Here is a 115,343-nt window from a genome sequence, read left to right on the forward strand (position 1 = left end):
CGACGTGCGTCAGCAGCGGGTGATGGTGATTGCGCCCCATGCCGATGATGCCGAGCTTGCCGCCTTTGGCCTGTACAGTCAGGCGGCGCAGCCCTGGATCGTGACGTTGACGGCCGGCGAAATCGAAGCCCAGCATTATCAACAAATGGGCCTGGCCAAGCCCGAGGCTGCGCGCCTCAAGGGCCGATTGCGCGCCTGGGACAGTATCGCCGTGCCGCGTTGGGCGGGTGTGCCGCAGGAACATTGCGTGCAGCTGGGGTATTTCTGCCTGCAGCTGGCGGCGATGCGGGCCGAGCCTGATCGCGCCGTGGCGTCCCGAGAGGCCGAGTTGAGCGACATTCGCGTCTTTCGCCAATTCAACCCGTTCCCACTGCCTGCGGATGCCGATGGCCGGCCGACCTGGAACAATCTGCTGGCAGATTTGCGGGCGGTGCTGCTGATGGCGCGTCCTGACGTTATCGTGCTGCCGCATCCGGTGCTCGACCCGCACCCTGACCATGTCTGCGCACAGCAGGCCGTGCTGCAAGCCCTGCAAGGGCTGGAGTGGCAGCCGACCACGCTGCTCGGCTACGCCAATCACCTGCATGACAATGACCGCTGGCCGATGGGCGATTCGGGCAACGGCATCGCGTTGCCACCCTGTTTTGATTCGAGCATCACCTTGCAGCCTTTTTGCGTGCCGGTGTCTGCCGAGCAACAGCGTGACAAGGCCATGTCGCTGGGCATGATGCATGACTTGCAGCCCAGGATGCCGTTCAAGCGGCGCGTGCGGCGTGCGATCCAACGGTTGCTGGCCGCAAGGGCCATTTCACCCTGGGGGGAAAATGAGTTTTACCGCAAGGCTGTAAGGCGACATGAACTTTTTTGGTTCATCAAGCACAAGTAAGGTTACGTAACGTGGAGGGGCGCAGCGCGCTCCCGTAAAAAATGACAGTGAGTCCGTTTTGATCAATCAGTGCCCCCGCATCCTCTTCCTCATTCCGTACTTTGGCCGCTGGCCATTCTGGATGCCGTTTTTTCTCGAAAGTTGCCGACACAATGCAGATATTGACTGGCTGTTGTTCAGCGACTGCCCGATACCGAGCAACGTTCCGGACAACGTCAGGATTGAAAGCATTACCTTTGCCGATTACTGCGCGTTGGTTTCACAACGGTTGAACATCCCGTTTGCCCCGCAAGCGGCTTATAAGTTGTGTGACATCAAGCCTGCGCTGGGGCATATCCATGCCGATCGCCTCGAGGGGTATGACTTTTGGGCGTTCGGCGACCTGGACCTTATTTACGGCGACCTGCGCCGCTATTTCACGCCCGATCGACTGGCTGGCTATGATTTGTTCTCGACCCACGAACGACGGGTCGCCGGCCATTTGTGCCTGATGCGCAATACCGCCAGAAAGCGCCAGGTGTTCATGCAGATCAAGGATTGGGAAGCGCGTTTCACCGATCAGGCGCATCATGCGCTGGATGAAGGCGCGTTCAGCAGGATTTTCCTGTGGCGCAAGAATTTTCCGAAACCGTTGTTCGAGTTGGTCGGCAAGCTCAATCCCTGGCGCCGCCGCAGTGAGTTCACCGAGGCGTTCAGTACGCCGGGCGGTGTGATCAAATGGCACGACGGCAGTGATCGCTTCCCGCATCAGTGGTTCTGGAATAACGGTCGCCTCACCAATGACCTGGATGGCGAGCGCGAATTTCCCTATTTCCATTTTGTCTGCTGGAAGCGTAATCAGTGGCCACGGTTACCGGAGCCCGACAGCGAGTACGTCGAGGCGCTGGCGGCTGAACCGTCGTGGGTCGTTGATGCCACAGGTTTCCATCGAGGAGAGTTATGAGTCGGCGTTTCAAGGTCCTGCAATTGCAGCCTGACTACAATGTTAAATCCCATGATTTTGCCGACCTGGCCGAACAGATCGTCAAGGCATTGCCTGCGGATCGCTATGAAGTCACCGCCGCGTTTTTGCGTGGCCGACCCGGGCCTGCGGACCCGGTCAGCCGGGCGGCAACGTCGGTCTACTTCGATTTCTCCGACAAGGCGCTCAAGGGCTTGAGGCTGCGCGCCATGTGGCAGATGTATAAGTTCTGTCGCAAGGAACAGTTTGACGTGGTGGTGTGCAACCGCTTCAAGCCGGTCAACATGATGTTGCAACTCAACCGCTGGTTGAAGATTCCACTGTGTATCGGGATCTCCCACGGCTTTGGCGAGTATGACCGTCTCTACCGCCGTAAACAGGCGCAGCGCTGGATCGACGAGCATTGGCGGTTTGTCGGGGTTTCGCCGGCGGTCAAACAGTACTTGCTGGACTGCCAGTGCGGGTTTACCGACAGCAATACCTACGCGATTACCAACGCCATCGACATCGAGCAGGCCGAAGGCTTGCAGCATTCGCGCGAACGCGCGCGTGAGTTACTGGGCATCGACCCTTCGGTGCGGTTGATCGGCGCCCTGGGGCGTCTGGTTCCGGTCAAGGGGCACACCTATTTGCTGCAGGCGTTTGCAGCGCTCAAGGATAAATACCCTGCGGCGCAACTCGCCATCATTGGCGCGGGCCGTGAGCAGGCCAACCTGGCCGCGCAGATCCAGAGCCTTGGCCTTGATGGGCGGGTGCACTTGCTGGGCTTCAAGGAAAACGCCCTGCAGTACGTGCGCGCTTTCGATATCTGGGCCATGCCCTCGCTGGCTGAAGGCTTGGGCCTGGCGCTGCTGGAAGGCATGAGCGGCCGCCTGCCGGTGATCGCCTCCAGTGTGCCGGCCATGCTGCCACTGATTGAAGGCGCCGGTGGCCTGGCGGTGGAGCCGGCCAACGTGCCCGAATTGACCCAGGCGCTGGACACCTATCTGGCGCTTTCCGATGAGGCGCTCGCGCAAAAGGGCGAGCAGGCTTACCAGTACCTTCAGGCGCAACATGATATTGAGGTGTTCCGCCAGCAATACCTGGAGCTGATCGAATCCGGGTTGGCCCAAGCACGCAGGAACAGCGTATGAACCAGAGTCAGCCCTTGGTCACGGTGATCATCGCCTCGTACAACCACGGCCCGTACATCGAGGAAAGCATCCTCAGTGTGTTGAACCAGACCTACCCCAACATCGAACTGCTGGTGATCGATGACGGCTCGACAGACGACAGTGTCGAGCGCATCCGCCGCCTGCAGGAGCGCCACACGTTCGACTTTCGCGTCCAGCAGAATCAAGGCCTGACGAATACGCTCAATGGCGCTATTGCACGCTCCCAGGGCCCGCTGATCGTGCCGTTCGGCTCCGATGACATCATGAAGCCAGAGCGCATTGCGACTCAGGTGGCTTACATGGACGGCAAGCCGGAAGTGGGTATCTGTGCGGGTAACATCGAGCTGATCGATTCGCGAGGCGAACTGCTTCCCGAGAAGCGCCAGCGCCGCGACGTGCCGTTTCGGCGTCTGGACTTCGACGACATGTTCCTGGAGCGCAAACCCTATCCGCCGGCACCCACGCTGATGATTCGGCGTGAGGCGCTGGAAAAGGTCGGTGGATTTGACCCCGAGATTCGCCTGGAAGACTTGTTGATCGAATTGAAGATCACCCATGCCGGGTACTTCATCGATGGTCTGAACGTGGTCATGGCCCGCTACCGCAAGCACGCCACCAACTCGTACAAGAACCACCGATTCATGATCGACAATATCCTGCGCTCTTACGCGTTGTTCAGTGACCACCCGCTCTATGACGAGGTGCGTTACAAGTTTCTCAGCTCCATGTTCCTCAAGACCTCCAACCGCAATCGCGCGTTGGCGCGAGAGTTGTTGGCGCAGATCCCGTTTCGGGCCTGGAACAAGAAAACCTGGCGGGGTTTGGCGCGGCTGTATTTTTCGCCGCTGGAAAAAGACTGACACACCCTGTGTGCGCCCCTCGCCGGGGCGCACTTGGCGTGCTTCAAGCGGCGGGGCGTGCCAGGGTCAGCACGTGCTCACGGATTTTGACCGTGGCTTGCGGCGACGCAACCAACGCATAGCCACTGGCCAACTGTTCAAAGTGCGCTTCGAACAACCAGTTGCGGTCCTGCGAGTAGCGTTGCATGTGCTTCACGTTGCGCTGGCGCAGCGTGTTGCGCAGCGGCGACGGATAAAGGCGCATGTCGGCCACGTCGATCAGGCCGAACTCACCATCATCCATCAGCAGAACGTTGCCCAAGTGCAGCGAGCGGAAGTACACGCCGCGTTCATGCAGCTGGGCCATGAACCTGCCAAAGCGTTCGATCAGCGATTCTCGCAGGCTGCTGTCCAGACTTTGCAGCGCCTGACGCAGGGTCAGGCCGGGGAGTGGCTGATAGCGCACGGCACTGCTGCCATCGCGCAAGCTATACACATCGAGAATCCGCGGTGACGCGATACCCAGTTGCTGCAGGTGTTCACTGTTGCTGGCAAAGCGTTCCGAATACGGATTGAAACCCCCGGAGGTGTACCAGCGGCGCGCCCTGAACAGCTTGAGGAAGCTGCCATCCTCAAGACGCAGGACCTTGGGCCCAAGACCATCTTCCTCGATGACGGCAGCGCCTTTACGCAGGGTGTCGAACGCCAGCGGTGCGGGCGTTTGCACACGCATGCTGAGCAGGCTGTGACGGCGCTTGGCGATACTCAGGCCGGCGATCAGCGCCAGCGGAATCCACAGCAGGAACCAATGCTCCTTGGGGCGCGACAGGATCCCGCCGCCTTCGGTCAGACCGGCACCGATGCCGTAGGCCTGCAGGGCGGACGTCAGCAGAAACAGCGGTTGTGCGCGCTCTTTGAAACCTTTGTACAGGCCCCAGCCGAGCATGAAGATCCACGGGATAAAGCCGATGATGCCGACGTAATAGAGCACGCCGAGGGCAAAGCTGTGCGGCTCCATCAGTTCGTAACCGTCCACGATCAAGGACAGTTCGGAGTCGTAGCTGTGGCCGATCAGCGGATGGTCGGCGATACGCTGCAGGGTCATGCCCCACAATTCAAAACGGTATGAACTGCCACGCTCGGTAATCGCTTCAGGATAAAACAGCAGCAGCGCTGCAGCGCCAAGCACCAGGACCGCGATCATCAGGGCCGAGCGGCGATTGCGGCTGACAAACGCCATCCACACGGCGGCCAGCGTCAGTGCAACCAGCGGCGTGCGAGAGCCGGTGGCCAGCACCGCGAGCGTCATGACCGCCAACGCAGGCGCGCTGAACAACAACACCTGCAAGCGCTGGGTGGTGATGCAGACATACAGCCAATAGATGCAGAAAAAGCCGAACAGATGGGAGCTGAGCAGCGGATTATCGAGAGCGCCCAGGCCGCCGATCATGCGCATGCTCGCGCCGGGCACGAAGCCTTTGGCGAATGCCGCCAGGTTGAACAGGCACACCACCAGGGCAATCACGGCGGCGCTGAAAAAAATCGGTTTGAACAGCTCGCTGCGGTAGTGCAGCAACAGCCCACAGCCGGCAAACAGCATGAAGGTTTGCAGCGGCACCTTGAACAGGTTGGAATCGCCGGTGGGTTGCGGGCTCCACAGCACGGTAATCAGTGCCCAAGCGCAAAATGCCAGAAGCGCAATGATCAAAGGTTCGCGCAGCAGTTCTTTGATTTCCCGCGGGCGCAGGCACAGCAGGAACAAGGTCGGCACACTGAAAAAGCCGTAGTAGAGACGGTGCATGACGTTGCGGTTGGTGACGTAGAACAATGAACTCAGAAGCAACAACAAGCCAATGGGCAAAATCCATAGGACCAGGAAGTCGAAAACGCGATTTGAGCCATAAATAAGGCGCTTGGAGTGCATACAGAAAAGCCATTCCAGAATAGAGAAAGCCGACCATCTTAAAGTAGTGGCTATATAATGTCGTCGGCTGGATCCAACCAGGCCGAGGGTCATACCGGGTGCAAGTACAACAGAGAAGCTGTGCTAAAGTCAGCCTCCTTTTTCAAAACGCCGCGTGATATGACCGACTCCAGTCCGAGCGCAAGCCCTTCGAGCTTGAAAATATACTTCCGCCTGCTCATGTACGTTAAGCCCTATGCCGGCTTGTTCGCGTTGAGTATTGTCGGATTTCTGATTTTCGCGTCGACCCAGCCCATGCTGGGGTACATCCTCAAGTACTTCGTCGACGGTTTGTCCAACCCTGAAGCGGTGCTGTTCCCCAGCGTACCGTTCCTGCGTGACCTGCAATTGCTGCAAGCCGTGCCCTTGTTGATCATTCTGATCGCAGCCTGGCAGGGCCTGGGTTCGTTCCTGGGCAACTACCTGCTGGCCAAGGTTTCCCTGGGCCTGGTCCACGACCTGCGCGTGCAGTTGTTCAACAACCTGTTGACGCTGCCCAACCGATACTTCGACAACCACAACTCCGGGCACCTGATTTCGCGCATCACCTTTAACGTGACCATGGTCACGGGTGCGGCGACCGACGCCATCAAGGTGGTGATCCGCGAAGGCATGACGGTGATCTTCCTGTTCGCCTCGCTGCTGTTCATGAACTGGCGCCTGACGCTGGTGATGATCGCCATCCTGCCGTTGATTGCGGTGATGGTCAGCACGGCCAGCAAGAAATTCCGCAAGCAGAGCAAGAAGATCCAGGTGGCCATGGGCGACGTGACTCACGTCGCCTCGGAAACCATCCAGGGCTACCGTGTGGTGCGCAGCTTCGGCGGTGAAGTCTACGAGGAGAAGCGTTTCCTCAAGGCCAGCCAGGGCAACACCGACAAGCAACTGCGCATGACCCGCACCGGGGCGATCTACACCCCGTTGCTGCAACTGGTGATCTACACCGCCATGGCGGTGTTGATGTTCCTGGTGCTTTACCTTCGCGGTGACGCATCGGCCGGTGACATGGTGGCTTACATCACCTTGGCTGGCTTGCTGCCCAAGCCGATCCGTCAATTGTCGGAAGTCAGCTCGACCATCCAGAAAGGTGTGGCCGGCGCTGAAAGCATTTTCGAGCAGTTGGACGAAGAGCAGGAAATCGACCGCGGCACCGTTGAGCGCGACAAGGTCAGCGGCCGTCTGGAAGTGCGTCACCTGAACTTCACCTACCCAGGCACCGAACGCCACGTGCTCAAGGACATCAGCTTCACCGCCGAGCCTGGGCAGATGATCGCGCTGGTGGGGCGTTCCGGCAGCGGCAAGTCGACCCTGGCCAGCCTGATTCCGCGTTTCTACCACCACGAGAGCGGTGAAATCCTGCTCGACGGCGTAGAGATCGAAGACTACAAGCTGCTCAACCTGCGTCGGCACATCGCCCAGGTCACCCAGCACGTGACCTTGTTCAGCGACACCGTCACCAACAACATCGCCTATGGCGACCTGGCGGGTGCACCACGCGCGGACGTTGAAGCGGCGGCGGCGGATGCCTACGCAAAAGACTTCATCGACCAGTTGCCGAAGGGTTTCGACACCCAGGTTGGCGAAAATGGCGTGCTGTTGTCCGGCGGCCAGCGCCAGCGCCTGGCAATCGCGCGGGCGTTGCTCAAGAACGCGCCGCTGTTGATTCTCGACGAGGCCACCTCGGCCCTCGACACCGAATCCGAGCGGCACATTCAGGCCGCGCTGGACAAAGTCATGCAGGGCCGCACGACGTTGGTGATTGCGCATCGCCTCTCCACCATTGAGAAGGCCGACCTGATCCTGGTGATGGACGACGGTCGGATTGTCGAGCGCGGCACCCACGCCGAGCTGCTGGCCCAGAACGGCTATTACGCCCGCCTGCATGCCATGGGCCTGGACGCGCCGGTCGCGGCCGACATCACCTAAAACCTTGTGGGAGCGGGCTTGACCGCGATAGCGGAGTATCAGTCACCGAATGTTTCGACTGATTCACCGCCATCGCGGGCAAGCCCGCTCCCACATGTGTTCCTCGGTGGATTCAATGGCAGGCCCGTCGCGCTATCTTCTGTGCACACCCTCCACAAGCCTCCTGTAACCCTGTGCTAATATCGCGCCCCTGTTCATTTTGTATGTGGGTTGCTCCATGAAGTTGTCCATGCCGCGATTCGATCAAGCCCCTGTCTTGGTGGTCGGCGATGTCATGCTCGACCGTTACTGGCATGGCGGAACCTCACGGATTTCCCCTGAGGCACCGGTACCGGTAGTCAAGGTCGAGCAAATCGAAGACCGTCCAGGTGGCGCTGCCAACGTTGCCCTCAATATTGCCGCTCTCGGCGCCCCGGCCTCCCTGGTGGGTGTGACCGGCGACGACGAAGCCGCCGACAGCCTGGCCAACAGCCTGCGCGGTGCCGGCGTGCGCGCACTGTTCCAGCGCATCGCCCATCAGCCGACCACCGTCAAGCTGCGGGTCATGAGCCGTCACCAGCAATTGCTGCGTATTGATTTTGAAGAACCCTTCGCCACCGACGCCCTGGCACTGAGCGAGCAGGTCGACACGTTGCTTGAAGGTATCAAGGTGCTGGTCTTGTCCGACTACGGCAAAGGCGCCCTGAAGAACCACCAGATGCTGATCCAGGCCGCCAAGGCCCGCAACATTCCGGTACTGGCCGATCCCAAGGGCAAGGACTTCTCGATTTATCGGGGCGCCAGCCTGATCACGCCCAACCTCAGCGAGTTCGAAGCCATCGTCGGCGGTTGCGCCGACGAGCACGAGCTGGTGACCAAGGGCGCCACGTTGATGGCCGACCTCGACCTGGGCGCCTTGCTGGTGACCCGTGGCGAGCACGGCATGACGCTGCTGCGTCCGGGCCACCCGGCGATGCACTTGCCGGCGCGTGCGCGTGAAGTGTTCGACGTTACCGGCGCTGGCGACACCGTAATCTCCACGCTGGCCGCCTCGATTGCAGCCGGTGAGGAGTTGCCCCACGCCGTGGCCCTGGCCAATCTGGCGGCGGGCATTGTGGTCGGCAAGCTGGGCACCGCGGCCATCAGCGCGCCGGAATTGCGCCGGGCTATCCAGCGCTCCGAAGGCTCCGAGCGCGGTGTGCTGACCATCGAGCAATTGCTGCTGGCGATTGACGATGCGCGTGCCCACAACGAAAGCATTGTGTTCACCAATGGCTGTTTCGACATCCTGCACGCCGGTCACGTGACTTACCTGGAGCAGGCGCGAGCCCAAGGCGATCGCCTGATCGTTGCAGTCAATGACGACGCTTCGGTCAGCCGCTTGAAAGGCCCTGGTCGTCCGATCAACAGTGTTGATCGGCGCATGGCGGTATTGGCCGGTCTGGGCGCGGTGGACTGGGTGATCAGCTTCTCTGAAGGCACTCCGGAAAACCTGCTGGCTCAGGTCAAGCCCGATGTGTTGGTCAAGGGCGGCGACTACTCTGTCGATCAGGTCGTGGGTGCCGATATCGTCGGCGCTTACGGCGGCAAGGTGAAGGTGCTGGGCCTGGTCGAGAACAGCTCGACCACCGCCATTGTCGAGAAGATCCGCAACAATGAGTAACGCTGATAAGTGGGTCCTGATCACCGGCGGTGCCGGTTTTATCGGTTCGCATCTGGTTGATGCGTTGCTTGCCAAAGGCTATGCCGTGCGGGTGCTGGATGACCTGTCCACCGGCAAGCGCAGCAACCTGGCGTTGGGCAACCCGCGCGTGCAGCTGATTGAAGGTGATGTCGCCAATGCCGAGCTAGTGGCGCAAGCCGCCGTCGGCGTGAGCGCCGTGGTGCACCTGGCTGCAGTGGCCTCGGTGCAGGCGTCGGTGGATGACCCGGTGAGCACTCACCAGAGCAACTTCGTCGGTACCCTGAATGTCTGCGAAGCGATGCGCAAGGCCGGGGTCAAGCGTGTGGTGTTTGCTTCCAGCGCGGCGGTGTACGGCAACAATGGTGAGGGCGCGTCGATTGACGAAGAGACCACCAAGGCGCCGTTGACACCTTATGCGTCGGACAAATTGGCCGGTGAGCATTACTTCGATTTCTACCGCCGCCAGCATGGCCTGGAGCCGGTGATTTTCCGCTTCTTCAACATCTTCGGGCCACGCCAGGATCCGTCCTCGCCGTATTCCGGGGTGATCAGTATTTTCAGCGAGCGCGTGCAGCAGGGTGTGCCAATCAGCGTGTTTGGTGATGGCGAGCAAACCCGCGATTTCATGTACGTGGAAGATTTGGTCGATGTGCTGGTACAGGCCATCGAAGCGCCCGACGCGCCGCTGGGTGCGATCAACGTAGGCTGGAACCGCACCACCACGCTCAAGCAGGTGTTGCAGGCGCTGGAAGAAGTCGTGGGTCAGTTGCCGACGATCACTTACGGCCCGGCACGCTCGGGGGATATTCGGCATTCGCGGGCCAATAACCAGCGGCTGTTGGCGAGTTTCACGCTGCCTGAGCCTACGCCGTTGAAGGTGGGCCTGGAGCGGTTGCTCACGGGCTGAACACCGTCAAATGGGGGAGCCGCTTTATCTGGGTGCCGGGCAAGCCAGCGCCCAGATTAGAGCGGTTTTACCCTTTGGCTTTTTTCTTCGGCACAATCTTGCGCAGCATCTGCCGCGCCTTGCCGGTCAATCGCTTCAGTTTCGACTCTTTTTCAGGCTGGGCCAGGCCTTGTTGCCTGAGCCAATCCTTCCAGCGAATCCGCTCATCACGTACCAGCCAGCCGTCTTGCTGAGCAAAGCTTTCGGCCAGGTATAAACCGCGTGTGCTGGCTGGATACAGCTGGTCTTTCTTGACGGTGTACAGCTCTGCTACAGGCTGGCCATCTTTGAGCGGCATCAGATACAAATCCGGGCGCTTGCGGTCCAGCCGGGCTACCAGCTGATCGCCTTCAAGTCGCTCATCCACATGAAACAGGCTGAGGGATTTGGCTTCCTTCGGCACCTCAAGGCGCAAGTCATAAATCAATTGCAGCGACGCCGTCGGCAGGTGCACGTAGGCCCGCGGGCGCTCGATCAATTGCGTGGTCGCACAGCGCACCGGGCGGGCGGCGCCCGACAAAGGGCTCAGCCGAAACGGCAGTGCTTCACGGTAATGCAGGGCGGTGGAATAGGGCGCCGGCAGCCAGGTGTCGTTGAAGCGTCCGCCGAGCCAGCCTTCAGGCGTCTCCAGCAGGCATTCTTCGGCAATTTCCTGGATGGCAGTGTGCAGCGGCAGGTTCAATTCGTGGGCCGGCACATAGCCCGAGATCAGCTTGAGCACCACGTCGCCACGGTCCTGGCGGCGTTGGCGGACCAATACCCAGTAATCCTTGTTTTGCCAGTGCAGGGTCAGTCGCACCGACACGCCCAGATTCGCCAGTTCCAGGGCGAAACGCTCGGGGTCCGCCACCTCCACCGGCTTGCGCCGTTGCAGGGTCTGGGCGAAGTTGAGCGGCATGCCCACGCTCTGGTAACTCAGGCCTTCGGGGGTGGCTTCGACGTGCAGCGGCAGTGTTTTAAAGTTGCTGGGGTTTTTTCTAATAAGCGTGCGCGGCATGTCGGCTCCTTCTTGCGACGGGGTCGGCCGCGTCGGCGGCATCAGAGTTGACGAATGACCTTGGCAGCGGTCGCCACGTTATGGGCCAGGTGCAGCGGATTAATGGTCCCGACAATAGCACTGGCGACGCCCGTTTGCGCAAACAACAACATGAAACTGGCGTGAATTGGATCCATTCCAGGTTCCAGGCACACGTGGCCGCTGGCCAGGGCTTTTTTCACCAGGATGCCTTTGCCGTGGGCCGCTGCGTAATCAATGACGGCTTTCTCGCTCTGTTCGTTCAGATTGTAGGTGACCATTGCGCAATCACCCTGTTCCAGAGCCTTCACGCCGCCTTCGACGGTTTTGCCGGAGAAGCCGAAACCGCGAATCTTGCCCTCTTTTTTCAGCTCTGCCAGGGTCTGGTAAACCTCGCAATCATTGAGGATATGCAGGTCATTACCATCGGAGTGCACCAGCACCAGGTCGATAAAATCCGTTTCAAGTCGTTTCAAGCTGCGCTCGATCGACATCCGCGTATGGGCCGCACTGAAATCATGCTGCGACACGCCATCGGCAAACTCTTCACCGACCTTGCTGACAATCACCCAGTCATTACGTTGGCCGCGTAACAGCGGCCCCAGGCGTTCTTCGCTGCGGCCGTAAGCCGGTGCGGTGTCGATCAGGTTGATACCCAGCTGGCGCGCCTGGCGCAGCAGCATGCGCGCTTCGTCATCATCAGGAATCTGGAAGCCGTTGGGATATTTCACGCCTTGGTCGCGGCCCAGTTTTACGGTGCCCAGCCCCAGTGGCGACACCAGCAGGCCGGTGCTGCCCAAGGGGCGATGCAGGTCGTGCAGGGTGGGCAGGCTCATGGCAACAGGTGCTCCCAGGCAGGTTGGCCGAGGGCTGGTTTTGGCAGCTCGGGCAGGGCGTCGTTGTTGGCGCTCGGCTGGATGCCGTCGCGTTGCAGGGCGTTGAGCACGCGGTCAGCGAAGTCTGGCGCCAGCGCCAGTTTGGTCGGCCAGCCCACCAGCAGGCGGCCCTCTTCGGCAAGGAACGCATTGTCGGGGCGGGTCAGGCCCGACTGCAGCGGCTCGGCACGGTCCACGCGCAAGGTCGCCCATTGCGTCTGGCTCATGTCGATCCACGGCAGCAATTGCGCCAGCTCTTTTTGCGCGGTGGCGATCTGTTCTTCAGGTGTGCGCGCCACGCCATCGGCCTCGGCGATATCACCGCCCATGTACCACACCCAGTTGCCATCGGCGGCCGGGTGGGTGGTGATGGTCAGGCGCGGCTTGGTGCCGCCGCCCAGGCAGTGCGCATACAGCGGCTTCAAGCCCGGGCCCTTGGCGATGATCATATGCAGCGGGCGCTTTTGCATGGCGGGCTGGCTCAGGCCCAGGGCGCTGAGCAGATCTGCCGTGCCGCCACCGGCACTCAGCACGATGCGCTGGGCGCGAATCTCGCGGCCGTCAACCTTCAAACCCACCAGGGTGTCGCCATCGCGCAGCGGTTCGATGTGCTGGCCGGCGAGCAAACCGTCACCCGCCAGTTGGGCCAGACGCTCGATCAGGCTTGGCACGTCGACCACCAGTTCGGCCAGGCGGTAGACCTTGCCCTTGAAGCGGCGGTCCTGCAGGGCCGGCGGCAATTCGTCGCCCTTGACCTGGTCGACCCGGCCACGCACGGCCTTGCTGGCGAAGAAGCTGGTGAGGTTGCCGGCGAGTGTGCCGGGCGACCACAGGTAATGGGCTTGGGACAGCAGGCGCACGCCGGACAGATCGAGTTCGCCATCACCCGCCAACGCCTCGCGCCAGCGGCGCGGCATGTCGGCAATCGCTTCGGACGCGCCGGTGAGCGCGCCGTGCAAGGCGTATTTCGCGCCGCCGTGGATGATCCCCTGGGACTTCACGCTTTGCCCGCCGCCCAGCGTGGCGCTTTCCACCAACACCGTGGAAAACCCCTGGCGGCGCAGGCGCGCGTTAAGCCAGAGGCCGGCAACCCCGGCGCCGACAATCAGAACGTCGGTGGAAATAACGGATGGCATCGGCGACCTCAGTGTTCAAGACAAGAGGCGCAGTATACAGGCTGTTGAGTGGCGGTCAGTGCCCGGCGGTTTTCGAGAACAGTTGAATCACCACCACGCCCAGCACAATCAGGCCCATGCCCAGCATCGCCGGCAGGTCGAGCTTTTGCCCATAGATAAACAGCGCGGCGACACTGACCATCACGATGCCCATGCCGGCCCACACCGCATACGCCACGCCCACCGGCACGGTGCGCACCACCAGGGTCAGCATCCAGAACGCAATGCCATAGCCGACGATGACCAGCGCCAGTGGAAGCGGTGTGCTCCAGCCTTTGACGGCTTTCATGGACACGGTCGCGATCACTTCCGAGCAAATGGCGATGGCCAGGTAGAGGTAGGCGGCATTCATGGGGTAATCCTCGGTGTGTGACGTGCTTGAATAAGGTCAGCATTCTAACGCTTCGGCAGATGGGATAAAGTCATTACCTATCCGAATTCAAGATGGGTTAAGCCATGAGCGTGCAGTGGAACCTGGACCAGATGCGCCTGTTTGTCAGCGTTGCCGAACAGCGTTCGTTTTCGGCGGTGGCCCGCGACCAGCGCAAGGCGCAATCGGCGGTGAGCAACGGTATCGCGCTGCTGGAAGCAGACCTGGGGCTGAGCCTGTTTGAGCGTAGCAGCGGCCGCCAGCCCCGGCTGACCGAAGCCGGCAGTGTGTTGCTGGAGGAAGCCCGTGAAGTATTGCGCCAGTGTGAACGGCTCAATGGCCGCGCGCTGTCACTGACGCGTGGCGAGGAAGCCTGCCTGCGCCTGGCCCAGGACGAGGCCATGCTGTTCCAGCCGGTACTCGACAGCCTCGAGGCGCTCGCCGGGCAATACCCGCAGTTGGAAGTGCAGCTTTCCAGCGCCGCTCAAGGCGATGTGGCGCGCAAGTTGGTGGAGCGCAAGGCCGACCTGGGCCTGTTGTTTTATCACGACCAAATCCCTGAAGCGCTTGAGCGGCGGGTGGTGGGCAGTGTGGAAATGGTCACCGTGTGCGGTGTGAATCATCCGCTGGCCAAGCAAACGTACGTGACCTGCCAGCATCTGGCGCAGTTTCGCCAACTGTTGATGTCGACCCAGACCAGCGTCTACCCCGGCAGTGAAGCCGCCAGCCCGCTGGTGTGGCGCGCCGACAGTTTCTACGTGCTGGCCGAATGGCTGATGAGTGGCCTGGGCTGGGCCTGGCTGCCGCGGCACATCGTGCAGTACCCCACCTATCAACAACAAATGGTTGAGCTGGACAGCGAATGGACACCGCCCGCGCTGGTGGTGGAACTGGTCTGGCGCCGTGACGAGCACCTCGGTCCCGCAGCGCGCTTTCTGGCTGCACGATTTGCCGAGTGCTTGCAGGCGATCGACTGAAAAAGCCGATAAACTCCGCCGCCATGAATAGAACTCTCTATAGCTGTCTGTTTTACCTGGCGCTGCCGTTGGTGGCTTTACGTCTGTGGCTGCGTGCGCGCAAGGCGCCGGCCTACGCCAAGCGCGTCGGCGAGCGGTTTTCCTATGGCCTGCCGGTGATGCAGCCGGGCGGGATCTGGGTGCATGCGGTATCGGTAGGTGAAAGCATCGCCGCCGCGCCGATGATTCGCGGGCTGATGGCGCGGCATCCGACGCTGCCGATCACCGTCACCTGCATGACGCCCACCGGGTCCGAGCGCATTCAGGCGTTGTTCGCCAATGAGCCGCGCGTACAGCATTGCTACTTGCCGTATGACTTGCCGTGCGCGGCCAAGCGTTTTCTAGATCGCGTGCAACCTAAGCTCGCCGTGATCATGGAGACCGAGTTGTGGCCCAACCACATTCACGCCTGTGCCCAGCGCGGTATTCCAGTGGCACTGGCCAATGCGCGGTTGTCGGCGCGTTCGGCCAAGGGTTATGCACGGTTTGCCAAGCTGACGGCGCCGATGCTGGCGCAAATGAACTTGTTCGCGGTGCAGACGCGCACTGAAGCCCAGCGCTTCCTGAGCCTGGGCGCACGCCCGGAAACCGTCGAAGTCACCGGCTCGATCAAGTTCGACCTGACCATCGACCCCGAGCTGACGGTGCGGGCTGCTGCCTTGCGTGAGCAATGGGGCGCCAGCGAGCGCCCGGTGTGGATCGCCGCCAGCACGCACGAAGGCGAAGACGACGTGGTCCTGGCTGCGCATCGCCAGCTGCTCGAAAGTTATCCCAATGCATTGTTGATTCTGGTGCCGCGTCATCAGGAGCGCTTCGGCCCGATGTTCGAGCTGTGCGGGCAACAAGGCTTTGCCACGGTGCGCCGTTCCAGTGGCGAGCCTGTGACCGCGCAAACGTCGGTGCTGCTCGGCGACACAATGGGCGAGTTGCTGTTTCTCTATGCCCTGGCGGACAGCGCGTTTGTCGGCGGCAGCCTGGTGCCGACGGGCGGGCATAACCCGCTGGAGCCGGCAGCGCTGGCCAAGCCTGTGATCATGGGGCCGCACCTGTTCAACTTCCTCGAAATCAGCGCGATGATGCGCGAGGCCGGGGCGTTGCGAGAGGTGGATGACGCCGAGGGCTTGGCCGAGGCGGTGCGGCAGCTGTTCGAGCTGCCGCAGGATGCGCGCAAGATGGCGCAGGCGGGGCTGGCAGTGATGCAGGCCAACCAGGGCGCGCTCAAGCGCCTGCTGGATGGCCTGGACAGACTGATTCAACGCTGACCCAAAGGTGGGAGCTGGCTTGCCTGCGATAGCATCACCTGGGTGTAACTGATACACCGCGGTGTCGGTATCGCAGGCAAGCCAGCTCCCACATTGGTTTTGTGCTGAGCTTAGTAGCCGGGGCGAGCCTTGAGCTGTTCGGCGGCGGCCTTGGCCAGGTCCGGTGGCAGGAAGTCCTTGTCCGGGTTGTAGTCAGCCTTGAGGTAGCGCGTCAGGTCCTGCAAATCGCCCGGGCTCAGCGTGCCCGCCGCCTGCTTCAAGCGCAGGTTGTCGAGGATGTAGTCGTAGCGGCTGTTGTTGTAGTTGCGCACGGACGAGTAGAGCTGGCGCTGTGCGTCCAGCACGTCGACGATGTTGCGCGTGCCCACCTGATACCCGATTTCCGTGGCTTCCACCGCGCTCTGGTTGGAGATGATCGACTGGCGGCGTGCCTGCACCTGTTCCACGTCGGTGTTCACCGCGCGGTGCAGGTTGCGGGTGTTTTCCACCACTTGGCGGCGCAGGCCTTCGCGTTGTTGCTCACTTTGGTCGAGGCGTGAATAGGATTCGCGCACTTGCGAGCTGGTGAGGCCGCCGCTGTAGATCGGGATGTTCAGGCGCAGGCCGATGGTGCGTTGCGACACATCACCGCCGTAAGGGATAGGCAGTTGATTCGGGTTGCTGAAACCCAGCGCGTCGTTGTCACCCTTTTCGTATTGCGCCACCGCATCGAGGGTCGGCAAGTGGCCGGCCTTGCGCTGGCGCAGGGTTTCTTCGGCGGCCGTGACCGCGTAGTTGCTGGCCAGCAGGTTGAGGTTCTGGCGGCCGGCCGTCTCGACCCAGGCCTTGGCATCATTCGGCGCCGGTGGCAGCACCGGCAGCGTGTGCACGATGCCCTGGATGGCGTTGTACTCGCGGTTGGTCAGGGTGATCAGCGCTTCGAAGGCGTCATCCACCTGGCGCTGGGCGACGATGCGGTTGGCGCGGGCGGTGTCGTAGCTGGCCTGGGATTGCAGCACGTCGGTCTTGTCCGACAGGCCCACGTCAAAGCGTTCGTTGGACTGATCGAGCTGGCGCTTGAAGGCGTTTTCTTCGGCCTTGGTCGAGGCCAGGTTGTCCTGGGCGCGCAGCACCGCGAAGTAGCTCTCGGCGCTTTGCAGGATCAGGTTCTGTTCGGTGGCCGAGAGCTGCAGCGAGGCCTGCTCGTTGACGGCTTCGGCGGCTTGCAGCTGGAACCAGCGGTCGGCACGGAACAGCGGCTGACTCAAGGTTGCGCGCCAGGAGTGCGCATCACGGTTGGCGGTGGCCGCCGGCTGGTCGATCTGGGTGCGCACGTTATTGCTGTCGGCGCCGGCCGACAGGTTTGGCAGCAAGCCGGCACGGGCCTGGGGCACCACTTCTTTCTGCGCGCCGTATTGGGCGCGGGCGGCGGCCAGGTCGGCGTTGTTGTTCACCGCTTCCTGGTAGACGCTGACCAAATCGGTTTTGGCGGACAAGGGCGCTTCAGCTGCCCAGACCATTCCATTGGTCGCACAAGACACGGCAAGAGCCAGTGAGAGTTTGCGCAGCATGAGGCGATCCCTAGTGTGAATATTACGGCGATAATTTAGCGCCCAAGGCTAAGGCTGGCCATTTCTGGCGTCAAGCCATTGTGGCGGCAACCGAGTGTAGTGTTGCTGACCCGGCGCAACAATCCCGCAATCACGCCATTCATCACGCTGAATGCACCGCCATTGGCAATTTGCCCACGCCATGGTCTAGACTGGCCGCGTTCTTGTCGGGGTGCCTTGTTGGAAGGCTGAGATCGGTAAATACCGGATCCCGTTGAACCTGATCAGGTTAGCGCCTGCGTAGGGAACAAGATTTCTCGTCACCCGGCGAGTCCTCTTGTGCTTCGTCCGGGATGTTGTTCGACAATCGAACAGCCCTCGTGCCTTGCACAGCACTGGTTTCAGTGCGTCCATCCGTCACAGGTTCGCTCCGACAAAAATCCACCGCCTGGATAGTTGGAGAGCCCGTGATGAGCACAGAAATAAAAAGTACAAAACTGAAAACCACCGTGCACTTGAGTGAGTCGGCCAAGGTCGACTCCGGCTCCGTGCAGCCGTTTACCCGCTCGCAAAAAATCTACGTGCAAGGCACTCGTCCGGACATTCGTGTGCCGATGCGCGAAGTCAGCCTGGACGTGACCCCCACCGACTTCGGCGGCGAAATCAACGCGCCCGTGGTGGTCTACGACACCTCCGGCCCGTACACCGACCCGAATGTGATCATCGATGTGCGCAAAGGCCTGGGCGATGTGCGCTCGCCGTGGATCGAGTCGCGTGGCGACACCGAGCGCCTGTCGGGCTTGAGCTCGCACTTCGGTCAACAGCGCCTGAGCGACGCCGAACTTACCGCGCTGCGTTTTGCCCACGTGAAAAACCCGCGCCGCGCCAAGGCCGGCGCCAACGTCACGCAGATGCACTACGCGCGCAAAGGCATCATCACCGCCGAGATGGAATACGTCGCCATCCGCGAAAACATGAAGCTCGAAGAAGCCCGCGCCAGCGGCCTGCTCGAGCAGCAACACGCCGGCCACAGCTTCGGCGCCAGCGTGCCGAAAATCATCACCCCCGAATTTGTGCGCGAAGAAATCGCCCGTGGCCGCGCGATCATCCCGGCCAACATCAACCACACCGAACTGGAACCGATGATCATCGGCCGTAACTTCCTGGTGAAGATCAACGGCAATATCGGCAACAGCGCTTTGGGTTCGTCCATCGAAGAAGAAGTGGCGAAACTGACCTGGGGCATTCGCTGGGGTTCGGACACCGTCATGGACTTGTCCACCGGCAAACACATTCACGAAACCCGCGAGTGGATCATCCGCAACTCGCCGGTGCCGATCGGTACCGTGCCGATCTACCAGGCCCTGGAAAAAGTTGGCGGCGCCGCTGAAGACCTGACCTGGGAGCTGTTCCGCGACACCCTGATCGAACAGGCCGAGCAGGGCGTCGATTACTTCACCATCCACGCCGGCGTGCTGCTGCGCTACGTGCCGCTGACCGCCAAGCGCGTAACCGGCATCGTCTCGCGTGGCGGTTCGATCATGGCCAAGTGGTGCCTGGCGCACCACAAAGAGAACTTCACCTACACGCATTTCGACGAAATCTGCGAAATCATGAAGGCCTATGACGTCAGCTTCTCCCTTGGCGACGGACTGCGTCCGGGCTCGATTGCCGACGCAAACGACGCCGCGCAATTCGGTGAGCTGGAAACATTGGGCGAGCTGACCAAGATCGCCTGGAAGCACGACGTGCAAACCATGATCGAAGGCCCCGGCCACGTGCCGATGCAGTTGATCAAAGAGAACATGGACAAGCAACTCGAATGCTGCGACGAGGCGCCGTTCTACACCCTCGGCCCGCTGACCACCGACATCGCGCCGGGCTACGACCACATCACCTCGGGCATCGGCGCGGCGATGATCGGCTGGTTCGGTTGCGCGATGCTTTGCTACGTCACGCCCAAAGAACACTTGGGCCTGCCGAACAAGGATGACGTGAAGACCGGGATCATCACCTACAAGATCGCGGCGCACGCTGCGGATTTGGCCAAGGGACATCCGGGAGCGCAGATCCGCGATAACGCCTTGAGCAAGGCGCGGTTCGAGTTCCGCTGGGAAGACCAGTTCAACCTTGGTCTGGACCCGGACACCGCGCGTTCGTATCACGACGAAACCTTGCCGAAAGACTCGGCCAAGGTCGCGCACTTCTGCTCGATGTGCGGGCCGAAATTCTGCTCGATGAAGATCACCCAGGAAGTGCGTGAGTACGCGGCCAACCAGCGCATTGAAGCGGTGGATGTGGACGTGGCCAAGGGCTTGGCCGAACAGGCGCAGCGGTTCAAGCAGGAAGGTAGTCAGCTTTATAAGAAGGTCTGATCCATAGGCGACGGTGCCTGCACTGCCGTCATCGCGGGCAAGCCCGACTCCCACATTTGATCGAGTTCCACCTTTGGAATGCGGTCGAATGTGGGAGCGGGCTTGCCCGCGATAGCGATCTAGCAAACAACACATGCCCCTCAGAGATAACACCCTTGAGCATTCAACCGAGTACCTACTCCCCCGATATAGCGGTGCCGAGCGACAAACGCGTCTTCGGCGCCCGCGACCTGTTCTCCCTGTGGTTTTCCCTCGGCATCGGCCTGATGGTCCTGCAAACCGGCGCCTTGCTCGCACCCGGCCTGGGCTTGTCCGGTTCGCTGCTGGCGATATTTCTCGGCACGCTGGTGGGCGTGCTGCTGCTGGCCGCCGTCGGCGTGATCGGCAGCGACACGGGCCTGTCGGCCATGGCCGCGCTCAAACTCAGCCTAGGGGCCAAAGGCGCCAGCCTGCCGGCATTGCTGAACCTGCTGCAGCTGATCGGCTGGGGCTCGTTCGAAATCATCGTGATGCGCGACGCCGCCAGTTTGCTGGGCACCCGAGCGTTCAGCGAGGGTAGCCTGCTGGCGAGTCCTTTGCTGTGGACGCTGTTTTTCGGTGGTTTGGCGACGTTACTGGCCGTCAGTGGCCCGCTGACTTTTGTGCGCCAGATCCTGCGCAAGTGGGGCATCTGGCTGCTGCTGGCCGCCTGCCTGTGGCTGACCTGGAACCTGTTCGCCAAGGCCGACCTCGCCGCGTTGTGGGCAAAATCCGGTGACGGCTCGATGCCGTTTGCGGTGGGTTTTGATATCGCCATCGCCATGCCGTTGTCGTGGCTGCCGTTGATTGCCGATTACTCTCGCTTCGGCAAACGCGCAAAAAATGTATTCGGCGGGACGGCGCTGGGCTTTTTTATCGGCAATTTCTGGCTGATGAGCCTCGGCGTGGCTTACACCCTGGCGTTCGCGCCAAGCGGTGAAGTGAATGCGCTGTTGCTGGCGCTGGCCGGTGCGGGCCTGGGCATTCCGCTGTTGCTGATCCTGTTGGACGAGTCGGAAAACGCCTTTGCCGATATTCACTCGGCGGCAGTCTCCAGCGGGATTTTGCTGCGTTGGAAGGTCGAACACCTGGCGTTGGCCATCGGCGTCATCTGCACGCTGATCGCCTGCTTCGCGCCGTTGGCGCAGTACCAGAACTTCCTGTTGCTGATCGGCTCGGTGTTCGCGCCGCTGTTCGGCGTGGTGCTGGTGGATCACTTCATTCTGCGCCGCCGTGGCCAGGGCCCCGTTCGCAACCTGCACGGGGCGGCGCTAGTGGCCTGGCTGGGTGGCATCGCCACGTATCACGTGCTGGCCAACCTGTATCCGGATATCGGCGCGACCCTGCCGGCACTGGTGCTGGCAGGGCTGTTGCAGTTGATATTGGGCCGGGTCTTTAGTGGCGCGCGGGCATCAGTTCAGGCTTGAGCACGCCCGTCAGACGCGCATAGGGGATGGTCATTTCGATCAGCCCCAATGCGTACGGGCCAATGGTGGCCACGTTGTACTTGAGTACCACGCCGTCGCTGGTCAAGGCCACGTTCGGGGTTTTCTGGAACGGCCAGTTCTTCACGAACTCCGGGTCGCGGTCCATCTGCGAATTGATCAGCCAGCTATTGTGGGCGACTTTCGCGGTGTTCCAGAACGCCTGTTCCTGACCCGGCAGCAGCATGTCGGTCAGGCTCAGCTCTTTGTGCTGCAGGCGTGAATAGTTGATGAAACCGCGGCCGGGTTCACCGTGGGCGGCTCCGGTGTCCAGGTAGCTGGACACTTCAATGATCACCAGTCCGTCATGCTGGTCACGTACCTTGGCCTGCAAGTACATGCTGTTGCGGTCTGGCGATTCGCGCAGGAACTTGTCCCGGTAGGCATTCAGCGTCGGCGGCACGCTGGCGCCGGGCGTGGTGCGGGTCATTTGCAGCAGGCGTTGCTCCACAATCGTGTCGAGCTGCGGCTCGCTGGGGAAGTGCACGGTATCAATGTTCACCAGCGGGCAGTCAGGGCTGCCGCAGCCGGGTTTGATCTGTTCGGAGGCGTCCGGTTTGGTGTCCAGCGGCTTCAGGTAGCTGGGCTGGAACAGGCTCTGGCAGGCACCCAGGGTCAAGGCAATACAAGCCACGGAGGCGATTTTTAAAAGCGACATGTGCGTCCTTCGGAAATCGATGGAAAGCGAAAAAGAGTAGCGCTTCGACTGCGAACAGAGCCGTCAGTTCGCCACTAAGCTGATTAGAGTGAGTTTGACCTCCGCCGTCTATCCCGGCAACTGGAAAGGGGCTGCATCAAGTGGCAAGGGCGCGTTAGGATGGCGCGAATTGCACCCGCGTAAACGAGGAAGAATATGACGGACATTGCTAAATCGACGCCGAACAAAATCGAGATTGTTCAGCGCGACAATGCCTACAAGGGCTTCTACAAGCTTGATCGCGTGCAACTGCGCCACGAGAAATTCGATGGCGGCATGAGCCGGGTGATCAACCGTGAAGTCTTTGTTCGGCACGACGCGGTGTGCGTGTTGCCTTATGACCCGCAGCGCGATGAAGTGGTGCTGATCGAGCAATTCCGCGTGGGCGCCATGGGCCGTACCGACAACCCGTGGCTGATAGAAATGGTTGCCGGCCTGATCGACAAGGATGAAGAACCGGAGGAGGTTGCACACCGCGAAGCCGAGGAGGAAGCTGGGCTGACATTCTCCGCGCTGTGGCCGATTACTAAATATTTCCCATCGCCCGGCGGCAGTACCGAATTTGTCCACTTGTACCTGGGCCGTTGCGACAGCACCGGGGCCGGTGGCGTCCATGGACTGGAAGAAGAGGCAGAAGATATCCGCGTCACCACCTGGGCTTTCGAAGATGCCCTGCAAGCGGTGCGTGACGGCAAAATTTCCAACGCAGCCAGCATTATCGCCCTGCAATGGCTTGCGCTTAATCGCGCGGAAGTGAGGGGGTTATGGCAGTAAAGGCACGGGAACGATATCGCGTTGACCTGATCGGGTTGCAAGCCGCCTGCGAGGCCAACTATGCGCGGCTGATGCGCTTGCTCCCCGACATGCGCCACACCCCGGAGGCGCGGCGCATTGCCGTGACCCACGGCGACCAGATGCTTGGCGTGCTGACCCTTGAAGTCATCGTCAACTGCCCGTACACCACCACCCTGCGCGTGCGTCAGGAGCACAGCCTGCCGTGGCTGCCGGTGCCGCAGTTGGAGGTGCAGGTCTACCACGATGCGCGCATGGCCGAAGTGATCAGCGCCGAACATGCGCGACGCTTTCGCAGCATCTATCCTTACCCGAACGTGTTCATGCACCAACCCGATGAGAAAGCACAGCTCAATGTGTTCCTCGGTGAATGGCTGAGCCACTGCCTGGCCCTGGGCCATGAGTTTGAAGTCGTTCGGTAGATGTGAACTGCGTCTTTCCTCTTTGCGTCCTGCCCTAGCATAATCGCCCACCTGTCCTTTTCTGTGATTGCCTTGGGAGAGCGCCTTGCCGAGCGTATCCACCGTGAACCCTGATGCGCCAGCGCTGCTGGTGCAGCTGTCCGACAGCCACCTGTATGCCGAGGCCGATGGCACGCTGCTGGGCATGAACACCCGCGAAAGCCTGCAGCGAGTGATCGGGTTGGTGCGCTCGCAACAGCCGCAGATCGATTTGCTGCTGGCCACCGGCGACCTGTCCCAGGACGGCACGCTTGAGTCCTATCAACAGTTTCGCGACCTGACCCGACAGATCGACGCGCCGGCGCGCTGGATTCCCGGCAATCACGACGAGCCGCAGACCATGGCCCTCGCCGCCGAACACAGTGATTTGCTGGAACCGGTCGTCGACATTGGCAACTGGCGCGTCACCTTGCTGGATTCGGCTGTTCCAGGCTCGGTGCCCGGTTACTTGCAAGATCAGCAACTGCAATTGCTTGCCCAGGCCTTGAGCGAGGCGCCTGCCCGTCATCATCTGGTGTGTTTTCACCATCATCCGGTGCCCATCGGCTGTGCGTGGATGGAGCCCATTGGCCTGCGCAACCCGGAGGCTTTGTTTGCGGTGCTCGAGCGCTTTCCGCAGGTCAAGGCGCTGCTCTGGGGCCATGTGCATCAGGAAATCGACCGCGATCGCAACGGCGTGCGCTTGCTGGCGTCGCCGTCCACCTGCATTCAGTTCGCGCCGGGCAGCGAAGACTTCAAGGTCAGCGAGCAGGCGCCGGGTTACCGCTGGCTGCGCCTGCACGCCGACGGGCGGTTGGAGACCGGCGTAGAGCGGGTCGAAGGCTTCGCGTTTACCATCGATTACGGCAGCAACGGTTACTAAACCCTGCAAACACTGATTAAAAATGTGGGAGCGGGCTTGCTCGCGAAGGCGGTGTATCAGTCACCCGATGTATTGACTGACACTCCGTATTCGCGAGCAAGCCCGCTCCCACATGGGTTCTTCTCTGACTGGACGATAGGGGCCTCACACACCACCCCGATCCCTGTAAACTGCGCCTCTTTGGCTGATGCACGGAGAGCCCGGCATGTCTGCTTCGATCTTGTATATCCACGGTTTCAACAGTGCGCCGGCCTCCAACAAGGCCAGTCAGTTGATCGCCGTGATGGACAGCCTCGGCCTGGCCGACCAATTGCGCGTGCCGGCCCTGCATCACCACCCGCGCAAGGCAATTGCTCAATTGGAAGACGCGATTGCGCAGCTGGGGCGGCCGCTGCTGGTAGGCAGCTCACTCGGCGGCTACTATGCAACCCATCTTGCCGAACGCCATGGCCTCAAGGCGCTGCTGGTCAACCCGGCGGTCAGCCCGCATCGGATGTTTGACGGTTACCTGGGGACCCAGAAGAACCTCTATACCGATGAAACCTGGGAGCTGACCCACGACCACGTTGCGGCCCTGGCCGAACTGGAAGTGCCAGCCCCGCAGGACGCCGCGCGTTATCAGGTGTGGTTGCAGACCGGGGATGAAACCCTGGATTATCGCCTCGCCCAACAGTATTACCGGGCCTGTGCCTTGCGCATCCAGGCCGGTGGCGACCATGGCTACCAAGGGTTCGCCCGGCAACTGCCTGCGATGTTGAGCTTTGCCGGCATTGGTGCAGATCAGTATCAATCCTTCGACTTTGCAGCCCTGTAAAGCCGCAGGTTACTTTTTAATCGAACGACTCACGACGAGACCCCATGGCCACTCCCAGCGCTAGCTCTTATAACGCCGACGCCATCGAAGTCCTCTCGGGCCTCGACCCGGTGCGTAAACGCCCAGGCATGTACACCGACACCAGCCGGCCGAACCACCTTGCCCAGGAAGTCATCGACAACAGCGTCGACGAAGCCTTGGCCGGGCATGCCAAGTCGGTACAAGTCATCTTGCACGCCGACCATTCCCTGGAAGTGTCCGACGATGGTCGCGGCATGCCGGTGGACATCCACCCCGAAGAGGGTGTGTCGGGCGTCGAGCTGATCCTCACCAAGCTGCACGCCGGCGGCAAGTTCTCCAACAAGAACTACCAGTTTTCCGGTGGCTTGCACGGTGTGGGTATTTCCGTGGTCAACGCCCTGTCCACGCAGGTCAGGGTCAAGGTCAAGCGCGACGGTAACGAGTACCAGATGACCTTCGCTGATGGCTACAAAGCCACCGACCTGGAAGTGATCGGCAGCGTTGGCAAGCGCAACACCGGCACCAGCGTGTACTTCGCGCCGGACCCGAAATACTTCGATTCACCCAAATTCTCCATCAGCCGCCTCAAGCATGTGCTCAAGGCCAAGGCCGTTCTGTGCCCGGGCCTGTTGGTCAGCTTTGAAGACAAAGGCACCGGCGAGAAGGTCGAGTGGCATTACGAGGACGGCCTGCGTTCCTACCTCGAAGACTCTGTAAGCGACTTCGAACGCCTGCCCAACGAGCCGTTCTGCGGCAGCCTGGCCGGTCATAAAGAAGCCGTCGACTGGGCGCTGCTGTGGTTGCCTGAAGGCGGCGACAGCGTGCAGGAAAGCTACGTCAACCTGATCCCCACCGCCCAGGGCGGCACCCACGTCAACGGTTTGCGCCAGGGTTTGCTGGACGCCATGCGCGAATTCTGCGAATACCGCAGCCTGTTGCCACGCGGCGTGAAGCTGGCGCCGGAAGACGTGTGGGAGCGCATCGCGTTCGTGCTGTCGATGAAAATGCAGGAGCCGCAATTCTCCGGTCAGACCAAAGAACGCCTGTCGTCGCGTGAAGCGGCGGCGTTTGTCTCCGGCGTGGTCAAAGATGCGTTCAGCCTGTGGCTCAACGAGCACCCGGAGCTGGGCCTGGCCCTGGCGGAGTTGGCGATCAATAACGCCGGCCGCCGTTTGAAGGCCAGCAAAAAGGTCGAGCGCAAGCGCATCACCCAAGGCCCGGCATTGCCGGGCAAGCTGGCCGATTGCGCCGGGCAGGACCCGATGCGTTCCGAGCTGTTTCTGGTCGAAGGTGACTCCGCCGGCGGTTCTGCCAAGCAGGCGCGGGACAAGGAATTCCAAGCGATCCTGCCGTTGCGCGGCAAGATCCTCAACACCTGGGAAGTCGATGGCAGCGAAGTCCTCGCCAGCCAAGAGGTGCACAACATCGCCGTGGCCATTGGCGTCGACCCAGGCGCGGCCGACATGAGCCAGCTGCGCTACGGCAAGATCTGCATCCTCGCTGACGCCGACTCCGACGGTTTGCACATCGCCACGTTGCTGTGCGCGCTGTTCGTCCAGCACTTCCGCCCATTGGTGGATGCCGGTCACGTCTACGTTGCCATGCCGCCGCTGTACCGTATCGATTTGGGCAAAGAGATTTTCTACGCGCTGGACGAAGCCGAGCGCGATGGCATCCTCGACCGCCTGGTCGCCGAGAAGAAACGCGGCAAGCCACAGGTCACGCGATTCAAAGGCCTGGGTGAGATGAACCCGCCGCAGCTGCGCGAAACCACCATGGACCCGAACACGCGGCGCCTGGTGCAGTTGACCCTGGAAGACTTCGCCGGCACGTCGGAAATGATGGACATGCTGCTGGCGAAAAAGCGTGCGCCGGATCGCAAGGCCTGGCTGGAGTCCAAAGGCAACCTGGCCGAGGTTTTGGGCTGATGCGCACAGGTTTCGCCCTGGCGATCCTGATGTTGAGCGGGTTGGCGGCGGCCCAAGTGGCCGCCGAGCCCGTGGCTGAGCTAAAGCTGATATCCGAGCATCCGGTGGACGGCATGCGCGGCGGTAACCTCTCGGGCCTGGCGGTATGTGGCCAGGCGCTGTGGACGGTGTCCGATCGCGATGACGACCAGATTTACCGACTCGACATCAGTACGCCGACCTGGCAGGCCGAAACCGTGAAGATTGACGTGCCGCCGGTGCCCGAGTCCGGTTTGCCCTGGGGTTTGCGCTCGCGCACCAAGGCTGCGTCGTTCATTCGCGGTGGCGACCTCGATTTTGAAGGCATTACCTGCGATGCCGCCGGCAACCGCTACATTGTCAGCGAAGCCCATGCGGCGGTGCTGCAAGTGCCGATGGCGGGCGCCCCTGAGTGGTTGAAAATCGCCCCTGGCATGGTGCGTGAAGCCCGCGCCAGTGGCATGTTGCTGCACTTCAACGCGTTGTTCGAAGGCCTGGCGGTGAATCCTGCCGGTAATCAGATTTGGCTGGCGGCCGAGCGTGAGCGGCGTGGCTTAATCTCGATCAAGCGCGGGCAGAGCGTATGGGATTGTGACGGTCCCTGTGTGTTGTTGAGCGAGGCTGGCCAGGAAGTGCAGCCGGCGCAGTTCACCAACGCCAAGGCTGTGTCCAAGGACTTTGCCGACCTGGCGCTGTTTGACGGCAAGCTGTTTACCCTGGAGCGCAATGCGTTCCAGATTTGCCGGCGCGATGCGGTCACCGCCAAAGTCGAGCTGTGCTGGTCGTTTGCCGACGAAACCCTGATGCCGAAACGGCGCTATGCCCAGCCCTACGGCCTGGCCGAAGCCCTGGTGGTGGATGCAGAGGGCGCCTGGCTGGGGATCGACAACAATTTTGGCCCGCGTGCCGATGGTGAAAAACGCCCTGTGGTCTATCGTTTCGCCGCGCCTGCCGGCGGCTGGAGCGCCCAGCCATGAGCGGGCAGCCGCCCGGCAAGCGCGCCGGACGTGTGCTGATGTTTGTGGCATGGGGCGCCGGGCTGTTTTTGGCTACGCGGTTTTTTGGGCAGTGGGAAGCACGTCAGGAAAATCCCAATGCGGTGGTGACCTCTCAGCAACACGAGGGGTACATCGAAGTGAAATTGCTGGGCAACGGCCAAGGGCATTTTGTTGCCAGCGGCCAGATCAATGGTCATCCGGTGGAGTTTATGCTCGATACCGGCGCGACCGATGTGGCGGTGCCGGCCGAATTGGCCGACCGCCTCGGGCTTAAACGTGGCCTGCCGGTGACCTTGAGCACCGCCAACGGCCGTGTTCAGGGCTACCGCACCCACCTCGACCGCCTGAAACTGGGCGATATCGTCCTGCAGGACGTCCGCGCGATCGTGGCGCCGGGCTTGGACGGGGAACAGGTGCTGCTGGGCATGAGTGCATTGAAACAACTTGAATTTACCCAGCGCAGCGGCACATTGCTGCTGCGCCAGACCAAACAATGATGAGGCCCGCATGAGTGACATCCTCGCAGACAGCTTAGACGGCGTAGAACGCCGGTCGCTGGCTGACTTCACCGAAAATGCCTACCTCAACTACTCCATGTACGTGATCATGGACCGTGCCTTGCCGCATATCGGCGACGGCCTGAAGCCGGTACAACGGCGCATCATCTACGCCATGAGTGAGTTGGGGCTGGACGCTGATTCCAAGCACAAGAAGTCGGCGCGTACCGTCGGCGACGTGCTCGGCAAGTTCCACCCGCACGGCGACTCGGCGTGCTACGAAGCCATGGTGCTGATGGCCCAGCCGTTCAGCTACCGCTACACGCTGGTGGACGGTCAGGGTAACTGGGGTGCGCCGGATGATCCCAAGTCCTTCGCGGCCATGCGATACACCGAAGCGCGCCTGTCGCGTTACTCCGAAGTGCTGCTCAGCGAGTTGGGCCAGGGCACCGCCAACTGGGGCCCGAACTTCGACGGCACCCTGGACGAACCCTTGGTGTTGCCGGCACGTTTGCCGAATATCCTGCTCAATGGCACCACCGGCATCGCGGTCGGCATGGCCACCGACGTGCCGCCGCACAACCTGCGTGAAGTCGCCACCGCCTGCGTACGCTTGCTGGATGAACCCAAGGCCACGGTCGAGCAGCTCTGCGAGCATATCCAGGGCCCGGACTACCCGACCGAAGCGGAAATCATCACACCGCGCGCCGACTTGCTGAAGATGTACGAAACCGGCAAGGGTTCGGTACGCATGCGCGCCGTGTACCACATCGAAGACGGCGACATTATTGTCACCGCGCTGCCGCACCAGGTGTCCGGCGCCAAGGTGCTGGAACAGATCGCCGCGCTGATGCAGGCCAAACCGTCGAAATTGCCGCAAGTCGCTGACCTGCGTGACGAGTCCGACCACGAAAACCCATGCCGCATCGTGATCATCCCGACCAACAGCCGGGTCGACCACGAAGTGCTGATGCAGCACCTGTTTGCCAGTACCGACCTGGAGTCGAGCTACCGGGTCAACGTCAACATCATCGGCCTGGACGGCAAGCCGCAGCTGAAGAACCTGCGCAACTTGCTGGTGGAGTGGCTGGAGTTCCGCATACAAACCGTGCGCCGCCGCCTGCAATTTCGCCTCGACAAGGTCGAGCGTCGCCTGCACCTGTTGGACGGTTTGCTGATTGCTTATCTCAACCTGGACGAAGTGATCCACATCATTCGTACCGCCGAGCACCCGAAAGCCGAACTGATCGCGCGTTTCGAGCTGAGCGAGATCCAGGCCGACTACATCCTCGACACCCGCCTGCGTCAGTTGGCGCGCCTGGAAGAGATGAAGTTGCGCGACGAGCAGGATGCACTGCTCAAGGAACAAGCCAAGCTGCAAGCGCTGTTGGGCAGCGAAGCCAAGCTCAAGAAGCTGGTGCGTAGCGAACTGATCAAAGATGCCGAAACCTATGGTGATGACCGTCGCTCGCCAATCGTCGAGCGCGCAGAAGCGAAAGCTCTGACAGAAACCGAGCTGTTGCCTAACGAGAAAATTACCGTCGTTCTGTCGGAAAAGGGTTGGGTTCGCTCTGCCAAAGGGCATGATATTGACGCTACCGGGCTCTCGTACAAGGCCGGTGATGGCTTCAAGACCGCGGCTGCCGGGCGTTCCAACCAATTTGCAGTGTTCATCGATTCCACCGGGCGCAGTTACTCGGTGCCGGCGCACACGTTGCCTTCAGCGCGTGGCCAGGGCGAGCCGCTGACCGGGCGACTCACACCGCCACCGGGGGCGAGTTTCGAATGCGTGCTGCTGCCCGATGATGATTCGCTGTATGTGATCGCTTCCGACGCGGGTTACGGTTTTGTGGTCAAGGGTGAAGACCTGCAGGCCAAGAACAAGGCGGGCAAGGCGTTGTTGAGCCTGCCCAACAACGCCAAGGTGATCCTGCCGCGCACAGTGGAAGACCGCGAGAGCAACTGGCTGGCGTCGGTGACCACCGAAGGGCGTCTGCTGGTGTTCAAGATCAGTGACTTGCCGCAGCTGGGTAAAGGCAAGGGCAACAAGATTATTGGGATTCCCGGGGAGCGGGTGGCCAGTCGCGAAGAGTACGTGACCGACATTGCCGTGATCCCGGAAGGCTCTACCCTGGTGCTTCAGGCTGGCAAACGCACGCTGTCGCTGCGTGCTGATGACCTGGAACATTACAAGGGTGAGCGTGGTCGGCGCGGTAACAAACTGCCGCGGGGCTTCCAGCGAGTGGATGCTTTGTTGGTCGAAACGCCGGTTTAAGGCGTATTAGAGCCCTCGATCTACGATTTAACGCGTAGATCGGCGCTTTCGCGCTGGAGTCATGGAGCATATTCACGGATGATATGGCCTTTCCAGCGCCGGCGTGGCCGAGCGTATTTAGGTTATTTTTAGTATTACATTGTGGTTCGCCTTGTGGCAGCCACCTGGATGGGATGATGACTGCTCCACGCCTTCCTTTATTTTTGATGCTCGCTGGCCTTTTGGGGCTGGCGGGTTGCAGCACGCACCAACCGGTGTCGCTGTACCAGCTGGACAGCGGAAGTCCAGCTCAGCCGGCGCAAACCGCTGGCATGGCCGTATTGCTTGGCCCGGTAGTCGTAGCCGATTACCTGCAACGCGAAACCCTGCTGCAACGTCAGAACGATGGCAGCCTGCAAGGTTCCACTGACGGCCGTTGGGCGGGCAGCTTGTCGTCCGACATCAACCAGCTGATGTTGCGCCAGGTGGCCGGTCATCTGGACAGTCAGCGTGTGGTGCTCGCGCCTGCGCCAACCGGCTTTACTCCGGATGTGCAGGTGTTGCTGACCATTACGCGGCTCGACTCGGGCGCCTCGCAGCCGGCCATCCTCGACGCGCAGTGGCGTCTGATCGACCGCCGTGGCCAGGTGCGCGATAACCGCATCGTGCATTTGCAGGAAGAACACAGCGGCACCACCGCGTCCCAGGTCCAGGCCCAGGGCGTGTTGTTGCAGCATCTTGCGCAGCAGTTGTCGGTGGCGCTCAAGCCATTGGCCAACCAGCCGCCGATTGCCGAGGCACCGCGCAAGCAAGCCCCGGCTCAGGCCAAGCCCGCAGCGCCGGAAAAGCCGAAGATGCCGATGGCTACGCCGATTCGTACGGACATGGAAGTGTTCAGGTTCTGATCTGAATCGCAGACAAACAAAAGGCCCGCTTATTCAGCGGGCCTTTTTGTTTGTCTGCGATTCGAGCCATGCTGAAGATCAACTGTGGGAGCGGGCTTGCCCGCGAATGCGTTGGATCAGTCGATAAGTCTGGCGACTGACACACCGCCTTCGAGCAAACCCGCACCCACACAAGCCCACTGCTCAGTGGGCTTGGCGGTGTTCCTCAGGACTTGGTACGGGTCTCATGCATCCGCGCCAACTGCCGCTCCAGCATTGACGGATACGGCTCCATCAAGCGTTCCACACAGCTGGCGCCTTCAGGGCTGGCAATCGGGCGGATACGCGCGCGTTGGCGAATCAGCGTGTCTTCGCTGATCTTGCGCTCCACCAGCAGCAGGTTGCGGCTGTGTTGCGACAAGGCCAGCGCATCCTGGGCGATTTCAGTCAGCAGCAGGTCGATCTGGCTCATGCCAAACAGATCATCGCCCACGGTCAAACCAAGCTGCAGTTGCAAGGTGATGCCGCTGTCGGCCACTTCGATCTGCAGGGCATGGCCCAGTGCGCGCAACAACTCGCCGCAGCAAATAGCGTTGGTCAGGTAATCTTCGCCGCTGTCTTCGCTGTGGAACAGCATCAGCGTGCTGCCGTCGTTCAGGGTGTGCAGTTCGCTCTGATACAGCGAGGCGGCCTGGTCCAGGCAGTCGCGGTAGCGTTCCAGCAATTCCGTCAGGCGGGCGCGGGGCAGGCGGCGCAGTTGGTCCTGGGCGCCCAGTTGCACGGCCAATACGGCGCTGTGCTGTGGCTCGGTGTTCTTCGCCGGTTCAGGCTTAGGCGCAACCGCCGGGGTGGCGGCCGAGGTATCGCGCAGGTCGGAGAACGGGTCTTCATCATCCAGTTCATCTTCCTCAGCCTTGATGACCTGACGAGGCGCGGGCTTGAGGCCTGCCACCGGGGCACTTTCGTCAAAGCCCGGATCACGCAGGTCGCGCACTTCAAACTCGGGTTCGTCGTCGTACTCGGTGTCGTCGTACTCGGGCTCGGGTTCGACCTCGGGCACTACCGGTTCTGGAGCGAAACTGGCGTGAAGCTGGCGGGCGAGGTCGCCGATTTCATCCTGGCGATCGGTGGCCGGGGTGTGTTCGTCAATATCGCGCAGCCAGATGCGCAGTTGCATCAGCGGCGTGGAGATATGCCGGCCCAGGCGCAAGCTCAAGGCCAGGGCCAATGCCAGCAGGATCGCACTGAGGATGCCCATGCTTTGCAGGCTGATGGTCATCGGCTGCTGGAATTGCTGCATGTCCAGGCTGATGCGCAGTTGGCCGGCCTTCACATCCTGAAACGTGATGTTGCTCGAATACAAACCTTCGGCTTCACCCAGCAGGCCGTTTTTCGGGCGTTGCCCGGCTTCGGCCATGATCCGGTTGTCCACGCTGTAGATCGCGGCGTGGGCCACCAACGGGTTCTTGGTCAGGTTGTTGAGCAGCACGTTGAGGCTGAGGATGTCGTTGGACACCAGCAGCTCAGTCGCCGACGTGGCGGTCTGAGTGGTCAGGCTCTCGCCCAGGGCGTCGGCTTGCTCGTGCATGGCCTGCTTGAACTGCAAGCCCATCACGCAGGCATAGATCACCAGGGCCAGAGCGACCAGGATCACGTTATGGCTGGCGATGCGTAATGCGATCGGTACACGGCGGTGGCGCAGTGCCCGGAAGATCAGCAGGAAGAAGTTATCGGTTTTTACTGGCGTAGGCCGGTTCACTTGAGCTCGGCTCTTTAGTCCGTGAAGTTGACGCGCAGTATAGCGACAGGCCTGGGACCGGCAAAGCGCTGGCTGTGCCCGATGGTCACTGAAAGTGGGTAGAATGCGGTTTTTTTCCAGCCTGGGGGTGCGCTTTGCGCGAAATTGTCCTGATAAACATCACAGGTGTTGACCGACCGGGTCTCACCGCAGCCATTACCGGTGTGCTGGCCCAGGGTGGTGTGAACATTCTCGACATCGGCCAGGCGGTGATCCACGACACCCTGTCGTTCGGCATCCTCGTGGAAATCCCGAGTACCGAACAGGCTTCGTCGGTGCTCAAGGACATCCTGTTTACGGCGTATAAGCTCGATCAGCAGGTGCGTTTCACCCCGGTCTCCGAAGCCGACTACCAGCACTGGGTCGACGGCCAGGGCAAAAAACGCCACATCGTGACGCTGCTGACTCGCAAGGTCACCGCCGAGCAGTTGCAGCGCGTCAGCTCGATTACTGCCCAGTACGGGTTGAATATTGATCATATCGACCGTCTGTCGGGTCGCATGCCGCTCGATACGCCAGCCGACAAGGGCAAGGGCTGCATCGAGTTTTCCGTGCGCGGCGAACCGGCGGACCCGCAAGCCCTGCGCGCCGAGTTCTTGAGCGTGGCTCAGGAGCTGAATGTCGACATCGCCTTCCAGGAAGACTCGCTGTTCCGCCGTAACCGCCGCCTGGCGGTGTTCGACATGGACTCCACGCTGATTGAAGCCGAAGTCATCGACGAGTTGGCCAAGGCTGCCGGTGTGGGCGAGCAAGTGTCTGAAATCACCGAGCGCGCCATGGCCGGTGAGCTGGATTTCCGTGCCAGCTTCAAGGAGCGCCTGGCGCTGCTCAAAGGCCTGGATGTGGGTGTGCTGGACTCGATCGGCGCCTCGCTGCGCCTGACCGAAGGCGCCGAAACCTTGTTCGCCGAACTCAAGCGCCTGGGCTACAAGACCGCAATTCTATCGGGCGGCTTTACCTACTTCGCCAAGCAACTGCAGGCCAAGCTGGGCATCGACTATGTGTTCGCCAACGAGCTGGAAGTGGTGGATGGCAAGGTGACGGGCGTGGCGGTGGAGCCGATTGTCGACGCTCAGCGCAAGGCGGATCTGCTGAGGGAATTGGCCCATAAGGAAGGTTTGCGTCTGGAACAGACCATTGCGGTCGGTGACGGCGCCAATGACTTGCCGATGCTGGCGATTGCCGGCTTGGGTGTGGCGTTCCGCGCCAAGCCGCTGGTCAAGCAATCGGCCAAGCAGGCGATCTCGACGTTGGGGCTGGATGGCGTGTTGTACCTGCTGGGCTTGCGCGACCGCGACGTTCAGTTGTAACTGGCAAAACGCAGTTAAAAATGTGGGAGGGGGCTTGCCCCCTCCCACATTGGGTTCGGTGTCAGGCTTTAGGAGCGGCGATGCCTTGGCCCATCTGCACCGGCGTACCCGCCACCAGTTCTTCAGCCCACTTAACCTGATCCGGCCCGAACAGCACAATTGCAGTCGAACCCAGCTTGAAGCGGCCCAGCTCCGCGCCTTTCTCCAAGTGAATCGGTGCGCGTGCAGCCTCGTCGTAGCGGAAGGTTTTCAGCTCGCGTTTTGGCGGCGTCACCAGCCCGGCCCATACGGTTTCAATCGACGCGACGATCATCGCACCTACCAACACTACAGCCATCGGGCCGCGTTCGGTGTCGAACAGGCAGACAACACGTTCGTTACGGGCAAACAGCTCAGGCACGTTTTCGGCGGTGGTCTGGTTGACCGAGAAAATCCGCCCCGGCACGTAGACCATCTCGCGAAGCGTACCGGCCAGCGGCATATGCACGCGGTGGTAGTCCTTTGGCGACAGATAAATAGTGGCGAAATCACCGCCCATAAACGGTGCAGCCAATGCTGCATCGCCGCCCAGCAATTCCAGCACGCTGAAGCTGTGGCCCTTGGCCTGGAACACGCGGCCGTGTTCGATTGGGCCAAGCTGGCTGACGGCGCCGTCGGCCGGGCTGAGTACCGCGCCTGGGGTTTGATCCAGCGGGCGCGCGCCGTCTTTCAAGGCGCGGGTGAAGAAGGCGTTGAAATGCTCGTAGGCGGTCAAGTCTTCAACCAGGGCTTGGGACATGTCCACCTGGTAGCGCTTGGCGAACCAGGCGGTGAAGGCGTTCTTGAACCAGCGCACGCGGCACTCGGCGATGCAGCCGGCCAGTCGCGAGAGCAAGTGGTGCGGCAGCAAGTACTGGCTGAGGATAAACAACTGCTTTTTCATTAACTGTCCTTAAACCTTAAATCTCAACGGGGGTGTCGGGGTGGTTGCCCCATTCGCCCCAGGAACCGGCATAACCTTTGACTCGCGGATAACCGAGCGCCTTGGCCACCAGGTAGGTGAAGCCAGAGCGGTGGTGAGTCTGGCAGTGGGTGATGATTTCTTTGTCTTTGGTCAACCCGAGGTCTTCGAGGATCTGCGGCATGTCGCGACGGATGCGCAGGTTGCGCGCCTTGTCCATGCCGGCGGTCCATTCGAAGTTCACGGCGCCGGGGATGTGTCCGCCCTTGGCGGCGAGCACTTTCTCGCCGGAATATTCCAGCGGGCCGCGGGCATCCCAGATACCCAGGTCGGCCGCGCCGAGTCGGCTTTGCAGGTATTCGCGAGTGGCCGTGGGGCCGTCATGCAGCGTGAGGCTGACAGGGCCGCCGACGGGGGCGGGCACTTCGGTGGAAACTGGGTATTTCTCTTCCAGCCAGGCCAGCAGGCCGCCGTCCAGGTAGTGGTATTTCTGGTGGCCGATCACGTCGAGCATCCAGATGAAGCGCCCGGCCCAGCCGCCGCCTTCGTCGTCGTAGACCACGTAGGTGGCATCCGGGGTGTGGCCCAGTTCGCCGAACAGTTTTTCGAGGTCGGCCTTGGGCGGCAGCAAACCGGGTGCGGGGGCCTGGCCCAGTTGGGTGCGCTTGGGGTCAACGAAATGCGCGCCGGGGATATGCCCTTCGGCGTAGCGGGCGGCACTGGTGAGGTCCACCAGAATCAGGTGTTCGGCATCCAGTTGACCGAGCAGGTCGCTGGACTCGATCACCAGCGGCAAGCCAGAGAAGTCAGGCATGTGAGGTCTCCTGGGCACAATTGTTGGCGATAAAAGAGGGCGATTGTAGCGCAAGCATCAAGCGCTGCGGTTGGTAAAGCTGTGCAGCGCTTTCTCGATGCATTGAGCGGTTTTGCCGAAGGCCTGCACGGTGGTTTCCGAGAAGGGTCCGCCGCCCTGATCGGCGACCATCAGCATCACGACCTTGCCGTTGCAGCTCAAGGAGCGCAGCAACAGGTGTTCGCCATTGAACAGGCGGCGCAGGATCGGCGGCAGCAAGGCTGAGAACTGTGCGTGATTGTCTGGCGTGAGGCGTACCTGGGCGGACTTTTCCAGCAGGCGCTGCAGCAGCGTGCTGTTGACCACATCCAGGCTCAGGTTCGCCGCGTCGTTGGGCAAGCCGTCGGCCTGGTGCACGCGCAAGGTGCTCAAGGCGCGGTCCGCCATGAACAACAAGACGCGCTGCATGCCACTGGCGACCAAGGCTTCTCGGGCACAGGTGGTCAGGTGCATGGCATTGGCAAAACGGCTCGGTTCGACCAGCAGCTCGGTGCAACGCTTGCGCCACACGGCGAGTGCTTCGGCAGTGGGCGGCGGCGCCGGCAACAGGCCGCGATGGATTTTCTGCACATGCCACGGCCAGATCAGCGACAACGCCGGGTGCCAGAGGTCAGGCATCAAGGTCGTGCGTGCGCTGGTCACCGCTTGCTGGTGAACCTGTTGCTGCACGTCACTCAGCGGCTCTTGCAGGTACAACGCGGTGAGGTACTGCCAGCGCTCGGTGTGCGGGCAGGTCCAGGATTCCTGCGCCGACATCGCCAGACCGTTGGCCAGCAGCACAGTGTTGGCCGGCTGGTTCAGCCAGCGGCGCAGGTTGGGTTCGGCGTCGAGCAATTGCTGTTGGCGCAACGCGTCGTCTTCACGGGCGATGTGCAGCGCCTTGACCAGCAAGCGCTGTTCGGTCAGCAGCAGGCTGTAGCCTTGGGAGACCCAGATCGGCAGGTGCCAGGCTTCGGTCAAGCCGCGGCACAAGTCCAGCAGGCGCACGCCGAACAATGCCTGTTCGACCTTGTGTGCCGACTGGCCTTTGTGGATCACCCGCAGTTCCCATTCTTCCAGAAGCTTGGGGTAGGCGACGGCCATCGGCCACAGCGGCGACAGAAACAGCAGGCTGCCCCAATGAATGTCTTGCCACAACCGCGCGAGGCGGCTGGCGAACAAACCGTTGGCTTGCTGGGAGGCGTGCTGGCTCACCAGCAGCAGTTGGCGCAGGGCCACCGGAATGTCTTTTTCCGGCACCGAGGGCAGGCGCGCCAGCAACTCCTCGGCGCGTTTGAGGCCGAGGCGGTTGAGCGCCACTTCGAGGTTTTCCGCCGGCCCTGACAGGCTGCCATGGGCCTGGCCGTTGGCCTCGCGCATCACGCTGAGCACCAGCGCCGGGCTGTGTTGCATCAGCTCGGCAATATCCCGTAAAGAACTACGGCTATCGCGGATGGCCTTGCACACGCGTTCGTGACTAGCCTGAGGAACAGGCAGCAGCACATCGTCCAGGCGCTTTATCCAAGCCGCGAGGGTAGTGGGTTTTGTCGTTGGAGCTGTCGTTTCATTAGCCATGATTGGGGCGCGATCATCACTTGCGTTCTACACGCCCGGAACGGGCCGAATTGGCTTTTCGCCTTAACGGGCTATAGTCTGGCGCAGTTTTGCCGATAAGTAGAACAAGAGTTTTCAGCTTCACCCAATATGTCCATGAACCCGACGGCGCAAGTACCAATCTCCTATGGCTAAAATTATCGGCATCATCGTCGTCATCGCAAGTGTGCTCGGTGGGTACGTCCTGTCCCACGGTAAAATTGCCGCGCTGATCCAGCCCTTCGAAGTGTTGATCATCGGCGGTGCCGCGTTTGGCGCATTCCTGCAGGCCAACCCCGGCTACATGACCATGCACGTGATCAAGAAGTCGCTGGGCATGTTCAGCTCACGCTTCTCCCACACCTTTTATTTGGAAGTGCTGGGACTGATTTACGAGATCCTCAACAAGAGTCGTCGCGAAGGCATGATGGCCATCGAGGGCGACATCGAAGACGCCGCCGCCAGCCCCATTTTCGCCAAGTACCCGGCGGTGCTCAAAGATGAGCGCATGACTGCCTACATCTGCGATTACCTGCGCATCATGTCCTCCGGCAACATGGCGCCGCACGAGTTGGAAGGCCTGTTCGACATGGAGCTGTTCAGCCTTAAGGAAGAGCTGGAGCATCCGTCCCACGCCGTGACCGGCGTTGCCGACGGCATGCCCGGTTTCGGTATCGTCGCGGCGGTACTCGGCATCGTGGTGACCATGGCTTCCCTGGGCGAAGGCGACCAGAAGGCCATCGGTATGCACGTGGGCGCGGCCCTGGTGGGTACCTTCTTCGGTATTCTCGCCGCTTACGGCTTCTTCGGCCCACTGGCCACTTCCCTGGCGCACGATGCCAAGGAAGAAGTGAATTTGTACGAAGCGATCAAGGCCTGCCTGGTGGCTTCGGCGTCCGGCATGCCGCCATCGCTGGCAGTGGAGTTCGGGCGCAAGGTGCTGTACCCGAAACATCGCCCAAGTTTTGCCGAGCTGGAACAAGCGGTTCGCGGTCGCTAAGTCATGGAAAACAACCAGCCGATAATCATCAAGCGCGTCAAGCGCTTCGCTGCGGGGCACCATGGCGGCGCCTGGAAAATCGCCTTCGCCGACTTTGCCACGGCGATGATGGCGTTCTTCCTGGTGCTGTGGCTGATGTCCACCGCCACGCCCGAACAGAAGATCGCCATCGCCGGTTACTTCAAAGACCCGATTGGCTTTTCGGAAAGCGGCACACCGTTTGTGATTGACCTGGGCGGCTCTCCGCAGCTGGCGCCTGAGCGCACCATCAACCCGGAGGTCAAGACCGAAGCGCCGCAGGAAAAAATCCCGATCGAGCGCGACACCGTCGAATCGATGGCTGAGCAGGTCGAGCAGGAACGCCTGGAATTGTTGCTGCAGGAACTGCAGACCAAGGTTGAAGAAAATCCGCAGCTGCTGAAGTTCAAGGATCAGATTTCTTTCGAGATCACGCCGGAAGGCTTGCGCATCCAGATCACCGACGCCGCCAACCGGCCGATGTTCGACTCCGGCAGCGCGCGCCTGAAACCGTACTTTGAAGACATCCTGCTGGCCATGGCTGACACCATCAAGGCGGTGCCGAACAAGATCAGCATCAGCGGCCACACTGACGCCAAGCCGTATGCGGGCCAGGGTGACTTCGGCAACTGGGAACTCTCGGCCAACCGCGCCAACGCCGCCCGCCGTGCGCTGGTAGCGGGCAGCTACCCGGACCCGCAAGTGGCGCGCGTAGTGGGTTTTGCGTCGTCGCAGCTGTTTGATCCTAAAGACCCGTTCAACCCGATCAACCGTCGGATTGATATTGTCGTGCTGACCAAAAAGGCCCAGCGTGCGATCGAAGGCGATCAGGGCGCAGCGCCGGCGGCACCGGCCCAAGGCGAGGGCGCACCGGGCGAAGTGCCGGCCGACCCGAACGCGATTCCGCCAGGGCAGGAGCCGCTGCCGGCCCACGAGCTGCGGCAGAAGCTGAACCTGTTTGATGATGGTGGGGTGAAAGATCCTACGGCGCCTGCGCCAGGCTCCTAGTGGTATTTACACAGCATCAATGAAAACGCCCCGATAATCGGGGCGTTTTCAATTCTGCTCAGAGTGGCAGGTAGGCTTTGATACCACTGATTACGCCTCGCATGTCATCGCTGCACAGGCGCGGCACGAAATACTCTCGTCCTTTGGCGCGTGTTTTTCTGTGGAGTTTGTCGAGGCGTTCGAAGCTGACGGTATAAATCATGTCGCACTTCACCCAGAGCTGTTTATAGCCATCGGATTGAAGGGGATTGGTTCGCAACAGATGGTGCCAGTCGTGCTGGATATCTGGCGCGGTGGAGGAGATCGGCACCACTGTGCAGAGCTTGCGGCTGTGGGTTGCGGTGGGGGATATCACTACGACTTTGCGGATCTTCAGCATTTCCGGAGCCACAAAGCCGCGGGTGAAGTCGCAGAGCAGCACATCGCCTTGTTTGGGGTGATAGTAGAGAGCCAAGTGTTAATTCCCCACAAAAAGCAAAGCCGCCCGAAGGCGGCTTCATTCGACACGCAGCGGAGCTTGCTTCGCCCCTTCTGCGCCGCTGGATCAACCCCGAAAAGGATCCAGACTCCTGCCAGCTTTCGCTGGTGACGGAGCAATTATGGGCATCGGGAAATCCGAATACAAGCTGGCTTGTGCGTATGAGCCACCCAGTTGGTCCGGATTCTTGATGCCTGCTCCTACTAAATCAATGGGCTAGGGCCTGCAGTGCCCTGGTTTATGTGTGTCAAGAAATGGATGTTCAGTAACTGCTCTCGGGCAAGCTCGCAATAATCGACCGATAGCTGTTCATGCGCTGTTGCTGAACGCGACCATCTTCCAGCGCCTTGAGCAGTGCACAGCCCGGCTCACGGTCGTGTTTGCAGTCGCGGAAGCGGCAGGTGCCGATCAGGTCGTTGAACTCGATGAAACCCGCTTCCACATCGGCACGGCTGACGTGGCCGAGGCCGAATTCACGGATGCCTGGGGAGTCGATCAGTTCGCCGCCGCCGGGGAAGTGGAACAACCGCGCGGTGGTGGTGGTGTGGGTGCCCTGGCCGGACAGTTCCGACAGTGGGCCCACGCGTGTGCCGACTTCCGGCAGCAGGCTGTTGACCAGCGACGACTTGCCCACGCCCGACTGGCCGACGAACACACTGATGCGCCCGTCCAACTGCTGTTGCAGCTGTTCCATGCCATTGCCGTGATGCGCCGAGACTTCCAGCACCGGGTAACCCAGCGTGCGGTAGACCGCCAGCAGCGCGTTGAGCGCCGGGGCGTTTTGCTCGTCGATCAAGTCGAATTTGTTCAACAGCAACAGCGGGCGAATGCCGGCATGCTCGGCCGCGACCAGGTAACGGTCGATCAGGTTGGCATGCGGCTCGGGCAGCGGCGCGAACACGATCACGATCATGTCGACGTTGGCGGCCACCGGCTTGAGCTGGCCGCGGCTGTCAGGGCGACGCAATTCAGTAGTGCGGGGCAACTGGGCGACGATCACGCCGATCCCCTGGTTGCCGGCGCGCCACACGACCTTGTCGCCGGTCACCAGCGCAGGCAGGTTGGCGCGCAAGTGGCAGCGGGAAACAGAGCCTGCGAGTTCGCCTTCCAGCGCCTCGACTTCGACCTGCACACCAAAGTGCGCGATCACCAGGCCCGTCTGTTCGGGGCCCAGGTCGCCGCCCTCGAGCGCCTCTACGGCGGAGGATTCACGTTTGGCGGCGCGCGCTGCGCGTTCACCTTGGATCTTTTCGATGCGCCAGTTTTGGCGACGATTGAGCTGGCGTTTGGCCATGGGTGTTCCGTGTCGATAATGCAAAAGTTAGGTAAAACGGTCGCGAGTCTAGCACGCCCCTGCCTGCTAAACTGCGCAGCTACGCCAAGGTGCCAAGAGAATCAAGCCATGCAAAACCCACAGAACCTGATTTGGATCGATCTGGAAATGACCGGTCTGAACCCCGACACCGACGTCATCATCGAGATGGCGACGATTGTCACCGACAGCAATCTCAACACCTTGGCCGAAGGTCCGGTGATCGCCATTCACCACAGCGACGCCGTACTCGCCACCATGGATGAATGGAACACGCGCACCCACGGCAACTCCGGCCTGACCCAGCGCGTGCGAGACAGCCGCATCAGCATGCGCGACGCCGAAGCTGAAACCATCGCCTTCCTGGAAAAATGGGTGCCCAAGGGCAAGTCGCCCATCTGCGGCAACAGCATCTGCCAGGACCGCCGCTTCCTTTATACGCACATGAAAGCGCTGGAAAGCTACTTCCACTACCGCAACCTGGATGTGTCGACGCTCAAAGAGCTGGCCGCGCGCTGGGCGCCGGAAGTCAAAGACAGCTTCCATAAAGGCAGCACGCATTTGGCGTTGGATGACATTCGCGAGTCGATTGCTGAGCTGCAGCATTACCGTAAGCATTTCATCAAGGCCTGAGTCTGCAGAGACTGCTCTGGCCTCATCGCAGGCAAGCCAGCTCCCACATTTTGATGTGTGAATACATTCAAGTGTGGGAGCTGGCTTGCCTGCGATGCTGTTGACGCGGTCTTTCGCCTGGCGCCCCCTTTTGGTGCCATCACCAAATGATTAGACTGCGCGCCTCATTGCAAGGATCGCCATCATGCTGTTGATGCTCTACCTCATCGCCATCACCGCCGAAGCCATGACCGGCGCGCTGTCCGCCGGGCGGCGTGGCATGGACTGGTTTGGGGTGGTGCTGATTGCTTGCGTCACGGCATTGGGCGGTGGTTCGGTGCGCGATGTGTTGCTTGGGCATTACCCGTTGACCTGGGTCAAACACCCGGAATACCTGGTGCTGACCTCCATCGCCGCGTTGGTGACGATTTTTATCGCACCGTTGATGCGCCACCTGCGTTCACTGTTCCTGGCGCTGGACGCCGTGGGCCTGGTGGCGTTCACCTTGATCGGCTGCATGACCGCCCTGGAAATGGGCCACGGCATGTTGGTGGCGTCAGTCAGCGGCGTGATCACTGGCGTATTTGGCGGCATCCTGCGGGATATTTTCTGCAACGACATCCCGCTGATCTTCCGCCGCGAGCTGTACGCCAGCGTGTCGTTCCTTGCCGCCTGGTTCTACATGCTCTGCCTTTATCTGCAGTTGCCCAGCGAGCAAGCGATTCTGTTGACCTTGTTCAGCGGCTTTCTGTTGCGCCTGCTGGCCATCCGTTTTCACTGGGAAATGCCCAAGTTCGTCTACAACGACGACGTGCACTAGCGCGTAGCGTGCTGGTTGAGCGCCCACTCGACGTGTTCGCGCACCAAGTCCGAAGGGTAATCCCGGCGCGCCTTCAAGGCTTCAAGCACTGGAATGCTCGACGGCGCATTGCCCAGGCCCACGGCCAGGTTGCGCAGCCAGCGCTCGTAGCCGGCGCGGCGCAGGGGTGAGCCTTCGGTGCTGCTGAGGAATTTATCCTCGTCCCACATAAACAATTCGGCCAGCTCGGCGTTATCCAGGTTGTGCCGAGGCTTGAAATCGCCTTCGGTGGTAGGTCGGGCGAAACGATTCCACGGGCAAACGATCTGACAGTCATCGCAACCGAACACGCGGTTGCCGATCAGCGGGCGCAGGTCTTCAGGAATCGAGCTTTTGAGCTCGATGGTGAGGTAGGAAATGCAGCGTCGCGCGTCCAGTACATAGGGGCCGACAAACGCGTTGGTGGGGCAGATATCCAGGCAAGCAGTGCAGCGGCCGCAGTGCTCGGTGGCGTGAGGCGGATCTGCCGGCAGTGGCAAATCGACAAACAGCTCGCTGAGGAAGAAATAGCTGCCGGCCTTGCGATTGAGCACCAGGGTGTTTTTGCCGATCCAGCCGAGACCGGCCTGCTCGGCGATGGCTTTTTCCAGCACCGGCGCGCTGTCGACAAACGCGCGAAAGCCAAACGGGCCGATCTGGGCCTGAATGCGATCGGCCAGTTGCTGCACGCGCTTGCGGATCAGCTTGTGGTAATCGCGGCCGAGGGCGTAACGGGATATGTAGGCTTTTTCTGGCTTGGCCAGCAACTGCGCCATTTGGGTGTCGCCTGGCAGATAATCCATGCGCAGCGAGACCACGCGCAGCGTGCCCGGCACCAGTTCATCGGGGTGCGAGCGCTTGCTGCCATGGGCGCCCATGTAGTCCATCTCGCCGTGGTAGCCCGCGTCGAGCCAACGTTGCAGGTGCTGTTCATGCTCGGCCAGGTCCAGGCCGCTGATGCCGACTTGTTGAAAGCCCAGCTCGCGGCCCCAGTCTTTGATCGATTGGGCGAGGGCGGGCAGATCGGTGGTGATGGCAGGCATGAGACGAGGGAAACCGCAGGTGAGATAGGTATAATTCTGCCAGACATCGGAGCTTGAAGACGCATGCCGCAGACAAAACACGCAATAACCGACGTACAGCCGCTGTTGCACGGCCATTTGCCGCAACTGGCTGCACGCTCCCCGGATGCCCATAAAGGCCAGTTCGGTCACCTGCTGGTCATCGGCGGCGACCACGGCTTTGGCGGCGCCGCGCTGCTGAGCGCCGAAAGCGCCTTGCGCAGCGGCGCGGGCATGGTCTCGCTGGCCACCCGCCCTGAGCACGTCCCCGCCGCCCTGGCGCGCCTGCCGGAAGTCATGACGGTTGGCGTGAGTTCGGCCAATCAGTTGATGGGGCTGCTGGAAAAAATTTCGGTGATCGTCATCGGTCCAGGCCTCGCAGAGGCGTCCTGGGGCAAAAGCCTGTTATCCGTCGCTGCTAACGCCAAACAGGCGCAAGTCTGGGATGCGGACGCCTTGAATCAACTGGCTACCGGCAGCGTCAGCCTGCCGGCCAACTCGGTGATCACGCCACATCCTGGCGAAGCAGCGCGCTTGATGGGCATGAAGACAGCCGAGGTTCAGGCCGATCGCCTTAAGGTGGCGCGCGCGTTGAGCCAGAAATTCAATGCAGTGGCTATTCTCAAGGGTGCTGGCAGTTTGATTGCCAGCCCGGACGGGCGTGTTTCGCGCTGTGACCAGGGCCACCCGGCGATGGCCACGGCGGGCCTGGGCGATGTGTTGAGTGGTCTGGTCGGCGCGTTGCTGGCCCAGGGCATGCCGGCTTATGAAGCCAGCTGCCTGGCGGTGTGGTTGCACGCCACGGCGGGGGATCGCCAAGGCACTTTCGGTCGCGGGCTGGCTGCCAGCGACCTGATACCTGCCATTCGTCAATTGCTGGAGGAGCAGTCACCGTGTCTGAAGTAACGCTTTTTCTGGGCGATGAAGACGCCATGGTTGCGTTCGGAAATCGCATTGCCCAAGTCACGAGCGGCGCGGGGCTGATCTTTCTCGAAGGCGACCTGGGGGCGGGCAAGACCACGCTGTCACGCGGCATTATTCGCGGGTTGGGCCACACGGGCGCGGTAAAAAGCCCGACGTTCACTCTGGTCGAACCCTACGAGATCGGTAGGGTTCGCGCCTTCCATTTCGACCTGTATCGTCTGGTCGATCCGGAAGAACTGGAATACATGGGCATCCGTGATTACTTCGACGAAGACGCTTTGTGCCTGATCGAGTGGCCAGATAAAGGCACAGGCTTTTTGCCAAAGCCGGACCTGACCATTACCATTACGCCGCATGACCACGGACGTCAGCTGAAGTTGTTGCCCCAGAGCGCGCGCGGTGAGTCGTGGTGCGCCGCTCTGGCACTGGAATTCAAATAAAATTGGTGGGGTTAGGTATGCGCTTTCGCGCGATGGTTGCTGTCGTAGGGGTGTTGCTTGCGGCAATGACTTTCAATGCTCTGGCTGCTTCACAGGTGAAAAGTGTTCGCCTGTGGCGAGCGCCGGATAACACGCGACTGGTGTTTGACCTGTCTGGCCCGGTCCAGCACAGCGTCTTTACCCTCACGGCGCCTGATCGCCTGGTGATCGACATCAACGGTGCGACCCTGGCCGCGCCGTTGAAAGTCTCCACCGCCAACACGCCGATTACCTCGATGCGCTCTGCGCAGCGCACGCCAACCGACCTGCGAGTGGTGATCGACCTGAAAAAGGCGATGACCCCGAAAAGCTTTGTGCTGGCGCCGAACGCCCAATATGGCAACCGCTTGGTGGTCGATCTGTTCGACAATGCCGCCGATGCCGCGCCGCCGCCTGCGCCGACGCCAAGCGTGGCGACTGTGCCGGCCGTGCCGGTCAATCCATCGCAGCCTCAGGTCAAGCTGCCACCGCCGCCGCCCGCACCTGCGGGTAAGCGCGACATTATTGTGGTGATCGACGCCGGTCACGGCGGTGAAGACCCGGGCGCCTCCGGCTCGCGCGGCCAGCATGAAAAAGACGTGGTGCTGGCCATCGCCCGTGAACTGCAACGTCAGGTCAGTGGCATGAAAGGCTATCGCGCCGAGCTGACCCGTACCGGCGACTACTTCATTCCTTTGCGTGGCCGTACCGAAATCGCTCGCAAGAAGGGCGCCGACCTGTTCGTGTCGATCCACGCCGACGCCGCGCCATCGGCCGCTGCCTTCGGCGCCTCGGTGTTTGCCCTGTCGGATCGCGGCGCCACGTCCGAGACCGCGCGTTGGCTGGCGGACAGCGAAAACCGTTCCGACTTGATCGGCGGGGCCGGCAACGTGTCCCTCGACGACAAAGACAAAATGCTCGCCGGCGTACTGCTCGACCTGTCGATGACCGCCTCGCTGACCTCCAGCTTGAACGTCGGCCAGAAGGTCCTGAGCAACATCGGTCGCGTGACCTCGCTGCACAAACAGCGCGTGGAGCAAGCCGGGTTCATGGTGTTGAAGTCGCCGGACATTCCGTCGATCCTGGTCGAAACCGGGTTTATCTCCAACTCCAACGAAGCCTCGAAGCTGGCCAGCGCCAGCCACCAGCAGGCGTTGGCGCGCTCGATCAGCGCCGGCATTCGCCAGTTCTTCCAGCAGAACCCGCCGCCGGGCACCTACATTGCCTGGCTGCGTGACTCCGGGAAAATCGCCCAGGGCCCACGTGACCATCGCGTGCAACCTGGCGACACCCTGGCGATGCTGGCCGTGCGTTTTCAGGTGTCGGCCGCTACCTTGCGCAGCGCCAATAACCTGAAGACCGACGAGTTGAAAGTCGGCCAGGTGTTGACCATCCCTGGCACCGAATTGGCGGCGCAGTAATGAGCGAATCAGTCTTGAACAGTGGCTCGCGCATCGAGCTGCTCAGCCCGCGCCTGGCCAACCAGATTGCCGCGGGCGAGGTGGTTGAGCGCCCGGCGTCGGTGATCAAGGAGCTGCTGGAAAACAGCATCGACTCCGGCGCCAAGCGCATTGATGTCGACGTGGAGCAAGGCGGCGTCAAGCTGCTGCGCGTGCGCGATGACGGCAGTGGCATCTCTTCCGACGACCTGCCGCTGGCCCTGGCGCGTCACGCCACCAGCAAGATTCGCGACCTGGAAGACCTTGAACGGGTGATGAGCCTGGGTTTTCGCGGTGAGGCGCTGGCGTCTATCAGCTCGGTGGCGCGCCTGACCCTGACTTCGCGCACCCGCAGCGCCGAGCAGGCCTGGCAAGTGGAAACCGAAGGCCGCGACATGGCGCCCAGGGTCCAGCCGGCGGCGCACCCGGTGGGCACTTCGGTGGAAGTGCGCGACCTGTTCTTCAATACCCCGGCGCGGCGCAAATTCCTCAAGGCCGAAAAAACCGAATTCGATCACCTGCAAGAAGTCATCAAGCGCCTGGCCTTGGCGCGTTTCGACGTGGCGTTTCACTTGCGCCATAACGGCAAGACCATCCTCAGCCTGCACGAAGCCCATGACGACGCGGCGCGCGCTCGGCGTGTGTCGGCAATCTGCGGCGCGGGTTTCCTGGAGCAGGCGCTGCCGATCGAGATCGAACGCAATGGCTTGCGGCTGTGGGGCTGGGTGGGTTTGCCAACCTTTTCCCGTAGTCAGGCGGACTTGCAGTATTTTTTCGTGAATGGCCGCGCGGTACGCGACAAGCTGGTGGCTCACGCGGTGCGCCAGGCCTACCGCGACGTGCTGTTCAACGGGCGGCATCCTACGTTTGTACTGTTTTTTGAAGTCGATCCGTCGGTGGTCGACGTCAACGTGCACCCGACCAAACACGAAGTGCGCTTCCGTGACGGGCGCATGGTGCATGACTTCCTTTATGGCACCTTGCATCGCGCCCTGGGCGATGTGCGCCCGGATGATCAGCTGTCTGCGCCGATCGTGACGGCCGTTGTGCGGCCGAGCGGCCCGGAAGCCGGTGAGTTCGGCCCCCAGGGCGAAATGAGCCTGGCGGCCAACCTGCTGCAATCGCCACCGCCTCAGCCTGCTTACACGGCGCCGGGTTCCGGGTCGGGCGCGGGTTATCAGTATCAATACACGCCGCGTCCGCAGTCGGCAGTGCCGGTGGCAGAAGCCCAGGCGGCCTATCGCGAGTTTTTCGCGCCGCTGCCGGGGGCCGAGCCCACTGCTGTCGCGTTGCCAGAAGGTGGCGGTGATATCCCGCCGCTGGGCTATGCGCTGGCGCAACTCAAGGGCATCTACATTCTGGCGGAAAACGCCCACGGCCTGGTGCTGGTGGACATGCACGCCGCCCATGAGCGGATCATGTACGAGCGCTTGAAGATCGCCATGGCCAGCGAAGGCCTCAGCGGCCAGCCATTGCTGGTGCCCGAATCCCTGGCCGTCAGCCAGCGTGAAGCCGATTGCGCTGAGGAGCACCACAGCGTGTTCCAGAAACTGGGGTTCGAGTTGCAGCGCCTGGGCCCGGAAACCCTGGCGATCCGCCAGATTCCTGCACTGCTCAAGCAAGCTGAAGCTAACCGTCTGGTCGCCGACGTACTCGCGGACCTGATGGAATACGGCACCAGTGACCGCATCCAGGCACACATCAACGAACTGCTCGGCACCATGGCCTGCCACGGAGCGATCCGCGCCAACCGCCGGCTGGCCTTGCCAGAAATGAACGGTTTGCTGCGCGACATGGAAAACACCGAGCGCAGCGGCCAATGCAACCACGGCCGACCGACCTGGACCCAAATGGGCCTGGACGATCTGGACAAACTGTTCTTGCGCGGCCGTTGATGAGCGCCTTACCCCCCGCAATCTTCCTGATGGGCCCCACGGCTGCCGGCAAGACTGACCTGGCCATCGAGCTGACCAAGGTGTTGCCGTGCGAGCTGATCAGTGTCGACTCTGCCCTGGTTTACCGGGACATGGACATCGGCACGGCCAAGCCTTCAAAAGCGCTGCTGGCCGAGTATCCGCATAAGCTGATCGACATTATCGACCCGGCCGAGAGCTATTCTGCGGCAGATTTTCGCACCGATGCCTTGGCCGCCATGGCCGAAATCACCGCGCGGGGCAATATTCCGCTGCTGGTGGGCGGCACGATGCTCTACTACAAGGCGTTGCAGGAAGGTCTGGCGGATATGCCGCCGGCCGACGCGCAGGTTCGCGCCGAACTCGAGGAAGAGGCTGCACGCCTTGGCTGGCAAGCCCTGCACGACCAATTGGCGGCGGTTGACCCGGTGTCGGCGGCGCGCATTCATCCCAATGACCCGCAGCGACTCACTCGCGCCCTGGAAGTCTGGCGGGTCAGCGGCCAGACAATGACTGAACATCGGCTGAAACAAACTGCGCAAAGTGCTGACGCAGGCGCGTCTGGACAGGCAGTATTACCCTATACTGTGGCGAATCTGGCCATTGCTCCGGCAAATCGTCAGGTGCTGCATGAACGAATTGCACAAAGATTCACAATTATGTTGGAACAGGGGTTTGTGGATGAGGTCGTAGCACTGCGTTCCCGAGGTGACCTGCATGCTGGGTTGCCGTCGATACGTGCTGTTGGCTACCGCCAAGTCTGGGATCATCTGGATGGCAAGCTGACGTCAGCCGAAATGCAGGAGCGCGGCATCATTGCCACGCGCCAATTGGCGAAACGCCAGTTCACCTGGTTGCGCAGCTGGAGCGATTTGCACTGGCTGGACAGCCTGGACAGCGACAATCTGTCACGCGCCTTGAAATACTTGGGAACGGTCTCCATATTGAGCTGAGTCCTTGCAATTGCCGTCTATCCTTGGGGGTGTGACGGCCATAAGCTATCTATTTTCCGAATTTTATTATTGATCCTTAAAGGAGTGCGGCACATGTCAAAAGGGCATTCGCTACAAGACCCTTACTTGAATACTTTACGTAAAGAGAAAGTGGGGGTTTCCATCTACCTGGTCAACGGGATCAAGCTGCAAGGCACGATCGAGTCGTTCGACCAGTTCGTGATCCTGCTGAAAAACACCGTCAGCCAGATGGTTTACAAGCACGCTATCTCGACAGTCGTTCCCGTTCGTCCTATCCGTCTGCCTAGCGCAACTGATACCGAACAGGGTGACGCTGAGCCAGGTAACGCCTGATAGGAGTCTCCTTTGTTCTTTGAGCGCCACGGTGGTGGTGAGCGAGTAATCCTCGTTCACTTGGATGGACAGGACCCTGAGGCGCGCGAAGATCCGCAGGAGTTTCAGGAGTTGGCAAATTCGGCCGGCGCCGAGACCGTTGCGTTTTTTAACGTACCGCGTCATCGGCCAACCGCCAAATTCCTGATCGGCAGCGGCAAGGTCGAGGAACTGCGCGACCTGGTCCATGCTGAAGAAGCCGATCTGGTGATCTTCAATCACACCCTCACGCCTAGTCAGGAACGTAACCTCGAACGTGTTTTCGAGTGCCGCGTGATCGACCGCACCGGTCTGATTCTCGATATTTTCGCCCAACGCGCCCGTACCCATGAAGGCAAGCTCCAGGTCGAACTGGCCCAGCTTGACCACATGAGCACCCGGCTGGTTCGCGGCTGGACTCACCTTGAGCGTCAGGGTGGCGGTATCGGCATGCGCGGTCCGGGTGAAACCCAGCTGGAAACCGACCGCCGTCTGCTGCGGGTTCGCCTGCGTCAGATCAAGGGTCGCCTGGAAAAAGTGCGCAGCCAGCGTGAGCAATCGCGTCGCGGCCGCATGCGGGCGGATATCCCTACCGTTTCCCTGGTGGGCTATACCAACGCCGGCAAATCCACCCTGTTCAATAACGTGACGAAATCGGACGTGTACGCGGCCGACCAACTGTTCGCCACCCTCGACCCGACCTTGCGCCGTCTGGAACTGGACGACCTGGGGCCGATTGTCCTGGCCGACACCGTGGGTTTCATTCGTCACTTGCCTCACAAGCTGGTCGAGGCGTTTCGGTCTACGCTCGAAGAGTCGAGCAATTCCGACCTGCTGTTGCACGTGATCGATGCGGCCGAACCGGATCGCATGTTGCAAATCGAGCAGGTGATGGTGGTGCTGGGCGAGATTGGTGCACAGGACTTGCCGATCCTCGAGGTCTATAACAAACTCGATTTGCTTGAGGGCGTTGAGCCACAAATTCAGCGTGATGAGGACGGCAAGCCCCAGCGGGTCTGGCTGTCGGCGCGCGATGGTAGTGGTTTGGAATTGCTTGAACAAGCCATTGCCGAGTTGCTGGGCAGCGATTTGTTTGCCGGCACCTTGCGCTTGCCTCAGCGTTTTGCTCGACTGCGTGCACAGTTTTTCGAGCTGGGCGCCGTACAGAAAGAAGAATACGACGAAGAAGGTGTCAGCTTGCTGGCCGTTCGATTGCCGCGCTCGGAGCTGAATCGGCTGGTCAGCCGTGAAGGTGTGGTGCCGACGGAGTTCATCGAACAACACACTTTGCAATAAAAGCCTCCGAAAGCGGTTGTGCCGCAGTAGCAGGCATTCTGTAGCATTGGTCGGCGCGCCGTGGGTGCGTCTTTGCTTTATCAGATGGAGAGCGCTATGGCTTGGAATGAGCCGGGTGGCAACTCGAATAATCAGGATCCTTGGGGTGGTAAGCGCCGCAATAATGGCGACCGCAAGGGGCCACCGGATCTCGACGAGGCCTTCCGAAAGCTGCAGGAAAGCCTGAATGGGTTGTTCGGTGGTGGGAAAAAACGTGGTGGTGACGACGGCGGTCGCACAAGCAAGGGCGGTGGCTATGGCCTGCTGGGCCTGGGTCTTGTCGTGCTCGCAGCCGTGTGGCTGTACAGCGCGGTTTACGTCGTGGACGAGCAGGAGCAGGCCGTGGTGCTGCGCTTCGGCAAGTACTACGAGACTGTCGGCCCGGGCCTGAATATCTACTTCCCCCCGATCGACAAGAAGTACATGGAAAACGTCACGCGTGAGCGTGCCTATACCAAGCAGGGCCAGATGCTGACCGAAGACGAGAACATCGTCGAAGTGCCGCTGACCGTGCAGTACAAGATCAGCAACCTGCAGGACTTTGTGCTGAACGTTGATCAGCCGGAAATCAGCCTGCAACACGCAACCGAAAGTGCACTGCGTCACGTGGTCGGTTCCACCGCCATGGACCAGGTGCTGACCGAAGGTCGTGAATTGATGGCCAGCGAGATCAAGGAGCGCCTGCAACGGTTCCTCGACACTTATCGCACCGGTATCACCGTTACCCAGGTGAACGTACAGAGCGCAGCTGCACCGCGCGAAGTGCAGGAAGCCTTTGACGACGTGATCCGCGCCCGTGAAGACGAGCAGCGTTCGCGCAACCAGGCAGAGACCTATGCCAACGGCGTCGTGCCGGAAGCGCGCGGTCAGGCCCAGCGTATCCTCGAGGATGCCAATGGTTACCGCGACGAAGTGGTTTCCCGCGCCAAGGGTGAGGCGGATCGCTTCACCAAGCTGGTCGCCGAGTACCGCAAAGCCCCGGAAGTCACGCGTGAGCGTCTGTACCTGGACACCATGCAGGAAGTCTTCAGCAACACCAGCAAGGTTCTCGTGACCGGCAGCAAAGGTGGGCAGAACAACCTGCTGTACCTGCCGCTGGACAAGATGATCGAAGGTGGTCGTAGCAGCACCAGCGCACCGGCTACCGGTTCGACCGCTGCTGCCAATGAAGCGAGCGCCCGTGCGGCCGCTGACTTGCTGCAACAGCAAACACGTACCAGGGAGAGTCGTTGATGAGCAATAAATCGCTGACCGCCCTGATTGTGGGCGTCGTCGTGGTCATCGCTGCCTGGAACTGCTTCTACATCGTGTCTCAGACCGAGCGCGCGGTGCTGCTGCAATTCGGTCGTGTGGTCCAGGCGGATGTCCAGCCGGGCCTGCATGTGAAAGTCCCCTACGTGAACCAGGTGCGCAAGTTCGACGGCCGCCTGATGACCCTGGATGCACCGACACAGCGCTTCCTGACCCTGGAAAAGAAAGCCGTGATGGTTGACGCCTACGCCAAGTGGCGCGTCAAGGATGCTGAGCGTTTCTACACCGCGACATCCGGCCTCAAGCAGATTGCCGACGAGCGTTTGTCGCGCCGTCTGGAATCGGGCCTGCGTGACCAGTTCGGTAAACGCACCCTGCACGAGGTGGTGTCCGGTGAGCGTGATGCGCTGATGGCTGACATCACGCGTTCGCTGAACACCATGGCTGAAAAAGAACTGGGCATCGAGGTTGTTGATGTCCGGGTCAAGGCGATCGACCTGCCTAAGGAAGTGAACCGCAGCGTGTTCGAGCGTATGAGCACCGAGCGTGAGCGTGAAGCCCGTGAGCACCGCGCCAAAGGTAACGAGTTGGCCGAAGGTATCCGTGCGGATGCCGACCGTCAGCGCCGTGTACTGCTGGCAGAAGCCTATCGCGAGTCTGAAGAGGCCCGTGGTGATGGCGATGCTCAAGCTGCGGCGATCTACGCCAAGGCTTACGGTCAGGATCAGGAGTTCTACGCGTTCTACCGTAGCCTGCGCGCTTACCGTGAAAGCTTCGCGAACAAAACCGACGTCATGGTGCTGGACCCAAGCAGCGACTTCTTCCGCTACCTGGAAAAGTCCAAGTAACCAGCCGGTGATTCTGTAGGACACACTCCGTCGGGCGGCTAAAATGCCTGGCGGGGTGATCCTTTCAGAAAACGGGTGTATGATGCGGCAGCCGGGAAATTCCCGGCTTTTTTGCGTCTGCATGTTTGATTGTTGTGGTGCGTTGCAGACGCCACAGGTTTTTCGAGGAAAGTGCCCGACGAGGCCGCTAGCAGGCCATTCGTCACGTCGTTCTTGCGCGTTGTTTATGCAGGGGCCGGGCATTTTCTGCTTCACTCAGGGCTCGGCCGAGGGCTGGCCGCCCGGATCATAGGGGAATGGCGTAATGGCAACGGTAGACCGCTGGCTGCTGCCAGATGGCATCGAAGAAGTACTGCCACCAGAAGCTGCGCGCATTGAAGTAGCGCGTCGCCAGGTGTTGGATCTGTTCCAGAGCTGGGGTTACGAGTTTGTCGTGACCCCCCATATCGAGTACTTGGAATCCCTGCTGACCGGCGCGGGCCAGGACCTGGATCTGCGCACCTTCAAGGTCATCGACCCGCAATCGGGTCGGCAAATGGGCTTTCGCGCCGACATCACGCCGCAAGTGGCGCGTATCGATGCGCACACCCTGCGCCGCGAAGGTCCCAGCCGTCTTTGCTATGCCGGCAGCGTGCTGCATGCGCAACCGCGTGCCTTGTCGTCTTCGCGTAGCCCGATTCAATTGGGCGCCGAGTTGTACGGTGATGCCAGCCCGAGCAGCGACGTTGAAGTGATCAGCTTGATGCTGGCCATGCTGCAACTGGCTGACGTGCCGGATGTGCATATGGATCTGGGCCACGTCGGTATCTACCGTGGCCTGGCTCGCGCGGCCGGTTTGTCCGGTGAAGTGGAGCAGCAGTTGTTCGATGCCCTGCAACGCAAGGCTATCGATGAAGTGATCGCCCTTACCGAGGGTGTACCTGCTGACCTCGCCGGCATGCTGCGTGCGCTGGTTGACCTGTGCGGTGGCCGTGAAGTGCTGGTGGCTGCGCGCGAGCGCCTGGCCAATGCGCCGGCGCCCGTATTGGCGGCGCTCGATGACGTGCTGGCGATTGCCGAGCGTTTGTCGGCGCGCTTCCCGCAACTGCCGCTGTATTTTGACCTGGGCGAATTGCGCGGCTACCACTACCACACCGGTGTGGTGTTCGCCGTGTTTGTACCGGGTGTTGGCCAGGCCATCGCCCAAGGCGGTCGTTATGACGATATCGGCGCCGACTTCGGTCGCGCCCGTCCGGCGACCGGCTTTTCCACCGATTTGAAAACCCTGGTGACCCTGGGGCGTGCTGAGGTCGAGCTGCCGTCTGGTGGCGTCTGGATGCCCGACAGCACGGACGCAGCACTCTGGCAGCAGGTTTGCCAGTTGCGCAGTGAGGGTCAGCGTGTCGTCCAGGCTTTGCCTGGGCAGCCATTGGCCGCCGCCCGTGAAGCGGACTGCGACCGGCAATTGATTCTGCAGAACGGGCTTTGGCAAGTATCGCCACTGGCTTCTTGAGTTTTCCTGCCGGCCATCGCCGGCACCAAGTTTGCGCGAATGAGGACAAGTGTTATGGGTAAGAATGTCGTAGTCCTGGGCACCCAATGGGGTGATGAGGGCAAAGGCAAGATCGTTGATCTGCTGACCGAACATGCTGCCGCCGTAGTGCGCTACCAAGGTGGCCACAACGCTGGCCACACCCTGGTCATCGATGGCGAAAAAACCGTCTTGCACCTGATCCCGTCGGGCGTATTGCGCGAAGGCGTACAGTGCCTGATCGGCAACGGCGTGGTGGTTGCACCTGACGCCCTGCTGCGCGAGATCACCAAGCTGGAAGAAAAGGGTGTGCCGGTGCGCGAGCGCCTGCGTATCAGCCCGTCCTGCCCGCTGATCCTGTCCTTCCACGTTGCGCTGGACCAGGCCCGTGAAAAGGCCCGTGGCGAGCTGAAGATCGGTACTACCGGTCGCGGCATCGGCCCGGCCTACGAAGACAAGGTTGCACGTCGTGGCCTGCGTGTGGGCGACCTGCTCAACATGCCGCGCTTTGAAGACAAGCTGCGTGAACTGGTGGACTACCACAACTTCATGCTCGTTGGTTACTACAAAGAGCCGGCCATTGAGTTCGAAAAGACCCTGGCCGAGTGCAAAGAGTACGCCGAGCTGCTTAAGCCGCTGATGCTCGACGTGACGGCTGAGCTGCACGACCTGCGTCGCGCCGGCAAAGACATCATGTTCGAAGGCGCCCAGGGCTCGTTGCTCGACATCGACCACGGCACCTACCCGTACGTGACCAGCTCCAACACCACCGCTGGCGGCGTTGCTACCGGTTCGGGTGTCGGCCCGATGTTCCTGGACTACATCCTGGGCATCACCAAGGCTTACACCACGCGCGTAGGTTCGGGCCCGTTCCCGACTGAGCTGTTCGACGAAGTCGGCGCGCACCTGGCCAAGCAAGGTCATGAGTTCGGCGCCACCACCGGCCGTGCTCGTCGTTGCGGCTGGTTCGACGCGGTTATCCTGCGTCGCGCTATCGATGTGAACAGCATCTCGGGCATCTGCCTGACCAAACTGGACGTACTCGACGGTCTGGAAGCCATCAACATCTGCGTCGGCTACAAAGATGCAGACGGTAAGGACGTTGCGCCAACTGACGCTGACAGCTACGTGGGCCTGCAGCCTGTGTACGAAGAAGTGCCGGGCTGGACCGAGTCCACCGTGGGTGCCAAAACCCTGGAAGAGCTGCCAGCCAACGCCCGTGCATACATCAAGCGCGTTGAAGAGCTGATCGGTGCGCCAATCGACATTATTTCGACGGGCCCGGACCGCAACGAAACCATCGTTCTGCGTCACCCGTTCGCTTAATAAGCTGTTGATGTAAAAAGCAAAGGGCTCCTTCGGGAGCCCTTTTTCGTATCCGGCTGGCAAACGGCACGACCCTTGCTATGGTTCTTTCTTTCGCGGTGCTATCAAATTAATGGCACCCGTGGTGGAGGGATTTCCAGTGTCTGCCGTTCTCTCATTGTTACAAAGCCGGCTGTTGCGGCCGGTGTTCGTTACCCTTGGTATCGCTCTTTTGGTGCAAGTGCTGGTCGCCGTCGCTCTGACGCGGAGCACGGTCACCGCATTGGAAGCCGATCTGGGCAACCGCCTGGGTATCGACAGCCAGAAACTGTCCGGCGAGCTGGCGCAAGCCGGCAAGGAAGTCACCTCCAGTCTGGACAGTCTGTCTTCGAGCACGCGCCAGCGTCTGACGGCGGGGCTTTCCACGCGCTTGCAGGATGAGCAGAAGCAACTGCGTGCGACCCTGGAAAAAGACCTGCAAGACTCGGCCAGTGACATGGCACAACTGCTGGCCTCGGTGGCGCCGCGCGCCATGTGGGACAGCGACGTGCCAACGCTGTCGGAGTTCGCCCGTCGCGCTCAGCGCAATCCCAACGTGCTGTTTGTGGTTTACGACGATGCGGCCGGCGAGCATCTGACCCGTTATCTAAACCGCGACAACCCGATCAACCAGGCATTACTGGCCAAAGGTCAGGGCGACCGTGCGCTGGATAAAGTCCTGGATGCGGCGAAAAATGATCCTGCCGTGTTCTACGTCGAAGCGTCGATCAGCCCCAATGGCGTAGAGATTGGCAAGGTGCGCATGGGCGTTTCGACCGCGGCGGTAGAAACCGACCTGGCGGCACTGGACAAGCGTTTTGCCGCGCTGATCGCCAGCAGTGATCAGCTGGTGGGCGACAGTCTTAAGGGTGCTGCCGCAGACAGCGCGGCCTCCATGGGCGCGCGGCTGCAGTCTGCGCAAGCCACCGCCACGCAGATGGCCGCCAACACCACGAGCGCTGTGCAGGAGGCCGCAGGCACCTTGCGCTGGCGCATCGGCATGGGGCTGGCGATGGTTGGGTTCGGCGTATTGCTGCTGATCGCTGTCGTGCTGGGGCGCCGTGTGGTCAATCGTCTGAAGCTGCTGATTGCGGCCATGGATGATCTGGCGGCGGGCGAGGGCGACCTCACCAAGCGCGTGCAAATCAGCAGCAAGGACGAGATCGGCGACATGGCCTCGGCGGTCAATCGCTTTGTGGATAAGTTGCAGCCCATCGTGCGCGAGGCCGGCGATGTGGCCCAGCGCACCGGCGTGGAAATCGGCGCGATGACGTTACGCAATGCCGGCGCTGATGCGGCGGCGGGCCTGCAGCGTGATGAGGTGGCCGAGAGCTTGCGCGCGCTGTCGCAAATGGCCGATGAGGCCCAGGCCGAAAGCCACGCGATGCAGGCGGCGTTGCAGCAGGTGGTGGATATTCGCCAGGCCACGGATGAAAACTCGCGGACGTCGGCGGAAGTTGGCAGCTTGATCGAGGCGTTGGCCGGGCAGGTGCAAGCCGGCTCCCAGGTCATTGAGCGGCTGGCTCAGCAAAGCGAGCAAATTGAAGTGGTGCTCACAGTGATTCATGGCATTGCCGAGCAGACCAACCTGCTGGCGCTCAACGCGGCCATCGAAGCGGCGCGTGCCGGTGAGACCGGGCGTGGTTTTGCGGTCGTGGCCGATGAAGTGCGGGCGCTGGCGAGTAAAACCCAAAGCTCGACCGGTGATATCCAGGCGCACATCGTGGCGTTGCAGCAAGGCGCGCGCGAGGCGGTGGAAACTATCGGCAAGGCCGGGCGTCAGGCCAATGAAGGTTTGCTGGTGCTGCGCGACAGCGTGCGCTTGCAGCAAACGGTGCAGGCTTCAGTGGAGCAGGTGCACGCAGCAATTGGGTTGGCGACGCGCGCGGCTGAGCATCAGGCGCAGGGTGCGCATGCGGTGCGTGGGCGGGTCGAGGTGATTCATGCCCAGGCCGAGCGTGCCGCTCAAGCGGTGGTGGAAACCACCGCCAGTGGCAAGGTTTTAGATGGATTGGCGGCGCAGTTGAAGGCGAGCCTGGGGCAGTTTCGGGCTTAGCGCCGCCTGTACCGGCGCTATCGCAGGCAAGCCAGCTCCCACATTGGAATGCACTCGAATGTGGGAGCTGGCTTGCCTGCGATAGCGGTCTCAGCGGCTCAAATACATCCGAGTCGTAAGCAGATACACCGGCAACCCTGACACCAAGATCAACAACGCCGCATTAGGCGCCGCCGCCGCGAACTCCACATTCGAGGTATGCGCCCACACGGCCGTCGCCAGCGTGTTCAACCCCGTCGGACTGAGCAGCAACGTCGCCGTCAATTCCTTCATCGCATCCAGAAACACCAGCGCAAACGCCGCGCCCAATGCCGGGAAAATAATTGGCAAGGTCACCCGGCAAAATGCGCTGAACGACGAGGCGCCCAGCGTGCGCGCTGCCTCTTCCAGTTGCGGCGCCGCCTTGTTCAAGGCCGTACGGATCGGCGCCTGTGCCAGTGGCAAAAACAGCAGCGCATAGGCAATCAAAAGCAGCGCGGAAGTCTGGTACAGCACCGGCACGTAATGCAGGGCGAAATACACCAGCGTCAATGCGATCACCAAGCCGGGCAGGGCATGCAGCAGGTACGGCAGGCGCTCGGCCCAGATCGCCAGTTGGCCTTTGTAGCGCACCACCAGCAGCCCGACCGGTACGGCCAACACCAGGCAAAGCGCCGCGCCGCCCAGTGACAGTGCCAGCGACGACAGCAGTGCCTCACTGATCTCGGCCACGGGAAAGGCTGCCGATGAGCCCACCGCCAGCCAATACCCGAGCATCCCCAGCGGAATACCGCTGCCAATGATCGCCAGCGCCAGGCAATACACCTGACCCAAGGCGGCCCACTTGCCCAGCTTGACCTGTTCGGCATGCCGCGCGGCGCCCTGGCCGATGCGCACGTGCCGGCCCTTGCCGCGCACGCGCAGCTCCAGCCACAGCAGTGTCAGGCACATCACCAGCAACACCGCCGACAGCATCGCGGCGTTGGCATTGCTGAATTCGAGTTCAAATTGTTGGTAGATCGCGGTGGTAAAGGTTTGCAGGCCGATGATCGACAGTGCGCCGAACTCCACCAGCATATGCAAAGCAATCAACAGCGCCCCGGCCAGTAGCGAAGGCCACAGCAAGGGCAGTGTGATACGAAAAAAGACGCCCCAGCGATTCAGCCCCAAGGTGCGGGCCGACTCTTCCAGGGAGGGATCAAGATTGCGTAGCGTCGCCGCCACCGGCAGAAACACCAGCGGGTATTTGGACAGGGTCATCACCAGGATCGCCCCGCCCAGGCCTTCGAAGTTGGCGCTCAGTGACACCCAGGTAAAGCTGCTGACAAACGCCGGTACCGCAAACGGCAGGCACAGGATCACGCCCCATATGCGCCGCCCGGGCAAGTTGCTGCGCTCGAGCAGCCACGCCAGGGACAGGCCGATCACGCCGCAGGCGACCGTCACGCCAATCATCAGCGCCAGGGTGTTGCGCAGCAGCCCGAATACATAGGGGCGCCACAAAAGGTGTATCGCCTCCGCCCAGCCCGCCTGCCATGCTTTGGTCCCGACATAGACCAGCGGCAGCAGGCTCAAGCCAACCAGAAACAGGACGGGGATCAGCAACCAGATCGACGGGCGCTTGCGTCGCGGGCTCAAACCCCCGCGCAATGAGGGGGCGGATAGCGATGGGTTCATCAGTTCAAGCCAACGTCACGTTCCAGGTCCAGGGCTTCTTCGGCGTTGCCAAGGTCCGCAGGGGTGACTTTCGGCGGTTGCAGCTCGCTGAACGGCTTGAGGCCACGGTTGGATTCCATGCCCTTGCGCAGCGGGTATTCGGCCGAGGTGTTGGTGATTACGCGCTGGCCTTCTTCGCTGGCCATGAAGGCGAGCAACTGTTGGGCTTCCTTGGGGTGCTTGCTGGATTTCAGCGCGGCAGCCGAAGAAACGGTGATCAGGCCGCCCGCGTCGCCATCGGTGAAGTAATGCAGCTGGGAATCCAGGTTGGTTTTTTCCTTCTTCAGGGCAAACCAGTAGTAGTTATTCACCAGCACGGTGGCGACTTCGCCGTTTTCCACAGCCTTGAGGGCGACCATGTTGTTGTTGTAGACCTTGCCGAACGCGCGCAAGCCGGTCAGCCATTCTTCAGCGGCTTCGCGGCCGTGCAGTTTGATGATCGCCACGGCTTGTTCCTGGAACGCGCCGCTGGTAGGGACGAAGCCGACTTTGCCTTGCCACTCGGGGCCGGCGAAATCCAGAACCGACTTGGGCAGGTCTTTTTCGGCGATCAGTTTGGGGTTGAACGCGACAACGCGGGTGCGTGCGGTGACGCCCATCCAGTCGCCGTTGCTGCCGACGTAATCCTTGGGCAATACGTCGAGGGTGCTGGCATCGATCTTGGCCAGCAGGCCTTGTTCGCCAAGTTTGTTCAGTGGCGGCGACTCTTCGGTGTAGATCACGTCGGCAGGGGAGCGGTCGCCTTCTTCCACGACCTGGCTGGCCAGCTGGTTGCTGCTGCCCTTGCGCACATTGACGTGGATGCCGGTCTTGGCTTCGAAGGCTTTGGCGAGTTCATCGCCGACCTCCTTGTGTTGGCCGTTGTACAAGGTCAGTGCAACCTTGTCGGCAGAATAGGCAGCGGGCGAGAGCAGGGTCAGGCCGAGCAGAGTGATGGTCAGGCCACGCAGAAGGGATGTCTTGAGACGGGTATCGCGGATCATCATCCGGGGTTTTCCTCACTTGAGTGCAACAAATCCTTACAAGGATAAACGATAAAACTTCTCAAGTGCGGACAAGCGGGGAAATCGCCAGGCAGGTTTTCAAACCCCGGAAACGAAAAAACCCGCTTTCGCGGGTTTGATCTGAATTTGGTGCCCAGGAGAAGACTCGAACTTCCACGACCTTGCGATCACCAGCACCTGAAGCTGGCGTGTCTACCAATTTCACCACCTGGGCTTATCAACAACGCTTGCGCCGTTGATGGAGCGAACTATACGGAGGGCTTTTTGATCTGTAAACCCCTGATTCAAAAATATAAATCAAGATTCTCGTTAAAAATCAAAGGTCTGAAACGCAAAAACCCGCTTTCGCGGGTTTTTGGAGACTCGAGGCAGAACCTTGAGTTTGAAATTGGTGCCCAGGAGAAGACTCGAACTTCCACGACCTTGCGATCACCAGCACCTGAAGCTGGCGTGTCTACCAATTTCACCACCTGGGCAGCATCAACAACGTTGCCGTCGTCGATGGCGCGCACTATACGGAGGCGATTTTACGCTGTAAAGCCCTGCTATGAAAAAATCCTGGAAAATTTCGTCAATGGTCGTGCAAGGTGCGTTCCGAGGGCGACAAAGGCCTATAAAACGCTTGTTGATGCCTGAAATTTCCCGTTTCAATACGCGTATGCCAAACTAACCCGCATATAGACAAGGTGAAAACTCTCTAATGGCCGATTGGCAGTCCCTCGATCCCGAGGCCGCTCGTGAAGCGGAAAAATATGAAAACCCTATTCCTAGCCGCGAACTGATCCTGGCGCATCTCGCCGATCGTGGTTCGCCTGCTAGCCGCGAGCAGTTGGTTGAAGAATTCGGTCTGACCACCGAAGACCAGCTCGAAGCCCTGCGCCGCCGTTTGCGTGCCATGGAGCGCGATGCCCAACTGATCTACACCCGCCGAGGCACTTACGCGCCTGTGGACAAGCTCGACCTGATCCTTGGCCGCATCGCCGGCCACCGTGACGGCTTCGGCTTCCTGATTCCGGACGACGGCAGTGACGACCTGTTCATGAGCCCGGCGCAAATGCGCTTGGTGTTCGACGGCGACCGTGCCCTGGCGCGCGTTTCCGGCCTCGACCGTCGTGGTCGCCGTGAAGGCGTGATCGTCGAAGTGGTGTCGCGTGCCCACGAGTCCATCGTCGGCCGTTACTTCGAAGAAGGCGGCATTGGCTTTGTCGTGCCAGATAACCCGAAGGTCCAGCAGGAAGTGCTGATCACCCCGGGCCGCAATGGCGCTGCCAAGGTCGGCCAGTTCGTCGAGGTGAAAATCACCCACTGGCCAACTGCGCGCTTCCAGCCGCAGGGCGACATCGTTGAAGTGGTCGGCAACTACATGGCGCCGGGCATGGAAATCGACGTTGCATTGCGCACCTACGATATCCCTCACGTCTGGCCAGAGGCTGTGCTCAAAGAAGCCGCCAAGCTCAAGCCGGAAGTGGAAGAAAAAGACAAAGAAAAACGCATCGACCTGCGCCATCTGCCGTTCGTCACCATTGACGGCGAAGATGCCCGCGATTTCGACGATGCGGTTTACTGCGAAGCCAAGCCTGGCAAGTTGCGCCTGTTCTCCGGTGGCTGGAAGTTGTTCGTCGCGATTGCCGACGTGTCCAGCTACGTGAAGATCGGTTCGGCCCTGGATAACGAAGCTCAGGTGCGCGGCAACTCCGTGTACTTCCCGGAGCGCGTGATCCCGATGCTGCCTGAGCAGCTGTCCAACGGCCTGTGCTCGCTGAACCCGAAAGTCGACCGTTTGGCCATGGTGTGCGAGATGACTATCTCGAAAACCGGCGAAATGACTGACTACCAGTTCTACGAGGCGGTGATTCACTCCCAGGCGCGGCTGACCTACAACAAGGTCAGCACCATTCTGGAACAGCCGAAAACCAGCGAAGCCAAAGCCCTGCGCGGTGAGTACGGCCATGTCGTACCGCACCTCAAGCAGCTGTATTCGCTGTACAAGGTATTGCTGGGCGCTCGTCATGTGCGTGGCGCGATCGACTTTGAAACCCAGGAAACCCGGATTGTCTTCGGCTCCGAGCGCAAGATCGCCGCAATCACGCCGACCACGCGCAACGATGCTCACAAGCTGATCGAGGAATGCATGCTGGCCGCCAACGTGGCCACTGCCGAATTCCTGAAAAAGCACGAGATTCCTGCGCTGTACCGCGTGCACGACGGCCCGCCGCCGGAGCGTCTGGAGAAGCTGCGCGCGTTCCTCGGTGAGCTCGGCCTGTCCCTGCACAAAGGCAAGGACGGCCCGACGCCGAAGGACTACCAGGCACTGCTGGCAAGCATCAAGGACCGTCCGGATTACCACGTGATCCAGACCGTGATGTTGCGCTCTCTGAGCCAGGCGGTGTACAGCGCGGATAACCAGGGCCACTTCGGCCTGAATTACGAGGCGTACACCCACTTCACCTCGCCGATTCGCCGTTACCCGGACCTGCTCACGCACCGCGCGATCCGCAGCGTGATCCATTCCAAGCAGAACACCCCGCACGTCAAGCGCGCCGGTGCCATGACCATTCCGAAGGCGCGGATCTATCCGTACGACGAAGCGGCCCTGGAGCAGTTGGGCGAGCAGTGCTCCATGAGCGAACGCCGTGCCGACGAAGCCACCCGCGACGTAGTGAACTGGCTCAAGTGCGAGTTCATGAAGGATCGCGTTGGCGAATCGTTCCCGGGTGTGATCACCGCCGTGACCGGCTTTGGCCTGTTCGTCGAGCTGACCGACATCTACGTCGAAGGTCTGGTGCACGTTACCGCGTTGCCGGGCGACTACTACCACTTCGACCCTGTGCATCACCGCCTGGCGGGCGAGCGCACCGGTCGCAGCTTCCGTTTGGGCGACACGGTGGAAGTGCAGGTCATGCGCGTCGACCTCGACGAGCGCAAGATCGACTTTGGCATGCCAGATAAACCAGCCGAGCCGACTGGCCGTAAAAAACGTGGCGCTGAGACGACTGCGCCGGCAAGCAAAGGCAAAGGTGCTCCTGCTAAGGCAGCGGTCGCCGAGCCTGCGTCAGCCAAACCTGCTCGTCGTTCGTCTGCCAAGGACAAGGCCCCCGAAGCCTACCGCCCAAGCGATGCTGCGGCGAAAAACGCCGAGCTGCGCAAGAGCCGCGAGTTGAAGCAGCAGTTGCTCAACGAAGCCAAAAGCGGTGGTAAAGCGGCGTCTGGGGGAAAGTCCCGCGAGGCGGAAAAACCGTCGAGCAAGCCGAGCAAACATCGTAAAGGCCCGCCAAAAGCGGGTTCGGCCCCCGCGAAAAGCGGCGGGTCGCGCAAACCTAAGGCCAAGTCATGAGTCTGGAAAAAATCTACGGCGTGCACGCCGTAGAAGCACTGCTGCGTCATCACCCTAAGCGCGTCAAACAGGTGTGGTTGGCCGAAGGTCGCAGCGAGCCGCGCGTGCAAGCGTTGGTCGAGCTGGCGACCCAGAATAAAGTTGCCATCGGCCAGGCCGAGCGTCGTGAAATGGACGTGTGGGTAGAAGGCGTTCACCAGGGCGTGGTGGCGGACGTCAGTCCGAGCCAGGTTTGGGGCGAGGCGATGCTCGACGAGCTGCTCGACCGTACCGAAGGTGCGCCGCTGCTGCTGGTACTGGACGGCGTGACCGACCCGCACAACCTCGGCGCCTGCCTGCGCTCGGCGGATGCTGCCGGCGCGCTGGCAGTGATCGTGCCCAAAGACAAGTCGGCCACCCTGACACCAGTTGTGCGTAAAGTGGCCTGCGGCGCGGCGGAAGTGATTCCGCTGGTGGCCGTGACCAACCTGGCGCGCACCCTGGAGAAACTCCAGCAGCGTGGCCTGTGGGTCGTGGGCACGGCAGGCGAGGCTGAGGTCAGCATTTACGACCAGGACCTCACCGGCCCGACCATCCTGATCATGGGCGCTGAAGGCAAAGGCATGCGTCGCCTGACCCGTGAGCATTGCGACTACCTGGTGCACCTACCGATGGCCGGTAGCGTCAGCAGCCTCAACGTTTCAGTCGCAACGGGCGTCTGCCTGTTCGAAGCCCAGCGCCAGCGTGGCGCGAAGGCCAAAGCCAAGAAATAAGGCTTAAGAGCGACGCAAGACCCTGTGGGAGCCGGGCTTGCCCGCGATGGCGGTGTGTCAGTCAACAGAGAGGTTGACTGTGCCATTGTCATCGCAGGCAAGCCAGCGCCCACTTTTGTTTTGGTGTGTTGGAGATTGTTCAAATAATCACCAATCACCTTGCGCCGTTTCTCCCCCTTCTCTACAATTGCGCCCCTTGCCTTCCTGGCAGGCATTTATGTGCCTCCCTGCGGCAAGATCCATAAGTGTCATTCACTCCTTGTCTGACCGTTTTTGAGCGGCAGGCTACAACCCGTAAGGAGCATTCATGCGTCATTACGAAATCATCTTTTTGGTCCACCCGGATCAAAGCGAGCAAGTCGGCGGCATGGTTGAGCGTTACACCAAGCTGATCGAAGAAGACGGCGGCAAAATCCACCGTCTGGAAGATTGGGGCCGTCGTCAACTGGCCTACGCAATCAACAATGTTCACAAGGCTCACTACGTGATGCTGAACGTTGAGTGCACTGGCAAGGCCCTGGCCGAGCTGGAAGACAACTTCCGCTACAACGATGCAGTGATCCGTAACCTGGTCATCCGTCGCGAAGAAGCCGTTACCGGCCAATCCGAGATGCTCAAGGCTGAAGAAAACCGCAGTGAGCGCCGTGAGCGTCGCGACCGTCCTGAGCACGAAGGCGCCGAAAGCGCTGATAGTGATGACAGCGACAACAGCGATAACGCTGACGAGTAATCCACGGACCTTTTAAGGAGCCTATCAAATGGCACGTTTCTTCCGTCGTCGTAAATTCTGCCGCTTCACCGCTGAAGACGTGAAAGAGATCGATTACAAAGATCTCAACACTCTGAAAGCTTACGTATCCGAGACCGGCAAAATCGTTCCAAGCCGCATCACCGGTACCAAAGCACGTTATCAGCGTCAGCTGGCCACCGCTATCAAGCGCGCCCGCTTCCTGGCCCTGCTGGCCTACACCGACAGCCACGGCCGCTGAGACCGGGCAGTCGACAAGTAGTAAGGGATTGAATGCATGCGCGCCTTAGCTGAGTTCATCATGCGCGGTCGCGTGCAGGCCACTCTGGTAGTGGCTGGATGTGCGGCATTGCCGTTGCTTTATTGGTTGGGTGCTGCCGCAGGTTGCCTTGTGCTGCTGCGGCGCGGTTTGAAGGACGCCCTTGGCGTTCTTGCCCTGGGTTTGTTGCCGGCCTTGATCTGGTGGCTGCAAATGGGTGATCCACGGGTACTTCTGGTACTGCTGGGGTCATCGAGCCTTGCGTTGGTTTTACGCGCAAGTGAGTCCTGGGTCCGCACGCTGCTGGTCAGCGTGGCATTGGGGTTGGTGTACTCAGTGATGCTTGGCGCGGCTTTCCGCCCGCAAATCGAGGCGCTGTCGCAGGAAATCGTCAAGATCCTGCCGTTGGCCCTCGGGGATCTCTACCAGCATTTGTCGGTAGATGAGCGAGCGCGGTTTGCGTCACTGATTGCTCCGGTCCTGACCGGCCTGATTGCGGCATTGTTGCAGGTCGTCAGCGTGCTGAGCCTGATTCTTGGGCGTTATTGGCAGGCGTTGTTGTACAACCCGGGTGGTTTTGGTCGCGAGTTTCGCAGTATCAGAATTCCCGCGGGGCCGGCGATGTTGCTGCTGGCGTGCATGGTTGTCGGACCGAACTTCGGTCCACAGATGGCCTTGCTGGCGCCGATTTGCAGCGTACCGCTGGTGTTTGCCGGACTGGCCCTGATTCATGGGCTGGTTGCGCGAAAGCGCCTGGCCAAGTTTTGGCTGGTGGGGTTGTACGTGACGCTGTTGCTGTTCATGCAGCTGATCTATCCGTTACTCGTGGTTTTGGCCATTGTCGACGGCCTGATTGATTTTCGCGGTCGTCTGGCGTCGAAAGACGCTGATAACGCGAACGGTGAAGGTTAAAAGTTAGAGGATTTTCACATGCAACTGATCCTTCTGGAAAAAGTCGCCAACCTGGGCAACCTGGGCGACAAAGTGAACGTTAAGGCCGGCTACGGTCGTAACTACCTGCTGCCATACGGCAAAGCCACCGCTGCAACCGCTGCCAACCTGGCTGCGTTTGAAGAGCGTCGTGCTGAGCTGGAAAAAGCAGCAGCAGACAAAAAAGCTTCGGCCGAAACTCGCGCTGCCCAACTGGCTGAGCTGGAAGTGACTATCACTGCCACCGCCGGTGACGAAGGCAAGCTGTTCGGTTCGATCGGCACCCACGACATCGCTGATGCACTGACCGCCTCCGGCGTTGAAGTGCAGAAGAGCGAAGTTCGTCTGCCGAACGGCACCATCCGCAACGTAGGCGAATTCGACGTAGCCGTGCACCTGCACGCCGAAGTTGAAGCCACCGTACGCGTTGTCGTGGTAGCAGCTTAAAGCAAGCTAACTGACTGGCACCCCGTGTGCCAGGCGGTTAACATCGGGCACGATCCTGTTTACAGGTCGTGCCTTTTGTTTTTCTACAATCCCCTAATTCCAAGTGGCCATGAACGATATTTCAGCTCCTGAGCAATACGATCTGCAAACCGCTGCCCTGAAGGTGCCGCCGCATTCCATCGAGGCCGAACAGGCCGTGCTCGGTGGCTTGATGCTGGACAACAACGCCTGGGAACGCGTGCTGGATCAAGTCTCGGACGGTGATTTCTATCGCCATGACCACCGGCTGATCTTCCGCGCCATCGCCAAGCTGGCCGACCAGAACTCACCGATCGACGTGGTGACCCTGGCCGAGCAGCTGGACAAGGAAGGCCAGACCTCCCAAGTCGGCGGCCTGGGTTATCTGGGCGAACTGGCGAAAAACACGCCGTCCGTCGCCAACATCAAGGCGTATGCCCAGATCGTTCGCGAGCGGGCCACCCTGCGCCAGTTGATCGGCATCAGCACCGAAATCGCCGACAGCGCCTTCAACCCCGAAGGCCGCACCGCCGCCGAGATCCTCGACGAAGCCGAACGCCAGATCTTCCAGATCGCCGAGGCGCGGCCTAAAACCGGCGGCCCGGTCAGCGTCAACGACCTGTTGACCAAGGCCATCGACCGGATCGACACGCTGTTCAACACCGACAACGCCATCACCGGTATTTCCACCGGTTACACCGACCTCGACGAGAAGACCAGCGGCCTGCAGCCGTCAGACTTGATCATCGTCGCCGGCCGTCCATCCATGGGTAAAACCACCTTTGCGATGAACCTCGTGGAAAACGCCGTGTTGCGCAGCGACAAGACCGTGCTGGTGTACTCCCTCGAGATGCCAGGCGAATCGCTGATCATGCGTATGCTTTCCTCGCTCGGCCGGATCGACCAGACCAAAGTCCGTGCCGGTCGCCTGGAAGACGATGATTGGCCGCGCCTGACCTCGGCGGTCAACCTGCTCAATGACCGCAAGCTGTTCATCGATGACACTGCGGGCATCAGCCCCTCGGAGATGCGTGCGCGTACTCGCCGCCTGGTGCGTGAACACGGTGACATCGCCCTGATCATGATCGACTACCTGCAACTGATGCAGATCCCGGGTTCCAGTGGCGACAACCGGACCAACGAGATTTCCGAAATCTCCCGGTCCCTCAAAGCCCTGGCCAAGGAATTCAACTGCCCGGTGGTGGCGCTGTCGCAGCTCAACCGTTCCCTGGAACAACGTCCCAACAAGCGCCCGGTGAACTCCGACTTGCGCGAATCCGGAGCGATCGAGCAGGATGCTGACGTGATCATGTTTGTGTACCGCGACGAGGTGTACCACCCCGAGACCGAGCACAAAGGCATTGCCGAGATCATCATCGGCAAGCAGCGGAACGGGCCGATCGGCTTTATCCGCCTGGCATTCATCGGTAAGTACACGCGCTTCGAGAACCTCGCGCCGGGCAGTTACAACTTCGACGACGACGAATAATTCTCCTGCGCCTGTAGAGGCCTCATCGCGGGCAAGCCCGCTCCCACACTTGAACGGTGAATACCTTCAAATGTGGGAGCGGGCTTGCCCGCGATAGCGTCACCACAATTCCGACCATTACCGTCGGAATTGGTCAAATTTTGTGCTATATTCCGCGCCCGCGATTTTTCATCTCAACACCGGTCACCGTCATGCAAACAGCCAAGCCGTTATTTGACTATCCCAAGTACTGGGCCGAATGTTTCGGTCCTGCGCCATTCCTGCCGATGAGCAGGGAGGAGATGGATCAGCTTGGCTGGGATTCCTGCGACATCATCATCGTCACCGGTGATGCGTACGTGGATCACCCGTCGTTCGGCATGGCCATCATCGGCCGGCTGCTGGAGTCCCAGGGCTTTCGCGTCGGGATCATTGCCCAGCCGAACTGGCAGTCCAAAGACGACTTCATGAAGCTCGGCGAGCCGAACCTGTTCTTCGGCGTCGCGGCCGGCAACATGGACTCGATGATCAACCGCTACACCGCCGACAAAAAAATCCGCTCCGACGACGCCTACACCCCAGGCGGCATGGCCGGCAAACGCCCGGACCGCGCGAGCCTGGTGTACAGCCAGCGCTGTAAGGAAGCCTACAAGAACGTGCCGATCGTGCTCGGCGGCATCGAGGCTTCCCTGCGCCGCATCGCCCACTACGACTACTGGCAGGACCGTGTGCGCAACTCGATCCTGATCGACGCCACTGCCGATATCCTGCTGTACGGCAACGCCGAGCGGGCCATCGTTGAAGTCGCCCAGCGCCTGTCGTGGGGCCACAAGATCGAAGACATCACCGACGTGCGCGGCACCGCGTTCATTCGCCGTGACACGCCGGCGGGCTGGTACGAAGTGGACTCCACGCGTATCGACCGTCCGGGCAAGATCGACAAGATCATCAACCCGTACGTGAACACCCAGGACACCCAGGCCTGCGCCATCGAGCAAGAGAAAGGCCCGGTGGATGACCCGGAAGAAGCCAAGGTCGTGCAGATCCTGGCCAGCCCGAAGATGACCCGCGACAAGACCGTCATCCGCCTGCCATCGGTGGAAAAAGTCCGCGGCGACGCGGTGCTCTATGCCCACGCCAACCGCGTGTTGCACCTGGAAACCAACCCAGGCAACGCCCGCGCCCTGGTGCAGAAGCACGGTGAAGTGGACGTGTGGTTCAACCCGCCGCCCATTCCGATGACCACCGAAGAAATGGACTACGTGTTTGGCATGCCTTACGCACGTGTTCCGCACCCTGTGTACGGCAAGGAAAAGATCCCGGCCTACGACATGATCCGCTTCTCGGTGAACATCATGCGTGGCTGCTTCGGCGGCTGCACCTTCTGCTCGATCACCGAGCACGAAGGCCGCATCATCCAGAACCGTTCCGAAGAGTCGATCATTCGCGAGATCGAAGAGATCCGCGACAAAGTGCCAGGCTTCACCGGGGTGATTTCCGACCTCGGCGGCCCGACCGCGAACATGTACCGCATCGCCTGCAAGAGCCCGGAAATCGAATCCGCGTGCCGCAAGCCGTCGTGCGTGTTCCCAGGCATCTGCCCGAACCTGAACACCGACCACTCGTCGTTGATCCAGTTGTACCGCAGCGCCCGTGCGTTGCCGGGTGTGAAGAAGATTCTGATTGCTTCCGGCCTGCGCTACGACCTCGCGGTCGAGTCGCCGGAATACGTCAAAGAGCTGGTGACCCACCACGTCGGTGGTTACCTGAAGATCGCCCCGGAACACACCGAGGAAGGTCCGCTCAACCAGATGATGAAGCCGGGCATTGGCAGCTATGACAAGTTCAAGCGCATGTTCGAGAAGTACACCAAGGAAGCGGGCAAGGAGCAGTACCTGATTCCTTACTTCATCGCCGCCCACCCGGGCACCACCGATGAAGACATGATGAACCTGGCGCTGTGGCTCAAGGGCAACGGCTTCCGCGCCGACCAGGTGCAGGCGTTCTACCCCTCGCCAATGGCCACCGCCACCGCGATGTACCACTCGGGCAAGAACCCGCTGCGCAAGGTCACCTACAAGAGCGACGCGGTGACCATCGTCAAGAGCGAGGAGCAGCGCCGTCTGCACAAGGCCTTCTTGCGTTACCACGACCCGAAAGGCTGGCCGATGCTGCGTGAAGCATTGACCCGCATGGGCCGTGCCGACCTGATCGGGCCGGGCAAGGACCAGTTGATTCCACTGCACCAGCCGGCCACCGACAGCTACCAGAGCGCGCGTCGCAAGAACTCGACGCCGGCCGGCAGCCACAAGGTCGCCAAGGAAACCACCACCAGGATCCTTACCCAGCACACCGGCCTGCCGCCACGTGGCAGCGACGGCAGCAACCCGTGGGACAAGCGCGAACAAGCCAAGGCTGCGGCCATGGCGCGCAACAAGCAGGCGGCCAAGGAACGCGCCGACGCGGCCAAGGGCAAGGGCGGCAAGCCTGCGCGCAAGCCGGTCGTGCCGCGTTGATCACAGCCTGAATATGCAAAACGCCAGCCTCGTGCTGGCGTTTTGCTTTCTAGTCGGTGGGTGGTCTGTTTGTTAAGGTGGCGCGCATTGAATCGCCTTCGCGAGCAAGCCTGCTCCCACATTTGAACGCGTTCTCCATTTGGAATGCGGTCAAATGTGGGAGCCGGGCTTGCCCGCGAAAGCGCCAGTTCAGTCACCACCTATATCAAGGAAGATCACCCCATGAGCAACCCCTTGCTCAACATCGGCATGGACTCCAGCCGCTCCCAGTTCATGGCGCGCCAGCGCATCGAAAGCCAGATCAACCTGCCACGGCTGTTTGCGGCCATCGATGCAGACCCCGGCATTGTCGGCGCGGGCGTCGTGTACATCGACGCCGACTTCAATGTCGTCACACTGCGCGAATTCAAGCCCATCTGCAGCATCAAGCCCAAGCGCATCATTTTGCGTGAGGCGCAGAAGTACATAGCCCCCGCGCAGTTTGCCGATCAGGTGACCAACAATCCGCGTGAGTCTCGGCTCGTGGGGGAGGCCGTCAATACGACGTTGTCTTGTGCCGGCGCAATTCTGGGTTGGATTGTGGTGTTCAGCGGCACTGTCGCGGTACCGTTCACAGGTGGCGCGAGCCTGGTGGTGGCGGGCCTGGGCGCCACTGCGGCGGCGGCCAGTACCGCGCAGTGCGTGGTGGGAGGCATGAGAACGTTCAACGAACTCAACGACCCGACCGCCAACGACGATATGGACAACGAGGAATGGTATCGCTATGCAATGCCGGTCTTGGACGCGGCCTCGCTGTTGGGCGCCGGCGCCTCTACCCTGACGACTGTTCGACTGCTGCAGGCTCGAAAAGCAACGACCGGTAGAAGCTGGTACGAGTTGTCCAAGGGTTTGACCCGCCAACAACGTAAGGCACTCACCAAAGAGTTGCTAAGCCTGAAAGACCCAAGCCTGAGCAATAAGCTGCTGAAGTTGCGCCAGCGCTCCGGTGAGTTGGTGAAGCGCTATTCGGCGACCGAGATCAATCACGCTACCGTTACGCAGATCAGGGATTCCCTCGGTGCCGCCATTGGTTTCACCGGGAGTGCCTTGTCCGGCAACATTCGAACCATTGCAGTGGGGTTGTACGAGGAGCTTGAGTGATGGTGCGCCAAGTCTCGTTAAAAGCTTTTTTGGCTGACTACTTCCCTGCGTTTATTTGTGCATTTTTTCTTGCCTGTTTTTCCCTGTCCGCTGCCATTTCATTGGCATCCAGTACCTTTTTTCGCGGTGAACCAGAGCGAGCGCGTTACTCCTTTGTCGCAGCGGTTGTCCTGGGGCTGCTCTTGGCAGTCAGCCACTTTGTTATGATCAGGGGCAGAACCTGGGGCGTTTGGGCCATCGTCGCCTTCTACGTGGTGTGTTTTTTGATCGTATTACCGACCTATGGCTATCGGCCCCATATGGCTGCCTATGCCATTGGGCTGCTGTTTCCAATGCTGGGACTGTTGTTGCTCAACAGTAAGCGTCATCGGGAAATGCGCCGTCAGCTCCTGGAAATCCGCCACCAGCGCGAAGCCATGAGCGCAAAGCACAAGGCCCGCTGACTGGATAGGTTCGCCACCCAGCCTCGCCATCAATATGTGCAGCGCGTGCACCATTGGACTGACGCCGGCGCCATTTGGGACTCGACGCCGGCCCGCCGCCGCGTGGCCGCGACGGCAGCAACCCGGTCGTGCCGCGTTGATCGCAGCCTGAATATGCAAAACGCCAGCCTCGTGCTGGCGTTTTGCTTTCTAGTCGGTGGGTAGTCTGTTTGTTAAGGTGGCGCGCATTGAATCGCCTTCGCGAGCAAGCCCGCTCCCACATTCGACCGCATTCTCATGCTGGAACTCGGAAAAATGTGGGAGCGGGCTTGCTCGCGAAAGCGCCAGTTCAGTCATCACCCATTTCAAGGAAGATCACCCCCATGGGCAACCCCCTGGCCGGTATCGGCATGGACTCCAACCGCTCCCAATTCATGGCGCGCCAGCGCATCGAAAGCGAACTCAACCTGCCGCGGATATTTGCTGCCATCGACGCCGACCCCAACATCGTTGGCGCAGGCGTGGTGTATATCGACGCTGACTTCAATGTCGTCACCCTGCGTGAGTTCAAGCCCATCTGCAGCATTCAGCCCAAGCGCATCATTGTGCGTGAGGCGCAGAAATACGTCGCGCCAGCGCAGTTTGCTGACCAAGTGATGAATAACGCGCGCGAGTCGCGGTTGATCAGCGAAGCCTTCAACACCACCTTGTCCTGCGGCGGCGCGGTGCTGGGTTGGCTGGTGATGTTAAGCGGCACCATCGCGGTGCCGTTCAGCGGTGGCGCCAGCTCGGTCATCACCGTCATTGGCTACACCAGCGCAACCGCCAGTACGGCGTCCTGTTTGATGGGGGCCTTTCGCACCCGCAATGAGATCGTCAACCCTGGCATGAATGATTATCTGGATAACGAGGAGTGGTACCAGACCGCTACCAAGATCATGGATGGCGCCGCCTTGGTGGGCGTGGGCGCGTCTGCGCTGACCACGGTCAAATTGGTCAATGTGGCCCGTGCATCCACCGGCAAAACCCTGCGCCAAGTGCTCAAAGGCCTGAACGGTCAGGAGCGGGAAAAGCTGACAAAAGAGCTGCTGAAAATCGCCGACCCACAGATGTCGACCAAGATGCGCAAGCTGCTGCAATTGCGCGGCGATTTGCCCAAGCGCTTTACCCACACTCAGCTCAAGCACGCCACCATCGTCCAGCTCGGCGACGCTTTCAGTGCAGGGCTGAGCGTCTGGGGGCTGGTGCGCTCGGACAACCCCAAACAGCTCAAAACCTTGGCGATAGGGTTGTACGAGGAGCTTGAATAATGAATGGCGTCCCGTCATTGAAACCCTTTTTGCTAGAACATTTTCCCTCGTTCATCGGCGTGATTCTCGCCGGTTGCCTTGGCGGTTCCGGCGCAATTTCCCTGGCGGCCGCCACCTATTTTGCCGACGTGCCCATGGCCACCAATGCCACCGTCTCGTGGTTCGTGGTGATCTTCGCGGCCTTGTTCGTGGTCAACTGCAACTTCCTGGTCGTGCGCGGGCACGCTTGGGCGGTGCGGGGCATGGTCGGCTTTTTTGTGGTGTGCTTGCTGGTGGTGCTTCCGACGCTGCAGTTTCACCCTCACTGGTTTATCTACAGCGAAAGCCTGTTCTGGCCATTGCTCGGTTTGTTGCTGATCAACAGCAAGGGCTATCGGGCGATGGTCAGGAAATTGGTTGAGGTACGGCGCCTGCGCAACGCGTCCAAGGCTGCTTGACTGGGTAGATTCACCACCCCCAACCGCGCACACACGCCACAAATATGTGCAGCACATGCACCAATGCACTGACGACGGCGCCGTTTTGGTGCTGTACTGCAGCGGGTCTTACGATAAAGCGCAATGACTGCCGCTCTGGCATAAGTCTTGCGCGCGTTGTGTCCATGCCCTGGCTCGCAGGAGGCCGCCGTGTCGATTCATGTCGCGTTGCACCACGTTACGCATTACCGCTACGACCGCGCTGTCGAACTCGGCCCACAGATCGTGCGTTTACGCCCGGCTGCCCATAGCCGCACGCGGATTTTGTCCTACGCACTCAAAGTGCTGCCCGAGCAGCACTTCATCAACTGGCAGCAGGACCCGCAGGGCAACTACCTGGCGCGCCTGGTGTTCCCGGAAAAGACTGACCAGCTGCGCATTGAGGTCGACCTGGTCGCCGAGATGGCGGTATTCAATCCGTTCGACTTTTTCCTTGAGCCCTACGCCGAAAAGATCCTTTTCAGCTACGCCGCCGATGAGCAGCGCGAGCTGGCGCCGTACCTGGAAACCCTGCCGCTGACGCCAAAGTTTGCCGCCTACCTGGCCGGCATCGACCGCACGCCTTTGCCGGCCGTGGACTTTCTGGTCGGCCTCAACCAACGCCTGGCGGCTGATATCGGCTACCTGATCCGCATGGAACCGGGTGTGCAAACCCCGGAGTTCACCCTGGAAAACGCTTCAGGCTCCTGCCGCGATTCGGCCTGGCTGTTGGTGCAGTTGCTGCGCAATCTGGGGTTGGCGGCGCGTTTTGTGTCGGGCTACCTGATCCAACTGACCGCCGACGTCAAAGCCCTCGACGGCCCGTCCGGCACCGACGTCGACTTCACCGACCTGCACGCCTGGTGCGAAGTGTATTTGCCCGGCGCCGGCTGGATCGGCCTGGATGCGACCTCCGGGCTGTTTGCCGGTGAAGGCCATATCCCGTTGGCCTGTAGTCCCGATCCATCGTCCGCCGCGCCGATCAGTGGGCTGGTGGAGCCTTGCGAGTGCGAATTTACCCACGAGATGTCGGTTGAACGCATCTGGGAAGCGCCTCGGGTTACCAAGCCCTACACCGAAGAGCAGTGGCTGGCGATCCAGGCACTGGGCCGGCAGATCGACGGCGACCTGCTCAAGGACGATGTACGCCTGACCATGGGCGGCGAGCCGACCTTCGTCTCGATCGACGACCCCGATGGTGCCGAGTGGAACACCGCTGCGCTGGGGCCGGATAAGCGCCGCCTGTCTGCCGAGTTGTTCCAGCGCATGCGCAAACACTACGCGCCCACGGGGCTGGTGCACTTCGGCCAGGGCAAGTGGTACCCCGGCGAGCAACTGCCGCGCTGGTCGCTCAATTGTTACTGGCGCCGCGACGGCGTGCCGATCTGGCACAACAGCGCGCTGATCGCCGATGAACAGGAAGATTACGGCGCCGACGGCGTGATGGCCGGGCGCTTCCTGGCCTGCGTCGCCGAGCGCCTGAAGTTGCCGGCGCGCTTCGTGTTTCCGGCCTTCGAAGACAATTTCTACTACCTGTGGCGCGAAGGTGCATTGCCGCAAAACGTCACCGCCCAGGACCCACGGCTGAGCGACGACCTGGAGCGCGAACGCCTGCGCAAAGTGTTCAGCCAGGGCCTGGATAAGGTCATCGGCCAAGTGCTGCCGCTGGCGCGCACGGCCGCCAATGACCGCTGGCAGAGTGGGCGCTGGTACCTGCGCGACAACCACTGCCGCCTGGTGCCGGGCGATTCGCCGCTGGGTTATCGCCTGCCGTTGGCCTCGCAGCCTTGGGTGACGGCCGCGGAATACCCGTTCGTGCATCCGACCGACCCGAACCAAGATCAGCCGGCGCTGCCGACCACCGCGCAGTTGCAAAGCCACGGTGAACCCGCGACGAGCGATGAGCGCGTGCCGAAAGTCGACGAATCCGCCGACTGGCTGACCCGCACCGCCTTGTGCGCCGAAGCGCGGGAAGGGCGCCTCTACCTGTTCATGCCGCCGCTGGAGCGCGTCGAGGATTACCTGGAGCTGGTGGCCGCCATCGAAGCCACCGCCGAAGAACTGCACTGCCCGGTGTTGCTGGAAGGCTACGAGCCGCCGTTCGACACGCGCCTGAGCAACTTCCGGGTCACGCCGGACCCGGGTGTGATCGAGGTCAACGTGCAGCCTTCCGCCACGTGGGACGAGTTGGTCGAGCGCACCGAATTTCTCTACGAAGAGGCACGGCAAACCCGCCTCACCACCGAAAAATTCATGATCGACGGCCGCCATACCGGCACCGGCGGTGGGAACCACTTTGTGCTCGGCGGCGCGACGCCCAAGGATTCGCCGTTCCTGCGCCGCCCGGACTTGCTGCGCAGTTTGATCAGTTACTGGCATAACCACCCGTCGCTGTCGTACCTGTTTTCCGGGCTGTTTATCGGCCCGACCTCCCAGGCACCACGGGTGGATGAGGCGCGTAATGACGCGCTGTACGAGCTGGAAATCGCCTTCGCACAAATGCCTTCGCCTGGCGAAGAATGCCCGCCGTGGTTGGTCGACCGCCTGCTGCGCAACCTGCTGATCGACGTGACGGGCAACACCCACCGCGCCGAATTCTGCATCGACAAGCTCTACTCACCGGACGGCGCCACTGGCCGCCTGGGTTTGCTGGAGCTGCGCGCGTTTGAAATGCCACCGCATGCGCGCATGAGCCTGACCCAGCAATTGCTGCTGCGCGCCTTGGTCGCGCGCTTCTGGCGTGAGCCGTACGCGCCGCCGAAACTGGCGCGCTGGGGCACCGAGCTGCATGACCGCTTCCTGTTGCCGCACTTCATCGAGCAGGATTTCGCCGACGTGATCGTCGAACTGAACGCCGCCGGTTACCCGCTGCGCGCCGAATGGTTTGCTGCGCACCTGGAATTCCGTTTCCCCAAGGTCGGCGACTACGCCGTCAGCGGCATCGAACTGGAGCTGCGCCAGGCTCTGGAGCCTTGGCACGTACTGGGCGAGGAGGGCGCGGTGGGCGGCACGGTGCGTTATGTGGATTCGTCGCTTGAGCGCTTGCAGGTGAAGCTGAGCGGGCTGCCACCACAACGCTATTTGCTGACGTGCAATGGCATTCCGGTGCCCCTGCAGCCCACCGGGCGTGTGGGTGAGTTTGTCGCCGGCGTGCGCTACCGCGCCTGGCAACCGGCCAACTGCCTGCAGCCGACCATCGCGGTGCACGCGCCGCTGGTGTTCGACCTGCTCGACACCTGGATGCAACGCTCGCTGGGCGGCTGCCAGTACCACGTCGCCCACCCGGGAGGGCGCAATTACGACAGCTTGCCGGTGAATGCCAATGAGGCAGAGAGCCGGCGCATGGCGCGGTTTTTCCGCTTGGGGCATAGCCCAGGCAAGTTGCCCGTGCCTCCTTTGGTTATCAATGATGAACTACCGATGACTTTGGATTTGCGGCGTTTCCCCAATAAAAATGACTGAATGCTGTTCAAATGTGGGAGCGGGCTTGCTCGCGAAAGCGGTGAATCAGCCGATATATGAGTTGATTGACCCGCCGTATTCGCGAGCAAGCCCGCTCCCACATTAGACTGTGGTGACTTTGACTTCCCTTGCCTCTGCCGAGCGTTCCATGTCCGACTTGCTCGACCGTTACCCGCTGACTGCGGGCACTTACCACGAACTGCTGGACGACAGCGGCGCGGTGCGTGCCCATTGGCAGCGCTTGCTTGATCACCTGCAACGCAGCGCGCCCGCGCAATTGGCCCAGCGCCAGGCGCTGCTGACCCGGCAGATCCAGGAAAACGGCGTGACCTACAACGTCTACGCCGACCCCAAGGGCGCCGATCGCCCGTGGGAGCTGGATTTACTCCCGCATGTGCTGGCCGCCGATGAGTGGCGGCACTTGTCGGCCGGTATCGCCCAGCGTGCGCGCCTTCTCAATGCCGTGTTGGCCGACCTGTATGGCCCGCAGCTTCTGATCAAAGAAGGCCTGCTGCCGGCTGAGCTGGTGTTCGGGCATAACAACTTCCTCTGGCCGTGCCAGGGCATCCAGCCGCCGGACGGTACGTTTCTGCACCTGTACGCCGTGGACCTGGCGCGCACCCCGGATGGCCGCTGGTGGGTCACCGCCGACCGTACCCAGGCGCCTTCGGGCGCCGGTTATGCGCTTGAAAACCGCACCATCGTGTCCCGCGCCTTTCCGGATTTGTACCGCGACCTGCAGGTTCAGCACCTCACCGGTTTCTTCCGCACGCTGCAGGAAACCCTGGCCCGCCAGGCTTCCTGCGACGACCAGTCGCCGCTGATCGTGTTGCTGACGCCGGGGCGTTTCAACGAGAGCTATTTCGAACACCTGTACCTGGCGCGACAGCTCGGCTACCCGTTGGTGGAAGGCGGCGACCTCACCGTGCGCGACAGCACCGTGTTCCTGAAAACCCTCAGCGGCCTGCGCCGGGTGCACGCGATCATGCGTCGCCTGGACGACGACTTCTGCGACCCGCTGGAACTGCGCACCGACTCTGCGCTGGGCGTGCCCGGCCTGCTGGATGCCGTGCGCCAAGGCAATGTGTTGGTGGCCAATGCCCTGGGCAGTGGCGTGCTGGAATCGCCGGGCTTGCTCGGCTTTTTGCCGAAGATCAACCAGTTCCTGTTTGGTGAAGAATTGATCCTGCCGTCCATCGCCACCTGGTGGTGCGGTGAGGCGCCGGTGCTCGCTGAGGCCCTGGAGAAACTGCCCGAGCTGCTGATCAAACCGGCGTTTCCATCGCAAAGTTTCTCCCCGGTATTTGGCCGCGACTTGAGCGACGAACAACGCCAGGCGCTGGCCGAACGCATGCGTGCGCGGCCTTATGCGTATGTCGCCCAGGAGTTGGCGCAACTGTCCCAGGCGCCGGTGTGGCATACCGTGGATGACCATTTGCAACACCGCGCCATCGGCATGCGCGTGTACGCGGTGGCCAGCGACGAGGGCTACCGCGTGCTGCCCGGGGGCCTGACCCGTGTGGCGGCCGAGGCCGACGCCGATGTGGTATCGATGCAACGCGGCGGCGCGAGCAAAGACACGTGGGTGCTGGGCGAGCGTACCGCGGGTGGCGAACAGTGGCGCGCGCAGCGGCCAATTGGCGCCCACGATCTGGTGCGCCGCGACCCCTACCTGCCGTCACGCGTGGTGGAAAACCTGTTTTGGTTTGGCCGTTACTGCGAGCGCTGTGATGACAGTGCGCGCTGGCTGCGGATTGTGCTGGCGCGGTATGTGGACGGTGACGACCCGCTGGCCTTGCAGGCGGCAGTCGAGCTGGGCGAGACCCTGCGCTTGCTGCCCGAAGAAGGGGAATTGCCCGAGCGGCTGCTTGCCGCCTTGCTTGGCGATGACTGGCCATCAAGCCTGCGCGCCAACCTGCAGCGTCTGCAGTGGGCGGCGTCTCAGGTGCGCGGCAAGCTGTCGCGGGAAAACTGGCAGGCCTTGGTCGAGCTGCAGCGCGAAGCCTTGGAGCTGGAAAGCGAGACCCCGGACTTCGGCGAACTGCTGGATTTCCTCAACCGCCTGGTGATGTCCCTGGCGGCGCTGTCCGGCTTTGCCCTGGATGACATGACCCGTGATGAAGGCTGGCGTTTCTTGATGATGGGCCGGCGCATCGAGCGTCTGCAGTTCCTGAGCAGCAGCCTGGCGGCGTTCCTGCGTGGCGTGGCGGTGTTTGATCAGGCCGGGCTTGAGTGGCTGCTGGAGTTGGGTAACAGCAGCATCACCTATCGCTCGCGCTACCTGGCGGTGCCGCAGTTGATCCCGGTACTTGACCTGTTGTTGCTGGATGAGCAGAACCCGCATGCGGTGCTGTTCCAGCTGAAGCTGGTCAGCCGCACGTTACGTCGTCTCAACGATGACTTCGGTGTGCCTCGAGAAACCGGGCTGGCGCCGCTGGTGGAGCGCCTGGCACGTTTTGACTTCGGTTGCCTGGAGAACCCGCTGTTCGGCGAGTCCAGCGTGCGTGCCGCGTTGGGCGGCCTGGCTGACCTGCTGCAAGCGGTAGCCGATGAGAGTGGGCAAGTGTCGGATCGCCTGGCGTTGCGCCATTTTGCCCATGTGGATGATGTCAGCCAGCAGACGGTGTCGGTGTGATGAGTGCGCGCTACCAGATTTTTCACGATACCCACTACCACTACGACAGCCCGGTGTCGCTGGCGCAGCAGCTGGCGCACTTGTGGCCACGGCCGTGTGCGTGGCAGCGTTGCAGTTTGCAGCAACTGGAAATCAGCCCGGAGCCGACGGCGCGGCGCGATGAGCTGGACGTGTTCGGCAACCCGATCACTCGGCTGGCGTTCGAACGGCCCCATGATGAGCTGCTGGTGAATGCAGGGCTGACCGTCGAAGTGCTGGCGCGGCCTGCGCTGGATTTTCAGCAGTCGCCGGCCTGGGATCAAACCCGCGACAGCCTGACTTACAGCAGCCAGCCGTTGTCAGCCGAACTGATCGAAGCCTGCCGCTATCGCTTCGAATCGCCCTATGTGCATCTGAAAAAAACCTTCGTCGAGTTTTCCGAAAGCTGTTTTCCGCCCGGCGAGCCGTTGCTGCTCGGCGTGCAGGCGTTGATGGAGAAGATTTTCAGCGAGTTCACCTTCGATGCCGAAGCCACCCAGGTCGCCACGCCGCTGGTGGAAGTGCTGGAGCGCCGACGCGGCGTGTGCCAGGACTTCGCCCACCTGATGCTCGCATGCCTGCGCTCGCGTGGCCTGGCGGCGCGGTACATCAGTGGCTATCTGCTGACGCAGCCACCGCCCGGCCAGCCACGGCTGATCGGCGCCGATGCCTCGCACGCGTGGGTTTCGGTGTTTTGCCCGGTGTCGGGCTGGGTAGATTTTGATCCGACCAACAATGTGCAGCCGGCACTGGAGCACATCACCTTGGCCTGGGGCCGGGATTTCTCGGATGTGTCGCCGTTGCGCGGGGTGATTCTGGGAGGAGGGAACCATGACCCGGAGGTGCGGGTGACGGTGATGCCGCTGCAATAGCAGTGGATTGAGGCGAGCAGGGAAGGCCTGCTCACCTCAACAGAATTTATTCAGCCGGGTCTTTCGGTGTCTCGGTTTCGTCGGTTGCCACTTCACCTTCGGCATCCGGGTTCAGTGCACTTGCTTCTTCATCTGCAGCGGCTTTCTTGCGTTGCAGCTTTTCCTCTTTCTTCTGCTCCTTGGCCAAGTCTCTCTGACGTTTGGCGAAGGAGTAATTAGGTTTGGCCATGGGCGATCCTCTAGGGTCGAAGGTGAGGGTGGCGGCGCGCAGCTGCCTTGGGTCGCTATGGTAGCAGCTTAGCGGCGCGGTTGGCCTTCACTTACCGCAGGCATACGCGGCCAGCAGGCCGTTGAACAGTTGATTCAGATGCATGGCGCGGGCTCCAGGGGGGATGAGCCGATCATAGGCAGGTGTTCGAACTTTGGCTGGTAGATTGTGTTGATCAGTCTGATAGCCTAAAGTTGTATACAATCTGTTGATTCAGATCATAAGAATTCAGGCCTGCTTGAGGCACCCTTGTCGCAATACGCGTTTTTTAAACCCTGCCATGGAGATTCACATGTTTGCCAAAATCGTTGCTGTTTCCCTGCTGACACTGGCGAGCGGCCAGTTGCTTGCTGCAGAGTGCGCGGTCACTGTTGATTCCACCGACCAGATGTCCTTCAACACCAAAGAAATCACCATCGACAAGAGCTGCAAGACGTTCACCGTAAACCTGGAACACTCCGGCAGCTTGCCGAAGAACGTGATGGGCCATAACTGGGTGCTGAGCTCCGCCGCCGACATGCCTGGCATCGCCAGCGACGGCATGGCCGCCGGCATTGAAAAGAATTACCTCAAAGACGGCGACACGCGCATCATCGCCCACACCAAGATCATTGGTGCTGGCGAGAAAGATGCCGTGACCTTCGATGTGTCGAAACTGGCTGCCGGTACGGATTACGCGTTCTTCTGCTCGTTCCCAGGCCACATCTCGATGATGAAAGGCACTGTGACCGTCAAGTAAGCCGACCCTGGTCGAAAAAAAAGCGCCTTGCGGGGCGCTTTTTTGTGGGCGTTGAATACCTTGTGGCGAGCGGGCTTGCCCCGCGTTGGGCTGCGCAGCGGCCCCAAATACCTGCAACTCAGTGTTACTGAATTACCGCGATTGCCTTACTGGGGCTGCTGCGCAGCCCAGCGCGGGGCAAGCCCGCTCGCCACAACAAGCCCGTTCGCCACAACAGGCCTGCTCGCCAAAAAAGCACTGATCACGGCGCGAAGGGCATGACCCGCTTGTGCTCGGTCTTGCGATACGTGTCGCAAATGATCTTGAACGCTTCTTCACGCACTGGCTCGCCGTGCAGGAAGGCATCAATCTCGGCGTACGTTACGCCGTGGGATGCTTCGTCCGGCTTGCCTGGCGACAAGTCTTCGAGGTCGGCCGTCGGGACCTTCTCCACCAGCGATTCCGGCGCGCCAAAGTGCCGAGCAATCGCACGTACCTGGTTTTTCACCAGCCCGCTCAGCGGCGCCAGGTCGCAGGCACCATCACCAAACTTGGTGAAAAAGCCCATGACCGCTTCCGCCGCATGGTCGGTGCCGATCACCAGGCCACCGGCCGCGCCAGCGATGGTGTACTGCGCCACCATGCGCATGCGCGCCTTGGTGTTGCCCAGTACAAAATCACGCGACACCGCCGCCTTGCCTTCAAAGGCCGCCACTTCATTGGCCAGGGATTTGACCGCCGGGCCGATGTTCACGGTGTGGCGCTCGTCCGGTTCGATGAAGTCCACCGAAGCCTGGGCGTCGATTTCGTCGAACTGGGTTTCGTAAGGCAGGCGCACGGCGATGAAACGGTAGGCCTCGTCGCCGCTGCTGGCACGCAGTTCGTGCATCGCACGTTGGGCCAGCAGGCCTGCGGTCAGGGAGTCGACGCCACCGCTGATGCCCAACACCAAGGTTTTTAGCCCGGAATTGCGCAGGCAATCCTGGATAAAGGTCACGCGGCGGGCAACTTCGGCCTCCAGGGCGGCCTGGTCCTTGAACGGGGCTTGGACCTTGAGCTGCTGCGCAATCTCACGCTGTACGGCTTGCATGATTCACTCCTTGCTGGAAAGGGCAGGTACTTTGAAAACGTGACGCAAATAGGCGACGAAATTCGGATCGGTGCAGTGGGTCTTGCCCGCTTCATCGGAGATTTTCGCGACGGGCTGGCCATTGCAGGCCGTCATTTTAAGCACGATGCTCATCGGCTCAACCCCTGGAATGTCACAGGTCAGGTTGGTGCCGATGCCGAAGCTGACATTAATGCGACCGCGCAACGCGCGGAAAATCTCCAGGGCCTTGGGCAGCGACAGGCTGTCAGAGAACACCAGCGTCTTGCTCATCGGCTCGATGCCGAGCTTGTGGTAGTGGGCGATGGCCTTTTCTGCCCACTGCACCGGGTCACCGGAGTCGTGGCGCAGGCCGTCGAACAGCTTGGCGAAGTACAAGTCGAAGTCGCCGAGGAAAGCATCGGTGGTGATGCAGTCGGTCAGCGCGATGCCCAGCAGGCCCCGGTATTCGCGGACCCAGCAGTCGAGCGCGGCGATCTGGCTGTCGATCAGGCGCGGGCCGAGTTGCTGGTGGGCCATGATCCATTCGTGGGCCATGGTGCCGAGCGGCTTCATGTCGAATTCGCGAGCCAGGTGCACGTTGCTGGTGCCGACGAAGCGGCCTGGGAAGTCATGCTTGAGCACGCTGACCACTTCTTCCTGTACCCGGTACGAGAAGCGCCGGCGCGTGCCGAAGTCGGCCACCTGCAGCTCCGACAGCTCGTCGCTGCTGGCGTTGGCGGTCAACCAGTCGAATTTGCGGTACAGCTGCTCGCGGGCCTGTTCGAGGATCACGGTCTGGTAGCGGTAGCGGTTACGCACCTCGCTGACGATGGCTAGCATCGGCACTTCAAACAGGATCACATGCAGCCACGGCCCGCGCAGGCGAATGAATAGCTCGCCGTTTTCGATGCCGGTTTGTACATAGCGCAGGTTGAAGCGGAACAGCCCCAGGAAGCGCAAAAAGTCCGGCTTCATAAAGCTGATGCGCTCCAGAAAGCCCAATTGATCCGGGCTCAGGCTCAGCTCGGCGAGGCGCTCGATCTGGTAGCGGATTTCCGCCAGGTACGGGCGCAGGTCTTCGCTGTTGCGGCAACGGAACTCCCATTCAACTTCCACATTCGGGTAGTTGTGCAGCACCGCCTGCATCATGGTCAGCTTGTAGAAGTCGGTGTCGAGCAAGTTCTGCACGATGCGATCGGCAAACACACTCTCGCTCATAACGGGAATCTCCAGACGGGTCGACGATGGGCGCCGACCTTTACGCACTATTAAGGAATGGCGCTAGTGGCGCATAGACCCGTGGGGTTTTGCCAGTGATTTTTTCGGAATGGCCACTGGCCCTATCGCAGGCAAGCCAGCTCCCACACTTGAAACGCATTCCAAATGTGGGAGCTGGCTTGCCTGCGATGGCGGTGGTGCAGCCAAAAAAGCTCTAAACCTGTTCCATCATCCACTTCACAAAATCGCGCACCTTGGGCACCTCCGCCGAATGCTCCGGATACGCCAGGTAATACGCATCCTGGCTGGGCAACGCGTGCTGCCAGGGAATCACCAGCTTGCCCTCGGCCAATTCTTCTTCCACCAGAAAGCGCGGCAGCAAGGCCACGCCGCAGCCCACTTGCGCCGCGCGAATGCACATATAGAAGGTGTCGAAGCGCGGCCCGTGGTAGCTGTGCTCGGTGTGGAAACCCTGGCTGGCGAACCAGTCATGCCAGCCTTGGGGCCGCGAGGCGTTCTGCAGCAGTACGAGGTCGCTGAGTTGCGTGGGGTCGGTGAACGGCTGCGCAGGGAGGCTTTCCGGCGCGCACACCGGCACCAGTTCTTCGCTGAACAATTTCAGGCTCTCGGTGCCGGGCCGTGAGCCCTGGCCGAAGTAGAAGGCCATGTCGGCCTTGCCTTGCAGCAATTCGTCCGGCTCCTGCTCGTTGCACAGGTCCAAATGGATGTGCGGGTGGCGCAAACGCCAGCCCTTGAGGCGCGGCACCAGCCAGCGCGCGCCGAAGGTGTAGGGCGTGGACACCCGCAGCACTTCGGTCTCGCCGCCGTAGGAGCGCAGGTAATGGGTGGACATCTCCACCTGAGTGAGGATTTTTCGCACTTCCACCAGGTACAAATCGCCCGCCGGGGTCATCTGCAAGCGGCGGCGCACCCGGCGAAACAGCAGGTGTTGCAGTAACTCTTCCAACTGCGCGACCTGTTTGCTCACCGCGCTTTGCGTGAGGTTCAGTTCCTCGGCGGCGCGGGTGAAGCTCAGGTGGCGGGTGGCGGCTTCGAAACACTGCAGGGCGGTGATCGAGGGCAAATGTCTTTTGTTCAGCACGGCACGCCTCTTTTTATTCTTTGCATGAATAAACGGAATGATATCTCGCCTAATCGTCGTTTGTTGGCAAGTCTTGGGCCAGCTACAAATAAGGCCTGGATCGCCGTGTCTGTGGCGGCGCGAATTTTCTGTTTGAAATTGAAGGAGTGACCCATGGTTGCTGCATTGCTTGATCGTCTCGGGGTGAGCCCGGCGCTGTACCAGTCGGGTAAACAACCCGTGCATTCGCCGATCGACGGCAGCCGTATTGGCAGTGTGCACTGGGAAGGCGCCGCCGAGGTGGAGCAACAGGTCAGTCGCGCCGAGCATGCATTCGAGGCTTGGCGCAAGGTGCCGGCACCGCGTCGTGGCGAGCTGGTGCGCCAGTTCGGCGACGTATTGCGCGAATACAAGGCAGACCTGGGCGAGCTGGTGTCCTGGGAAGCCGGCAAGATCACCCAGGAAGGCCTGGGTGAAGTGCAGGAAATGATCGACATCTGTGACTTCGCCGTCGGCCTGTCCCGCCAGCTGTACGGCTTGACCATCGCCTCTGAGCGCCCGGGCCACCACATGCGTGAAACCTGGCACCCGCTGGGCGTGGTCGGCGTGATCAGCGCTTTCAACTTCCCGGTGGCCGTGTGGGCGTGGAACACCACGCTGGCGCTGGTGTGCGGCAACGCCGTGATCTGGAAACCGTCGGAAAAGACCCCGCTCACCGCGCTGGCGTGCCAGGCGCTGTTCGAGCGTGTGCTGAAGACATTCACCGATGCGCCCGAGTACCTGAGCCAAGTGATCATCGGTGGCCGCGACGCCGGCGCCGCGCTGGTCGATGACCCGCGCGTGGCACTGATCAGCGCCACCGGCAGCACCCGCATGGGCCGCGAAGTGGCGCCCAAGGTCGCCGCGCGTTTTGCCCGCAGCATTCTCGAACTGGGCGGCAACAACGCAATGATCCTCGGCCCAAGCGCCGACCTGGACATGGCCGTACGCGCCATCCTGTTCAGCGCCGTCGGCACCGCCGGCCAGCGTTGCACCAGCCTGCGCCGCCTGATCGCGCATGAATCGGTCAAAGAAGAAATCGTCACCCGCCTCAAGGCGGCCTACTCCAAGGTGCGCATCGGCCACCCGCTGGAAGGCAACCTGATCGGTCCGCTGATCGACAAACACGGCTTCGAAAACATGCAGGACGCCCTGGAGCAGGCCTTGAGCGAAGGCGGCAAGGTGTTCGGCGGCAAGCGTCAGCTGGAAGATAAATTCCCGAATGCCTACTACGTGTCGCCCGCGATTGTGGAAATGCCTGAGCAAAGCGACGTGGTGTGCACCGAAACCTTCGCACCGATTCTGTATGTGATCGGCTACAGCGACTTTGCCGAAGCCCTGCGTTTGAACAACGCCGTGCCGCAAGGCCTGTCGTCGTGCATCTTCACTACCGATGTGCGTGAAGCCGAACAGTTCATGTCGGCGGTGGGCAGCGACTGCGGCATCGCCAACGTCAACATCGGCCCAAGCGGTGCGGAGATTGGTGGCGCGTTTGGCGGTGAGAAAGAGACTGGCGGCGGGCGCGAATCCGGTTCGGATGCGTGGCGCGGCTACATGCGTCGCCAGACCAATACCGTGAATTACTCGCTGGAGTTGCCGCTGGCGCAGGGCATTACCTTCGACTAAATCCCTGTCGAAACGCGGTTAAAAATGTGGGAGCGGGCTTGCTCGCGAATGCGGTGGATCAGCTGTATATCTGTTGACTGACACACCGCTTTCGCGAGCAAGCCCGCTCCCACATTTGACCTCATTTGCAGTTCGGAAAAGTGGTTTGTTAGGTCTCATCGGAGTCTGGCAATGGCATTACGCGAAGCATGTTTGTGGGAACACCTTACCCCTGGCCGCCCGGACCGGGCCGCGCTCAAGGGCGAGGTCAAGGTGGATGTGTGCGTGATCGGCGCCGGGATCACCGGGTTGTCGGCAGCCGTGCATTTGCTGGAGCAAGGTAAAAGCGTCGCCGTGCTGGAGGCCCATCGCACCGGCCATGGCGGTTCGGGGCGTAACGTCGGGCTGGTGAATGCCGGTATGTGGATTCCCCCGGACGAGATCGAAGCCGGTTTCGGCGAGGCGGTGGGCAGCCAGCTCAACCGCATGTTGGGCGCAGCACCGTCGCTGGTGTTCAGCCTGATCGACAAGTACGGCATCGATTGCCAATTGCGCCGCGAGGGCACCTTGCACATGGCGCACAACGCCCGTGGCGAGGCGGATTTACGCAGTCGTGAAGCACAATGGAAGCGCCGTGGCGCGCCGGTTGAATTGCTGACCGGGCAAGCCTGCGAACACGCCACCGGCACTAAAAAGATCGCCGCCGCACTGCTGGATCGGCGTGCGGGCACCTTGAACCCGATGGCCTACACCAGTGGTTTGGCGAATGCGGCGGTTGGCCTGGGCGGGCAGCTTTTCGACCATTCCCCGGTCACCCGGCTGGAGCGCCAGGGCGCAACCTGGTCGGTGCAAACCGCGCAGGGCTCGGTGCAGGCTGCACAAGTGGTGATCGCCTCCAATGCCTACACCGAAGGCGAATGGACTGAGCTGCGGCGCAATTTCTTCCCAGGCTATTACTACCAGGTCGCCTCGGCGCCGCTGACGGACGACGCTGCCCAACAGATCCTGCCTGGCGAGCAGGGCTCGTGGGACACACGCCAAGTGTTGAGCAGCATCCGCCGCGATGCGGACGGCCGCCTGTTGCTCGGTAGCCTGGGCAACGGTAGTCAGAAACCCGCCTGGTTCCTCAAGGCGTGGGCCGATCGGGTGCAGCAGCATTACTTCCCGTACCTCAAATCGGTGCAGTGGGAATACACCTGGACCGGCTGCATCGCTTTTACCCCTGATCACCTGATGCGTCTGTTCGAACCCGCGCCGGGCCTGGTGGCGGTGACCGGCTATAACGGGCGCGGCGTGACCACCGGCAGCGTGGTGGGCAAGGCATTTGCCGACTATTTGTGTCACCAGAATGCCCAGGCCTTGCCGATTCCCTTCGCATCGATGCAACCGCTGGCCGGGGTGGGCTTGCGCAGTTGCCTGTACGAAGCCGGATTTTCGCTGTATCACGCGGGCCAATGCCTGCGGATCGTGATCTGATCAGCGAAATACCTGTCAGAAGCCTGCATTTTCTTAGCAGGCTACTAATCTGTATTGGTGCAAGTCGTAGCAATCACGCACTGTAAATGTGCAGTTCCGTTACGCACATTGTTACAGGCGTAGGAACTGTCGTTTATCCGTCTGGTTGCAGGTGCGACCTGCCAGGGTTGTACTTTTTTGCTCCGTCGGTTGCACCTCTCGGTGCTAGACGGTTGCACGTGCTGGCAAAAGGAGTCGAAACGCCTGTAATAACAATGACACCGTGTCTTTTTGAAGAATAAAAAAGTAATGGCACGCGGCTTGCTCTGGGCTTTCCCTGAAAGTTTCAGTTGAAGGTTCGCAGTGAAATCGTAGTGCCAATAAACAAAAACCTCGGAGCACCACTCATGTCCCAGACGTTTTACAAGAAAGGTTTTCTGGCCCTCGCCGTTGCAGCGGCGCTGGGTGTTTCTGCGTTTGTTCAAGCTGATGTGAAGATTGGCGTAGCGGGGCCGATGACGGGCGCCAACGCAGCTTTCGGTGAGCAGTACATGAAGGGTGCCCAAGCGGCAGCCGATGTGATCAACAAGGCCGGCGGGATCAACGGCGAGCAACTCAAGCTGGTGGCCGGCGATGACGCCTGTGAGCCGAAGCAGGCGGTGGCCGTCGCCAACCGTCTGGCAGACCAGGACAAAGTGATCGGCGTGGTCGGGCACTTCTGCTCCTCCAACACCATCCCGGCCTCCGAGGTGTACGACGAAGCCGGCATCATCATGATCACCCCGGGTTCCACCAACCCACAGGTGACCGAACGTGGCCTGGGCGCGGTGTTCCGTATGTGCGGGCGTGACGACCAGCAAGGCATCGTCGCCGGCGACTACATTGTCGATGTGCTAAAAGGCAAGAAAGTCGCGGTGATCAACGACAAAGACACCTACGGCAAAGGTCTGGCTGACGCCACCGCTCAGCAGTTGACCAAACGTGGCGTCAAGCCGGTGCTGGAAGAAGGCCTGACCCGTGGCGAGAAAGACTTCAGCGCCCTGGTCACCAAAATCCGCTCCACCGGTGCTGATGTGGTGTACTTCGGCGGCCTGCACCCTGAAGCCGGTCCACTGGTGCGCCAGATCCGTGAAGCGGGCCTCAAGGACGTCAAGTTCATGTCCGATGACGGCATCGTGACCGACGAACTGGTCGCCACCGCAGGCGGCGCGCAATACGTAGACGGCGTTTACATGACCTTCGGCGCCGACCCGCGCCTGCTGCCAGACAGCAAGACCGTCGTGGAAGAGTTCCGCAAAAACGGCACCGAGCCTGAAGGCTACACCCTGTACGCCTATGCCTCGATCCAGGCCCTGGCCGCCGGTTTCAACGGCGCCAAGTCCAATAAAGGCGAAGACGCGGCCAAGTGGCTGAAATCGCACCCGGTCAAAACCGTGATGGGCGAGAAAAACTGGGACGCCAAGGGCGACCTGAAGATCTCCGACTACGTGGTTTACCAGTGGGATAAAGACGGCAAATACCACCAGCTGGAAAAGCAGAAGTAAGAACAAACACGATCGTTTAAGCGCCTCGATCCCCTGTGGGAGCTGGCTTGCCTGCGATAGCGGTTTCACCTTCAACACAGGTGTTGGTTGTCAGTCCGTCATCGCGGGCAAGCCCGGCTCCCACAGGGGGCGCGGTTGCTCGCACCATCGTGTCAGGCGACAAGTCTGTCTTTTCCTCCAGAAGCGCCGCACGCCCACCGGTGTGCAGGTGCTCACCGCGTGAGATTGCGTTATGGATGGTATTTTCCTGCAGCAACTGGTCAATGGCCTGACCCTCGGGTCGGTCTATGGCCTGATCGCCATCGGCTACACAATGGTCTACGGCATCATTGGCATGATCAACTTCGCCCACGGCGAGGTTTATATGATTTCCGCTTACCTCGCGGCGATCAGTCTGGCACTGCTGGCTTACTTCGGCATCGAATCCTTCCCGCTGCTCATTCTCGGCACCCTGATATTCACCGTGGTCGTCACCGGCGTTTACGGTTGGGTCATCGAGCGTGTCGCCTACAAACCGCTGCGCAACTCCACCCGACTGGCACCGCTGATCAGCGCCATCGGCATCTCCCTGATCCTGCAAAACTATGCGCAGATCGCTCAGGGCGCGAAACAACAAGGCATTCCAACCCTGCTGGCCGGCGCCTGGCGCGTCGATATCGGCAGTGGGTTCGTGCAGTTGACCTACACCAAGGTGTTCATCCTGGTGGCCGCGTTTCTGGGCATGGGGCTGCTGACCTACATCATCAAATACACCAAGCTCGGCCGCATGTGCCGCGCGACTCAGCAAGACCGCAAGATGGCGTCGATCCTGGGCATCAACACCGACCGAGTGATCTCTTATGTGTTCGTGATTGGTGCAGCGATGGCGGCCCTGGCCGGCGTGCTGATTACCCTCAACTACGGCACGTTCGACTTCTACGCCGGCTTCATCATCGGCATCAAGGCGTTTACCGCAGCGGTACTCGGCGGCATCGGCTCCCTGCCTGGGGCCATGCTCGGCGGGATCATCCTGGGTATCTCCGAGTCGCTGTTCTCGGGGTTGATCAACTCTGACTACAAAGACGTGTTCAGTTTCTCCCTGCTGGTGGTGATTCTGATTTTCCGTCCTCAGGGCCTGCTTGGTCGTCCGCTCGTGGCGAAGGTGTAAACATGTCTGCTGCCAAATCGATTGATATCAAAAAAAGTGTGGTCGATACGGTCCTCGCCGGGCTGATTTCGTTGATCGTGTTCGGTCCGATCGTCGGCGTGGTCCTCGACGGCTACAGCTTCAACCTGCAACCGGCGCGCGTGGCCGTATTGGTCGCCATTGTGATGGCCGGGCGTTTTGCCCTCAGCCTGTTCCTGCAAACCCCCAAGGGCCTGAAGATTCTGCAGGGTTTCGAGAGCAGTGGTTCTGGCGTGCACGTGCTGCCGCCGGACTACAAGTCGCGGCTGCGCTGGATCATCCCGGCACTGATCGTGATCGCCATCGTGTTCCCGATCTTCGCCAACAAGTACCTGCTCACGGTGGTCATCCTCGGGTTGATCTATGTGTTGCTCGGCCTGGGCCTGAACATCGTGGTGGGCCTGGCCGGTCTGCTCGACCTGGGTTACGTGGCGTTCTACGCCATCGGTGCCTACGGCCTGGCGCTGGGTTATCAATACCTGGGCCTCGGCTTCTGGACGGTGCTGCCCTTGGCGGCCATCTGTGCGGCGCTGGCGGGGTGCATACTCGGGTTCCCGGTGCTGCGAATGCACGGTGACTACTTGGCCATCGTGACCTTGGGCTTCGGTGAAATCATTCGCCTGGTGCTTAATAACTGGCTGTCGTTCACTGGTGGCCCGAACGGCATGCCGGTGCCTTCGCCGACCTTCCTCGGCCTGGAATTCGGGCGCAAAGCGAAGGACGGTGGGATTCCGTTCCACGAGTTCTTCGGCATCGATTACAACCCCAACATCAAGTTCATGTTCATCTACATCGTGCTGTTCCTGGTGGTGCTGGCCGTGCTGTACATCAAGCATCGCCTGACCCGCATGCCGGTCGGCCGCGCCTGGGAAGCCTTGCGCGAAGATGAAATCGCCTGCCGCTCCATGGGCCTGAACCACGTGCTGGTCAAGCTCTCGGCGTTCACCATCGGCGCGTCCACGGCCGGTCTGGCCGGGGTGTTTTTCGCCAGCTACCAGGGTTTCGTCAACCCGTCGTCGTTCACCTTCTTCGAGTCGGCACTGATCCTGGCCATCGTGGTGTTGGGCGGCATGGGCTCGACGGTCGGCGTGGTGATTGCGGCGTTCGTATTGACCGTCGCGCCCGAGTTGCTGCGCAGCTTCTCGGAGTACCGCGTGCTGCTGTTTGGCGTGTTGATGGTGGTGATGATGATCTGGCGGCCGCGCGGCCTGATTCGCATCAGCCGCACCGGTGTGACCCCACGTAAAGGAGTGGCGCCATGAGCAAGGAAGTCGTCCTGTCCGTGGAACATTTGATGATGCACTTCGGTGGCATCAAGGCCTTGAGCGATGTGAGCCTCAAGGTCGAACGCAACTCGATCTTCGCCCTGATCGGCCCCAACGGCGCCGGCAAGACCACGGTGTTCAACTGCCTGACCGGTTTCTACAAGGCCAGCGGCGGCAAGATCCAACTCAACATCCGCGGCAAGCAGACCAACGTGATCCAGTTGTTGGGCGAGCGCTTCAAGGTCACCGACTTTGTGTCGCCGAAAAGCTTTTTCAGCCGTGTTTACTACAAGATGTTTGGCGGCACTCACCTGGTCAACCGTGCCGGGCTGGCGCGCACCTTCCAGAACATTCGCCTGTTCAAGGAAATGTCGGTGCTGGAGAACCTGCTGGTGGCCCAGCACATGTGGGTCAACCGCAACATGCTCGCCGGCATCCTCAACACCAAGGGCTACCGCAAGGCCGAAAGCGATGCGCTCGACCACGCCTTCTACTGGCTGGAAGTGGTCGACCTGGTGGACTGCGCCAACCGCCTGGCCGGCGAGCTTTCCTACGGCCAGCAGCGCCGCCTGGAAATCGCCCGTGCCATGTGCACCCGGCCGCAGATTATCTGCCTGGACGAACCGGCAGCCGGCCTTAACCCGCAGGAAACCGAAGCACTCAGCGCGATGATTCGCCTGCTGCGCGACGAACACGACCTCACGGTGGTGCTGATCGAACACGACATGGGCATGGTGATGAGTATTTCCGACCACATTGTGGTGCTCGACCACGGCAACGTGATCGCCGAGGGCGGCCCGGACGCGATCCGCAACGACCCGAAAGTGATTGCTGCCTACCTGGGCGCCGACGAAGAGGAGCTGGTATGAGTGCACCTATCCTCGAAATGAAGGAGCTGGACGTGTTTTACGGCCCGATCCAGGCCCTGAAAAAAGTCTCGCTGCACATCAACGAAGGCGAAACCGTCAGCCTGATCGGCTCCAACGGCGCGGGTAAATCCACGCTGCTGATGTCGATTTTCGGCCAACCGCGCGCCGAGTCCGGGCAGATCCTCTACAACGGCGTCGACATTACCCACAAGTCGTCCCACTACATCGCCTCCAACGGCATTGCGCAGTCGCCGGAAGGGCGGCGGGTGTTCCCCGACATGACCGTCGAGGAAAACCTGCTGATGGGCACCATCCCGATTGGCGACAAATACGCGCAGGAAGACATGCAGCGCATGTTCGAGTTGTTCCCGCGGCTCAAGGAGCGCCGCACCCAGCGCGCCATGACCATGTCCGGCGGCGAGCAGCAAATGCTCGCCATCGCCCGCGCGCTGATGAGCCGGCCCAAGCTGTTGCTGCTCGACGAACCGAGTCTGGGCCTGGCGCCGATTGTGGTGAAGCAGATCTTCGCGACCTTGCGTGAACTGGCGGCGACCGGGATGACCATCTTCCTGGTGGAGCAGAACGCCAACCATGCGCTGCGCTTGTCGGACCGGGCGTATGTGATGGTCAACGGCGAGATTCGCCTGACCGGCACTGGGAAAGAGTTGCTGGTGAACGAGGAAGTGCGCAACGCCTACCTCGGCGGGCACTGATCTGAAGGCTTGATGCAATCACCCATGTGGGAAGCGGCTTGAATGTGGGAGCTGGCTTGCCTGCGATACGAACACCTCGGTCTGTCAGGCAAACCGAGGTGATGTTATCGCGGGCAAGCCCGGCTCCTACATAAAGGCGGTTCCCACATTTGTTTTTGGGGGGCCACAGGCTTCCCGCCAAATTGTGGAAAACAAATCCAGCCACCCTCCAAAGCGCGACATATAGCCGCCGCAAATCCCTGTTTTGTCACAGTTTTGACTTGTCCCCATTCGCTGTGGAACCGGCTGTGGGTAACGTGGGAGTAGCTGGCTGAAAGCCTTTAAAACCGTGGCTTGCAGCGCGGTGGTTGTTTATTGATCAGCGGTTTTTTCGGGCCTTGTCGAGCGCTTTGTCAACCTGTTTAAAGACACAGGTATATGACCGATTTATGTCGCCTGGGCCTGTGGATAAGTCTGTGACTAAACTCTGGAAAGACGGCCGCAGAGGCCGGAATGACTGGCCTGGAGCCATCGTTCGAGTTTGCATCTGTCAACCGGGCCTACATACGGCCCGTCCAAGGTCAAGCAAAAAACTTTCTAAAACTGCCTGCAGGCCTTGTACACAGCGGCTTTTGGCTTTTTGCACTTGCCCCCAAAGACTGTGGGCGCAGTTGTGGATAACCTGCGCGCATATGGCTGCAGGCCACGGTTTATAAGGCCTCGCTCGCTATGGTTAAAAATTGACCAGCTGTACATGAAGGTGTTCGCACAGCGGTTGCCGCAATCGCGGCGTAAGGGCATTCTGCTGGCAACTTTTTTCCCAGATGCCCGCAAGGAGAACACCATGTCCGACACGCTGTTTATTACTGGCGCAACCTCAGGTTTCGGCGAAGCCTGCGCCCGCCGCTTTGCCGACGCCGGTTGGAAACTGGTGCTCACTGGCCGTCGTGCCGACCGTTTGAATGCACTGGTTGAAGAGCTTTCCAAGCAGACCGAAGTGCACGGGCTGGTCGTGGACGTACGTGACCGCAAGGGCATGGAAGACGCCATCGCCAACCTGCCGCCATCGTTCGCCAAGCTGCGCGGGCTGATCAACAACGCCGGCCTGGCCGTGGGCACTGACCCTGCGCCCAAGTGCAGCCTCGACGATTGGGAAACCATGGTCGACACCAACATCAAAGGCTTGCTGACCACCACCAGCCTGCTGCTGCCACGCCTGATCGCTCACGGCCGAGGCGCCGGGATCATCAACCTGGGCTCCATCGCCGGTAGCTACCCGTACCCGGGCAGCCACGTGTATGGCGGCTCCAAGGCGTTCGTGAAGCAGTTCTCGCTGAACCTGCGTTGCGACCTGCAAGGCACCGGCGTGCGCGTGACCAACATCGAACCAGGCCTGTGCGAAAGTGAATTCTCGCTGGTGCGCTTCGGTGGCGACCAGGCGCGTTACGACGCGACCTACGCCGGTGCTGAGCCGATCCAACCGCGGGACATTGCCGACACCATCTTCTGGGTGCTGAACACCCCGGCGCACGTGAATATCAACCGGTTGGAGCTGATGCCGGTGAGCCAGACCTGGGCTGGGTTTGCGATTGAGCGTGGGGCTAAGTAAGGCTTAAGACCGAGTCGCTGCCATCGGGGGCAAGCCCCCTCCCACATTTGACCGCATTTCAAAGTTGAAACTCGGTTGAGTGTGGGAGGGGGCTTGCCCCCGATGGCGTCAAATCGGCCAAAACACGACATAAGGTACACTCCACCCCTGAAAACCCCTCCGCACTGTGCGGTTTAAAGGTTTTGACGGGAGGAAATGTGAGTAACCGAGGTGAGCAGGCACTGCTCAAACAATCGACCATCCTGATGTTCGCGGTAGCGATCGCCGGGATTGTCACGGGTGTGATATCTGGCGCCCAATCCATTCTGTTCGACGGCTTTTTCTCGCTGATCGCCACCGCCATCAAGGTGTTGATGCTGATCACGGCCAAGCTGATCGCCAAGAAAAGCAACGAGCGTTTCCAGTTCGGCTATTGGCACCTGGAGCCAATGGTATTGCTGATCGAAGGCAGCTTTTTGCTGCTGATCGCCATCTACGCGTTTCTCAACGGCGTGTTCGGCATTATCAATGGCGGGCGCGAGATCGAGTTGGGGCTGGTGATCGTTTATGCGGCGGTGTTTACCGTCGTCGAATTCGCTTACTTCTTCTACGTGCGCTACCGCAATCGCACGCTGAAATCTTCGCTGATCCAGTTCGACAACATCAGTTGGCTGGTGGACGCGATGCTCTCGGTGGGTTTGCTGATCAGCTTTCTCGCCGCGCTGTTGCTCAAGTCTCAGGGGTATGACGAGTGGGCGGTGTATGTCGACCCGCTGATCTTGATCCTGTTGGCCCTGAGCATGCTGGCGCCGGCGTTCAAGATCCTACGCCCGGCCTTGCGCGAAGTGCTGGGGATTGCGCCCGATCACTTGGACGACAAAGTGCGCGAAGTGATGGAGGCGGCGCAAGCCAAGCATGGTTTCGACGACTATGAGTCCTACGTGCAAAAGCACGGGCGGGCGCGGTTTATCGAGATTCATGTGGTGCTGCCGGCGGATTACCCGGTGGGCAACGTCGCGACCCTCGACGCGCTGCGCGAAGAGATATCCACAGCGCTGGGCACGCCGGATGCGGCGCGCTGGCTGACGATCAGTTTTACCGGGGATCGCAAGTGGATTGCCTAACAGGCAGATAGACCGAGGTGAGGCATTCGCGAGCAAGCCCTCTCCCACATTCGGCCGCATTCCAAGGGTTGGCCGCGGTCAAATGTGGGAGCGGGCTTGCTCGCGAAGAGGCCCTGAAAGTCAGCCTAGATACTGGATCAAACCCTGATAGCAGGTCGCCAAGTGATACGGCGTGGTCGACGGCATGTCCCGTCGGCTCACAACGCCCTGGGCATCCAGGCATTCATGCCAGCCTTTGTCATGCAAAAAGTGCTGTTGCAGCGCCAGCAATTGGCGTTGCAGCACTGCCTCGCTGGCGGGCCGCAAGGTCAGCGCGCGCAGGTATTCAGCCTGAGCCCAGATCCGTTGAGTGCCATCGCGCACGGTGCCGTCCAGGGCGAGCATGCCGCTGACCGCGCCGCTCGATTTATCCACACCCTTGAGCTCGGCGTAGTCAAACGCTCGCGTCAGCGAGGCGTGCAGTGGCGTGCCGCGCAACACGTCTGAGGACGCCAGCAAATAGAACCACTCGAACTGATGGCCGGGCTCAAACCAGTTATCCACAGCACCCAGCGGTTTCTCCATCATTACGCCGTGCTCGCGGTCGATGAAGCGCTTCTGCATGGCCGTGGCAAGGTCCAGCAGTGCATCTTGCGTGACGGCGTCTTCACGCACGGCCAGGGTGGCGAGAAAGCCTTCGGCCAAGTGCATCAGCGGGTTTTGCAGGGGGCCGGACTTGAGGGATGACCAGTTGCGTTCCAATACCGCTTCGTACAGGCCGTCGCCTGTGGCGAAGCGTTCGGCGACCACGGCCAGCGCCGCATTGAGCACCGATTCCACCAACGGCTCACGCACTTTGGCCCAGTAGTGGGCACAGGCAAAGATGATGAAGGCGTGGGTGTAGAGGTCTTTGCGCTTATCCAGCGGCTTGCCGTGCGCGTCGATGCTGTAGAACCAGCCGCCGTGTTCGGCGTCGTGAAAGTGCCGTTGCAGGGAGCGAAACAGCGCCGCCGCGCGCTCTTCGGCAAACGCCGCCCGCGGCTCGCCGATCAGGCTGGCGAACAGGTACAGCTGCCGCGCGCAGGCCATGGCCCGGTAGCGTTGCGGGGGCAAAGGCTGATGACTGGCGTCCAGCGCCTCATAGGGCAACGCCAGCTCGGCATTCCAGCCCGGGCCCTGCCACAGCGGCACGATCAGGTCATGGAAGTGCGTGAGCACGGCATTCAACGAAGGCTGGGAGGCGGAACTTGGAGCGGTGGGCATCGGCTGGCGTCGTCACGGCAGGGGTGTAGGCGCGCATGGTAGCAGGCTTGGGATGGATGGTGGTTTTGAGACCGCTTTCGCGGGCAAGCCCGCTCCCACATTTAACCGCGTCCTGGCGTTGGAATGCGGTCGAATGTGGGAGCGGGCTTGCTCGCGAAGAGGCCTTCAGCAGCGCCGCAAATCAGCCCGCCAGCAACCAAACCCCCGTGGCCGCCGAAGCCGCCCCGGCCACCCGCACCAACGGCGCAGCCGCCGTCGGCAGAAAACGCACCACCGCATACCCGGCCGCGTGCAACACCGCCGTCGCGCCGACAAAACCGGCGGCATACGGCCAAGGGCTGGACATGTCCGGCAGCTCCAAGCCATGCGCCACGCCATGGAACAGGGCAAACAACGCCGTTGCAGCCACCGCGACGAACAGTGGCGGCCGCACCGCCAGCGCCACGGCCAGGCCCAGCGCCAGCACCGAAGCCGCGATCCCGCTTTCCAGCGCCGGCAGCTCCAGGCCTTCAAAGCCCAACAGGCCGCCAATCAGCATGGTGCCAACGAAGGCGCAAGGCAGCGCCCAGCGTGCGTTGCCTTTTTGCTGCGCCGCCCAAAGGCCGACGGCGACCATGGCCAGTAAGTGATCGATGCCGCCCAGTGGGTGGCTGATGCCGGCGACCAGCCCATTATCGCCATGCCCGGGGTGAGCGAAGGCGAGGGCCGGGGTGAGCAGCAAGGCTGCGGTGGCGAGAAGTTTGTTGAGACCCATGAACAGGCTCCTTTTCAGGGTGGTATCAGGCTGCGGTCAGCAAGCCCTGACGTTCGATAAAGGCGACGATTTCATCCAGGCCGACGCCGGTTTTCTGGTTGCTGAACACAAAGGGCTTACCGTTGCGCATACGCTGAGTGTCACTGTTCATCAATTCCAGCGAGGCGCCGACCAGCGGGGCCAGGTCGATCTTGTTGATCACCAGCAAGTCGGATTTGCAAATACCGGGCCCGCCCTTGCGTGGCAGCTTGTCGCCGGCCGACACATCGATCACGTAGATGGTCAGGTCTGACAGTTCAGGGCTGAAGGTGGCCGACAGGTTGTCGCCGCCGGACTCCACCAGAATCAGGTCCAGGCCGGGGAAGCGGCGGTTGAGCTGGTCCACCGCTTCGAGGTTGATCGAGGCGTCTTCACGAATCGCCGTGTGCGGGCAGCCGCCGGTTTCCACGCCGATGATGCGCTCCGGCGCCAGGGCCTGGTTGCGCACCAGGAAGTCGGCGTCTTCGCGGGTGTAGATGTCGTTGGTCACCACGGCCAGGTTGTAGCGATCACGCAGCGCCAGGCACAGCGCAAGGGTCAGGGCCGTCTTGCCGGAGCCCACCGGGCCGCCGATGCCGACACGCAAGGGTTGTGTGTTCATGTGCTTCTCCACAGAAGTAAAAGGGCTTAGGAACGGAACAGGCGGCTGTACTGGCGCTCGTGGGCCATGCACGCCAGAGACAGGCCGAACGCGGCGCTGCCAAAAGAGTTGAAGTCCAGGCGTCCGGCGTCCTGTTGGGCTTGCTGCAGCAACGGCAGCAGCTCACTGGTCAGGCGCTGGGCGGCTTGCTGGCCCAACGGCAACGTTTTCATCAGCACGGCGAGCTGGTTTTCCAGCCAGCTCCACAGCCAGGCGGCGAGGGCGTCATCCGGGCTGATCTGCCACGCGCGGGCCGCCAGCGCCCAGCCCAGGGCCAGGTGCGGTTCGGCGCAGCTTTCTACAAATGCGCGTGCGGCGGCGTCCAGTTCCGGCAAACCATTGAGCAGTTGCTGCAGGGAGTAGCCCATTTGCCGGCTCTCCTGGTACAGCTCGCGGGTTTCGCGGCTGGCGCGGTGTTCTTCACACAACTGTGTCAGGCGCGGCCAGTCCTGGTCCGCCGCCGCGCGGCAATGGGCCAGCAGCAAGGGCGCTTCGAAGCGCGCCAGGTTGAGCAGCAACTGGTCGCTGATCCATCGCCGGGCACTGGCGGCATCATTGACGCGGCCATTTTCCACGGCCATTTCCAGGCCTTGGGAATAGCTGTAGCCACCAATCGGCAATTGCGGACTGGCCAGACGCAACAGCGCCCAGGCTGGGTTCATGGACGTACGCCGAACTGGTGCAGCTTGGGCGGGTAGTTGAAGTCTTCGTCGCCATGGCGCGAATGGTGATGGCCGCCGCCGTAGGCGCCGTGTTCCGGTTGGAACGGCGCTTCGAGGGTTTCGGTCTGCGCGCCGAGCTGTTCGAGCATGGCCTTGAGCACGTAGTCATCCAGCAGGCGTAGCCAGCCGTCGCCGACTTGCAGGGCGACGTGGCGGTTGCCGAGGTGGTAAGCGGCGCGGGTCAATTCAAACGCACTGCTGCAGGTGACGTGCAGCAGTTGTTCAGGGCGCGCGACCACGCGTACGACGCGTCCGTCTTCGGCCTGTAGGCACTCACCATCATGCAACGGCGGCTGACCGCGCTCCAGAAACAGGCCGACGTCTTCGCCGTCGGCACTGAAACAGCGCAGCCGGCTTTTGCTGCGTGCTTCGAAATTCAGCAGCAGCTCAGCGGCCCAGAGGGGTTGAGGTGCGATTCGGCGGTGGATCACCAGCATCAGGAGGCTTCCAGCTATGAGCGATAAGAGTGCTAGAGCAAGGTGCTTGCCAATCACGCACGCGCGTGGGAAATCCTTGTAGGCAAGCACCGGCGTGCCACCGAATAGGGCGTCAGTCGATTCTGACAGTGCCTCCAATTGGTGCGTGGCTGGATTTATAGCACCGGATGTGGGCGTTTTACGTTGAGATCCGCAGCGCGCCGCATGAAATTTCCTTCATCTGATTCGCGCTGGATTTTTCCAGGAATTGACCTACACGAACGCCGGATAGGGCGTTCAAGAAGCTCGGCGCTGTTTCATTAGGATATTCGCCGTCCTTAATCCACCGCGGCGTCGATCATGTTCAAAGGCTTCACGTGTCTGGTCATTCTCGGTCTGTGGTGCGCCGCAGACACGGTTGCGGCCAATGCCCTGCCTGACGCGTCGATCACGCGTGTTATCGACCGCGCCCATGCGTTGCTCGGCACACCCTATAACGGCAGCGGCACCAGCGTCGGCCAGGGGTTCGATTGCAGCGGCTTGCTGGTCTATTTATTCAAGACCCAGGCCAATATCCGCCTGCCGCGCACGACAACGCAGATGCACCGATCAAGCGCCGCGACGGTTCAGAGAGCCGCGCTCAAGCCGGGCGATGCAGTGTTTTTCAAGGGCAATGGCAGCGGGCAGGTCAGCCATGTCGGCCTGTATGTGGGCAAAGGCAAATTTATCCATTCGCCCAGCACCGGCAAACGCGTGCGCATCGATTCATTGAGCAGCCGCTATTGGAAAAAGCACTACACCACCGCCAAACGCTTTCACGCGGCGGGCTGATCGGCTTACTCGGTGCTGCCCAGGCCTTGCCAATGCTTGAGGCCGATGAAGATAAAGCGCAATTGCTGAGTGATTTTCGCCTGGGGCGTGAGGTGGGCGGGCAGGGCATGGGCCGGCGGGTCGATGATGTCGGGCAGGGTGGCGAATACACTTTTGACGATCAGGTCGGCCATCACGTGCAGGCCTTCGGCATCCAGGTGCTGGAGCTTGGGCATCAGCGTGAGGTCAGCCGCCAGGTCACTGGTGATGTCTTCGCGCAAGGCGCCGATGGCTTGGCGCACGGCCAGACAGCCCCCGTATTGCTCGCGGGCCAGGAACAGGAATTGCGATCGGTTGGCCGACACCACATCCAGAAAAATCCGCACGGACGCATCAATGATGCCGCCCATCACGAACTCGTTGTGGCGTACCAGGCGAATCGTGGCGCGGAAGGTTTGGCCGACTTCACTTACCAGCACCAGGCCCAGCTGATCCATGTCGTCAAAATGGCGATAGAAGCCGGTTGGCACGATGCCGGCGGTCTTGGCCACTTCGCGCAGGCTCAGGCTGCCGAACCCGCGGCCACACTCCATCAGATGGCGGGCTGCTTCCATCAAGGCGAGGCGGGTCTGTTGCTTCTGTTCAGCGCGGGGCAGCATCGTCGGGCGGACTTTGTCGGCAAGTACAGCGACGCACTCTAGCAAAACAGCTTCGTCGGCGTCGAACTTGGCGGGAGTGAGGTGTGAGGCAGTCTATAAAAAAGCAAAAGCCCGATCGGCTGATCGGGCTTTTTTCTCGGCCACCACGGGCTTAGCTCTGTGCTTGATGCAGTTCTTGCAGACGATCAGCACCGCCTTCGGCAACGCCATCGGTGTAGGCGCGTTTGTTGGCTTGTTCAGCACCGCCTTCTACCAGACCTTTCTGTTCCAGGCGATCACGGCCACCTTCAGCAACGCCTTCGGTGTAAGCACGTTTGTTGGCGTGTTCCGAACCATTTTCTGCAACGGCGCCTTTGGCGTAGTCACGGTTTTCGTCTTCTTGCGAACCGCTGCGAGCCAGGGTTTGGCTGGATTGAACGGCTTGAGCTTTGTTCTGTGGGGTGGCTTGTTCAGTGGCTGGCAGGGCAAAGGCGCTGGAAGCCAGGACAGACAGCAGAACGGTAGCGAGTATTTGACGTTTCATGAGGGTTGCTCCTTGGGAGGGCGATAAAGTGGGTACAGGGCTAATGCTACTCTCGATAAGTCGATATAAAAGTTCATAAACACAATGGTAATAATCAACAGAATTGATTGTTCCCATCAGAGGCTCTAGAACGCGCCTCTCAAGCCCGCGGTTTTGCACCATGGTGGGTATTTTCGACCCGTTCATGGGTAACACCGGTGCATTGTTGATGGTTTGGTCGATTCGAGCTGTAGGAGGAGTCGCTTTTTTTGCTAGGAATTCGTACTTGGGCTAAACCCCCACGCCATTTGTCAGTCGTAGCCTTATAAGCTGTAGTCAAAAGGTGCGTGGCAACGCGCACCCTCAGTCGTAACCAGGAGTCCTGTGCAATGACGCGCACTCGTAAAATCGTCGCTTGGAGCTGCGCCAGCTTCGTTCTGTTAATCGCCGTGGTGGTCTTGGTGCTGGTGTTCTTTGACTGGAACCGCCTAAAACCGCCGATCAATGCCAAGGTCTCCGAAGAGCTGCATCGCCCCTTTGCCATCAATGGCAACCTGGCGGTGGTGTGGGCGCGTGAACCCGATGAAGGCGGCTGGCGTGCCTGGGTGCCATGGCCGCACGTGATCGCTGAAGACCTGACGCTGGGCAACCCGGACTGGTCGAAAAAGCCGCAGATGGTCACGCTCAAACGCGTGGAACTGCGCATTTCACCGCTGGCGCTGCTGGCGCAGCGTGTGGTGATCCCACGTATCGACCTCACCGAACCGAGTGCAGACCTGCAGCGCCTGGCCGACGGTCGCGCCAACTGGACCTTCAAGTTCGATCCCAAAGACCCCAACGCCAAGCCGTCCAGCTGGGTGGTGGACATCGGTGCCATCGGCTTCGACAAGGGCCACGTGACCCTGGACGACCAGACACTCAAGAGTCAGTTGGACGTGATCATTGACCCGCTGGGCAAACCGATTCCCTTCGGCGAGATCGTCGGCGACGCCGATGCCAAGAAGGCCCTGGAAAAAGGCTCGGCGCCACAGGACTACGCGTTCGGCCTCAAGGTCAAAGGCCAGTACCACGGCCAGAAACTCGAGGGCACTGGCAAGATCGGTGGTCTGCTCGCCTTGCAGGACGCGGCCAAGCCGTTCCCGCTGCAGGCCCAGGTGAAAATCGCCGACACCAGCATCGCGCTGGCCGGCACCCTGACCGACCCGCTGAACCTTGGCGCCCTGGACCTGCGCCTGAAACTCGCCGGCAGCAGCCTGGGCAACCTGTACCCACTGACCGGCGTGACGCTGCCAGATTCGCCGGCCTATTCCACTGACGGCCACCTGATCGCCAAACTGCATGAAGCCAGCGGCGCGTCATTCCGCTACGAGAACTTCAACGGCAAGATCGGCGACAGCGACATCCATGGCAACCTGGCCTACGTCGCCAGCCAGCCACGGCCCAAGCTCAGTGGCGCGTTGGTTTCCAACCAATTGCTGATGGCGGACCTTGCGCCCTTGATCGGCGCCGACTCCAACGCCAAGCAAAAAGCCCGCGGTGGTGAAAGCAAGCAACCGGCCACCAAGGTGCTGCCGGTGGAAGAGTTCCGCACCGAGCGCTGGCGCGAGATGGACGCTGACGTGGAGTTCACCGGCAAGCGCATCGTGCACAGCGCCGAATTGCCGTTCACCGATCTCTACACCCACTTGGTGCTCAATGACGGCGAACTCAGCCTGGAACCCCTGCGTTTCGGCGTCGCCGGCGGCAAGCTGGATGCGCAGATTCGCTTGAACGGCCGCACCGTACCGATGGAAGGTCGCGCCAAACTCACCGCGCGTAACTTCAAGCTCAAGCAGTTGTTCCCAACCTTCGAACCGATGAAAACCAGCTTCGGTGAACTCAACGGCGACGCAGACATTTCCGGGCGCGGCAATTCTGTGGCGGCGCTGTTGGGCACATCCAATGGCGACTTGAAAATGCTCATCAACGACGGCGCGATCAGCCGCGGTCTGATGGAAATCGCCGGGCTCAACGTGGGCAACTACGTGGTGGGCCGCCTGTTTGGCGACAAGGAAGTGAAGATCAACTGTGCGGCCGCAGACTTCGGCATCAAGACCGGCCTGGCCACGACTCGCTTGTTTGTGTTCGATACCGAAAACGCGATCATCTACATCGACGGCACTGCGAACATGGCGACCGAACAGCTGGATCTCACCATTACGCCGGAGTCGAAGGGCTTTCGCCTGTTCTCCCTGCGTTCGCCGCTGTACGTCAACGGACCGTTCATCAAGCCCAATGCGGGCGTGAAAGCCATTCCTCTGGCCCTGCGCGGCGCCGGCATGGTCGCACTGGGCGTCATCGCCGGCCCAGCCGCCGGGTTGCTGGCATTGGTAGCACCGAGCGGCGATGAGCCGAACCAGTGCGCACCGCTGCTGCAGCAGATGAAGGAAGGCAAAGCACCGAAAACTGTGAAGTAGCTGACAAAACCTAAATGTGGGAGCGGGGTTGCCGGCGATGGCGGTGGTTGAGTCGATATCTTTGTTGACTGATCCACCGCTTTCGCGGGCAAGCCCGCTCCCACAGGGGTTCGGCGGTGTGGCGGGTTACAGGGCTGGCAAAAACCGCCCAGCCTGGCGCCGAGGACACTGAAAAAGTAACTGCCAAAACCCAAAGCCAAATATGGGAGCTGGCTTGCCTGCGATAGCGGTGGCTCAGTCGACATCTTCATTGACTGATCCAGCGCTTTCGCGAGCAAGCCCGCTCCCACAGGGGGGCGGCGGTGTGGCGGGTTACAGGGCTGACAAAAAACCGCCCCGTCAGGCGCTGAAGACTGTGAAGAAGTAACTGCTAAAACCCAAAACCAAATGTGGGAGCTGGCTTGCCTGCGATAGCGGTGGCTCAGTCGATATCTTCATCAACTGACACAGCGCTTTCGCGGGCAAGCCCGCTCCCACAGGGGGTCGGCGGTGTGGCGGGTTACAGGGCTGGCAAAAAACCGCCCCGTCAGGCGCTGAAGACAGTGAAAAAGTAACTGCCAAAACCCGAAACCAAATGTGGGAGCTGGCTTGCCTGCGATAGCGGTAAGTCAGTCGACATCTTCATCAACTGACACAGCACTATCGCAAGCAAGCCCGCTCCCACAAGGGTTCAGCGGTATGGCGGGTTACAGGTCCTGCAGAATATCCGCCATGTCGTCGGCGTGTTCTTCTTCCTGGGCCAGGATTTCTTCAAAGATGCGACGCGTGGTCGGGTCTTTGTCGCCGATGTACTGGATGATTTCGCGGTAGCTATCCACCGCAATGCGCTCGGCTACCAGGTCTTCGTAGACCATTTCCTTCAGGTTGTTGCCGGCCACGTATTGAGCGTGGGAGTTTTTCGACAGCAGGTCGGGGTTGAATTCCGGCTCGCCGCCCAGTTGCACGATGCGCTCGGCCAGTTTGTCGGCGTGCTCGGCTTCCTGGGTGGCGTGCTCCAGGAACTCGTCGGCCGCGACGCTGGCTTTCAGGCCGGTGGCCATGAAGTAGTGGCGTTTGTAGCGCAGCACGCACACCAGCTCGGTGGCCAGCGACGCGTTGAGCAGGCGAATGATTTCTTCGCGGTCAGCGTCGTAGCCTTCGGTGACGGCGCCGTTTTCGACGTTCTGGCGGGCGCGTGAGCGCAGGGTCGCAACGTCAGTCAAATGTGCTTCAGTCATCTCAATCTCCTGGTGCTAATCCGGTTTTACGCCACGCTCTGCCGGCGTGATCGCTCCAAGTTGTGAGTGCTGCGCGATGCAAAAAGTTTTATCGGATTTTAAAGTGCCTGGCCGGACAGCTTCGCCTGCGCCTGCACCCACTGGAAAAACGCGCGCACTGGCGGATGCCGCTCACGGCCCGGCACGCAGAGCGCACTGTAACCGGCCCCTTGCACGCTGATCAGCGTCGGCACGTCGGCGCTGGCCCGCGCGACCACGTCAGGCGCGCCATACACCGCAAAGCACTCATCGAGCAGACACTGGCCGTAAAGGTTCGGGTAGTCGCCGAGGCTGTAGCGAATCACCAGATCGATACCCGCCGCGGCGGCAACGGGTTTGGCCCCGGTGGCGAAAACGAGGCGATGAACCAGGCCGACCCGCACCTGCGCACGGCCCTGGGTTACATCGGCATCGATGACATTCGGGTGATCGCCGCCGAAGGTGAAGAGTCGGACAAAAGCGTGTTCCTGCGTGCTTGTGAGGAAGCCGAGCGCCAGCTGCGCGACCTGGCGGGGCATTTCTAAAGCGCCAGCGGTCATGGGGCGGTCATCTCGTGTGGTCTAGGATGACCGTATCGCCTCTCCGATCAGGATATCCGCTGCATGGACGAATCCCTCGCCACGCGTTACCCGCTTGTGTTGGTGCCCGGCATGCTGGGCTTTGTGCGCCTGGGGCTGTTCCCTTACTGGTATGGCATTGTTCCGGCGCTGCGGGCGGGCGGCGCGCAGGTGTTCCCGGTGCAGGTGGCGCCGCTGAACGCCAGTGAGGTGCGCGGTGAGCAATTGCTGGCCCAGATCGAGCGCATTCGGCGGGAAACAGGTGCCGAAAAGGTCAACCTGATCGGGCACAGCCAGGGCTCGCTGACGGCGCGTTATGCGGCGGCCAGGCGTCCAGAATGGGTGGCGTCGGTGACATCGGTGGCCGGGCCTAACCATGGCTCGGAATTGGCAGACCACTTTCAGGTTCATTACCCCGCAGACCATTGGAAGGGCCGGCTCGTGAGCGCGGTGCTGCATGTGGCTGCCTGGGTGATGGGCGTGCTTGAAACCGGCTATCGCGGGCCGCGCTTCAGGGTGGATGTGCAGGCCTCGCACCAGTCCCTGACCTGCGAAGGCGTGGCGCTGTTCAACCGTCAGTTCCCCCAGGGTTTGCCGTCGACATGGGGCGGGCAGGGCGCCGAGGTGGTCAACGGCGTGCGTTATTACTCGTGGTCCGGCACCTTGCAGCCGGGCAAGACCGATCGCGGGCGTAACCTGCTGGACGGCACGAACCGCAGTTGTCGGTTGTTTGCGCGCAGTTTTGTGCGCGAAAAGGGCCAGTGCGACGGCATGGTCGGGCGCTACAGCTCACACCTGGGTCTGGTGATTGGCGATGACTACCCGCTGGACCACTTTGACATCGTCAACCAGTCGATGGGGCTGGTGGGCAAGGGGGCGGAGCCGATTCGGTTGTTTGTGGAGCATGCGCAGCGGCTGAAGGCGGCGGGGGTTTAGCAGGCGGACCGGGTTATCGTTCATCGCAGGCAAGCCAGCTCCCACATTCGCCCCCATTCCAAATGTGGAACACGGTCAACTGTGGGAGCTGGCTTGCCTGCGATAGCGGTTAATCAGGCCACACTGACCTCTTGGCGCACCGGCGTAGTCCAGCGCTCCGACAAAATCACTCCGCCCAACGTCAGCAATCCACCCACCAAGTGGTACATCGCCAACTTTTCCTTGAGCACCAGCGCCGCAATCATCGCGGTAATCAACGGCAACAGGTTGAAAAACAGCGTGGTGCGGCTTGGCCCCAAGGTCTTCACCGAATGCATCCACGCCAACGGCGCGAGCATCGAGGCGAGCAGGCAGGCATACAGCACCAGCGGAATATTCGCCCAGCCCAGGCCAGCCTTGTTCGAGAACAGGAACAATGGAAACAGCACCACCACCGCCACCAGCACCTGCAAATACAGCAATACCAGGGGCGGCAGGCGCAACTGCCATTTTTTCAGCAGCGTGCTGTAGACCGCATAGGCCAGGGTGGCGATCAGCATCATCGCGTCGCCCAGGTTGAGCCCGTGTTGCAGTAACGCGCCCAGACTGCCGGCCGACACCACCACCACCACGCCGGCAAACGACAGGACCGCACCGGTCAGCGCGCCAAAGGTCAGGCGCTGGCCGAGGCTGATAATGGCGGCGGTCAATGCCATCAACGGCATCAGCGAGAGGATGATGCCCATGTTGGTCGCCGAGGTCAGTGCTGCGGCGTAGTAGGCCAGGCTTTGATACACCGCCATGCCCAACACGCCGAGGATGAAGATTTTGCCCAGGTTCGGGCGGATCAGCGCCCAGTTGGCGATCACCGGCTTGAGCATGAACGGGGTAAACAGCAGCGCCGCCAGCAACCAGCGGTAAAAGCCGATTTCTGCCGGAAAGAGGGTGCCCACGGCCAGTTTGTTGACCACGGTATTACCGGCCCAGATAAAGATGGCCAGCAGGGGATACGCGTATTGCATTGAAGGAAACCAGGTGTGTTGATGAGGCGGGATTATCCCCTGTCTGGATCGAAGCCTATACTGTGATCCAGACAACCGACCTTTGTATCCAGACAATATGCCCAGACACACCGTACGCCTGCCCGATTTCCCCAGCCTGCCAAGCCCCGTCTACTTCCGTTACTCCGATTTCGCCCCCGATACCGAGTGCACGCCGCACCGGCATGGCTGGGGTTCGCTGGACTATTCGGCGAGTGGTGTCATGCGCATGGAGGTGGCGGGCAGCCGTTTTATGTCGCCGCCGCAATACGCAGTATGGATTCCGCCAAATACCGAGCACAGTTCCTACAACGCCCAGGCAATTGTCTATCGCTCGGTGGGCCTGGCCCCGCAGCTGTGCGAGCAACTGCCGCAGGCGCCGTGCACCCTGGCGATCAGCGAGATTCTCAAGGCGATTCTCAGCGACTTTGCCCGGCGCGACGTCAATATTGCGCAGACCGAAGCGGACGTGCGCCTGGCGCAGGTGCTGGTGGACCAGCTCAAGCAAGCGCCGATTCACGATTGTTTCCTGCCCTATGCGCGCCACCCCGGCCTGCTCGGTGTGCTTGAGGGCATGCAGGCCGAGCCCGGGGACAATCGCCCGTTGGCGCACTGGGCCGAGCAGGTGCATGTGAGCGAACGCACCCTGGCGCGGCAATTTGTGCGGGAGTTGGGCATGAGCTTTGGCGAATGGCGCCAGCGCCTGCGCTACCTCGCCGCCATCGAAGCCCTCGACAGCCAGCGCAGCGTGCAACACGTGGCGTTTGACCTCGGTTACAGCACCGCCTCGGCGTTCATCGCGATGTTCCAGCGCCACGCCGGCTGTACGCCGGAGCAGTATCGTCGAACTAATATCCGTGGCCGATGAAGATGTAACGGGCTTTGACTACACTGCTGCGTAGGCCGTGCCCCCCGGCACGGCAACAGGGAGAAAACTCCATGAAGATGCTGCGTATTCCGCTGTTGATGATGGGCCTGCTGTTGTGTTCCCAAGGGTTTGCCGCCACCGCCGCACAGACCGCCCAGCAACAAAAAATGACCACCTGCAACGCCGAAGCCAAAGGCAAGACCGGCGACGAGCGCAAAACATTCATGAGCACTTGCCTCAAGGCTGCTCCCGCAGCCAACGACGCCAAGACCCTGACGCCCCAGCAGCAGAAGATGAAAGACTGCAATGCCACGGCGAAAACCAAGGCGTTGACCGGCGATGCACGCAAGACCTTTATGAGCACTTGCCTCAAAGGCTGATCACGATTTCGCCAACGCTGGAGCTCAATGTGGGAGCTGGCTTGCCTGCGATAGCATCACCTCGGTAAGTTTGCTGCACCGAGGCGCCTGCATCGCGGGCAAGCCCGGCTCCCACAGTTGATCGCATTCACACCCTGGCCTCTCGCTTGATTCCCTCAAGGCTGGCAGACTGCCCATCCTTTAACGCCGTTCGTTTTGAGGCTGTATGCCAACGTTTTCTCAGCGTCACGTGTTGTTGCTGGTCAGTTGCATCATCATTTTCGGTGGATTACTGCTGGTCCTGCCGCTCAAGCTGCTGCCCAGCCTGCTGGCCGGCCTGTTGGTCTATGAACTGGTCAACATGCTCACCCCACAGTTGCAGCGGCTGATCGAAGGTCGGCGCGCGCGCTGGCTCGCTGTGGCGTTGCTCGGCACCTTGATCGTCAGCGTGCTGGCCCTGATCTTTGCCGGCGCCATCAGTTTCCTGCTCCATGAAGCGGAAAATCCCGGGGCCTCCCTCGACAAATTCATGGGCGTGGTCGATCGCGCGCGCGGCCAGCTGCCGCCGTTCCTCGACGCCTACCTGCCCGCCAGCGCCGCCGAGTTTCGCGTGGCCATCGGCGACTGGCTGAGCAAGCACTTGAGCGAACTGCAACTGGTCGGCAAAGACGCCGCCCACATGTTCGTCACCCTGCTCATCGGTATGGTGCTGGGCGCGATCATCGCCCTGCAGCGCGTGCCCGACCTGACCAAACGCAAACCCCTGGCCGCCGCCCTGTTCGACCGCCTGCACCTGCTGGTCCAGGCGTTTCGCAATATCGTCTTCGCCCAGATCAAGATCGCCGCGCTCAACACCGTGTTCACTGCGATCTTCCTCGGGATCGTGCTGCCGCTGTGCGGGATTCACCTGCCGCTGACCAAGACCCTGATCGTGCTGACCTTCCTGGTCGGCCTGCTGCCGGTGATCGGCAACCTGATCTCCAATACGCTGATCACCATCGTCGCGCTGTCGCTGTCGATTTGGGTCGCGGTGGCGGCGCTGGGGTACCTGATCGTGATCCACAAGGTCGAGTACTTCCTCAACGCGCGCATCGTTGGCGGGCAGATCAGTGCCAAGTCGTGGGAATTGTTGCTGGCGATGCTGGTGTTCGAAGCCGCATTCGGCCTGCCGGGTGTGGTGGCGGGGCCGATCTACTATGCGTATTTGAAGAGTGAGCTGAAGCTGGCGGGCATGGTCTAGCGCTTGAGGGTGCCTAAACTTGCCCCTTCGCGAGCCCGCCCGCTGCCACATTCAAAGGTATCCCAAAGGTAAAACACGCATGAATGTGGGAGCCGGGCTTGCCCGCGATGGGCGCGCCGCGGTGCGGGCAGAAACTCAGCTGCCGTAACGCTTGCTGGCCTCAATCGCCAAACCGCTGCCGATACTGCCGAAGATGTTGCCTTCCACGTGCCGCGCATTCGGCAACATCGCCGAAATGCTGTGGCGCAGTGCCGGAATGCCGCTGGAACCGCCGGTAAAGAACACCGTGTCCACCTGCGCGACACTGACCGACGCATCGGTCAGCAGCTGCGTGACGCTGTTGCGCACGCGCTCGAGCAAGCCATCGATGGCCGACTCGAACAGCGCGCGGCTCAGCTCCACGCTCAGCCCTGGCTCAACCCGGTCGAGCAGCACGTGGCGGCTGTCCTCGTGGGTCAGCTGGATCTTGGTTTCTTCCACTTCCATGGCCAGCCAGTGCCCGGCGCGCTGTTCGATCAGCTTGAACAGGCGGTCGATGCCGCCGGTGTCTTCGATGTCGTAGCGCATGCTGCCCAGGGCCAGCTGGGATTTTTGCGAGTACACCGAGTTGATGGTGTGCCAGGTGGCCAGGTTCATGTGGTGGCTGGTGGGCATGTAGGCGCCGCTTTTCATGCGGCTGCCGTAGCCGAACAGCGGCATCATGCCTTGCAGGCTGAGCTGTTTGTCGAAGTCGGTACCGCCGATGTGCACGCCGCCGGTGGCAAGGATGTCGTCGTGACGGTTGTCATTGTGACGGCGATCCGGTGACAGGCGCACCAGCGAGAAGTCGGACGTACCACCGCCGATGTCGACGATCAGTACCAACTCTTCCTTCTCAATGGTCGACTCATAGTCAAACGCTGCTGCAATCGGTTCGTACTGGAAGGAGATATCCTTGAAACCGATTTTGCGGGCGACATCGACCAGGGTGTTTTCCGCTTCCTGGTCGGCCATCGGGTCGTCATCGACGAAGAACACCGGGCGGCCCAGGACCACTTCTTCGAATTCACGGCCGGCGTTGGTTTCGGCGCGGCTTTTGAGCTGGCCGATAAACAGCGCCAGCAGGTCGGTAAACGGCATCGCCGTGCCGAGTACGCTGGTGTCGTGCTTGATCAGCTTGGAACCCAGCAGGCTCTTGAGCGAGCGCATCAGCCGGCCTTCGTAGTTTTCCAGGTACTCGTGCAGGGCCAGGCGACCGTACACCGGGCGACGCTCCTCGAAGTTGAAGAACACCACCGACGGCAACGTGATCTTGTCGTCCTCCAGCGCAATAAGCGTTTCCATGCCGGGGCGGATCCAGCCGACGGTGGAGTTGGACGTGCCGAAGTCGATACCGCAGGCACGGGCTGGGGATGGGTTTTTCATGTCTATCGGGTTCCGGTTGAAAAACGGCCGCGCAGTGTATGCCAGTCGGGCACGGATGCGTAGGCCGACCATCCGTTAAATCGTGCTTGAAAGTGCGGGATTTGCCCCCACATCTGTTGCATACGGCTAGCGCCGATAACACTTTGACGCACCCCCAGGCCACATCACTCAACAGGTGCAATGCAGCGCACGTTGTGCCCCGGGCTGTGCGATCTCGATTAAGGATGGTGAACCGCCGATGGATTTCAAAGACTACTACAAGATTCTGGGTGTCGAGCCGAGCGCCGATGACAAGGAAATCAAGGCCGCCTATCGCAAGCTCGCACGCAAATATCACCCGGACGTGAGCAAGGAAAAAGACGCCGAAGAGAAATTCAAGGACGCGTCCGAAGCCTATGAAGCGCTTAAAAGCGCCGATAAGCGCGCGGAATACGACGAGCTGCGCAAATACGGCCAACATGGCCAGCCGTTCCAGGGGCCACCGGGCTGGCAGAGCCGTGGCGGCTTTGGTGGCGGCCAGGACGCGGGCGACTTTTCGGACTTCTTCAGTTCGATCTTCGGCTCGCGCGGCGACGCGTTTGGCGGCGGTCAGCGCCGTCCAACCGGGCGCAAGGGCCAGGACGTGGAAATGCAGCTGTCGGTGTTCCTTGAAGAGACGCTGTCCACCGAGTCCAAGCAGATCAGCTTCCAGGTGCCGCAATACGACGCCTCGGGTCGTCACGTCAGCAACACCACCAAGAGCCTGAACGTGAAGATCCCCGCCGGCGTGGCCGACGGCGAGCGCATCCGCCTCAAGGGCCAGGGTGCGCCGGGCATTGGCGGCGGTGCCAATGGCGATCTGTACCTGATCATCAAGTTTGCGCCGCACCCACGCTTTGAAGTGGACGGCGAAAACCTGATCATCAACCTGCCCCTGGCGCCGTGGGAATTGGCCTTGGGCACGGAAGTGGCCGTGCCGACCCTCACCGGCAAGATCAACCTCAAGGTGCCGGCCGGCAGCCAGAACGGCCAACGCATGCGTGCCAAGGGCCATGGCCTGCTGAACAAGGCCGGGCAGCGCGGTTACCTGTTCGTGCAGCTCAAGGCCGTGATGCCGAAAACCAGCGACGATGAGGTCAAGGCGTTGTGGCAGGAGCTGGCAAAAAAGGCCGCGTTCGATCCGCGAGAAAACTGGAACAGCTGACGCCGGGCCGCTCGCGTTCAGGCGCCGAGCACTGCAGGGCAGCACTGCGTAGATAGGCTCGGCCAATGGCGGGTGGTGAAAAGCTCCAGCGCTTTATCACCGCCCAAGGGAACCCGCCATGGGCCTTCACATCACCCTGCTCCCCCGGCGCTCGCGCTGCCGGGGGGGGAAGGTGCAGCATTACGCGTT

General features: G+C 61.1%; 99 protein-coding genes, 2 tRNA genes, 2 pseudogenes and 1 riboswitch (1 of these 104 cut by a window edge). Of the genes and pseudogenes, 70 read left to right on the forward strand and 33 right to left on the reverse strand.

Annotated elements, in window-relative coordinates; translation table 11 throughout:
* The 4 genes in view from L8K08_RS17190 to L8K08_RS17205 are tightly spaced (at most 58 nt apart) and all read left to right on the forward strand, a layout consistent with a single transcriptional unit that may run on beyond the window.
* Positions 1-886: the 3' portion of a PIG-L family deacetylase gene (locus tag L8K08_RS17190; RefSeq protein WP_242198899.1), read on the forward strand. 530 nt of this gene lie to the left of the window's left edge; 886 of the gene's 1,416 nt are visible here — the last part of the coding sequence; its start codon lies beyond the left edge, outside the window; it ends in the stop codon at positions 884-886.
* A 58-nt stretch (positions 887-944) separates the two neighbouring features.
* On the forward strand, positions 945-1,829 hold the full coding sequence (locus L8K08_RS17195) for a DUF6625 family protein (RefSeq protein WP_242198901.1): 885 nt from the start codon (positions 945-947) through the stop codon (positions 1,827-1,829).
* Complete coding sequence (locus tag L8K08_RS17200) at positions 1,826-2,980, forward strand: glycosyltransferase family 4 protein (RefSeq protein ID WP_242198903.1); 1,155 nt, start codon at positions 1,826-1,828, stop codon at positions 2,978-2,980. Before L8K08_RS17195 ends, L8K08_RS17200 begins: the two co-directional genes overlap by 4 nt.
* Positions 2,977-3,861 carry a glycosyltransferase gene (locus L8K08_RS17205; RefSeq protein ID WP_242198916.1) on the forward strand — a complete coding sequence of 295 codons (885 nt, stop codon included), beginning with the start codon at positions 2,977-2,979 and terminating at the stop codon, positions 3,859-3,861. Before L8K08_RS17200 ends, L8K08_RS17205 begins: the two co-directional genes overlap by 4 nt.
* 43 nt (positions 3,862-3,904) lie before the next feature.
* Here L8K08_RS17205 and L8K08_RS17210 read toward each other — a convergent pair whose 3' ends face one another.
* Positions 3,905-5,764: a bifunctional O-antigen ligase/aminoglycoside phosphotransferase family protein gene (locus tag L8K08_RS17210; RefSeq protein WP_242198919.1), complete on the reverse strand. Its 1,860-nt coding sequence runs from the start codon at positions 5,762-5,764 to the stop codon at positions 3,905-3,907.
* 159 nt (positions 5,765-5,923) lie between these two features.
* Here L8K08_RS17210 and msbA point away from each other — a divergent pair, with 159 nt between their 5' ends.
* From msbA to L8K08_RS17225, 3 genes are all read left to right on the forward strand, one after another.
* Positions 5,924-7,729 carry a lipid A export permease/ATP-binding protein MsbA gene (gene msbA, locus L8K08_RS17215; protein WP_145160101.1) on the forward strand — a complete coding sequence of 602 codons (1,806 nt, stop codon included), beginning with the start codon at positions 5,924-5,926 and terminating at the stop codon, positions 7,727-7,729.
* Between the two features lie 217 nt (positions 7,730-7,946).
* A complete protein-coding gene (gene hldE / locus L8K08_RS17220) occupies positions 7,947-9,371 on the forward strand; it encodes a bifunctional D-glycero-beta-D-manno-heptose-7-phosphate kinase/D-glycero-beta-D-manno-heptose 1-phosphate adenylyltransferase HldE (protein WP_145160103.1) in 1,425 nt (474 codons plus the stop codon).
* Positions 9,364-10,299, forward strand: coding sequence for an NAD-dependent epimerase/dehydratase family protein (locus L8K08_RS17225; RefSeq protein ID WP_145160105.1), 936 nt, complete (start codon positions 9,364-9,366; stop codon positions 10,297-10,299). The genes hldE and L8K08_RS17225 overlap by 8 nt, the downstream gene beginning before the upstream one ends.
* Before the next feature lie 67 nt (positions 10,300-10,366).
* On the opposite strand, the gene L8K08_RS17230 is transcribed toward L8K08_RS17225, so the two are convergent.
* Genes L8K08_RS17230 through L8K08_RS17245 form a run of 4 tightly spaced genes read right to left on the reverse strand, consistent with a single transcriptional unit; the run spans position 10,367 to position 13,755 of the window.
* The gene (locus L8K08_RS17230) at positions 10,367-11,335 is read right to left on the reverse strand and encodes a metal ABC transporter ATPase (protein ID WP_106577594.1); all 969 of its coding nucleotides are present in this window, start codon (positions 11,333-11,335) and stop codon (positions 10,367-10,369) included.
* A 41-nt stretch (positions 11,336-11,376) separates the two neighbouring features.
* The gene (locus L8K08_RS17235; protein WP_242198921.1) at positions 11,377-12,189 is read right to left on the reverse strand and encodes an aldo/keto reductase; all 813 of its coding nucleotides are present in this window, start codon (positions 12,187-12,189) and stop codon (positions 11,377-11,379) included.
* A complete protein-coding gene (locus L8K08_RS17240; RefSeq protein WP_242198923.1) occupies positions 12,186-13,364 on the reverse strand; it encodes an FAD-dependent oxidoreductase in 1,179 nt (392 codons plus the stop codon). The genes L8K08_RS17235 and L8K08_RS17240 overlap by 4 nt, the downstream gene beginning before the upstream one ends.
* A gap of 55 nt (positions 13,365-13,419) precedes the next feature.
* Positions 13,420-13,755 carry a multidrug efflux SMR transporter gene (locus L8K08_RS17245; RefSeq protein ID WP_106577597.1) on the reverse strand — a complete coding sequence of 112 codons (336 nt, stop codon included), beginning with the start codon at positions 13,753-13,755 and terminating at the stop codon, positions 13,420-13,422.
* 104 nt (positions 13,756-13,859) lie between these two features.
* On the opposite strand from L8K08_RS17245, the gene L8K08_RS17250 reads away from it, so the two are divergent.
* Complete coding sequence (locus L8K08_RS17250; protein ID WP_242198925.1) at positions 13,860-14,750, forward strand: LysR family transcriptional regulator; 891 nt, start codon at positions 13,860-13,862, stop codon at positions 14,748-14,750.
* A 23-nt stretch (positions 14,751-14,773) separates the two neighbouring features.
* Entirely contained in the window at positions 14,774-16,051 is a 1,278-nt protein-coding gene (gene waaA, locus L8K08_RS17255) for a lipid IV(A) 3-deoxy-D-manno-octulosonic acid transferase (protein ID WP_242198927.1), read from the forward strand.
* A 110-nt stretch (positions 16,052-16,161) separates the two neighbouring features.
* Here the strand turns inward: waaA and L8K08_RS17260 are convergent, their stop codons facing one another.
* Positions 16,162-17,601: a TolC family outer membrane protein gene (locus L8K08_RS17260; protein ID WP_145160113.1), complete on the reverse strand. Its 1,440-nt coding sequence runs from the start codon at positions 17,599-17,601 to the stop codon at positions 16,162-16,164.
* A gap of 197 nt (positions 17,602-17,798) precedes the next feature.
* A riboswitch (TPP riboswitch) is annotated at positions 17,799-17,904 on the forward strand.
* A gap of 146 nt (positions 17,905-18,050) precedes the next feature.
* Between L8K08_RS17260 and thiC the strand changes: the two genes are divergently transcribed.
* Positions 18,051-19,955: a phosphomethylpyrimidine synthase ThiC gene (gene thiC / locus L8K08_RS17265; protein ID WP_145160115.1), complete on the forward strand. Its 1,905-nt coding sequence runs from the start codon at positions 18,051-18,053 to the stop codon at positions 19,953-19,955.
* Positions 19,956-20,110: 155 nt separating this feature from the next.
* Positions 20,111-21,400, forward strand: a complete 1,290-nt coding sequence (cytX, locus tag L8K08_RS17270) for a putative hydroxymethylpyrimidine transporter CytX (protein WP_242198930.1) — start codon at positions 20,111-20,113, stop codon at positions 21,398-21,400.
* Here the strand turns inward: cytX and L8K08_RS17275 are convergent.
* Entirely contained in the window at positions 21,369-22,115 is a 747-nt protein-coding gene (locus tag L8K08_RS17275; protein WP_242198933.1) for an RsiV family protein, read from the reverse strand. The genes cytX and L8K08_RS17275 overlap by 32 nt on opposite strands.
* A gap of 195 nt (positions 22,116-22,310) precedes the next feature.
* On the opposite strand from L8K08_RS17275, the gene L8K08_RS17280 reads away from it, so the two are divergent.
* From L8K08_RS17280 to L8K08_RS17320, 9 genes are all read left to right on the forward strand, one after another.
* Positions 22,311-22,928 (forward strand): NUDIX domain-containing protein, encoded by a 618-nt coding sequence (locus L8K08_RS17280; RefSeq protein ID WP_145160119.1) that lies wholly within the window; start codon positions 22,311-22,313, stop codon positions 22,926-22,928.
* Positions 22,919-23,368 (forward strand): DUF1249 domain-containing protein, encoded by a 450-nt coding sequence (locus L8K08_RS17285; RefSeq protein WP_003209507.1) that lies wholly within the window; start codon positions 22,919-22,921, stop codon positions 23,366-23,368. The genes L8K08_RS17280 and L8K08_RS17285 overlap by 10 nt, the downstream gene beginning before the upstream one ends.
* 85 nt (positions 23,369-23,453) lie before the next feature.
* A complete protein-coding gene (cpdA, locus tag L8K08_RS17290) occupies positions 23,454-24,269 on the forward strand; it encodes a 3',5'-cyclic-AMP phosphodiesterase (RefSeq protein WP_242198934.1) in 816 nt (271 codons plus the stop codon).
* Positions 24,270-24,474: 205 nt separating this feature from the next.
* Positions 24,475-25,083, forward strand: coding sequence for a YqiA/YcfP family alpha/beta fold hydrolase (locus L8K08_RS17295; RefSeq protein WP_145160123.1), 609 nt, complete (start codon positions 24,475-24,477; stop codon positions 25,081-25,083).
* Positions 25,084-25,127: 44 nt separating this feature from the next.
* Entirely contained in the window at positions 25,128-27,032 is a 1,905-nt protein-coding gene (gene parE / locus L8K08_RS17300) for a DNA topoisomerase IV subunit B (protein ID WP_145160125.1), read from the forward strand.
* Positions 27,032-28,027, forward strand: coding sequence for an esterase-like activity of phytase family protein (locus L8K08_RS17305; RefSeq protein WP_242198936.1), 996 nt, complete (start codon positions 27,032-27,034; stop codon positions 28,025-28,027). Before parE ends, L8K08_RS17305 begins: the two co-directional genes overlap by 1 nt.
* Positions 28,024-28,545 (forward strand): TIGR02281 family clan AA aspartic protease, encoded by a 522-nt coding sequence (locus L8K08_RS17310; protein WP_242198939.1) that lies wholly within the window; start codon positions 28,024-28,026, stop codon positions 28,543-28,545. The genes L8K08_RS17305 and L8K08_RS17310 overlap by 4 nt, the downstream gene beginning before the upstream one ends.
* 10 nt (positions 28,546-28,555) lie before the next feature.
* Entirely contained in the window at positions 28,556-30,820 is a 2,265-nt protein-coding gene (gene parC / locus L8K08_RS17315) for a DNA topoisomerase IV subunit A (RefSeq protein WP_106577610.1), read from the forward strand.
* Between the two features lie 176 nt (positions 30,821-30,996).
* The gene (locus L8K08_RS17320) at positions 30,997-31,704 is read left to right on the forward strand and encodes an ABC-type transport auxiliary lipoprotein family protein (protein WP_145160133.1); all 708 of its coding nucleotides are present in this window, start codon (positions 30,997-30,999) and stop codon (positions 31,702-31,704) included.
* A gap of 205 nt (positions 31,705-31,909) precedes the next feature.
* On the opposite strand, the gene L8K08_RS17325 is transcribed toward L8K08_RS17320, so the two are convergent.
* Entirely contained in the window at positions 31,910-33,442 is a 1,533-nt protein-coding gene (locus L8K08_RS17325; protein WP_242198941.1) for an AhpA/YtjB family protein, read from the reverse strand.
* A gap of 134 nt (positions 33,443-33,576) precedes the next feature.
* Between L8K08_RS17325 and serB the strand changes: the two genes are divergently transcribed.
* Positions 33,577-34,791: a phosphoserine phosphatase SerB gene (serB, locus tag L8K08_RS17330; RefSeq protein WP_242198944.1), complete on the forward strand. Its 1,215-nt coding sequence runs from the start codon at positions 33,577-33,579 to the stop codon at positions 34,789-34,791.
* 61 nt (positions 34,792-34,852) lie between these two features.
* Here serB and asd read toward each other — a convergent pair whose 3' ends face one another.
* Genes asd through L8K08_RS17345 form a run of 3 tightly spaced genes read right to left on the reverse strand, consistent with a single transcriptional unit; the run spans position 34,853 to position 38,138 of the window.
* Positions 34,853-35,713, reverse strand: a complete 861-nt coding sequence (gene asd / locus L8K08_RS17335) for an archaetidylserine decarboxylase (RefSeq protein ID WP_106577614.1) — start codon at positions 35,711-35,713, stop codon at positions 34,853-34,855.
* 16 nt (positions 35,714-35,729) lie between these two features.
* Entirely contained in the window at positions 35,730-36,545 is an 816-nt protein-coding gene (locus L8K08_RS17340; protein ID WP_242198946.1) for a rhodanese-like domain-containing protein, read from the reverse strand.
* A gap of 57 nt (positions 36,546-36,602) precedes the next feature.
* Entirely contained in the window at positions 36,603-38,138 is a 1,536-nt protein-coding gene (locus tag L8K08_RS17345; RefSeq protein WP_242198948.1) for an HDOD domain-containing protein, read from the reverse strand.
* Positions 38,139-38,304: 166 nt separating this feature from the next.
* On the opposite strand from L8K08_RS17345, the gene motA reads away from it, so the two are divergent.
* Both motA and motB read left to right on the forward strand, forming a co-directional pair.
* A complete protein-coding gene (gene motA, locus L8K08_RS17350; RefSeq protein ID WP_017138472.1) occupies positions 38,305-39,156 on the forward strand; it encodes a flagellar motor stator protein MotA in 852 nt (283 codons plus the stop codon).
* 3 nt (positions 39,157-39,159) lie between these two features.
* On the forward strand, positions 39,160-40,182 hold the full coding sequence (gene motB, locus L8K08_RS17355; RefSeq protein ID WP_145160146.1) for a flagellar motor protein MotB: 1,023 nt from the start codon (positions 39,160-39,162) through the stop codon (positions 40,180-40,182).
* 58 nt (positions 40,183-40,240) lie between these two features.
* On the opposite strand, the gene L8K08_RS17360 is transcribed toward motB, so the two are convergent.
* Entirely contained in the window at positions 40,241-40,636 is a 396-nt protein-coding gene (locus L8K08_RS17360) for a type II toxin-antitoxin system PemK/MazF family toxin (RefSeq protein WP_145160148.1), read from the reverse strand.
* Positions 40,637-40,922: 286 nt separating this feature from the next.
* Positions 40,923-41,954: a small ribosomal subunit biogenesis GTPase RsgA gene (gene rsgA, locus L8K08_RS17365; protein WP_242198951.1), complete on the reverse strand. Its 1,032-nt coding sequence runs from the start codon at positions 41,952-41,954 to the stop codon at positions 40,923-40,925.
* A 108-nt stretch (positions 41,955-42,062) separates the two neighbouring features.
* Here rsgA and orn point away from each other — a divergent pair, with 108 nt between their 5' ends.
* Positions 42,063-42,605 (forward strand): oligoribonuclease, encoded by a 543-nt coding sequence (gene orn, locus L8K08_RS17370; RefSeq protein ID WP_124416282.1) that lies wholly within the window; start codon positions 42,063-42,065, stop codon positions 42,603-42,605.
* A 181-nt stretch (positions 42,606-42,786) separates the two neighbouring features.
* Positions 42,787-43,404, forward strand: a complete 618-nt coding sequence (locus L8K08_RS17375; RefSeq protein ID WP_177410090.1) for a trimeric intracellular cation channel family protein — start codon at positions 42,787-42,789, stop codon at positions 43,402-43,404.
* Here L8K08_RS17375 and queG read toward each other — a convergent pair.
* Positions 43,401-44,465 (reverse strand): tRNA epoxyqueuosine(34) reductase QueG, encoded by a 1,065-nt coding sequence (gene queG / locus L8K08_RS17380; protein WP_242198953.1) that lies wholly within the window; start codon positions 44,463-44,465, stop codon positions 43,401-43,403. The genes L8K08_RS17375 and queG overlap by 4 nt on opposite strands.
* Positions 44,466-44,528: 63 nt before the next feature.
* Between queG and L8K08_RS17385 the strand changes: the two genes are divergently transcribed.
* The 12 genes from L8K08_RS17385 to L8K08_RS17440 all read left to right on the forward strand — a co-directional run bounded on the left by L8K08_RS17385 (position 44,529) and on the right by L8K08_RS17440 (position 58,886).
* Complete coding sequence (locus tag L8K08_RS17385; protein ID WP_242198955.1) at positions 44,529-45,389, forward strand: NAD(P)H-hydrate dehydratase; 861 nt, start codon at positions 44,529-44,531, stop codon at positions 45,387-45,389.
* Positions 45,377-45,847: a tRNA (adenosine(37)-N6)-threonylcarbamoyltransferase complex ATPase subunit type 1 TsaE gene (tsaE, locus tag L8K08_RS17390; RefSeq protein ID WP_242198957.1), complete on the forward strand. Its 471-nt coding sequence runs from the start codon at positions 45,377-45,379 to the stop codon at positions 45,845-45,847. Before L8K08_RS17385 ends, tsaE begins: the two co-directional genes overlap by 13 nt.
* A 17-nt stretch (positions 45,848-45,864) precedes the next feature.
* Positions 45,865-47,286, forward strand: coding sequence for an N-acetylmuramoyl-L-alanine amidase (locus L8K08_RS17395; RefSeq protein WP_242198959.1), 1,422 nt, complete (start codon positions 45,865-45,867; stop codon positions 47,284-47,286).
* Positions 47,287-47,300: 14 nt separating this feature from the next.
* Entirely contained in the window at positions 47,301-49,199 is a 1,899-nt protein-coding gene (mutL, locus tag L8K08_RS17400) for a DNA mismatch repair endonuclease MutL (RefSeq protein ID WP_242199131.1), read from the forward strand.
* Positions 49,199-50,170, forward strand: a complete 972-nt coding sequence (gene miaA, locus L8K08_RS17405) for a tRNA (adenosine(37)-N6)-dimethylallyltransferase MiaA (protein WP_145160161.1) — start codon at positions 49,199-49,201, stop codon at positions 50,168-50,170. The genes mutL and miaA overlap by 1 nt, the downstream gene beginning before the upstream one ends.
* 93 nt (positions 50,171-50,263) lie before the next feature.
* Positions 50,264-50,524 carry an RNA chaperone Hfq gene (gene hfq / locus L8K08_RS17410; RefSeq protein ID WP_083355553.1) on the forward strand — a complete coding sequence of 87 codons (261 nt, stop codon included), beginning with the start codon at positions 50,264-50,266 and terminating at the stop codon, positions 50,522-50,524.
* 12 nt (positions 50,525-50,536) lie between these two features.
* Positions 50,537-51,838, forward strand: coding sequence for a ribosome rescue GTPase HflX (hflX, locus tag L8K08_RS17415; RefSeq protein WP_242198963.1), 1,302 nt, complete (start codon positions 50,537-50,539; stop codon positions 51,836-51,838).
* A 96-nt stretch (positions 51,839-51,934) separates the two neighbouring features.
* Positions 51,935-53,110, forward strand: coding sequence for an FtsH protease activity modulator HflK (hflK, locus tag L8K08_RS17420; protein ID WP_106577626.1), 1,176 nt, complete (start codon positions 51,935-51,937; stop codon positions 53,108-53,110).
* The gene (hflC, locus tag L8K08_RS17425) at positions 53,110-53,976 is read left to right on the forward strand and encodes a protease modulator HflC (RefSeq protein ID WP_017138460.1); all 867 of its coding nucleotides are present in this window, start codon (positions 53,110-53,112) and stop codon (positions 53,974-53,976) included. Before hflK ends, hflC begins: the two co-directional genes overlap by 1 nt.
* 304 nt (positions 53,977-54,280) lie before the next feature.
* The gene (locus L8K08_RS17430) at positions 54,281-55,468 is read left to right on the forward strand and encodes an ATP phosphoribosyltransferase regulatory subunit (protein WP_145160163.1); all 1,188 of its coding nucleotides are present in this window, start codon (positions 54,281-54,283) and stop codon (positions 55,466-55,468) included.
* A 54-nt stretch (positions 55,469-55,522) separates the two neighbouring features.
* The gene (locus L8K08_RS17435; RefSeq protein WP_122718812.1) at positions 55,523-56,812 is read left to right on the forward strand and encodes an adenylosuccinate synthase; all 1,290 of its coding nucleotides are present in this window, start codon (positions 55,523-55,525) and stop codon (positions 56,810-56,812) included.
* A gap of 139 nt (positions 56,813-56,951) precedes the next feature.
* Positions 56,952-58,886 (forward strand): methyl-accepting chemotaxis protein, encoded by a 1,935-nt coding sequence (locus tag L8K08_RS17440; protein ID WP_242198965.1) that lies wholly within the window; start codon positions 56,952-56,954, stop codon positions 58,884-58,886.
* Between the two features lie 90 nt (positions 58,887-58,976).
* Here the strand turns inward: L8K08_RS17440 and L8K08_RS17445 are convergent, their stop codons facing one another.
* From L8K08_RS17445 to L8K08_RS17460, 4 genes are all read right to left on the reverse strand, one after another.
* Positions 58,977-60,542, reverse strand: coding sequence for an iron ABC transporter permease (locus L8K08_RS17445; protein WP_242198968.1), 1,566 nt, complete (start codon positions 60,540-60,542; stop codon positions 58,977-58,979).
* Positions 60,542-61,567, reverse strand: a complete 1,026-nt coding sequence (locus L8K08_RS17450; protein ID WP_242198972.1) for an iron ABC transporter substrate-binding protein — start codon at positions 61,565-61,567, stop codon at positions 60,542-60,544. Before L8K08_RS17450 ends, L8K08_RS17445 begins: the two co-directional genes overlap by 1 nt.
* Before the next feature lie 145 nt (positions 61,568-61,712).
* Positions 61,713-61,799: transfer RNA gene (locus tag L8K08_RS17455), tRNA-Leu, on the reverse strand.
* Positions 61,800-61,974: 175 nt separating this feature from the next.
* Positions 61,975-62,061: transfer RNA gene (locus tag L8K08_RS17460), tRNA-Leu, on the reverse strand.
* A 224-nt stretch (positions 62,062-62,285) separates the two neighbouring features.
* Here L8K08_RS17460 and rnr point away from each other — a divergent pair.
* The 15 genes from rnr to L8K08_RS17535 all read left to right on the forward strand — a co-directional run bounded on the left by rnr (position 62,286) and on the right by L8K08_RS17535 (position 82,371).
* Positions 62,286-64,919, forward strand: coding sequence for a ribonuclease R (gene rnr, locus L8K08_RS17465; RefSeq protein ID WP_119737911.1), 2,634 nt, complete (start codon positions 62,286-62,288; stop codon positions 64,917-64,919).
* Complete coding sequence (rlmB, locus tag L8K08_RS17470; protein WP_010213600.1) at positions 64,916-65,671, forward strand: 23S rRNA (guanosine(2251)-2'-O)-methyltransferase RlmB; 756 nt, start codon at positions 64,916-64,918, stop codon at positions 65,669-65,671. The genes rnr and rlmB overlap by 4 nt, the downstream gene beginning before the upstream one ends.
* 307 nt (positions 65,672-65,978) lie before the next feature.
* Entirely contained in the window at positions 65,979-66,401 is a 423-nt protein-coding gene (gene rpsF / locus L8K08_RS17475) for a 30S ribosomal protein S6 (protein WP_003217491.1), read from the forward strand.
* Positions 66,402-66,429: 28 nt separating this feature from the next.
* Positions 66,430-66,660, forward strand: coding sequence for a 30S ribosomal protein S18 (gene rpsR, locus L8K08_RS17480; protein ID WP_002551829.1), 231 nt, complete (start codon positions 66,430-66,432; stop codon positions 66,658-66,660).
* Positions 66,661-66,696: 36 nt separating this feature from the next.
* Complete coding sequence (locus tag L8K08_RS17485) at positions 66,697-67,590, forward strand: hypothetical protein (protein ID WP_242198975.1); 894 nt, start codon at positions 66,697-66,699, stop codon at positions 67,588-67,590.
* Positions 67,591-67,608: 18 nt separating this feature from the next.
* Positions 67,609-68,055: a 50S ribosomal protein L9 gene (gene rplI / locus L8K08_RS17490; RefSeq protein WP_003171376.1), complete on the forward strand. Its 447-nt coding sequence runs from the start codon at positions 67,609-67,611 to the stop codon at positions 68,053-68,055.
* Between the two features lie 109 nt (positions 68,056-68,164).
* The gene (gene dnaB, locus L8K08_RS17495; protein ID WP_017526410.1) at positions 68,165-69,562 is read left to right on the forward strand and encodes a replicative DNA helicase; all 1,398 of its coding nucleotides are present in this window, start codon (positions 68,165-68,167) and stop codon (positions 69,560-69,562) included.
* 191 nt (positions 69,563-69,753) lie between these two features.
* Entirely contained in the window at positions 69,754-72,057 is a 2,304-nt protein-coding gene (locus L8K08_RS17500) for a YgiQ family radical SAM protein (RefSeq protein ID WP_197625740.1), read from the forward strand.
* A 222-nt stretch (positions 72,058-72,279) separates the two neighbouring features.
* Positions 72,280-73,197 (forward strand): NAD synthetase, encoded by a 918-nt coding sequence (locus L8K08_RS17505; RefSeq protein WP_145160177.1) that lies wholly within the window; start codon positions 72,280-72,282, stop codon positions 73,195-73,197.
* Positions 73,197-73,640, forward strand: coding sequence for a hypothetical protein (locus L8K08_RS17510; RefSeq protein WP_242198979.1), 444 nt, complete (start codon positions 73,197-73,199; stop codon positions 73,638-73,640). Before L8K08_RS17505 ends, L8K08_RS17510 begins: the two co-directional genes overlap by 1 nt.
* Before the next feature lie 362 nt (positions 73,641-74,002).
* A complete protein-coding gene (locus L8K08_RS17515; RefSeq protein ID WP_119737905.1) occupies positions 74,003-74,929 on the forward strand; it encodes an NAD synthetase in 927 nt (308 codons plus the stop codon).
* On the forward strand, positions 74,929-75,366 hold the full coding sequence (locus tag L8K08_RS17520) for a hypothetical protein (protein WP_242198981.1): 438 nt from the start codon (positions 74,929-74,931) through the stop codon (positions 75,364-75,366). The genes L8K08_RS17515 and L8K08_RS17520 overlap by 1 nt, the downstream gene beginning before the upstream one ends.
* Before the next feature lie 189 nt (positions 75,367-75,555).
* Complete coding sequence (locus L8K08_RS17525; RefSeq protein WP_242198983.1) at positions 75,556-78,846, forward strand: transglutaminase family protein; 3,291 nt, start codon at positions 75,556-75,558, stop codon at positions 78,844-78,846.
* Between the two features lie 148 nt (positions 78,847-78,994).
* Complete coding sequence (locus L8K08_RS17530) at positions 78,995-81,481, forward strand: circularly permuted type 2 ATP-grasp protein (RefSeq protein WP_242198985.1); 2,487 nt, start codon at positions 78,995-78,997, stop codon at positions 81,479-81,481.
* Complete coding sequence (locus L8K08_RS17535; protein ID WP_242198988.1) at positions 81,481-82,371, forward strand: transglutaminase family protein; 891 nt, start codon at positions 81,481-81,483, stop codon at positions 82,369-82,371. Before L8K08_RS17530 ends, L8K08_RS17535 begins: the two co-directional genes overlap by 1 nt.
* A 46-nt stretch (positions 82,372-82,417) precedes the next feature.
* On the opposite strand, the gene L8K08_RS17540 is transcribed toward L8K08_RS17535, so the two are convergent.
* Entirely contained in the window at positions 82,418-82,600 is a 183-nt protein-coding gene (locus tag L8K08_RS17540) for a hypothetical protein (RefSeq protein WP_106577640.1), read from the reverse strand.
* 331 nt (positions 82,601-82,931) lie between these two features.
* Between L8K08_RS17540 and azu the strand changes: the two genes are divergently transcribed.
* Positions 82,932-83,378, forward strand: coding sequence for an azurin (gene azu, locus L8K08_RS17545; RefSeq protein WP_119737895.1), 447 nt, complete (start codon positions 82,932-82,934; stop codon positions 83,376-83,378).
* Between the two features lie 241 nt (positions 83,379-83,619).
* Here azu and nadE read toward each other — a convergent pair whose 3' ends face one another.
* From nadE to L8K08_RS17560, 3 genes are all read right to left on the reverse strand, one after another.
* Positions 83,620-84,447, reverse strand: a complete 828-nt coding sequence (gene nadE, locus L8K08_RS17550; RefSeq protein WP_242198990.1) for an ammonia-dependent NAD(+) synthetase — start codon at positions 84,445-84,447, stop codon at positions 83,620-83,622.
* Between the two features lie 3 nt (positions 84,448-84,450).
* Positions 84,451-85,665 carry a nicotinate phosphoribosyltransferase gene (gene pncB / locus L8K08_RS17555; RefSeq protein ID WP_065900159.1) on the reverse strand — a complete coding sequence of 405 codons (1,215 nt, stop codon included), beginning with the start codon at positions 85,663-85,665 and terminating at the stop codon, positions 84,451-84,453.
* Between the two features lie 214 nt (positions 85,666-85,879).
* Complete coding sequence (locus tag L8K08_RS17560) at positions 85,880-86,767, reverse strand: LysR family transcriptional regulator (RefSeq protein ID WP_242198992.1); 888 nt, start codon at positions 86,765-86,767, stop codon at positions 85,880-85,882.
* Positions 86,768-86,920: 153 nt separating this feature from the next.
* Here L8K08_RS17560 and L8K08_RS17565 point away from each other — a divergent pair, with 153 nt between their 5' ends.
* The 9 genes from L8K08_RS17565 to L8K08_RS17605 all read left to right on the forward strand — a co-directional run bounded on the left by L8K08_RS17565 (position 86,921) and on the right by L8K08_RS17605 (position 98,092).
* Positions 86,921-88,411, forward strand: coding sequence for an aldehyde dehydrogenase family protein (locus L8K08_RS17565; RefSeq protein WP_242198994.1), 1,491 nt, complete (start codon positions 86,921-86,923; stop codon positions 88,409-88,411).
* A 171-nt stretch (positions 88,412-88,582) separates the two neighbouring features.
* Positions 88,583-89,866, forward strand: a complete 1,284-nt coding sequence (locus L8K08_RS17570) for an FAD-binding oxidoreductase (RefSeq protein WP_242198998.1) — start codon at positions 88,583-88,585, stop codon at positions 89,864-89,866.
* A 386-nt stretch (positions 89,867-90,252) separates the two neighbouring features.
* Positions 90,253-91,389 (forward strand): branched-chain amino acid ABC transporter substrate-binding protein, encoded by a 1,137-nt coding sequence (locus L8K08_RS17575; protein ID WP_145160199.1) that lies wholly within the window; start codon positions 90,253-90,255, stop codon positions 91,387-91,389.
* 232 nt (positions 91,390-91,621) lie between these two features.
* Entirely contained in the window at positions 91,622-92,536 is a 915-nt protein-coding gene (locus L8K08_RS17580) for a branched-chain amino acid ABC transporter permease (RefSeq protein WP_053254074.1), read from the forward strand.
* A gap of 2 nt (positions 92,537-92,538) precedes the next feature.
* Positions 92,539-93,816, forward strand: coding sequence for a high-affinity branched-chain amino acid ABC transporter permease LivM (gene livM, locus L8K08_RS17585; RefSeq protein WP_145160201.1), 1,278 nt, complete (start codon positions 92,539-92,541; stop codon positions 93,814-93,816).
* Positions 93,813-94,688 (forward strand): ATP-binding cassette domain-containing protein, encoded by an 876-nt coding sequence (locus L8K08_RS17590; protein ID WP_145160203.1) that lies wholly within the window; start codon positions 93,813-93,815, stop codon positions 94,686-94,688. The genes livM and L8K08_RS17590 overlap by 4 nt, the downstream gene beginning before the upstream one ends.
* Positions 94,685-95,401 (forward strand): ABC transporter ATP-binding protein, encoded by a 717-nt coding sequence (locus L8K08_RS17595; protein ID WP_145160205.1) that lies wholly within the window; start codon positions 94,685-94,687, stop codon positions 95,399-95,401. The genes L8K08_RS17590 and L8K08_RS17595 overlap by 4 nt, the downstream gene beginning before the upstream one ends.
* Before the next feature lie 823 nt (positions 95,402-96,224).
* Positions 96,225-96,989, forward strand: a complete 765-nt coding sequence (locus L8K08_RS17600) for an SDR family oxidoreductase (protein ID WP_242199001.1) — start codon at positions 96,225-96,227, stop codon at positions 96,987-96,989.
* Between the two features lie 197 nt (positions 96,990-97,186).
* Positions 97,187-98,092, forward strand: a complete 906-nt coding sequence (locus tag L8K08_RS17605) for a cation diffusion facilitator family transporter (protein ID WP_145160207.1) — start codon at positions 97,187-97,189, stop codon at positions 98,090-98,092.
* 120 nt (positions 98,093-98,212) lie between these two features.
* On the opposite strand, the gene L8K08_RS17610 is transcribed toward L8K08_RS17605, so the two are convergent.
* The 5 genes from L8K08_RS17610 to ureE form a co-directional block, all read right to left on the reverse strand.
* Entirely contained in the window at positions 98,213-99,334 is a 1,122-nt protein-coding gene (locus L8K08_RS17610; protein WP_242199003.1) for an AGE family epimerase/isomerase, read from the reverse strand.
* Between the two features lie 181 nt (positions 99,335-99,515).
* Complete coding sequence (locus L8K08_RS17615) at positions 99,516-100,088, reverse strand: HupE/UreJ family protein (protein ID WP_242199005.1); 573 nt, start codon at positions 100,086-100,088, stop codon at positions 99,516-99,518.
* Between the two features lie 25 nt (positions 100,089-100,113).
* Entirely contained in the window at positions 100,114-100,728 is a 615-nt protein-coding gene (gene ureG, locus L8K08_RS17620; protein ID WP_017849719.1) for an urease accessory protein UreG, read from the reverse strand.
* A 26-nt stretch (positions 100,729-100,754) separates the two neighbouring features.
* Positions 100,755-101,429, reverse strand: coding sequence for an urease accessory protein UreF (locus L8K08_RS17625; protein ID WP_145160213.1), 675 nt, complete (start codon positions 101,427-101,429; stop codon positions 100,755-100,757).
* Entirely contained in the window at positions 101,426-101,926 is a 501-nt protein-coding gene (gene ureE, locus L8K08_RS17630; RefSeq protein ID WP_145160215.1) for an urease accessory protein UreE, read from the reverse strand. Before ureE ends, L8K08_RS17625 begins: the two co-directional genes overlap by 4 nt.
* 339 nt (positions 101,927-102,265) lie before the next feature.
* Between ureE and L8K08_RS17635 the strand changes: the two genes are divergently transcribed.
* Positions 102,266-102,736, forward strand: coding sequence for a C40 family peptidase (locus tag L8K08_RS17635; protein ID WP_242199007.1), 471 nt, complete (start codon positions 102,266-102,268; stop codon positions 102,734-102,736).
* Positions 102,737-102,741: 5 nt separating this feature from the next.
* On the opposite strand, the gene L8K08_RS17640 is transcribed toward L8K08_RS17635, so the two are convergent.
* Together L8K08_RS17640 and L8K08_RS17645 are read right to left on the reverse strand one after the other, a co-directional pair.
* Positions 102,742-103,374, reverse strand: coding sequence for a TetR family transcriptional regulator (locus L8K08_RS17640; protein ID WP_242199009.1), 633 nt, complete (start codon positions 103,372-103,374; stop codon positions 102,742-102,744).
* Positions 103,375-103,525: 151 nt separating this feature from the next.
* Entirely contained in the window at positions 103,526-103,897 is a 372-nt protein-coding gene (locus tag L8K08_RS17645) for a hypothetical protein (RefSeq protein ID WP_106577655.1), read from the reverse strand.
* 368 nt (positions 103,898-104,265) lie between these two features.
* Between L8K08_RS17645 and L8K08_RS17650 the strand changes: the two genes are divergently transcribed.
* A complete protein-coding gene (locus L8K08_RS17650; protein ID WP_242199011.1) occupies positions 104,266-106,332 on the forward strand; it encodes an AsmA family protein in 2,067 nt (688 codons plus the stop codon).
* A 686-nt stretch (positions 106,333-107,018) separates the two neighbouring features.
* On the opposite strand, the gene L8K08_RS17655 is transcribed toward L8K08_RS17650, so the two are convergent.
* Both L8K08_RS17655 and L8K08_RS17660 read right to left on the reverse strand, forming a co-directional pair.
* On the reverse strand, positions 107,019-107,549 hold the full coding sequence (locus L8K08_RS17655; protein ID WP_106577657.1) for a ferritin-like domain-containing protein: 531 nt from the start codon (positions 107,547-107,549) through the stop codon (positions 107,019-107,021).
* A 98-nt stretch (positions 107,550-107,647) separates the two neighbouring features.
* Positions 107,648-107,908 (reverse strand): annotated as a pseudogene (locus L8K08_RS17660) (LysR family transcriptional regulator); the annotation flags it as partial.
* Here L8K08_RS17660 and L8K08_RS17665 point away from each other — a divergent pair.
* Both L8K08_RS17665 and L8K08_RS17670 read left to right on the forward strand, forming a co-directional pair.
* Positions 107,909-108,112, forward strand: a pseudogene (locus L8K08_RS17665) (NAD(P)H-dependent oxidoreductase); the annotation flags it as partial.
* A gap of 78 nt (positions 108,113-108,190) precedes the next feature.
* Positions 108,191-109,081, forward strand: a complete 891-nt coding sequence (locus L8K08_RS17670) for a triacylglycerol lipase (protein ID WP_242199013.1) — start codon at positions 108,191-108,193, stop codon at positions 109,079-109,081.
* A 113-nt stretch (positions 109,082-109,194) separates the two neighbouring features.
* On the opposite strand, the gene L8K08_RS17675 is transcribed toward L8K08_RS17670, so the two are convergent.
* A complete protein-coding gene (locus L8K08_RS17675; protein ID WP_242199015.1) occupies positions 109,195-110,082 on the reverse strand; it encodes a DMT family transporter in 888 nt (295 codons plus the stop codon).
* 97 nt (positions 110,083-110,179) lie between these two features.
* Here L8K08_RS17675 and L8K08_RS17680 point away from each other — a divergent pair, with 97 nt between their 5' ends.
* The 3 genes from L8K08_RS17680 to L8K08_RS17690 all read left to right on the forward strand — a co-directional run bounded on the left by L8K08_RS17680 (position 110,180) and on the right by L8K08_RS17690 (position 112,567).
* Positions 110,180-110,968 carry a helix-turn-helix transcriptional regulator gene (locus L8K08_RS17680; RefSeq protein WP_242199017.1) on the forward strand — a complete coding sequence of 263 codons (789 nt, stop codon included), beginning with the start codon at positions 110,180-110,182 and terminating at the stop codon, positions 110,966-110,968.
* A gap of 71 nt (positions 110,969-111,039) precedes the next feature.
* The gene (locus L8K08_RS17685; protein WP_145160232.1) at positions 111,040-111,348 is read left to right on the forward strand and encodes a PsiF family protein; all 309 of its coding nucleotides are present in this window, start codon (positions 111,040-111,042) and stop codon (positions 111,346-111,348) included.
* A 205-nt stretch (positions 111,349-111,553) separates the two neighbouring features.
* Positions 111,554-112,567: an AI-2E family transporter gene (locus L8K08_RS17690; RefSeq protein WP_145160234.1), complete on the forward strand. Its 1,014-nt coding sequence runs from the start codon at positions 111,554-111,556 to the stop codon at positions 112,565-112,567.
* Positions 112,568-112,702: 135 nt separating this feature from the next.
* On the opposite strand, the gene L8K08_RS17695 is transcribed toward L8K08_RS17690, so the two are convergent.
* On the reverse strand, positions 112,703-113,971 hold the full coding sequence (locus L8K08_RS17695) for an Hsp70 family protein (RefSeq protein ID WP_242199019.1): 1,269 nt from the start codon (positions 113,969-113,971) through the stop codon (positions 112,703-112,705).
* Between the two features lie 238 nt (positions 113,972-114,209).
* Between L8K08_RS17695 and L8K08_RS17700 the strand changes: the two genes are divergently transcribed.
* A complete protein-coding gene (locus tag L8K08_RS17700; protein WP_145160238.1) occupies positions 114,210-115,154 on the forward strand; it encodes a DnaJ C-terminal domain-containing protein in 945 nt (314 codons plus the stop codon).
* Positions 115,155-115,343: the final 189 nt, after the last annotated feature.

Source organism: Pseudomonas sp. TREG-RG-20F-10-E-6-01 (genome assembly GCF_022662455.1).
Lineage (GTDB): Bacteria > Pseudomonadota > Gammaproteobacteria > Pseudomonadales > Pseudomonadaceae > Aquipseudomonas.

Excerpts from the sequence above, each read along its gene's own strand:
- L8K08_RS17200 (WP_242198903.1), top strand. The coding sequence starts at position 1,826 with ATGAGTCGGCGTTTCAAGGTCCTGCAATTGCAGCCTGACTACAATGTT.
- L8K08_RS17205 (WP_242198916.1), top strand. The coding sequence starts at position 2,977 with ATGAACCAGAGTCAGCCCTTGGTCACGGTGATCATCGCCTCGTACAAC.
- L8K08_RS17210 (WP_242198919.1), bottom strand. The coding sequence starts at position 5,764 with ATGCACTCCAAGCGCCTTATTTATGGCTCAAATCGCGTTTTCGACTTC.
- msbA (WP_145160101.1), top strand. The coding sequence starts at position 5,924 with ATGACCGACTCCAGTCCGAGCGCAAGCCCTTCGAGCTTGAAAATATAC.
- hldE (WP_145160103.1), top strand. The coding sequence starts at position 7,947 with ATGAAGTTGTCCATGCCGCGATTCGATCAAGCCCCTGTCTTGGTGGTC.
- L8K08_RS17225 (WP_145160105.1), top strand. The coding sequence starts at position 9,364 with ATGAGTAACGCTGATAAGTGGGTCCTGATCACCGGCGGTGCCGGTTTT.
- L8K08_RS17230 (WP_106577594.1), bottom strand. The coding sequence starts at position 11,335 with ATGCCGCGCACGCTTATTAGAAAAAACCCCAGCAACTTTAAAACACTG.
- L8K08_RS17235 (WP_242198921.1), bottom strand. The coding sequence starts at position 12,189 with ATGAGCCTGCCCACCCTGCACGACCTGCATCGCCCCTTGGGCAGCACC.
- L8K08_RS17240 (WP_242198923.1), bottom strand. The coding sequence starts at position 13,364 with ATGCCATCCGTTATTTCCACCGACGTTCTGATTGTCGGCGCCGGGGTT.
- L8K08_RS17245 (WP_106577597.1), bottom strand. The coding sequence starts at position 13,755 with ATGAATGCCGCCTACCTCTACCTGGCCATCGCCATTTGCTCGGAAGTG.
- L8K08_RS17250 (WP_242198925.1), top strand. The coding sequence starts at position 13,860 with ATGAGCGTGCAGTGGAACCTGGACCAGATGCGCCTGTTTGTCAGCGTT.
- waaA (WP_242198927.1), top strand. The coding sequence starts at position 14,774 with ATGAATAGAACTCTCTATAGCTGTCTGTTTTACCTGGCGCTGCCGTTG.
- L8K08_RS17260 (WP_145160113.1), bottom strand. The coding sequence starts at position 17,601 with ATGCTGCGCAAACTCTCACTGGCTCTTGCCGTGTCTTGTGCGACCAAT.
- thiC (WP_145160115.1), top strand. The coding sequence starts at position 18,051 with ATGAGCACAGAAATAAAAAGTACAAAACTGAAAACCACCGTGCACTTG.
- L8K08_RS17275 (WP_242198933.1), bottom strand. The coding sequence starts at position 22,115 with ATGTCGCTTTTAAAAATCGCCTCCGTGGCTTGTATTGCCTTGACCCTG.
- L8K08_RS17280 (WP_145160119.1), top strand. The coding sequence starts at position 22,311 with ATGACGGACATTGCTAAATCGACGCCGAACAAAATCGAGATTGTTCAG.
- L8K08_RS17285 (WP_003209507.1), top strand. The coding sequence starts at position 22,919 with ATGGCAGTAAAGGCACGGGAACGATATCGCGTTGACCTGATCGGGTTG.
- L8K08_RS17295 (WP_145160123.1), top strand. The coding sequence starts at position 24,475 with ATGTCTGCTTCGATCTTGTATATCCACGGTTTCAACAGTGCGCCGGCC.
- parE (WP_145160125.1), top strand. The coding sequence starts at position 25,128 with ATGGCCACTCCCAGCGCTAGCTCTTATAACGCCGACGCCATCGAAGTC.
- L8K08_RS17305 (WP_242198936.1), top strand. The coding sequence starts at position 27,032 with ATGCGCACAGGTTTCGCCCTGGCGATCCTGATGTTGAGCGGGTTGGCG.
- L8K08_RS17310 (WP_242198939.1), top strand. The coding sequence starts at position 28,024 with ATGAGCGGGCAGCCGCCCGGCAAGCGCGCCGGACGTGTGCTGATGTTT.
- parC (WP_106577610.1), top strand. The coding sequence starts at position 28,556 with ATGAGTGACATCCTCGCAGACAGCTTAGACGGCGTAGAACGCCGGTCG.
- L8K08_RS17320 (WP_145160133.1), top strand. The coding sequence starts at position 30,997 with ATGACTGCTCCACGCCTTCCTTTATTTTTGATGCTCGCTGGCCTTTTG.
- asd (WP_106577614.1), bottom strand. The coding sequence starts at position 35,713 with ATGAAAAAGCAGTTGTTTATCCTCAGCCAGTACTTGCTGCCGCACCAC.
- L8K08_RS17340 (WP_242198946.1), bottom strand. The coding sequence starts at position 36,545 with ATGCCTGACTTCTCTGGCTTGCCGCTGGTGATCGAGTCCAGCGACCTG.
- L8K08_RS17345 (WP_242198948.1), bottom strand. The coding sequence starts at position 38,138 with ATGGCTAATGAAACGACAGCTCCAACGACAAAACCCACTACCCTCGCG.
- motA (WP_017138472.1), top strand. The coding sequence starts at position 38,305 with ATGGCTAAAATTATCGGCATCATCGTCGTCATCGCAAGTGTGCTCGGT.
- motB (WP_145160146.1), top strand. The coding sequence starts at position 39,160 with ATGGAAAACAACCAGCCGATAATCATCAAGCGCGTCAAGCGCTTCGCT.
- rsgA (WP_242198951.1), bottom strand. The coding sequence starts at position 41,954 with ATGGCCAAACGCCAGCTCAATCGTCGCCAAAACTGGCGCATCGAAAAG.
- orn (WP_124416282.1), top strand. The coding sequence starts at position 42,063 with ATGCAAAACCCACAGAACCTGATTTGGATCGATCTGGAAATGACCGGT.
- queG (WP_242198953.1), bottom strand. The coding sequence starts at position 44,465 with ATGCCTGCCATCACCACCGATCTGCCCGCCCTCGCCCAATCGATCAAA.
- L8K08_RS17385 (WP_242198955.1), top strand. The coding sequence starts at position 44,529 with ATGCCGCAGACAAAACACGCAATAACCGACGTACAGCCGCTGTTGCAC.
- L8K08_RS17395 (WP_242198959.1), top strand. The coding sequence starts at position 45,865 with ATGCGCTTTCGCGCGATGGTTGCTGTCGTAGGGGTGTTGCTTGCGGCA.
- miaA (WP_145160161.1), top strand. The coding sequence starts at position 49,199 with ATGAGCGCCTTACCCCCCGCAATCTTCCTGATGGGCCCCACGGCTGCC.
- hfq (WP_083355553.1), top strand. The coding sequence starts at position 50,264 with ATGTCAAAAGGGCATTCGCTACAAGACCCTTACTTGAATACTTTACGT.
- hflK (WP_106577626.1), top strand. The coding sequence starts at position 51,935 with ATGGCTTGGAATGAGCCGGGTGGCAACTCGAATAATCAGGATCCTTGG.
- hflC (WP_017138460.1), top strand. The coding sequence starts at position 53,110 with ATGAGCAATAAATCGCTGACCGCCCTGATTGTGGGCGTCGTCGTGGTC.
- L8K08_RS17430 (WP_145160163.1), top strand. The coding sequence starts at position 54,281 with ATGGCAACGGTAGACCGCTGGCTGCTGCCAGATGGCATCGAAGAAGTA.
- L8K08_RS17435 (WP_122718812.1), top strand. The coding sequence starts at position 55,523 with ATGGGTAAGAATGTCGTAGTCCTGGGCACCCAATGGGGTGATGAGGGC.
- L8K08_RS17445 (WP_242198968.1), bottom strand. The coding sequence starts at position 60,542 with ATGAACCCATCGCTATCCGCCCCCTCATTGCGCGGGGGTTTGAGCCCG.
- L8K08_RS17450 (WP_242198972.1), bottom strand. The coding sequence starts at position 61,567 with ATGATGATCCGCGATACCCGTCTCAAGACATCCCTTCTGCGTGGCCTG.
- rnr (WP_119737911.1), top strand. The coding sequence starts at position 62,286 with ATGGCCGATTGGCAGTCCCTCGATCCCGAGGCCGCTCGTGAAGCGGAA.
- rlmB (WP_010213600.1), top strand. The coding sequence starts at position 64,916 with ATGAGTCTGGAAAAAATCTACGGCGTGCACGCCGTAGAAGCACTGCTG.
- rpsF (WP_003217491.1), top strand. The coding sequence starts at position 65,979 with ATGCGTCATTACGAAATCATCTTTTTGGTCCACCCGGATCAAAGCGAG.
- rpsR (WP_002551829.1), top strand. The coding sequence starts at position 66,430 with ATGGCACGTTTCTTCCGTCGTCGTAAATTCTGCCGCTTCACCGCTGAA.
- L8K08_RS17485 (WP_242198975.1), top strand. The coding sequence starts at position 66,697 with ATGCGCGCCTTAGCTGAGTTCATCATGCGCGGTCGCGTGCAGGCCACT.
- rplI (WP_003171376.1), top strand. The coding sequence starts at position 67,609 with ATGCAACTGATCCTTCTGGAAAAAGTCGCCAACCTGGGCAACCTGGGC.
- dnaB (WP_017526410.1), top strand. The coding sequence starts at position 68,165 with ATGAACGATATTTCAGCTCCTGAGCAATACGATCTGCAAACCGCTGCC.
- L8K08_RS17500 (WP_197625740.1), top strand. The coding sequence starts at position 69,754 with ATGCAAACAGCCAAGCCGTTATTTGACTATCCCAAGTACTGGGCCGAA.
- L8K08_RS17505 (WP_145160177.1), top strand. The coding sequence starts at position 72,280 with ATGAGCAACCCCTTGCTCAACATCGGCATGGACTCCAGCCGCTCCCAG.
- L8K08_RS17510 (WP_242198979.1), top strand. The coding sequence starts at position 73,197 with ATGGTGCGCCAAGTCTCGTTAAAAGCTTTTTTGGCTGACTACTTCCCT.
- L8K08_RS17515 (WP_119737905.1), top strand. The coding sequence starts at position 74,003 with ATGGGCAACCCCCTGGCCGGTATCGGCATGGACTCCAACCGCTCCCAA.
- L8K08_RS17520 (WP_242198981.1), top strand. The coding sequence starts at position 74,929 with ATGAATGGCGTCCCGTCATTGAAACCCTTTTTGCTAGAACATTTTCCC.
- L8K08_RS17530 (WP_242198985.1), top strand. The coding sequence starts at position 78,995 with ATGTCCGACTTGCTCGACCGTTACCCGCTGACTGCGGGCACTTACCAC.
- L8K08_RS17535 (WP_242198988.1), top strand. The coding sequence starts at position 81,481 with ATGAGTGCGCGCTACCAGATTTTTCACGATACCCACTACCACTACGAC.
- L8K08_RS17540 (WP_106577640.1), bottom strand. The coding sequence starts at position 82,600 with ATGGCCAAACCTAATTACTCCTTCGCCAAACGTCAGAGAGACTTGGCC.
- azu (WP_119737895.1), top strand. The coding sequence starts at position 82,932 with ATGTTTGCCAAAATCGTTGCTGTTTCCCTGCTGACACTGGCGAGCGGC.
- nadE (WP_242198990.1), bottom strand. The coding sequence starts at position 84,447 with ATGCAAGCCGTACAGCGTGAGATTGCGCAGCAGCTCAAGGTCCAAGCC.
- pncB (WP_065900159.1), bottom strand. The coding sequence starts at position 85,665 with ATGAGCGAGAGTGTGTTTGCCGATCGCATCGTGCAGAACTTGCTCGAC.
- L8K08_RS17565 (WP_242198994.1), top strand. The coding sequence starts at position 86,921 with ATGGTTGCTGCATTGCTTGATCGTCTCGGGGTGAGCCCGGCGCTGTAC.
- L8K08_RS17570 (WP_242198998.1), top strand. The coding sequence starts at position 88,583 with ATGGCATTACGCGAAGCATGTTTGTGGGAACACCTTACCCCTGGCCGC.
- L8K08_RS17575 (WP_145160199.1), top strand. The coding sequence starts at position 90,253 with ATGTCCCAGACGTTTTACAAGAAAGGTTTTCTGGCCCTCGCCGTTGCA.
- L8K08_RS17580 (WP_053254074.1), top strand. The coding sequence starts at position 91,622 with ATGGATGGTATTTTCCTGCAGCAACTGGTCAATGGCCTGACCCTCGGG.
- livM (WP_145160201.1), top strand. The coding sequence starts at position 92,539 with ATGTCTGCTGCCAAATCGATTGATATCAAAAAAAGTGTGGTCGATACG.
- L8K08_RS17590 (WP_145160203.1), top strand. The coding sequence starts at position 93,813 with ATGAGCAAGGAAGTCGTCCTGTCCGTGGAACATTTGATGATGCACTTC.
- L8K08_RS17595 (WP_145160205.1), top strand. The coding sequence starts at position 94,685 with ATGAGTGCACCTATCCTCGAAATGAAGGAGCTGGACGTGTTTTACGGC.
- L8K08_RS17600 (WP_242199001.1), top strand. The coding sequence starts at position 96,225 with ATGTCCGACACGCTGTTTATTACTGGCGCAACCTCAGGTTTCGGCGAA.
- L8K08_RS17610 (WP_242199003.1), bottom strand. The coding sequence starts at position 99,334 with ATGCCCACCGCTCCAAGTTCCGCCTCCCAGCCTTCGTTGAATGCCGTG.
- L8K08_RS17615 (WP_242199005.1), bottom strand. The coding sequence starts at position 100,088 with ATGGGTCTCAACAAACTTCTCGCCACCGCAGCCTTGCTGCTCACCCCG.
- ureG (WP_017849719.1), bottom strand. The coding sequence starts at position 100,728 with ATGAACACACAACCCTTGCGTGTCGGCATCGGCGGCCCGGTGGGCTCC.
- L8K08_RS17625 (WP_145160213.1), bottom strand. The coding sequence starts at position 101,429 with ATGAACCCAGCCTGGGCGCTGTTGCGTCTGGCCAGTCCGCAATTGCCG.
- ureE (WP_145160215.1), bottom strand. The coding sequence starts at position 101,926 with ATGCTGGTGATCCACCGCCGAATCGCACCTCAACCCCTCTGGGCCGCT.
- L8K08_RS17635 (WP_242199007.1), top strand. The coding sequence starts at position 102,266 with ATGTTCAAAGGCTTCACGTGTCTGGTCATTCTCGGTCTGTGGTGCGCC.
- L8K08_RS17640 (WP_242199009.1), bottom strand. The coding sequence starts at position 103,374 with ATGCTGCCCCGCGCTGAACAGAAGCAACAGACCCGCCTCGCCTTGATG.
- L8K08_RS17645 (WP_106577655.1), bottom strand. The coding sequence starts at position 103,897 with ATGAAACGTCAAATACTCGCTACCGTTCTGCTGTCTGTCCTGGCTTCC.
- L8K08_RS17650 (WP_242199011.1), top strand. The coding sequence starts at position 104,266 with ATGACGCGCACTCGTAAAATCGTCGCTTGGAGCTGCGCCAGCTTCGTT.
- L8K08_RS17655 (WP_106577657.1), bottom strand. The coding sequence starts at position 107,549 with ATGACTGAAGCACATTTGACTGACGTTGCGACCCTGCGCTCACGCGCC.
- L8K08_RS17670 (WP_242199013.1), top strand. The coding sequence starts at position 108,191 with ATGGACGAATCCCTCGCCACGCGTTACCCGCTTGTGTTGGTGCCCGGC.
- L8K08_RS17675 (WP_242199015.1), bottom strand. The coding sequence starts at position 110,082 with ATGCAATACGCGTATCCCCTGCTGGCCATCTTTATCTGGGCCGGTAAT.
- L8K08_RS17680 (WP_242199017.1), top strand. The coding sequence starts at position 110,180 with ATGCCCAGACACACCGTACGCCTGCCCGATTTCCCCAGCCTGCCAAGC.
- L8K08_RS17685 (WP_145160232.1), top strand. The coding sequence starts at position 111,040 with ATGAAGATGCTGCGTATTCCGCTGTTGATGATGGGCCTGCTGTTGTGT.
- L8K08_RS17690 (WP_145160234.1), top strand. The coding sequence starts at position 111,554 with ATGCCAACGTTTTCTCAGCGTCACGTGTTGTTGCTGGTCAGTTGCATC.
- L8K08_RS17695 (WP_242199019.1), bottom strand. The coding sequence starts at position 113,971 with ATGAAAAACCCATCCCCAGCCCGTGCCTGCGGTATCGACTTCGGCACG.
- L8K08_RS17700 (WP_145160238.1), top strand. The coding sequence starts at position 114,210 with ATGGATTTCAAAGACTACTACAAGATTCTGGGTGTCGAGCCGAGCGCC.